This is a genomic window from Kitasatospora sp. NPDC043949 (assembly GCF_056435365.1).
Map to the genome: position 1 here is coordinate 1 of NZ_JBWKEQ010000026.1, position 111,721 is coordinate 111,721.

Consider the following 111,721-nt stretch of genomic DNA (forward strand, 5'->3'; position numbering starts at 1 on the left):
GCAACACAACCCACCCCCCCACCCCGCCCACCCCCCCCCCCCCCCCCCCCCCCCCCCCCCCCCCCCCCCCCCCCCCCCCCCCCCCCCCCCCCCCCCGCTACTGGACGGCCGTGCCGGACTTGGCCCAGTTGTCGTGCAGCCGGTCGAGGTAGGACTGCGCCTGGGAGCCCACCTTGACCCCGCGGGCGAAGGCCAGCATGTTGCCCGCGCCGGCGTTGTAGCCGAGGGCGAGGAGCTCGTCGTGGTTCAGCGGCGCGCTCGGCCGCGCCGGGAGCTGCCCGGCCAGGTCGTGCAGGTGCCAGGCGGCGGCCTGGACGGCCAGGTCGCGGTCGTCCGGCAGCTCCTCCCACTTGCGGTCGGCGAAGGGGCGGCCGGGTTTGGTGTCGTCGAAGGCGGCGCGGTGCATGTTGGCGATGCCGAACGAGGCTTCGGGCTTGCCGCGCTGCCAGGCCCGTTCGAGCTCCGGGTCGTGCGGCTTGTAGGACTCGTTGTAGAGGATCGCCATCAGCAGCTGCGGGTTGACCCCGGCCTCGGCGGCGTACCGGCGCACCGGGGCCGCGTAGTCGGCGGGGTCGTAGCGGCTGGACGGCTTCGACGGTTTCGACGGCGCGGTCGAGGCGGACTCGGACGGGGAGGACGCGGACGCGGAGGGCGCGGCACCGTCCGGGGAGGGGGTCGCGGACGGGGAGGCGTCGGACGACGCCGTGGTGGGGTGGTCGCCGCCGTGGACGATGCCCCACCCGGCCGCGACGAGTACGCCGACGACCAGCCAGCGTCCCCAGCGCAACCCCTGCTGCCCCTCGCTCATCGCTGCCGACCCCTCCCCGTGCGCCCGTGTCCTTGTTCGACCGTCGTACTGCCGATCGCGCCGGCGACCGTGCCCGGTGGCAGGCTACTCGGCCGGCTTCTGCTCGCCGTCGAGGTTGCGCAGGAAGCCCTTGGCCTTCTCGACGCCGGTGTCGATCTGGCCGCTGTACTTGCCGTCCGTGCGGTCGTCGATCACGTCGCCGACCTTGTCCAGGCCCTGCCCGAGCACGTCGCTGTGCTCGCGGGCGAGGTCGGTGGCCTTGTCCGCGAGGTTCTTCAGACTCTCAAACATGGTGACGCTCTGCTCCTCTGACGCGTTCCTGATGGTGTGCCGACGTGGCGGGGGATCATGACCATCCTAACGACGGCCCACCGGGCGCTCGGCCGCTGCCGAAGGACGGCGGATGACTTTGCTGAAATGGGTTTGTATGCTCCAGCCCAACTTCTACAGAACTGTAGAAGTTGGGAACCGCCACCAGGACGGAACGCGTCCCGGCACGCACGGCGGCGCGCACGCGCCGCGGCAGCCGAAACGAGCGAGGGAAGTGCGCATGGCCGGGCAGCGGGCGAGAACGCCGTACCAGGACGCGGGACCGCGCACCGAGGACCCCGCCCTGCCCGCGCAGCGCTCGCGCGCGGCCGACCGGGCGGAGCCTGCCGCGCCACCCGCCGCCCGCCCGCCACGGACCGCGGCCTCCCGCCGCCGGCCGCAGGCCCGCCGGGGAGGCCGGCTGACGGTGCTGCTCACCGCCGTCGGCCTGCCCGTCCTCGGCGGTGTCGCGGACGAACTCGGCGGCCCCGGCGTCGGCGTGCTCTTCGCGGTCGGTGCGGTCGGCGGGACGGGCGCCGCGGCGGCGCTGTGCAGCCGGGCCGGCCGCTGGTGGGTCGTCACCGCGGCCCCGCTCGTGGTGCTGCTCGGCGCCGCCGGCATCGAGTACCTGGCGAACCGGGACGCGTACCAGGGCAAGCAGCTCGGCACCGGCGCGCTGCGGTGGGTGGTGGGGGCGTTCCCGGTGATGGCGGCGGCGGTGGGGGTCGCGCTGCTGGTCGTCGCGGTCCGCGTCGCGCTCGACCGCCGACGGCCCCGCAGTGCGGGCACCCCGACCGGAAGGAGCCGTCGTGGCTGATCGCGCCGCCCGCCTCCGCCCGCGCGGCCGCGCCCCGCGCCGCGGCACCGCCCCGCTGACCGTCGCCGGGCGCACCCTTGCCTGCACCGTCTCCGTCGCCGTCCTCGGTGCCAGCGGCTTCACCTGGTACGAGTACCGCAGCCTCGACGACGGCATGACCAAGTCCACCGCGCTGAGCGAGGCCAAGAAGAACGCCCCGCCCCACCTCGACAAGTCCGTCAACCTGCTGCTGATCGGCCTCGACAGCCGCAAGGACATGGACGGCAACGACCTGCCCAAGCAGTTCGTCGAGGACGAACTGCACGCCGGGTCGAGCGAGATCGGCGGCTACAACACCAACGCCCTGATCGTCCTGCACATCCCGGCCAACGGCGGCAAGGTCACCGCGCTGTCCGTCCCGCGCGACGACTACGTGCAGACCGCCGGCGCCGACGGCAAGATGCACAAGATCAAGGAGGCCTACGGCATCGCCAAGGTGGCCGCCGAGCAGAAACTCGCCGGCAAGGGGCTCTCCAAGGCCGACCTGGAACGGCAGAGCCGCGAAGCCGGGCGCTCCGCCACCATCCAGACCGTGCAGAGCTTCCTCGACGTCCCGATCGACCACTTCGCCGAGGTCAACCTGATCGGCTTCTACGACATCGCCAAGGCCGTCGAGCCGATCCAGGTCTGCCTCAACCACCCCGTCGACGATCCGATCATCGCCCGTACCGCCGCCCACGAGGGCGGCGGAACCGGCCTCAAGCTCCCCGCCGGCATCAGCTCCCTCAACGCCGCCCAGGCCCTCTCCTTCGTCCGCCAGCGCCACCACCTCGCCAACGGCGACCTCGACCGCACCCACCGGCAGCAGGCGTTCATCTCCTCCGTCGAGTACCGGCTCAAGCAGCAGGGCATCCTCAACGACTTCGGGCAGATGCAGAAGCTGTTCGGGGTGGTGAAGAAGGACGTCGTCATCGACAACGAGTGGAACATCCTCGACTTCGCCCAGCAGGCGCCCAACCTCACCGGCGGGAACGTCGAGTTCAACACCCTGCCGATCACCGGGTTCAAGACCGTCGGCGGCCAGGAGGTCAACACCGTCAACCCGGAGCTGATCAAGAAGATCGTCCGGCAGCTGTTCAACCGCGAGCCGGCCCCCGTCCAGGCCGTCCCCGCGCCCACCGAGACGGCCGCCGAGACCGCCACCCCCTCGCCGTCCGCGGCTTCCCCGACCGTGACCAGGGCCGTCGTGGACGTCAACGCCGTCGCGGGCGCCGGCGCGGCCGCCACCGAGTCCAAGGCCCTCACCGAACTCGGCTACCAGCCGGGGAAGATCGGCGACGCCGCCGCCAGGACCAGGGCCACCACCGTCACCTACGGCAGCGGCGCCAAGGCCGACGCCCAGCAGCTCGCCACCCGCTACGGCGTCACCGCCACCGCAGCCGCCGTCGTCGCCCCCGGCCACATCGTCGTCACCCTCGCCGTCACCCGCACCCCCAGCCCCTCCGCCGCCGCCACCGGGCCGGGCGACGCGACCACCGACCCCGCCGCCGGCCTCCCCATGCAGGGCCCCGCCGTCAAGGCCGGCGGCATCCCCTGCGTGGACTGACGGGCGGCGGCGGGCGCCGCGCGGCCGCACCCACGAGGCGGCGGGCGAACCGGCCCGGCGGCCGAACCGGCCGTCACGGGAGGGGAGTCCGGCCCCGGGCGCGCTGGACGAGCAGGCCGACCAGCCACAGCAGGACCGCCGTGGCGCCCACCGCGGCCAGCACGTAGGTCGCGGGCATGTCGTCGTTGGGGTAGTGGTCACCGGCCACGCGGACGGTGGCCGGGTCGTCCGCCGCCGCCTCCAGGGGGACGGTCATCCCGACGTGCGGCTTCTCGACCCGTTTGAGGCCGAGCGCCGACGTGCGGTAGTCGCGATCCCCCACCCGGTAGGTGACGGTGTAGAGCCAGCCGCCCTTGCGCAGGGCCACGGCGCTGACCGTCCCGTCCACCCGCAGCGGCGCGGCGTCTATCCGGCTCGCGGCCCGCCACTGCGCGGACGCGGCGAACAGGCTCCAGCAGAGCACCAGCAGCGAGACCACCGCGCCCGCCAACGGAAGGGACCACACCCGGCGTAACACTGCCTTCATGGCCGGGACGATACCCGCCCCGTGACGCGCCGTCGGATCAGGGGGAGGAGCGGTTCGGGGGTTTCGTCAATTCTGCTTCCTGGCAAGCCAGTAGAGCAGTGCGGCCAGGCTGGTGGCCGCGCCGAGGAGGCAGACGGCCGTCCAGCCCCAGCGCTCGTAGACGACGGTGGAGCCGATCGCGCCCGCCGCGCAGCCGGCGGAGTAGAGGAGCATGTACCCGGCGGTGAGCCGGCTCTGCGCCTCGGGGCGGACCTGGTACAGCAGGTGCTGGTTGACCACGTGCACGGACTGCAGGCCGTAGTCGATCACCACCATGGCGAGCACCAGCCACCACACCGAGTGCGGCAGCAGGGCCGCCGGGATCCAGGCGGCGAGCATGGCCAACAGGCCGATGCCGGCGGTGCGTTCGGCCCGGCCGCGGTCGGCCTGGCGGCCCGCGTGGCCGGCGCCCAGGGCTCCGGCGGCGCCGGCCAGGCCGAACAGCCCGATCTGGGTGTGACTGAGGCTGAACGGCGGGGCGGCGAGCGGGAGCACCATCGGGGTGAGCAGGACGGTGATGGAGGTGAAGGTGAGCAGCGCGAGGACCGCCCGGGCGCGGAGCACGGGCTCCTCGGCGAAGAGTGTGAACACCGAGCCGATCAGCCGGGGGTAGCTGATCCGTGCGGTCTGCGAGGTCTGCTCGGTCTGCTCGGTCTGCGCCGACGGTCGGTGGCGTTCGGCCGGGAGGACGACCGCGACGGCGAGGGCCATCGCGCCGGTGGCGACGGCGGACACCACGTAGACGGCGCGCCAGCCGGCCAGGTCGCCGATGGTGCCGGCGACGGTGCGGGCGAGCAGGATGCCGACCACGATGCCGCTGGTGACGGTGCCGACCACCCGGCCCCGGTCGGCGGGCGCGGCGAGCGAGGCCGCGTACGCGACGACGACCTGGGCGACCACCGCGAGGACGCCGACGGCAGCCATCGCGGCGAGCATCAGCAACGCGGAGGGGGCGAGCGCGACGGCGGCGAGGGCGAGCACGGAGAGCCCGAGCTGGGCGGTCGTGAGGGTGCGGCGGTTGACGCGGTCGCCGAGCGGGACGAGCAGCAGCAGGCCGAGCGCGTAGCCCGTCTGGGTGAGGGTGCCGACGAGGCCGATGGTGGCCGGGTCGATGCCGTAGTCCGCGGCGATGAGGTCGAGCAGGGGCTGTGAGTAGTAGACGTTGGCGACGGCGAGGCCGCAGGCGACGGAGAGGAGCCAGGCGGCGGCGGGTCGCAGGCCACGTGAGGGTGCTTCGGCGGTGGCGGCGGCGGTGGCGGCGGTGGCGGCGGTGGCGCGGGTGGGCGAGGTCATGGGCGGGTCTTCCTGGTGGCGGGCGCGGCCGACTGGTTTCAAAGTGCTACCACGCCACCCTGGCATAATGTGGTTTCAATAAGCAACCGCGCGACTCGCCGATAGGCTGGGCGCCGACCGGTGGAAGGTGGGAGAAGTGCCGAAGCGCACCACGCACGAGGAGTCGACCTGCCCGGTCGCCCGCCCGCTCGACGTCGTCGGCGACGGTTGGACGCTGCTGATCGTCCGCGACGCCTTCGACGGGCTGCGCCGCTTCGGCCAGTTCCAGAAGAACCTGGGCCTCGCCAGGAACATCCTCTCGGCCCGCCTCGCCAACCTGGTCGCCAACGGGGTGTTCGCGCTCGCGCCGGCCGCCGACGGCAGCCCGTACCAGGAGTACGTGCTGACCGAGAAGGGGCGCGCCCTCTTCCCGGTGATCACGGCGCTGCGGCAGTGGGGCGACCAGTGGTTCTTCGCTGAGGGCGAGCCGCGCGCCCGGCTGGTGGAACGCGGGACGGGCGCGCCGATCGAGGCGATGGAGGTCCGTGTGGCCGGCGGCCGGGTGCTGGGGCCCGAGGACGCCGAGGTGCTGCTGCCCTGAGGTGCGCCGCCACCGGCGGCGGATGGGCGGCGGGCGGTGCCGGGGAGTCGGGCGGATCAGCTGGGGGTGGCGCTCCCGGCCGTCGCGGTCTTCGGGGGCTCGGTGGTCGTCGCGGTGGTCGTCGTGGTGGTGCCGTTGGTGGTGTTCGTCGTGGTGGAGCCGGCCGTGGTCGCCGGGGCCTTGGTGCTCGGCGTCTGGGTCGGCGTCTTGGGGGTGGACGACCCCGTGGACGAGCCGGTCGAGGAGCCGGTGGACGCGGACGCGGTGCCGGTCGACCTGGTCGTCCCGGTCGGGGCGCCCGAGGAGGTGGACGACGTTGCCGAGGCGGAGCCCGTCCCGGTCGAGGCGCCCGAGGACGTCGCTCCCGAGGAGGTCGAACCCGAGGTCGTCGCCGAGCCGGACCCGGAGGTCGCCCCGGAGGTCGAGGCGGAGGTCGAGGCGGAGGTCGAGTGCGACGTCGAGGCCGTGCCCGCCGGCGTGGTGGGCGTCATCTTCCCCGGCGGCGGGATGCCGGGCGCCAGCGGCCCCTTGGGCGGTCCGACGTTCCGGTCGACCACGTCGATCCGCCCGGTCAGCCGGGAGAACCAGCCGCCCGTCTCGATGTTCACCAGGATGATCTCGGTCACCGGCTGCGGCGCGGGCACCACGACGACCAGCGTGGTCGGGTGGAAGCCGGCCCATGCCTTCCCGGTGTACTTGGCGTCGCTCACCAGCACCGGCGGCTTCAGCGGGTTGCCGCAGGAGCAGCGCACCCGGGGCACGCCCTGGGCGTCCACCAGGACGGCGGTGCCGGCCTGGAGCGCGGACTGGTACTCGACGACGGCGCCGCTCTTGTAGTTGTGGTTGGTGACCCGGGTGTCCACCCGCAGGTAGGCCGAGGTCAGCGAGCGCAGGTAGGACGGGACGTCGGACTGCTGGATGCCCGCGGCGGAGGCCCAGGCGCGGCCGGCGTCCCCGCTGGAGACCATCCCGATCAGGCGCTCGGTGTCGCAGCTGGGCTTGGTCATCGTCCCGCCGTACAGCCCGGCGGAGCTGCCCTCGACGCTGTGGATCACCGCCGGGGAGGCGGCCGTGGACCGGCCGCCCGGCCCGGACTGCGCTGCCTGGGCGGACTGCGGCGCCTGCCCGGACTGCGGCGCCTGGGCAGGGGCGGGGGCGCTCACCCCCTGGGTTTCCACCGATGGGGTGAACGGGTCCGGCCCCGGGTCGGCCGGGGCCTGGAGGGCCACCTCGTTGGCGGCCGGCAGGGTGTCGTGGTGACCACCACCCTGGCTGTTCACGATCAGCACCGTGGCCACCGCGGCCACCGCCAGCGTGCCGGCGGCCAACGCGAGCCCCCGCCCGGAGCGCCACCACGGCGTGTGCGGCCCCCGACCGTCCCCGGAGGGCGGGCCGGGCGGACCAGGCGGCCCGGACGGGGGGCCGGACGGACCGGACGGACCGGACGGACCGGATGCCCCGGACGGCGGCCCGAACCGGCCGCCGCCCGACGGGGGACCGGCCAGCGGGCCGGACGGGGGGCCGTGGGGCGGTTCGCTCGGCGGGCCGGACGGCGGCGGTTGGGAACTCATCGAGGCTCCGTTTCGCAGGCGGCCGACGGACGCGCCGACCCGGGAAGCTCCTGCCACTGGCCTCCATTCCCCCCCGGCTCCCCACCCGCCGCAACAGCAGGTGCGGGGGCCGTCGCCGAGCGTGCCCGCCCGCTGTCGGCCACCCTGGAACGCGAAGCCCGACGCACCGAGGAGGCGCCATGCAGCAGCCCACCACCCGGGTCGCGGGCCCGCCCGGCGCCCTGCGCGGCTGGCTGGACGCGCTGGCTGTGGTGCTGGCCGGGTTCGCCGCCATGGCGGCGGTGGCCGCGCTCGGTCTCTGGCTGGCCGGCGCCGACGACCTCCCGGGCGGCGGCTTCCCGGCCGTGCTGGCCGGGGCGGTGGCGCTGGCCGTCGGCGGATCCGTCCAACTCGACGGTGGGGCTGGGCAGTTCGCCGCGGTGGATGCCGGGATCAGCGCCATGCCGCTGTCCGTCTCGCTGGCCGGCGCGGTGGTGATGGCCGAGGTATTCCTGCGTCAGCTGCGTTTCCGCGCGGTGGCCGGCGGCGGCGAACTGCTCGGCCGGATCGCCCGCACGGTGGTGATCTGGCTGGTCGCCCTCGCGCTGCTCACCCTCGGCGCCCGGCACACCTTCGACGTCCCGCTCGGCGGCGACCTGGCGCAGACCATCGGCGGCGCGCTCGGGCTCACCCCGGAGGTCGGCTTCCACGCGGATGCCCCGAGCACGGTCGGCATCGGGCTGGCCTGGCTGCTCGTCGTCCTCGCGGGCACCTTCGCGGTGTCCCGGCGGGCGCCGCTGCCGCGCGCTCTGCTGCCCTACCAACTGGCCGTCCGCCCGGCCGCGTTCGCGCTCTGGCTGGTCCTGCTGGCGTACCTGGTGATCGGGCTGGCGGCCGGGGTGCTGACCGCGATCGTGCACGGCAACGCCCGGCAGACCCTGGCCGTGCTGCTGCTCGCCCTGCCCGACCTGGTCTGGCTCGCCTTCGGCGTCGGGCTCGGCGCGCAGTGGCACGGGCGGCTCAGCGGCGCGCTCGGCCTGCCGGTGCCCAGGCCGCTCGCCGAGGTGCTGCGGGCACCGGACGGGCAGCAGGCCACCATCAGCCTGGGCACCCTCGCCGACCAGGACGCGCGCAGCTGGTGGCTGCTGCCGCTGGCCGCCGTGCTGCTGCTCGCGGCCGGCTTCCTCGCCGCGTACCGCTCGCCGCGCACCGTCCGGCTCTGGCAGCACGCCGTCCGGTTCGCCCTGGCCGGCGCGGTGACGGTACTGCTGGTCGGGCTCTGGACCAGGGCGGACGCCGACTACGGGCTGTCGGTGCTCGGCGTCGGCGTCGGCCAGGGCGGCCTCGGCGACCTGATCGGCTCGCTCCTCGGCGGCGCCAACCCGCTGGCCGGCCTCGGTGGCGGCAGCCTCACCCTGCGCCCGGTGCTGTGGACGGCCGTCCCGCTGGCGGCGGGCTGGGGCCTGCTGACCGGTGCGCTGGGCGCCCTGCTGGCCGCCCGCACCGGCCGCCGGGGCGAGGTCTCCAGCGGCGATGTCCCCGGCGGCGAGGTTTCGGGTGGTGAAGTGCCCGGCGGCAAGGAAGTGCCCGGGGCGGGCTGACGGCTGCCGGGCGGCGCGCGCTCAGAACGCCTCGGCGATGAGGATCGCCGCCGCCGGCAGCGCCTGGGCGAGGGCGCCGCGCCAGACCTTCGGCTCCGAGGCGAAGAGGGTGATCCCGCCGGCGACCATGAAAGCGGCGACGTAGCTGATCACGGCGCGGCCGGAGGCGGCGTGCCCGGTGTGCAGCAGGACCAGTCCGGCGACCAGGCCGAGCGCCAGGAACAGGTTGTAGAAGCCGACGTTGAAGCGCCACAGTCGGACCTCCGGCGCGTCCGCCGTGCTGCCGGTGAGCAGGAAGCGCACCCGCGGGTGGCCGTACAGGAAGCTCTCCAGCGGCCACGCGAGGAGGTGGACCGCGGCGGCGATCACGGCGAAGACCTGGCTCACGGCGTTCATGGCGGTCGGCTTCCTGGGGGTCGGCTTCCTGGGGGGCGGACGGCGGTGGACGGTACGGCGCTCACCACGGCGGCGGGTGGACGACCGGGGCGGCCCACGCGGGCGGCTCGGGCACGACGGCCGCCGCGGCGAGGCCGGGGACGACCGCCTGGACGACCCGGGTCGGCGGCCCGTTCCCGCTCCCGCTCCACGCCCTTGGCGCGGCGCCGTGGCCGGGCACGACGGCGGTGGCCGCGCGCAGCTCGGCGACGAACTGCAGGCAGCTGGCGTAGCGGTCCTGGGGGGCCTTGGCGAGCGCCCGGGCGACCACCGCCTCGACGGCGGCGGGCAGGTCGGGGCGGTGGTCGCGCAAGGTGGGCGGCGGGTCGTTGAGGTGCGCCCAGAGCAGCGCCACGTCGCTCTCCCGGCGGAACGGCGGGGAGCCCGCGAGCATCTCGAAGACCACGCAGCCGAGGCCGTACTGGTCGCAGCGCCCGTCCAGCGGCCTGCCGGAGATCTGCTCGGGCGCGGCGTAGTCCAGCGTTCCGACGATCTGGCCGACGCTGGTCAGGCCGCTCAGCGAGAGGGACTTCTTGGTGAGGCCGAAGTCCGCCAGGTACAGGTGCTCGGGGTGCTCGCTGTCCGTCCCGGCGGCGACCAGCACGTTGCCGGGCTTGACGTCCCGGTGGACCAGGTCGTGGTCGTGCGCGGCGTCGAGCGCGGAGGCGATCTGCAGGGCCAGTCGGGCGGTCCGCTCGGCCGAGAACGGGCCTCCCCGGTTCATCAGCCCGCGCAGGTCGCCGCCCTCGACGTGGCGCATCGCGATGAACAGGATGCCGTCGTGCTCGCCGGCCTCGAACACCGGGATGATGTGCGGGTGGTCGATCGCGGCGGCGGCCTCGGACTCGTGCATGAAGCGCTGCCGGAACACCTCGTTGCGGGCCAGTTCGGGGGCGAGCAGTTTGACCGCGACGGTCCGGCCGAGCCGCAGGTCCTTGGCCCGGTACACCACGGCCATGCCGCCGCGGCCGATCTCGCGCTCCAGCCGGTAGCCCGCGATCCGGCGCCCGACCATGCCGGCCGGCAGGCCGGGTGCGGACGGCCGGTCGGGGTGGTCGAGCCGGTCGGGGTGGTCCGGCTGGTCGGCATGGCCGGGGCGGTCGGGGCGGTCTCCGGGCACCCGTTCGGCCGGCTGGGCCGCGGGCCGGGCGGCCGGCCGGTCGCGGGGGCGTTCGGGAGGTCGTTCGGCCGGGGTCACGGCGCGCCCGGCCGGGTGGGGGCGTACGGACCGGGCGCGGGCCCAGGCGGGGCGGCGGGGGCGGGCGACGGGGCGGGGGGCGGTGTGGGCGACGGCCCGGGCACCGGCCGGTCGGTGGCCGCGTACGTCTGGAGCTGGAGCCCGTCGCAGTAGCACCAGCGGTCGCGCACCGCGTCGAACACCCAGAGAGCCTCGGCGTCGACGACCAGGCCGATCCGCAGGCCACGGGTCCGCTCCCGGAAGGCCTCCAGGTCCAGGGCGCCCGCCGCGAGGTCCTCCAGCAGGGCGCGGTAGCGGGCCACCGCGGCCTCGGCCTCCACGAGCGCCGGGCGCGGGTCCGCCGTCCGGGTGGGCGGGCCCCCGGCGGTGGGCGGCGGCTCCGGGAGGGCGACCAGCAGGCGGCCGTCGACCCAGGCCGTCCAGCCGTTGGAGCAGAGGATCTGCGCCCAGTCGCCCTGCCGGGCGACCACCCGCACCGGCAGCAGCGCGTCCAGCCGGGTGGCGGGCCGGGCCGGGTCCGGGGCCGCCCAGGTGGCCATCCCGGCCGGTGGGACGACGTGGGTGGGGCGGAACGCGAACTCGTCCATGGGCGGCTACATTTCCTCCGCCGCGCGAGCCCGCGGCTGCGCGCGGTCATAGCGATGGGACTCGCACCACAGGTCGCTTCCCACTGTACCGGCGCTGGTCGGCCGGGGCCCGGGGCCGCTGTTCGGGACTCAGCGCCGCATGATCGCGGGCTCGTGCCGCCGCAGCAGGGCCAGCACCAGCAGCCCGTACGCGACCGCGAGGCCGGGCAGCACCGCGATGTCGAGCAGCCAGTCGGCGCGCTCGTGGCGGAACATCGGGTCGGCGGTGATCGAGCTCGGGAAGATGCCGTGCAGCTCGACGGTGCGGGCCATCGCGGCCATGCCCCAGCGGGACGGGATCAGCCAGGCGAACTGCTCCAGCCCGGGCACGCCGTGCAGCTTGAGCATCAGGCCGCTGAAGACGATCTGCACCACCGAGAGGAGCACCAGCAGCGGCATGGTGGCCTCCTCCTTGTCCACGATCGCCGAGACCACCAGGCCGAGCATCATCGCCGAGAACGCCAGCAGCGCGACCGCGATGATCAGTTCGGGCAGCTGCGGCATCACCACCCCGGTCGGCACCGCCCAGGAGAGGTCCACCCCGGCCAGGCCGACCACGGTCAGCACGACGGCCTGGCCGGCCGTGACCGTGCCGAGCACCACCACCTTGGAGACCAGGTACGCGGATCTGGACAGTCCGACCACGCGTTCCCGGCGGTAGATCGCCCGCTCCTTGACCACCTCGCGCACCGAGTTGGCGGCGCCGGTCAGCAGGCCGCCGATGCACAGCGTGAGCAGGCAGTTCACGGCGTTGTCCGGGGTGAGCCGGGAGCCGGCCATCACCCGGCACATCAGGCCGATCACGAAGGGCAGCACCACCATGATGGTCAGGAACAGCCGGTCGGCGGCGAGCACCGCGGTGTACCGGCGTACCAGGGTGCCCAGCTGGGAGAACCAGCCCTGCGGCTTCTCCCAGCCGATCGGGTCCCGCCCGGCCACCGGCGCCCGCGCCGGCTCCGCTGCCGGCCCCGCTGCCCCCGGCGCTCCCGGTGCCGCGGCCGGAGTCAGGGACACCGCCTCGGCGGCGACGTACCGCTCGTACTGCGGGGAGGTGCGGAAGCGGCGCTGCCAGGCCTCGTGGTCCTCGTTCTCGAAGGCCTCGAAGGCCTCCGGCCACTCCGCGAAGCCGAAGAACGCCAGTGCCTCGCCCGGCGGGCCGTAGTAGGCCGTCCGGCCGCCGGGGGCGAGCACCAGCAGGCGGTCGCACACGTTCAGGCTCAGCACGCTGTGCGTCACCACGACCACCGTCCGGCCGTCGTCGGCCAGCCCGCGCAGCATGTGCATCACCGAGCGCTCCATGCCCGGATCCAGACCGGAGGTCGGCTCGTCGAGGAACAGCAGCGAGGGCTTGGTGAGCAGCTCCAGCGCGACGCTGACCCGCTTGCGCTGGCCTCCGGAGAGGCTGCCGATCACCTGGTCGGCCCGGCCGGCCAGACCCAGCTCGTGGACCACCTCGACGACCCGGGCCTCCCGCTCGTGCTTCGCGGTGTCGCCGGGGAAGCGCAGCTCGGCGGCGTAGCCGAGCGCGCGGCGGACGGTGAGCTGGGTGTGCAGGATGTCGTCCTGCGGCACCAGGCCGATCCGGCGGCGCAGTTCGGCGTAGTCGCGGTAGAGGTCGCGCCCGTCGTACAGCACGGTGCCCTCGTCGGCGGGGCGCAGCCCGGTGAGTGCGTTGAGCAGGGTGGACTTGCCGGCGCCGCTCGGGCCGGCCACCGCCAGCAGCGCCTTCTCGGCGAGCGGGAAGCTCACGTCGTCCAGCAGCACCCGGTGGTCGGACCCGACCCGGACCACCAGGTGCCGCACGTCCAGGGAGATCTCGCCGGTGTCGGTGTACTCGACCAGGTGGTCGTCGGCGAGGCAGAGCGCGGAGTGGCCGATGCCGACGATGTCGGCCGGGCCGACCGCTGCCCGCTGCACCGGGCGGCCGTTGTGGTAGGTGCCGTTGTGGCTGTCCAGGTCGACGATCTCGTGGCCGCCGCCGGGCAGTTCGCGCAGTTCGGCGTGGTGGCGGGAGACCACGAGGTCGTCCAGGACCAGGTCGTTGTCGTGCGAGCGGCCGATCCGGACCGTGCGGCCGGGCAGTTGGAGCACCGAGCTGGGGCTGCGGAAGGTGCCGGAGGCCTGCGGGGCGAGCAGGGAGGGCCGCTCGCCGGGGTCGGGGCGGGGCAGGCCGGCGAAGGTCGCGGACGGGCCGTCGGCTGGGTCGCCGAAGCGCAGCCGGGTGCCGGGGCCGATGTCCTCGCGCTCGACCCGGCGGCCCTGGTCGTAGGTGCCGTTGGTGCTGCCGGCGTCCTCCAGCAGCCAGTGCCCGTCGGTGGCCCGCAGCACGGCGTGGTGCCAGGAGACCCGGGGGTCGTCCAGGACGACCTCGCTGGTCGGGTCGCGGCCGAGGTGGTAGGCCAGGGCCGGGTCGATCAGCAGCGACCCGGTGTCGGTGACCAGGACGAGGGGCGGCGCGGTGGGTGCGCCCGGGCGCTCTCCCATGCTGGGCATTCTATCGCCGCAGCAGTCCAGCGGCCTTTCCGGATCCCGGGATTGGACTGGACCACTGTGACGGCGCGGCACTATCGTTCGGCGTGCCCGCACGCCACCCGCCGAACAATCGGGGACGGAACGCATGAGTAGTTGGCCGGTGTTGCGAAGATCCCGGACTGTCAGGGCCGGCCGTGCCCCCGGAACGGTGCTGCACTGCGGCCTGATGGACACCATGCTGGCGGACCTCGCCGTCTCGGTCGTGCTCTACTTCGACCAGGCGCTGGACGAGGACCGGCTGGCCGCCGGACTGGCCCGCGCGCTCGACCGGGTGCCGGTGTTCGCCGGGCGGCTGCGCACCGGCGGGGGAGGCGCCCTCGAAGCGGTCTGCGACGACTCCGGCGTCCCGCTGGACGTCTACACCGTGGACGGCACGCTCGCCGAGGCGATGGGCCGGGTGACGGCCGCCGGCTCCGAACTGGTCGATCCGGTGGACGCCCCGGCCGCGCGCGGCGGCGGCGTACCGCTGCTCACCGTCCGGGTCACCCGCACCGGAGACGGCGGGACGGTGCTGGGCTGCTCCTGGCACCACGCGATCGGCGATCTGCACAGCTTCATGCTGCTGCTGCGGATCTGGTCGGCGGCGGTCGAGGACGAGGAGCTGCCGGAGGCCGAACTGGTCGAGGATCAGGACGAGTTGCTGGACCGGGTGCTCCCCGCCGAGGACTGCGGACGGCCCGGCTTCCGGGTGCCCTCGACGGCGCAGGCGCAGCTGCTGGCCCGCGAGGTGGCGGTCGGTCCGCGGGCCAACCGGACCGTCCAGATCTACTTCGGTGACGCCGAAGTCGAGCGGATGCGCGCGGAGTTCAGTGCGACGGTCGGCCGACGGCTCTCCTCCGGTGACGTGCTCTGCGCCCATGTCGTCAGCACCATAAGGGAGTTGGACGGCGACGAGGCGGAGCGCTGGCTGACCGTACCGGTCAACGCCCGGCGCTGGCTCGGACTTTCACCCGCCCTGGTGGGCAACCTGCTGGGCGACGTCCACGTGTCGCACCGGCCCGAGGACGGCCCGGCGGCGCTCGCGGGCGCGCTGCGGGCGGCGGTCGAGGAGTTCCCGGCCGCCCACCTCAACCTGCGTTCCAATCTCGGCTTCCTGGCCTCGCTCGGCCGCTCCCGGTTGCGGGACTGCGTGCCGCTGGGCTTCGACCCGCAGGAGCGCCGGTTCAGCTTCTCGAACTGGAGCCGGTTCGGGGCCTATCGGGTGAGCTTCCAGGGGCACCGGCCGGTGTTCTTCAGTCCGGCCGCCAACTATCCGCTTCCCTGGGTGAGTTGGACGGTCGAGGGGTTCGGCGGCACCGGATGCCTGACCACCGTGGTGCTGCCGGCCCGGCTCGCCGCCCGGGTGCGGGGGGCGGAGGGCCGGGCCGCGCTGCACCGCTTCCGGACGGCGGCGGACGAACTGCCCGCGTCGGCCGCCGCCGTCCCGAAGGTGATCTGAGCCGTACCGCACGTGGCGTGAGTCGTACCGCGACGCGCGGGGTGAGCCGCGGGGTGAGCCGCGCCTGGGCCGCGCTACGCGAAGGCGGCCTCGATCGCCGTCCACAGCTGTACCCGGGCGCGCAGCGCGGTGCGGACGGTCTCGGCGCACTCGTCCCACTTGGCCTGGTCGTCGCCGCACAGGTCGATCAGCATCTGCATCGCCATCGGGGTGTGCTGCTCGCCGTCGACCTCGATGTGCCGGGCCAGGTAGTCCTTGAAGACGGTGAGCACGCCGTCCGGGTCGTCGATGCCGACCACCTGCGCGAACATGTCCGGGATCAGGTCCTCGCGGCCGAAGGCGAAGGCGGCGGCCCGGCAGTGCACCGGCGCGTTCTCGATGATCGACCAGGTGGTGCCGGTGAAGTCGACGGCGGCCTGCGGCACCGCGGCGGCCTTCAGCGCCTGCGGGACGGCGGTGCCGGTGCCCAGCAGCCCCAGGAACTCCTCCACCGGGCCCGGGTCGGCGCCGGCCTGCCGCATGCCCTCGACGTACAGCTCGAAGTGGCTGGTGTAGCCCTCCCCGAGTTCGTCGCTCTCCTCGACCAGCACGATCTCGTTGATCAGCCGGCGGCTGGCGGTCGGCCCGCTCGGGACCCACGGGACCTCGACGCTGGTGAGGTCGCGTTGCAGGCTCTTCAGCAGCGACATGAAGTCCCAGACCGCGAAGACGTGGCTGTCCAGGAAGGTGCGGACGCGCCCGATGCTGGTCAGCCCGCCGTAGACGCTGTGGCCGACCACCTCGCGGCGCAGCGGGTCGATGGCCTGCTGGAGGCTGGTCAGGCCGGGGTGCGAACGGTCCCAGTGGTAGCGGTTGGTGGACAAGGCGGCTCCTTCTGCTCAGGGGTGCTTGAGGACGGCGTGCAGGGCATGGCGCAGTTGCTCGCGGCCGGGCTGGAGGGCGCGGTCGAGGGCGGGGGCGAACGGCAGGACGGCGCCGTCGGGGCGGGTGACCCGGCGGGGCGGGGCGATCAGGCGCATCTCCTCGGAGGCGGTGGCCAGCACCTCCGCGGCGAAGCCGCAGCTGCGGTTGGAGTCGTCGAAGACGACCAGCCGGCCGGTGCGTTCCAGCGAGGCTGCGAGCGCGGCCCAATCTAGGGGGTACAGCGTGCGGGGGTCGAGGACTTCGACCGAGATGTCCTCGGCGACCTCGTCCGCCACGGCGAGCGCGTCGTGCACCAGGTGTCCGACGGCGACCACGGTGACGTCGGTGCCGGGGCGGTGGATCCGGGCCCGGCCGAGCGGGATCGGCGCGAGGTCCCAGGTGACGGTCTCGCGCACCGGGAGGGCGGCGGCGGGCGCGAACACCACGACCGGGTCCGGGTCGCGGATCGCCGAGCGCAGCAGCCCGTAGGCGTCGGTCGGGGTGGCGGGCACCACGGTCTTCACCCCGGCGTGCGCGAACAGGCTGTACGGGTGGTCGGAGTGCTGCCCGGCCCAGCCGTCCCGGGAGCCCGATCCGGGCACCAGGCAGGTCAGCGGGACGCTCGCCTGCCCGCCGGTCATCAGCGAGAACTTGTGTGCCTGGTTGACGAGTTGCTCGAAGACCAGGAACAGCAGCGAGGGGATCTGGAACTCCAGCACCGGGCGCCGCCCGGTGAGCGCCGCGCCGATCGCCATGGCGGTGAAGGCCTGCTCGGACAGCGGGGTGTCGACGATCCGCTCGGGCCCGAAGCGGTCCAGCAGGCCGAGCGTCGGGCCGGCCATCCCGGCGCCGATGTCCTCGCCGAAGACGCAGACCGCCGGGTCGTCGGCGAGTTCGTCGGCGATCGCCCGGTTGAGGGCCTTGGTGTACGAGAGCCTGGTCATGCCACCGCCCCGGCCCGGGGCCGCAGGCCGTCGGCGTACAGGTGGTCCAACGCGCCGGCCGGGTCGGGGTGTTCGGAGGCGAGGGCGAACTCCTCGGCGGCGGCGAGCTGGCGGGCCACCGCGTCGTCGAGTTCGGCGACGGCGGGCTGCTCCAGCTGGGCGGCGGCCCGGGGGAGCGGGTCGCGGGCGCGCCAGGCCTCGACCTCCTCGGGGGTGCGGTAGTGCAGCTTCATCCGGCGTTCCATGGTGTGGTGGCCCTCGTAGCGGTAGGTGCGGCATTCCAGGAAGCCGGGGCCGCCGCCGGACCGGGCCCGCTCCACCGCGCGCAGGGCGGCGGCGCGGACGGCCTCGGTGTCCATGCCGTCCACCTCCTCGGCGGGGATGCCGAAGGCGGCGGCCCGCCCGGTCGCGCTGCCCGCGACCGCGGTGGCGGCGGGCAGGGTGGTGGCGTAGCCGTTGTTCTCGCAGACGAACACCACCGGCAGGCGCCACATCGCGGCGAGGTTGAACGACTCCAGCAGCACGCCCTGGTTGAGCGCGCCGTCGCCGAAGAAGGCCACGGCCACCCGGCCGTCCCCGGCCTGGCGGGCGGTCCAGGCGGCGCCGACCGCGATCGGGGCGCCGGCGCCGACGATGCCGTTGGCGCCGAGGATGCCGAGCGAGAGGTCGGCGGCGTGCATCGAGCCGCCCCGGCCGCCGTTCAACCCGTCGACGCGGCCCGCGAGTTCGGCGAGCAGCCGGTGCGGTGCGGCGCCCCGGGCGAGCACGTGGCCGTGGCCGCGGTGGGTGCTGGTGAGCCGGTCGGCGGGGCCGAGCGCCGAGCAGACGCCGACCGCGACGGCCTCCTGCCCGATGTACGGGTGGATGCCGCCGGGGATCGCGCCGGCCTTCACCAGGCCGAGCGCCAGCTCCTCGAAGCCGCGGATCAGCCGCAGCATCCGGTAGCGCTCGGCCGGCGTGTCCAGCGGCGCGCTGCCGGGGGGCAGGGTCGCCGGGGGAGCCGTCACCGGGCCCCCCGCCAGATGGTCGGGCAGAACTGCGGGTCGGCGTAGTCGGGCCGGCCGTCGGCGGTGCGGCGCACCAGCACGTCGTGGTTGTACACCACCGGGCCGCCGTCCGCCCGGGTGTGGCGGCGGTACTCGTTGGCGCCGTCCTGGAGGTGCAGCGAGACGGCCCGGCGGGGGAAGGAGGCCAGGTTGGGGCCGCTGCCGTGGTAGGTGCGGCAGTGGTGGAAGGACATGTGGCCGCGCGGGATGTGCATCGGGACGGTGCGCACCTGCTGCCCGTTGTGGGCGGCGTTGGCGGCCAGGATGTCGTCGAGTTGGGTGCGGTCGCGGTCGGCGAAGTGGCGGGTGGAGTCCTCGCCGGAGTCCAGCTCCCGCCAGCGGTGGCTGCCGTCCACCATGGTGATGGTGCCGTTCTCCTCGCGGCAGTCGTGGAACGGGATGAACGCGGTGAGCATCTCCTCCGAGGTGGAGGTCTGCCAGTAGTGCTTGTCGAAGTGCCAGGGCACCTGGTTGCTCGGCTCCCCGGGCACCGGCGGCTTGTAGATCAGGGTCGCCTGGAACACCCGGATCTCCTCGGCGCCGGCCAGCAGGGCGGCCACCGCGCCGATCAGCGGCTTGCGCAGGATCGCGCCGATGGCGTCGCTCTCGTAGTGCACGTAGTCGTTGTGCCGCTGGATCGGGCCCTGCGAGGGATCCCAGGCGGCCAGGCGCGGTGGGCGGGCGGGCAGTTCGCGGTCGCGGTGGCCGCCGTAGTAGAGCTCGGTGGCGGCCTGGAGGGTGTCCAGTTCCTCGTCGCTGAACAGCTTCCGGGACAGGTACCAGCCGTGCTCGCGGTAGTGGGCCACCTCCTCGGGCGTGGGCAGCAGGGCGTGTTCGGCCTCGCTGAGGCGGAACTCGACGGCGGTGGTCATGGGGTGTGCCCCTTCTTGAGGTGTGGGCGGCGGTCAGACGGCGGCGTCGGAGCTCTGCCGCTCGACGGCCTCGTACAGGGCCTTGATGTTCGCGGTGCCGAAGGTGCCGGCGCCCTGGCGCTCGATCAGCTCCAGGAAGTACGTCCGCCGGGGGTGGGTGGAGCGGACGAAGATCTGGAACAGCTGGCCGCCGTGGTCCTGGTCGACGAGCACGTGCAGGTCGCGCAGGGTCTCCACCGGGATCGCCGTCTCGCCGAACCGCTCGGCCAGGGCGTCGAAGTAGGTGCCCGGGGTGCTCAGGAACTCCACGCCGTTGGCCCGGGCGGTGCGGACGGCGGTGGCGATGTCGCCGGTGCGGAAGGCCAGGTGCTGCACTCCGGCGCCGTCGTGGGAGGCCAGGAACTCGTCGATCTGGCCGGGCCGTCGGGTGGTGTCCGGCTCGATCAGGGTGAAGGTGACCTCGCCGGAGGCGCTCTGCACCACGCTGGAGTCCATGGCCTGTCGGCCGACTTCGATGTACTCGCCGAAGATCCGGTGGAAGCCGAGCGCGGCCTCGCAGAACCGTACGGCGTCGGCGAGTTCGCCGGCCGGGACGCAGATCGCGACGTGGTCCAGGGCGTCCAGCAGGCCCGGCTCGTCGGCGGGTTCGGCCGGGCGCGGCGGTACGAACCTCAGCGCGGTGTCGCCGAAGCCGGCGATCAGTCGGCCGGCCCGGTCCAGCACGCGGGCGCCGTGCCGCTCGGCGCGCTCCAGCGCGGCCTGCGGGTCGGTGCAGGCGAGGGCGAGGGCGGCGACGCCGTCCCCGTGCCGGGCGACGAAGCCGGCCACCGGGTGGTCGGGGTCGGCGGCGGAGGCCAGGTGCATCCGGATCGAGCCCTGGCGCAGCCGGATGGTGCGGGCGCCGTCCGGTGCGGTCTCCGGGGCGTCGGCGGCGAAGCCGAAGTCGGCGCAGAGCCCGGCCGCGGTCTTGTCGGCGTCCGCGCAGTGGAACTCGACGTGGGTGATGGACTGGATGGACAACGGGATCTCCCCCGGAGGGATGGAAGGGCGTGGATCGGCGCGCTACTTGGCGGCCCGGGTGGACGCCGGGCCGAGGATCAGGCTGAGGTTGTGGCCGCCGAAGGCGAAGGCGTTGCTCAGCGCGGCGCGCACCGGTGCGGACCGGGCCCCGCCCCGGACGTGGTCCAGGTCGCAGGCCGGGTCGGGGTCGGTCAGGTTGAGTGTCGGCGGCAGCGTCCCCCTCGCCACCGCCAGGGCGGTCACCGCCGCCTCCAACGCGCCCGCGGCGCCGAGGAGATGGCCGGTGGCACCCTTGGTGGAGCTGACCGCGGGCGGGTGCGCGCCGAAGACGGCGCGCAGGGCGGCGGTCTCGGCCACGTCACCGAGCTTGGTGCCGGTGCCGTGGGCGTTCACGTAGTCGATGTCGCCCGGTGCCAGGCCGGCGTTGGCGAGCGCGGAGCGCATCGCGTCGGCGGCGCCGGAGCCGTCGGGGCGGGGCATGGTCGGGTGGTGGGCGTCGGTCGAGGCGCCCCAGCCGATGACGTCCGCGTACCCGGCGGCGCCGCGGGCGTCGGCGTGGTCGGCGCGTTCCAGGACGAGGACGGCGCTGCCCTCGCCGAGCACGAAGCCGTTGCGGCGGGTGTCGAAGGGTCGGCTCGCCTGCTCCGGATCCTCCCAACCCTGGGCGAGCGCACGGGCGTTGGTGAAGGCGGCGGCGATGGTCGGGTGCAGCGAGGACTCGGTGCCGCCGCACACCACCACGTCCGCGTCGCCGGAGCGGATCAGCCGCAGCCCCTCGGCGACGGCCTGGGCACCGGCCGCGCAGGCCGTCACCACGGCCGAACTGTAGCCGCGGATGCCGTGTTTGATGGCGATCCGGGCGGTGGCCATGTTGGAGAGCATGCCCGGCAGCAGGTACGGGCTGACGCCGGGGCGGCCGCGTTCCAGCCGGCGGTGCGACTGCTGCTCGAAGGTCTCCAGTCCGCCGCCGCCGGTGGCCAGCACCACGGCGGTGCGGTGCGGGTCGGCGTCCCGGCCGACGACCAGGCCGGCGTCGGCGAGCGCGTCGTCGGCGGCGGCCAGGGCGAGCAGCACGAAGCGGTCCACGCAGCGGGTCTCGGTGGGCGGCAGCACCTCGCGGCCGTCCACGGCGGGGGCGATCCCGGCGGCGGGCAGCCAGCCGTGCGCGGCGTGGCCCTCGGGGACGGCGGTCAGTCCGGAGCGCCCGGCGTTGAGCGCGTCGAACACCTCGGCGGGCTTGCGGCCGAGCGGCGAGACCAGGCCGAGGCCGGTGACGACGGCGCCCTCGCGGCGGGTCATCGGGCACCGGCCGCGGCGTCGAGGTAGCGCTGGCGCAGCAGTACCTTGCGGACCTTGCCGGTGGGGCCGAGCGGGATGTCGTCCCCGGAGACGACCAGCACCTGGCGTACGGTCGCGGCGGCGGCCTCGTCCAGGGCGGCGATGACGTCCTTGGTCCGGTCGGCGGTCGGGTCGGCGTCGGCGGTGAGGATCAGCAGCACGTCGGTGACCACGCGCTCGCCGTCCCGCACGGCGACCACCGTGCAGTCCGCCACGTCCGGGCGGGCGGCCAGCACCCGCTCCTCCGACATGGCGGTGAACAGCCGCTTGCCGTCGCCGAGTTCGACCGAGTCGACGGCCCGGTCGACGTGGTAGTAGTAGCCCTCCCCGTCCCGGTACATCAGGTCGCCGGTGAGGAAGCGGCCGCGGATCCGGGTGCGGAAGGTGGTGGCCGAGTCGTTCCAGTAGCCGAGTGCCAGGGTCGGTGAGGAGGTGGCGAGTTCGCCGACCTCGCCGGGGCCGAGCGGCTCGCCGTCCGGGCCGACCACCTCGCAGTCGACGAAGGCGTGCGGGCGCCCGACGCAGCGCCCGTAGCGCTCGGTGCCGGGGCCGTGGGTGATGAAGAAGTGCGAGTGGCCCATCTCGGTGGAGCCCAGGCCGTCGACGAACAGCGAGCCCGGCGTCCGGGTGCGGCCCGCGCGGGTGACGGACTCCCGGCTGCCGGTGGCGATCAGGCGGCGGATGTGCACCTCGTGCGCGCAGTCGCCGGTGTTCCACCACAGGGCGACGGTGGCGAGATCCCGGGCGGCGAGGTCGTGGTGGGCGAGTTCGGCCCAGGTGGCGGCGAAGCCGATCACCCCGGTGGGCCGCCACTGCTCGATCGCGTCCAGCACCCCGGCGCCGGACTGCCTTGACAGCACGGCGAGTTCGGTGTGCGAGCTGAGCGCCAGGTTGAGCGCGATCAGGGTGGCGGCGTGCGGCGCGGGCAGTGCGCTGAGCATCCGGTCCTGGCCCTGCGGGCGGGGCAGCCGCAGCCGGTGGCGGATCGCCGCGTACAGGCTCGCGTGCGAGTGGACGACGGCCTTGGGCATTCCGGTGGTGCCGGAGGAGTGGGTGATCGCCACCGGGTCGCCGGACCAGTGCCGGTACGGCTCGGGGGCGGCGTCCGGGTCGCCCGCGCCGAGGGTGGAGATCTCGGGCAGCAGCGGCGCGCCGGGGTCGTGGCCGGCCAGCGCGGCCAGGTGGGCCGGGTCGGCGAGGACGCCGACGGCGCCGAGGCGGGCGATGTAGCGGGCGGCCCGCTCGCCGTCCACGTTGGGGTTGAGCAGCGCGGGGATGGCGCCGAGCCGGGTCAGGGCGAGGAAGGCGAGCACGTGGTCGGCGGCGTCGCTCGCGAAGACCACCACCGGGTCGCGCCGGGTGATGCCGAGGGCGTGCAGCGCGGCGGCGCGGGCCCGGACGGCGCGGTCGAGTTCGCGCAGGGTGAGCGGTTGCCAGGCGGGGTGGTCGTCCACCGGGGTGTCGAAGGTCAGCAGCGGTTCGTCGAGGCCGAGGCCGAGTGCGAGCCGGGCGGTCAGGACGTTGCCGGCGCCCACGTCGGGGTCGTCCGCGATCAGGCTGCGGACACTGCGGATGGTCACGGGGTGGATCCCTCCCTCGGGGCCGGAGACGGCCCGGGCGGCTGATCGGTTGGCGTGGGTCGGGCGGCCGCGCGGGCGGCGAAGGGTGTCGGCGGGTGTCGGTGGGCTGTCGGCGGGTGCGACGGGGCCTGGGTGGGTGACGGGGCCTGGGTGCTGGTCTGCCGGGTGCGGCTGCTTCAGTCGTCGGGCCTCGTTCGTGGGTACGGCCGGCGGTGGCCGGACGGTTCAGTCGGTGGTGACTGAGGCGGTGACTCGGTCGGTGACCGGGACGTCAGCCGGTGACCAGGACGGCCACCGCGTGTCCGGCGGCCTCGCCCGGTCCGTCGTCGCCCGGTTCGGCGGCGATGACCAGCACCTGGTCGGCGTCGCCGTCCGCGAGGAGCAGCGCCGCGAGGTCGAGCGCGTCCGAGGGCACCTGCCCGGGGACGGCGCGGGCCGGGCTGATCGCCACGACGGGGCCGGTCAGACCCCAGCGGGCGGCGATGTGCCCGAGGACGGCGTTGGGGTTGGACTGGAAGAACAACAGGGGTGCGGGGCGCCGTCCGGGTTCGGCGCTCCGGTCGATGGCCCGCGCGGTGGCGCGGTCGCCGTCGGCGCTGGCCAGCAGCAGTGCGGTCCGCCCGGGGGCGGGCGGGGCGCCGTGGTGGGCGCGCAGGCAGCGGTCGGCGGTGTCGGCGACCAGCGGGTTGAAGCCGGAGGCGGCGAAGCCGGGCAGCGGTGGCGGCGGGCCGGCCAGGTCGGGGTCGGCCGAGCCGGGGTCGGGTCGGCGGGCCTCGGCGAGGACCCGCAGCCGGGCGGCGGCCGGCGCGGGTGCGGCGCCGAAGCTCGTGGCGTCGGGCGCTGTGGCGTCGGAGTCTGTGGCGTCGGTGGTCATGGTGTGGGTGCCGGGGTACGGGGTCGGCGCCGTCGAACGGCGGGCGGGGGCCGGTGGCCGGTCATGCGGGGGCCACCAGCAGGGCGGTGTTGGCGCCGCCGAAGGCGGAGTTGAGGCTGAGTGCGTAGCGGGGGCGGGCGGCGCGGGGGCCGTCCAGGACGAGGTCCAGGCCGACGTCCGGGTCCGGGCCGAGCCAGCCGGCATTGACCGGGAGCAGGCCGGTGCCCAACGCGCCGATGGTGACGGCGAGTTCGAGCAGGGCGGAGGTTTCCAGGGCGTGCCCGTGGACGGATTTGCTGGAGCTGACCGGGAGTTCGGCGGTGTGCGCGCCGAAGACCCGGCGCAGCGCGCTCGCCTCGGCCTGGTCGGCGAGGGTGGAGCCGGTGCCGTTGGCGTTGACGTAGCCGACCTCGGCCGGGGCGACGCCGGCGCGGGTGAGCGCGGCCTCGACGGCCCGGGCGACTCCGGCGCCGTCCGGTTCGGGGCGGCACACGTGGTGGGCGTCCCCGGCGCGGCCCCAGCCGGCCAGCCGGGCGAGGGCGGTGGCGCCGCGCCGTTCGGCGGCCGGGGCGGCCTCGACCAGCACGGCGGCGGCCGCGTCGCCGAGCAGGGTGCCCGTGCGGCCGGTGCTGAACGGGCGCAGCTCGCCGTCCCGGGCCAGCGCACGGCCAGCGTCGAAGACGGCGAACACGCCCGGCTCGACCAGGTGCCCGGCCGCGACCAGGACCCGTTCGTGCCGCCCGGTGGCGACCAGCGCCGCGGCGTCCGCGACGGCGGTCGCGGCTGCCACGCAGGCACCGGTGTACACCCGGGTGACGCCCGCGGTGCCCCAGGCGGCGCGGACACCGGCGGCCACCGCGTCGGCGGTGCCCCTGGTCCGTTCGTCGCTGTGCAGGGCGAGCAGGACGGGCGTGTCCGCGCCGTCGGCGGCGGTCAGTGCGGCCTGGCGGCAGGCCTGGCCGACGGCGTCGAGCACCGCGCGGGCCAGCGGGAAGGTGTGCGCGAGCGGCACGTCGTCGGGCAGCAGGGCGGCCCGGGTGGTGCGGCGGGCGCTCACGTCGAAGCGGGTGACGGGGCCGAAGGCGGTCTTGCCGTGGGCGGCGGCCTCGGTCAGCGGGCCGAGTCCGCGCCCGGCGGCGCTGAGCACGCCGAGCCCGGTGACCACCGGCCGGCCGCGCGGCCGGTGTGCGGAGGGCGCGCCGGTGGTCATGGCCGGGCGCCCACACGTTCGGCCAGGACGGCCGAACGCAGCAGTTCGGTGGCGTCGTCGACCGTCCGGACGGCGCCGAAGCGGTCGTCGTCGAGGTCCACCTGGATGCCGTAGCGCTGCTCGAACTCGGCTATGAGCCAGGTGAGTTCGAGCGATCCGAGGTCGTCGGGCACGGTGTCGGCGGCGCGCTGCCCGAACGCCGCCAGCATCGCGCGGACCTCGGCCCGGTCGGGGAGGGCGGAGCCGCTCACGCCGGGCTGCCGGCGGTGGCGGTGGCAGTGGCGGCGGTGGTGCTGGCGGCGATCCGCTTGACGACGTCGGCGGTGAACTCGTCGAGCGTCATCAGCGCGGTGGTCTCCATCTCGTCGAGGTCGAACTTGATCCCGAACTCGTCCTCGACCTGCACCGACAGCTCGGCCAGCGCGAGCGATTCGAGGTCCAGCCCGGCCGGGCCGAGGTCGGTGTCCCCGGTGACCTCGGAGACGTCGTACTGCATCTCGGTGAGCGAGGCGAGGACGAACTCGCGGACGCGGTCCTGCATGGTGTGGCTCCTTGTCGGGGTGCGTGCGGTGGATCAGAGCGCGGCGGCCGTGGCGGTGCTGCGCAGGGCGGCCGGGTCGCGCAGGAGTTTTCCGGTGGCGGTACGGGGGAGTCGGGGCAGCAGGGCGAGCCGTCGCGGCCGCTTGTAGGCGGCGAGCCGGCGGGCCAGCCCGTCCTGGACGAGGGCGAGGTCGGCGTCGGGTTCGGTGGCGAGGTAGGCCTCGATCGCGCCGTCCTCGAAGACCACGACGGCCTCGCGGACCTCGGGCAGCGCGGTGAGCGTCTGCTCGACCTCGGTGAGGTCGACCTTGAGGCCGCCGATCGAGACCTGCGAGTCCAGGCGGCCGAGGACGGTGACCAGGCCGGTGGCCGGGTCGAGTTCGGCCGCGTCGCGGGTGTGCAGCCAGCCGTCCGACCAGCGGGTCGGGTCGTCCAGCCCCGGGTAGGGCGAGGATTCCGCGCCGATTCGCAGTTCGCCCGCGACCAGCCGCAGCCGCATCCCGTGGACGGGCTGCTTGGCCGGGTGGAGCGTGCCGGACAGGTCGGTGGCGATGACCCCGGTCTCGGTCATCCCGTACATGGTGCCGAGCGGGACGCCGTAGCGGTCGGCGAACAGCGCGGGCAGGCCCGGGCGGACCAGCTCGCCGGCCACGATCATCCGCCGCATCCCCGGCAGCGCCGGGGGAGTGACGGCGCCGGCCAGCAGTTCGGCGTGGAAGGGCACTCCGATGACGGTGGTCGGCCGGTCGCCGGCGGCGACCGCGGCGAGGATGCCCGCCGCCGTCATCCGCTCGGGCACGGTGAGCGAGGCCCGGGCGTGCAGACTGTTGAGCAGTCCGCCGACCAGGCCGAGCACGTGCACCACGGAGGACAGCAGGACGACCCGCTCGCCCTCGCCGGGGAACTCCACCAGCCTGTGGTAGCAGTCGAGTTCGCGGAGCAGGTCGGAGGCCGTGCGGGCGATGACCTTGGCCGGGCCGGTGGACCCGGAGCTGAGCTGGATCAGCGCGTGCCCGGTGCGGGCCGGGCGCCCTTCCGGCAGCCGGACGGCCACCGGCTCGACCTCGGAGAAGCCGCGCAGGGCCGCCGCGGGTCGGTGGGCGGAGCCTACCAGGACCTGCGGGGCCAGCCGCGCCACCGCCGCGTCGACCTCGTGGTCCGTCAATCGGTGGTCGAGCAGCGCCACTTGGGCGCCGAGCCGCCAGCACGCCAGCAGCACCGTGACGAACGCCACCGAGGGCGGCAGCCGTAGCGCGGCCGTGCCGCCGGGGCCGAGTCCGGCCGCGGCGAGGTGCGCGGCCTGTTCGTCGACCAGGGCGCGCAGGGCGTCCCGGTCGAGTGGTACGCCGAGATGCAGGCACTCCTCGCCTCCAGGACCGGCCAGCAACAGCCGGTCGACCCAGGCGTCCGGGGCGTCGGCGTGCGGCGGTGAGGAAGGCGGAAGTGAAGAGGGGGAAATGCCGGTCAACACCGCTCCACACAAGTGAGGGGATTTGACATGGACGCCGTTCACAACCAAAACGGTCAATTCCGTTGCCAGACGATTGCACAGACGTTTGGTCAAATCAAGGTCTATACCAATGTGGTTGTTGCTCCTACGCTGCGGAACCGGGGCTGGTCCACGCGTGGCCGCCCGGAATCGAGGATGCCCGTGGGAGAACTCACGCTGGCCGGGATGGAGCGCGCCGCGCGCGCGCAACTTTCCCCGGAAATATGGGACTTCATCGAAGGCGGCAGCGGCACAGAACGCACCGTGGCGGCGAACCGGGAAATGTTCGCGCGCTATGCACTGCGCCCGCGCACGATGGTCGACGTCTCCGACTGCTCGCCCGCGAGCACGCTGCTCGGCGCGCCGCTCGGCCTGCCGGTCGGCATCGCCCCGATGGCCTACCACCGGCTGGTCGACCCGGAGGGCGAGACCGCCACCGCGCGCGCCGCCGGCCGCGCCGGGGCCCTGCTGGTCGCCGGCATGTTCGCCAGCCGCACGCTGGAGGAGATCGCGGCCGCCGCCACCGGTCCGCTCTGGCTCCAGCTGTACTGGCTGCGCGAGCGCGCCGCGCTCGCCGCCCTGGTCGAACGCGCCGAGGCGGCCGGCTACCGCGCGCTCGTCCTGACCGTGGACGCCCCCAGGATCGGCCGCCGCCTGCGCGACCTGCGCAACGGCTTCGCGATCCCGCCCGCCGTCCGCGCCGTCAACCTGGACCAGGACCTGATGTCCGCCAGCCACCGCGCGACGGACGGCGGCTCGGGCATCGCCGAGCACGCCCGCGAACAGTTCGACCCCACCCTGACCTGGGCCGACCTCGACTGGCTGCGCGCCCGCACCCGGCTGCCGCTGGTCCTCAAGGGCATCCTGACCGCCGAGGACGCCCGGCTCGCCGCCGAACACGGCGCCGACGCCGTCGTGGTCTCCAACCACGGCGGGCGGCAACTCGACGGCGCTCTGCCCTCCCTGGCCGCACTGCCCGAGGTCGTCGACGCCGTACCCGCCGACCTGCCGGTGCTGCTCGACGGCGGGGTGCGTACCGGCGCCGACATCGCCGTCGCGCTCGCCCTCGGCGCCCGCGCCGTCCTGGTCGGCCGTCCGGTGTTCTGGGGCCTCGCCACCGAGGGGGAGGCCGGCGTGCACCGCGTCCTCGACCTGCTGCGCGACGAACTGGAGCACACCATGGCCCTGTTGGGCCGCCCCCGGCTCGCCGACCTGGACCGCACGGCCCTCGCCCCCTGGCCCTGCCCGGCCGGCTGAACCGCGCACCGCCTGCACCACGTTGTCCGTACTGGATGGAGAACAACAGATGACCGAACCGACCCCCGAGACCGAACGCAACGACCCCTTCCCCGGCTGGGACTGGGACGACCCCGACGGCCTCGCCACCCGCCTGGACGCCTTCAGCGAGCAGGTCGCCACCTGCGACACGCTCGAAGCGCACCCCGGCGGGCTGCCCCGCGACCACGCCGGATTCCGCGAACTCGGCCTCACCGGAATCGAGTTCGCCGCCTTCCGGACCGCCCACCCGGAAGGACTCGGCACCGACCTCACCACCCTGCGCAGCCCCGGCGCCGCCACCGAACCCGGCACCCTCTACCGGGTCGACGGCGACCGCTGGTTCACCCAGCTCGACATCGGTCGGCCGCTGCCCTTCGCCGACGCCAGCGTCGACTGGGTCTACGCCGAGCACCTGATCGAGCACGTCACCATGCCGGTCGCGGTCGGCTGGCTGCGCGAGGTGCGCCGCGTCCTGCGCCCCGGCGGCGTGCTGCGCCTCACCACCCCGGACCTCGCCCGCTACCTGGCCGGCTACGCCAACGGGGACGGCTTCCTCGCCAAGCACCGCCGCCGCCTCACCACCCTCGGCTTCGGCCCGCCGATGCCCGCCCGCCCGGCCTTCCTGGTCAACCAGATCTTCCGCCACTACGGGCACCAGTGGATCTACGACCTGGACGAGCTGCGCCACGTCCTCACCCTCGCCGGCTTCGAACCCGAGCGGATCCGCCACTGCGCCTACCGCCAGGGCGCCCGCCCCGACGTCGCCGACCTCGACACCGCGTTCCGCACCGACGAGACCGTCTACGTCGAAGCCGACCGCTAGGCCCTCGTGTCCTCAGGCCCATGGACCCCTGGATCCTGAAGCCCTCAGGCCCTGAGTCCGCCCGCCGACGCCTCCGCACCGGATCTGTACCGAACGGGACCACCCATGCCCCTGCACCCCCAGGCCGAGGCGCTGCGCGCCCGGCGCGCGAGCGGCGGTGCGCCGCCGCTCTACACCCTCACCCTGGCCGAGGCCCGCGCCGCCGACCTCGCCGACATCCGCGCCGCGGCCGGGAGCCCCGAGCCGGTCGCCGCCGTCGAGGAGCACCGCATCCCCGGCCCGGGCGGCGAACTCGCCCTGCGGCTCTACCGCCCCGAGCCGCCCGGCCGTCAACTACCGGCCCTGCTGTACCTGTTCGGTGGCGGGTGGGCCCTCGGCTCGCCGGACACCAGCGACGCGATCTGCCGCCGGCTGACCAACGCGGCCGGCTGCGTCACCGCCTCCGTCGGCTACCGGCTCGCCCCCGAACACCCCTTCCCCGCGGCCGTCCACGACTGCCGCGCCGCGCTGTACTGGCTCGCCGCACACGCCGGCGAGCTCGGCGTCGACCCGGGTCGGCTCGCCGTCGGCGGCGACAGCGCCGGCGGCAACCTCACCGCCGCCCTCACCCTGATCGCCCGCGACGAGAACGGCCCGGCCCTGCGCCACCAACTGCTCGTCTACCCGAACACCGACCACGCCGCCGACACCCCCTCGCTGCGCGAGCACGACGACCCGATGCTCTTCAACCGCCGCTCGGTGGCCTGGTACTGGGGCCACTACCTGGCCGACCCCGCCGACGGCGCCCACCCGCACGCCTCCCCGTTGCGCGCCCCCGGCCTGGCCGGACTGCCGCCCGCGACCGTCATCACCGCCGAGTACGACCCGCTGCGCGACGAGGGCGAGCAGTACGCCGAGGCGCTGCGCGCGGCCGGCGTCCCGGTGGAGCGCCGCCGCTACGCCGGCATGCCGCACGGCTTCTTCGCCATGACCGGCACCCTGGACGCGGCCGCCGACGCCCAGCGCTACGCCGCCGAGCGGCTGCGCGAGGCCCTGCGGTGAGCGCGCCCGAGCCCCTGCCCCTGGCCGACCTGCACGCCAGCCTGGCCGACCCGCTGCTGGACGCGATGACCTTCCTCAACGAGGTCACCACCCGTTACCCCGACGCCGTCTCCTTCGCCCCCGGCCGCCCCTACGAGGGCTTCTTCGAACCCGAGGACGTCCCCGCCTACCTGGACACCTACCTCGCCCACCTGGCGGCCCGCGGCCTCGACCGGGACGCCGTGCGCACCGCGCTGTTCCAGTACGGCCCCACCAAGGGGATCATCGCCGACCTGGTCGCCCGCACCCTCGCCAACGACGAGGGCCTGGCGGTGGCCCCCGAGGCCCTGGTGCTGACGGTCGGCGCCCAGGAGGGCATGCTGCTCACCCTGCGCGCGCTGTGCGCCGGCCCGGACGACGTCCTGCTGGTCAGCTCGCCCTGCTACGTCGGGGTCACCGGCGCCGCCCGGCTGCTCGACCTGACCACCCTCCCCGTCCCCGAGGGCCCGGCCGGCGGCCCCGACCCGGAGGCCGTGCGCGCCGCCGCCCGGGCGGTGCGGGCCAAGGGCCGCCGCCCGCGCGCCCTCTACGTCGTCCCGGACTTCGCCAACCCCTCGGGCACCAGCATGCCCGTCGCGGCCCGCACCCGGCTGCTGGAGACGGCCGCCGAGGAGGGCCTGCTCGTCATCGAGGACAACCCGTACGGCTTCTTCGCCCGCGACCCGGGGGAGCGGCCGACGCTCAAGGCGCTCGACCGCCGCCGCCAGGTGGTCTACCTGGGCTCCTTCGCCAAGACCTGCTTCCCCGGCGCCCGCCTCGGCTACGTCGTGGCCGACCAGGAGGTGGCCGGCCCCGGCGGGCGGCGCACCCTGCTGGCGGACGAACTGGCCAAGCTGAAGAGCATGACGACGGTCAACACGCCCGCGCTCAGCCAGGCCGTCATCGGCGGCATGCTGCTGCGCCACGACTGCCGGCTGCGCGCCGCCAACGCCGCCGCCACGGCCCACTACGCGGCGGGCATGGACACCCTGCTGCGGGAGCTGGACCGGCACTTCCCGGCCTCCGAGCGGCGCCGTTCGGGCGTGTCCTGGAACCGGCCCGAGGGCGGCTTCTTCGCCGTGCTGACCGTCCCGTTCGCCGCCGACGACGCGGCGATGGAGCGCTGTGCCCGCGGGTACGGGGTGCTGTGGACGCCGATGGCGCCGTTCTACCCGGCGGGCGGCGGGGAGCACCGCCTGAGGCTCTCGATTAGTTCGCTGACACAGACTCAGATTATCGACGGTGTGGCAAAGTTGGCAGCGTTCATCGCCTCCCGGGCGATCGCTTCCTGAACGACGCTCGCAACAGCAGGAGGGGCCCGGCTCGTGAGCCGGGCCCCTCCTCGTGCACGTGTCCCCGTCCTCGTGCGTCGTGTCTCAGCGCACCCGGGTGGAGAACAACCGGGCCGACCAGTACACCGACAGCACGGTCATCACCACGACGACCAGCAGGCCCTGCCACACCGCACTGTCCCCGAGGTGGCCGGAGAACAGCGCGCGCATGCCCTCCACCGCCCAGTAGAAGGGGTTCCACTTGGCGGTCTGCTGCAGCCAGTGCGGCGCCAGGGTGAGCGGCAGCAGCACCCCCGAGAGCAGCGCGATCGGCTGCGCGATGGTGTTCACCACCGGTGCCATCGCCGCGTCCGTCGGTACCATCAGCGCGATGCCGTAGGAGATCGCCGAGGTCATCAGCGCCAGCAGCCCGAGCAGCAGGTAGGCGAGCAGCAGGTTCAGCGGGCTCACCCGCAGCCCGAACGGCAGCGCGATCAGGGTGATCAGGACGGCCTGCACCAGCAGCGCCACCATCTCCCGCAGCGCCCGCCCGAGCAGCAGCGCCAGCCGGCTCACCGGCGTCACCCGGGAGCGCTCGATGATGCCGGCCCTCAGCTCGCCGAGCAGGCTGAAGCCGGTGAACAGCCCGCCGAAGATGCACAGCACCGCCAGCAGGCCCGGCACGTACACCTGGTAGGCGTCGGCGTAGCTGCTGGCACCGTCGGGGGCGAGCACCTTCTTCAACAGCGGGGCGAACAGCAGCAGGTAGAACACGGGCTGGATGATCCCGACGGCGATCCAGATCGGGGTGCGGATCATCAGCAGCACCTGGCGCTGGAAGACCAGCCAGGTGTCGCGGGCGAGCTTCATGGTCTCCCCAGGAATGGGCGGATCAGGACTGCTGGAGCGAACGGCCGGTGCGGGCCAGGAACACGTCGTCCAGGCTGGGGCGTTGGAGCTGGACGGTGCCGGGCGTCACGCCCGCCCCGTCCAGCGCGCGCAGCAGCTGCGGGATGGCCGCCGCGCCGTCCTCCAGGTAGAGCCGCAGTCCGTCCTCCCCGCTGAACTCCAGCCGGTGCAGGTACGGCTGCGGGCGCAGCACCTCGGCGGCCCGCTCGGCGACGCCCTCTCCGGGCTCCAGCCCGAGCAGCACGACGTCGCCGGAGATCTCGCGCTTGAGCACCTCGGGCGTGCCCTCGGCCACCACCTGGCCGTGGTCGACGATCGCGACCCGGTCGCACAGGGCGTCGGCCTCGTCGAGGTAGTGCGTGGTGACGACGACGGTCATGCCCTCGGTGCGCAGTCGGCGGATCTCCTCCCACACGTACGCCCGGCTGGCCGGGTCCAGCCCGACCGTGGGCTCGTCCAGGAACAGCACCCGGGGCTCGTGGATGACGCCGAGCGCGATGTCCACCCGGCGGCGCTGGCCGCCGGAGTAGGTGGCGCACGGGCGGTCGCCGAATTCGGCCAGGTCGAAGGCCTTGAGCGCGCCCTCGGCGGCCTGGACGGCCTGCGCCTTGGCGACGCCGTACATCCGGGCCTGGAGCACCAGCTCCTCGCGGGCGCTGACGGTGTCGGTGGTGCCGCCGCCCTGGGCGACGTAGCCGATCCGGCGGCGTACACCGGCCGGGTCGGTGAAGAGGTCGGCCCCGGCGATGCTGGCCTGACCGCCGTCCGGGCGGATCAGGGTGGCCAGCATGCGCAGGGTGGTGGTCTTCCCGGCGCCGTTGGGCCCGAGGAAACCGTAGATCTCGCCCGCGTCGACGGACAGGTCGATGCCGCGCACAGCGTCGACGGTGGGGTTCTCGCCGCTCTTGCGGGAGGTCTTCTTGCGATAGGACTTGCGCAGTCCCGTGGTCTCGATCAACCGGAACTCCCGTGCGGGGATGGGCTGCCACGGCACCTGGGAAGGCGGTGCTCGGCACCTGCGAAGGCGGTGCTGGGCGCCACCCTAGGCCGAACTCAAGCCCGGAGACAATGGCCTAGACCAATGGACGTTGATCTTCCGGTCTGCTACAGGGTCCCCGGCAGCGGCTGTCGGAAGTCCTGCCCGGCTCGGGCCGCCAGGGCCTCCAGCCGGTCCGCGGCAGTGGCCGCCCCGCCGCCCGCGCGCAGCGCCTCGCCGACCCGAACCGCGTTGCGCCGGTAGTCGGCCGTGTCCAGCACGGCCCGCAGGGCCCGCGCCAGCCGCTCCGGCGTCACCCGGGCGAACGGCACCCGCAGCCCCGCCCCGGCCGCCGCCACCTGCGCCGCGACGAACGGCTGGTCGTGCCGGATCGGTGCGGTGACCAGCGGCAGGCCGTGCGTCAGGGCCTCGCCGACGGTGTTCATCCCGCCGTGGCACAGCACCGCGTCCAGCGCGCCGCGCGTCATCAGCTCCAGCACCGGCGCCCGGTCCACCGCGACGGCCTGCGGCGGCAGTTCGGGCAGCAGCTCGCGCCGGGCGGCGAACACCGGCTGCACGTCGTCGCCGCACAGCTCCAGCGCCCGGGCGGCCCGCGCGTGGAAGTCCGCGCCCAGCTCGCCGGCCAGTGTGCCCATGGTGACCAGCACCCGCCGGCGCCCGGGCAGCAGCCGCTCCCACGGGAAGTCCGGATCGGCCGGCCGAACGGAGTGGACCGGCCCGACCAGCGCGTGGTGCGGGGGCGGCGCGTCGTCACCGGTCAGCGCGGGACCGGTGGTCGCCAGCACCAGGGCGGGGGAGAAACGCGGGTCCACGTACTCCTGCACGGGCAGCCGGGCGCGCTCCCACAACCCGCGCAGCAGGCCGGTCATCCAGGCCTCCACCTGCGGCAGCGCCCGGTACGGGCGGCCCAGTTCCATCGCCCCGGGCGCGAAGCTCGCCCACGGCAGGCCGTGCCGGTGGGCGGCCAGCGCGCCCGCCGGGGTGTGCTGGTCGACGAGCAGGACGTCCGGCCGGAACTCCCGCACGATCGCGTCCAGCGGCTTCGCGGTGAACCGCGCGTACGGGACGATGAAGCCCTCCCAGAGCGAACGCAGCGCGGCGAGCCCGTGCCCGCCCTGCGCCCGGAACGCCCGGGTGCCGGTGCCGAGCACCTGGGCCCCGGGACCGAGCAGCGGGCGCAGCACCGACTCGGTGCCGGTCCAGGCGACGTCGTGTCCGCGCGCGGTCAACTCGGCGGCGATGCCCGCCGCGGGATTGACGTGGCCGGTCAACGGGGGCATCACCAGCAGGAACCGGGTCATCGCGCACCCTCCTCGGGGATCAGTTTCTGCAGGTCGGCGACGGTCAGCGCTTCCAGGGCGGCCAGGTCCAGCCCGGCGCGCAGCCGGGCCAGGTCGGCCGCCGGGCCGAAGCGTTCGCGCAGGCGCCCGGCGAGCGCGGCCAGTTCGCCCTCGTCGAGCAGCAGGTCGCCGTCCAGCCGGGCGTCCGGGGTCAGCCGGTCGGCCCAGCCGGGCGGCGCTCCGGCGGCCTCGACCAGCAGTGCGACCAGCTCCGGGTGCAACGGCGCGGCGGGGCGGTGCGGTTCACGGTCGGACGACGTGTGAGAAATGGCATCGGACATCGAAGGGGGTCTCCCACCTGCTCGACGGCACGGGGGTGAACGCGCCCGCCCAGGAGGCGGATTCGGCGGCCTCGGAGACGAACGCGATGCTGAAGGGGCCCGAGATCACTTGTGCGACCCGGCGGGCGTCGGAATACTAGCCCGCGTGACAGCACTGGAGGCAGTGGCCGTTCACCTCCCCCCGCACGCCGTGCCCATCGAGGCGGTTGGTGAGCGGATCGGCCTGACCCCACGTCAACTTCGACTCTTCCGCCGCTTCCACGGACTGGACCAGCTCCGTCTGGACCCGTCCGGGACGCTGCCCGACCTGCTTGACTCCGCCCTCGACAACCTGCCTGAGCTGCGCGGACGCGAACGGGACGTCCGCTTCGTGATCCACGCGCGCAGCATGCCGGTGGCGGTGCCCTACCCGCTCAACCCACTGCACGACCTGCTCGCCCCGCGCGGCCTCGCGCACGCCAACGCCTTCACGGTGACCCACCACGCGTGCGCGGTGGGCCTGCTGGCCATCGACCTGGCCGGCCGGCTGCTCGCCGCCGAGCCCGACCCGCGGGCACTGGCGCTCATCCTGGCGGGCGAGAAGACCTTCACCAAGGACGCCCAGGTGGTGCCCGAGACCGGTATCTTCGCCGAGGGCGCGGCCGCCTGTCTGGTGAGCGCCGACGGCGAGCGCCACCGGGTGCTCTCCTTCGCGGTGCGCCAGCGCCCGGAGTTCGACGGCCGGCTGGCCGAGGACGCGGACCTCCTGGCCCGCTACCAGCGCGAGTACCCGAACGTGATGGTGGAGGCGATCGAGGCCGCCCTGGACGAGGCCGGTCTGGACCTCTCCGACCTGGCCGCGGTGCTTCCGCACAACGTCAACCAGGCGTCGTGGCGGATGATAGCGCGCCGGATCGGCTATCCGCTCGACAAGGTGGTGCTGGACAACGTGCTGTCGGTGGGGCACAGTTTCGCTGCGGACAGCCTCATCAATCTTCACACCGCCACCACGCGGGGGCTGCTGCGCCGCGGCGACCACTACCTGATCGCCGCCGCCGGTGTCGGAGCCACCTTCTCCGCGATGGCGGTCCGCTGCTGACGAAGCGTCTACTTCGTCCATCTTTCCCACGCCAGACCACTCTCCCACGTACGACGGGACGGGACACCCATGTCAGAACCTGTGGTCCAGACCACTGACCCCGAGCTGCGCGAGCGGATCCGCACCGGCATCGGCGAGCTGCTGCCCCGAGTCCTCAAGCGCGAACTGCCCGAGATCCCCGAGAACGCCTGCCTCTTCGACGACCTCGGCCTCACCTCCGCCGGCACCATCGAGCTCATCCTGGAGCTGGAGGAGTCGCTCGACATCCAGGTGGACGTCGAGCAGATCACCGAGGACGACCTGCGCTCGGTCACCAAGCTGGCCGACTACGTCGCCGGACACGTCATCCCCGAGGACTGACCGGGTGGCCGACCACGGCCTGCGGATCACCCGGGCGCTCGCGCGGCGCTTCGACGGCCGCTCGGAGGCCTCGCTCCACCCGGACCTGCGGGTGTTCGTCTCCGACCTCGTCCGCCCCTACGGCCTGCCGCTGCGCGAGGACCTGCTGAGCGCGGGCGTCGGCCACTCCTACGAGGAGCTGGCCGCCGGCCTGGTGCGCGAGGCGCTCGCCGAGGACGAGCCCGTCGACCTGCTGATCCTGGCCTTCGACACCCCGGACGTCCGACCGGGTGCGCCGTCCTCGCTGGCGCTCAGCCGATCCTGTCCGGGCACGCCGCTCGCCTTCGCGGTCTGCGACCAGGGCGTCGCAGCGGCCTTCACCGCGCTGCGCCTCGCGGTCGACTACCACCGCACCGGATCCTGCCGCCGGGCGGTCGTGGTGCTCGCCGAGCAGACCGCGCTGCACCACGAGCCGGCCGCGCCGGTGGCGCTGCCGGAGCGGCACGGTGTGGTGGTGCTGGTCTGCGAGGAGGCCCCCGGGCCTGACATGACCGTCCACCAGATGCCCGGTGCCGAGCTGTCGGATGCGGCGGTGCGGGCCCGGGCCGCCGAGCTGGGGCCCGACCCGGCGCTCGTGCTCGGCCCCGGGCTGGCCGGTGCCGAGGACTCGGCGGCCCAGCCGTTCACCGGGGCCTGGGCGGAGCTCGCCGAGCAGCTGCCCGCCTGGCGGGCGCAGGGGCGCCCCGTCCTGGTCGCCGACCTGGACCGCAGGCTCGGCGTGCTGAGCGCGTTGACCCTTCCGTAGTCATGGTTCGGTTCATGCCAACTCTCTTGTCTCACACAGGAATTGGCGAATCATCGGTTAGGTGAACGATTGGTCTGGACCAGCGTGCGAGGTCGCTGGTAGCGTCCCGATCGCACCCCGCTGAACCCTTCCCCGGCGAGCCGAAAGGCGCGTACGACGTGACCCCGTACGGCGAGACACAGACCAGTAGACGGATCGAGGTCCGGTACGCGGCCTCGGCCGACGGCTCGGCCGGTGGTGCGGCTGTCGATTCGGGGCCGCTCACGCTCGGCCAGGACAACATGATCCGGTGCATCGGGCGCGATGCCCCCGAGCAGATCAACAAGGATTCGCTCTGGCCCGTCCCGGACGGCACCTCGGTGTCCGCCGGGCTGGCCGCCCTGCGCCGACTCGTCGAACGGCACGAGTCGCTGCGCACCTCCTTCCCCGCCGGCCCCGGCGCGGACGGCTTCCCGGAGCGCCAGGTGGTGCACCCGGAAGGCCGGTTCACCGTCACCGTGATCGAGGCGGGCGACCGCAGCGACCCCCAACTGGACGCGCTCGCAGCTGAGTTGGGTCGGGCCGACGTCGCCGTTCCGTTCGACCTGGCGGCCGCCCCGCGGCTGCGCTTCACCCTCGTCACGGACGGGGAGCGACTGCTGCGGCTGGTCGCGGTGGTCTGCCACGCGGGGGCCGACGGCGCCGCCACCGTGCTGCTGATCCAGGACTGGCTGGACCTCGCCGCCGGCAAGGACCTCCCGCCGGTCACCGCCCCGACCCCGCTGCGGATCGCGGACGCGGAACGGAGCGCGCAGGGCCGCCGCAAGTCGGCCGCCGCCCTGCGGTACTGGGCCCGCAGCCTCGCCGCCGGCCCGCAGGTCGTGTTCGCCGACGCGCGGATCACCGGCCCCCCGCACGACCTCTCCGCCGTCCTGGTCCGCTCCCGCACCGCCGCCGAGGACCTCGCCGCCGTCTGCCGCCGCACCGGCGCGAGCCCGTCCGTCGTCCTGCTCGCCGCCTTCGCCGCGCTCGTCGCGCACCGGTCGGGCCGCACCGGGCTGGCGCTCTCGGCGCTCTCCGCGAACCGTCAGCGCGCCGCCCTGGTCGACCACGTCGGCACCCTGGCGCAGGACGCCCTGATCCTGCTCGACACCGGGACTGCCGACCTCGACCAGCTGATCGGCCGGGCCAAGGCGGCCTCGCTGAGCGCCTACTGGCACAGCACCCTGGACGCCGAACAGGTCTGGCGGCTCATCGAGGACTGCGCCCACCTGCGCGGCAGCCGGTTCCCCCGCCACGTCGTGGTCAACGACCTGAGCCTGACCATCCCCGCCGCCGTCGCCGACGCCCAACCCGCCGCGACCGCCGACCCCGAACTGACCCGGCTGCCCGCCCCACAGCTGCCGGTCCGGCTGATGTTCACCATCCTGCGGATCAGCGGCAGCCTCGACTTCGCCCTGATCAGCTGCCCGCAGGTGCTGGACCCGGACGAGACCGACCGGTTCGCGCGGGCGCTGCTCGCCGTCCTGGCCGCCGCCGCCCGCGGGCCCGTGCCGCTCGACGCCCTGCCCGGCGTCGGCGGCGTGCCGACCCCCGACCGGAGCGGGGAGTGGCACCTGGTCGACGGCTCCTGGATCGACCTGGCCGCCGTTCGCGACCTGCTGGAGGCCGCCCTCGGCGCGCGGGCGGAGATCGAGCTGGCGCTGGACGAGGGAAGGCTGACCGCCGGGCTGACCAGCGCGGACCGCGAACTCACCCCGGCCGTCGCCCACCACGCGGTGGTCGCCGCTCTGCCCGGCCGCGACACGGCGATGGCGCCGCACCACTACGTCGTCCGGCACACCGGCTCCGGGGCGGAGGCCGTCACCTCCGGCGGCGGCCGCGACCCGGACATCGCCGCCCGGCAGGCGGTGCTCACCTGAACGGGGGAGCACGGGCAGGCGCGGGCGGGCTCACTCCAACGGGTCCTCGCCGTCCCACCGGACATCCCACGAACACGCCGAGGTCGCCCCCGAGGTGAGCCCCCACGGGCTCGGCACCTCCTCCTCGTCCTCGTCGCCCTGCAACGGCAGCCGGTCGATCACCGCGACCAGCCGCGGCGGCAGTTGCGGCGCCAGCCCGTGGTGGACCCGGGACAGGATGTCGCGCCGCACGTCGTCCGGCAGCAGCGGCCTGGTCATCCGCAACGGCATCGGCCCGGAGGGGCGTCCGGCCGCAACCAGCTGGTCCGACCAGGCCCGCCAGTAGTCGGCGTCGTCGTTCTCGCCGAGCTTCAGATGGTGCAGGTGCAGGCAGTACGCCGCCGTGCCGCAGCCCGATCCGGCGGCGAAGCGCCACCAGAACTCGGCGCCCTCCTCCCGCCCGGTCGCGTAGAGCAGCGCGGCGAACACCTCCGCGCCCTCGGGCTGGATCCGGCGGGCGTTCACCAGGAGGTCGAGCCCCCGGGAGGCGTCCGGTGCGCCCAGTACCAGGGCCACCACCAGGCCCAGTTCGAAGGCGGCCTGCTCGAACTCCGACGGCAGGTGTGTCGGCGCGGCCGTGAGCCGGGCCTGGCGCAGTGCTGCGATGCGCTCGGCGTGCGCGCGCTCCGGCCGGGGCACGTGGACCACCGCACGCCCCCCGCCGCTCGTACCCGCCTCGCCGCTCGTACCCGTCCTGTCGCTCGTGCCCGCCCCGTCGGGCGGGTCCGCTTCCTGCCCGGGCGTCACAGCTGACCCGCGTGGTCCGGCAGTTCACCCGCTCGGTCGGCCGGTTCACCCGAGCGGTCGGGCAGTTCGCCCACGCCGAGCCGGCGCGCCAGTCGCTCCCGCGCGTGCCGCAGGTTGGAGTGCACCGTCGCCACCGGCCGCCCCAGGTAGGCCGCGATCACCTTGACGTGCAGGCCCAGCAGGTACCGCAGGATGATCACATCCCGTTGTCGGTCCGGGAGTTCGAGGATCGCCGCGTACAGCCGCACCTCGTCCGCCTCGCTGTGCAGCAGCCCGTTCGCGACCTGCTTGAACGCGCCGATCACCGCGGCGAAGGTGACGGCCTCCACCGCCACCGGTTCCTCGGCGGACATCCAGTCCGAGACGTGCCGGTTCGCCAACCGCCAGGCGTACGCGGCCGGCTCCTCGAACCGCAGCACCTGAGGCCAGCAGCGGGCCAGGTCCGCCTTCACGGCCTCGACCACCAGTGCGGCGTCCGCCTGGCCGCCTATCCTGGTCAACGCGAGAGCGCGCCAAGCGGGTTCATGGGTCTCGCAGAACGACGCGTAGGTGAGGTCCAGCCGCAGGCCGAGGTCGCCACCGGCCTCCCGGTCCGACTCCGCGCCGTCGGCGCGCTCCAGCGTCGGCCCTCCCCGGTACCCGCGCACGGGGGCGTCCCTGTCGATCGTCATCGAGCCTGCTTTCCGTGGCCGCCGGCAGCTCGGCGGGCCACTCGAGGTTCGGGCTGTCTGCGCCCATCCTCAGTCCATCCGGCTCGTCACTCCAGGCCGCATCCCGAATACAGATCGTCATCCCATGGGATCGCCCGACTGGTTGGAGCGCGGCGGTCCGCGCTCGACCTCCGGATACGGTGGGCACCAATCGACAGGTGTCCGCGACGCCGAGGGGGAACGCGATGAGCCTCTACGACGGAGTCGACCTGCGGCTCAACATGCCGCACTCGGCCCGGATGTACGACTACTACCTCGGCGGCTTCACCAACTTCGCCGCCGACCGCGAGGCCGCCGGGCACGCCCTCGCGGTCGCACCCTGGCTGCGCGTCGCCGCCCGCGCCAACCGGTCCTTCGTCCACCGTTCCACCCGCGCCCTCGCCCGGGCCGGCATCGACCAGTTCCTCGACATCGGCACCGGCATCCCCACCCCGCCCAACCTCCACGAGGTCGCCCAGAGCGTCGAACCGTGCGCCCGCGTCGTCTACGCCGACAACGACCCGATCGTGCTCTCACACGCCCAGGCGCTGCTCACCGGCACCCCCGAAGGCCGCACCGCCTACGTCGAGGCCGACGTCACCGACCCCGCCCGCCTCCTCGCCTCGCCCGGCCTGCGCGACACCATCGACCTCACCCGGCCCGTCGCGCTCTCCCTCAACGCCCTCCTGCACTTCGTCCCCGACACCCGTGGCGCCCACGAGCTCGTCGAGCACCTCAAAGCGGCCCTCGCCCCCGGCAGCGCCCTGGTGATGACCCATGTCACCCCCGACTTCGCCCCGACCGAGATCGCCGGCCTGGTCCGGATCTACGAATCCGCCGGCACCGCCGCCCAGGCCCGCACGCTCCCCGAGTTCACCCGCTTCTTCGACGGCTGGAGCCTCATCGCCCCCGGTACCGTCCCCACCCCCCACTGGCGGCCCACCCCCACCGACCCGCCGGCCACCGCCCCCGACGCCGCCGCCTACGCGGCCGTGGCGCTCAAGCCCTGACCCCGCCCGCCCGGTCGCCCCCGCCCGGTCGCCACCCAACCCCCTCCACCCGTGCGGCCCCGCCGTCCCGGGGACAGACTGGTGGTGGATCGATGCTGCCCGTGAGGCTGGGAGAGGCATGCTGCTGGGACTCACCACCGCCTTGGTCGCGACCGTCTGCTTCGGGTTCGGGGCGGTGTTCCAGGCGCGCGGGGCGCGGTCGGCGCCGCAGGCGGACCGGGTGCGGGCGGGGCTGCTGGCCGCGCTGGCGCGGTCGTGGGAGTTTCTGCTCGGCACGGTGCTGGACATCGTCGGTTTCGCGCTGAGCATCGTGGCGCTGCGCAGCCTGCCCCTGTTCCTCGTGCAGGCCGTCACCAACGCGAGCCTGGCCGTGACGGCGCTCGCCGCCGTCCGGCTGCTCGGGGCGCGGCTGCGCCGGGGGGACGTGACGGGAATCGTCGCCGTGGTGGTCGGCCTGACGCTGCTGGCGTCGGGGTCGGGCCGGGAGGGCCGGGAGCACGCCCCGCCGCTGTTCCACTGGGCGCTGCTCGCGACGACCGCCGTGATGCTGCTGCTGACCCTCGTCCTGGTGCGCCGGGCCGGTACCGTGGCGGCGGCCGGGCTGGGGCTGCTGGCGGGGGTGGGGTTCGGGGTGACGAGCCTGGCGGTGCGGGTGATGGACGCGTCGAGCCTGGTCACCGTCCTCACCGACCCGGCGGCGTACGCGCTCGCGGTGGGCGGCCTCGGCGGCTACCTGGCGTACGCGCTGGCGCTTCAGCGCGGCACGGTCACGGCCGCGACCGCCGCCGGGACGGTCGCCGAGACCTTCGGCCCGGCGCTGGTGGGCGTGGCGGCGCTGGGCGACGCGGCGCGTCCGGGGTTCGAGTGGTGCGCGCTGGCGGGCTTCGCGGTGGCGGTGGGCGGCACCTTCCTGCTGTCCAGGTTCGGGGAGTTGGAGGGGCAGTCCGCGGAGGTGGCCGCCGCGCGGCCGGGCTCGGCGGACCGGGACCCTGAACCGGGCCCGGGCCCGGAGGCGGACGCGGAGCCGGCCGTCCCGCCCCGGTAGCCCGGGTGGCGCCGCCGTGCGAAGGTGACTTGCCGGACAAATCGGACGGTGACACGCCCACGGAGCGGCAGGTGCGCGATGGCGGACGAAGCCCAGCCGGGCCCCCGACGGCCGGGGCCCGCCGACCCTCCGGTCGTGCTCGTCACCGGCGCGTCCTCCGGCATCGGCCTGGCCACGGCCGTCCGCCTGGCCGACGCCGGCTGGCGGACCCTGCTGTCCGGTACGGACGGCGCCCGCCTGGACGAGGTCGCCGCCCGGACCGGCGGCCGCGTCCTGCCCGAGGACCTGAGCAAGCCGGACGGCCCGAGCCGGCTCGCGGAGGCGGCCCTCGCGGAGGCCGGCCGGGTGGACGCGCTGGTCGCCAGTGCGGGCCTGGGGTGGCGCGGACCGTTCGCGGACACCCCCTCGGACGTCCTGGACCGGATGATCGAGGTCAACTTCGCCGCCCCGCTGCGGCTGGTCCGCCTGCTCCTGCCGGGCATGCTGGAGCGCCGCCGGGGCCGGATCGTGCTGCTCGGCTCGATGGCCGGCCAGGTCGGCGTGCGCGACGAGTCGGGGTACGCGGCGACCAAGGGCGGGCTGGCGATGTTCGCGGAGAGCCTCTGGTACGAGCTGCGCGGCACCGGGGTGGGGGTGCGCCTGGTGCTGCCGGGTCCGGTGGACACCCCGTTCTTCGACCGGCGCGGCACGCCCTACCAGCGGGAGCGGCCACGGCCCGTGCCGGCGGAGCGGGTCGCCGACACCGTGGTCGCGACCATCACCACCGGGCGTGACCGGCTCTTCGTGCCGCACTGGCTCGGCTTCCCGGCCCGGATCCACGGCGTGGCGCCGGGCGTGTTCCGGCGCATGGCCTCCCGCTTCGGGTGAGCCCGGTGAACACCGCCACCCGGGTGCTCGCGACGGCGGCCGCCGCCGCGGCCGCGGCGGAGTTCGCGCACCTGGCCCCGGCGGCGGTGCGCCTCCCGGCACTGCGCCGCACGCTGGCCCGTCGAACCGCCGGCCTCGGCGCCGACCCGCACCACGTCGCCCTGACCTTCGACGACGGCCCCGACCCGCGCAGCACCCCGGAGATCCTGGACGCGCTGGACGCGCTGGGCGGTGTCCGGGCCACCTTCTTCCTGCTGGGCTCGATGCTGGAGCGCGCCCCCGCCCTCGGCCGGGAGCTGGTGCTGCGCGGCCACGAGGTGGCCGTCCACGGCTGGCACCACCGGCCGCAGTGGTACCCGGCCCCGGCCCGTGACCTGCGCGAACTGCGCCACGCGACCGAGGCGGTGACCGCGCTGTGCGGGGTGCGCCCGCACTGGTACCGCCCGCCGTACGGGGTGCTGACGGCGGGCCCGGCCCTGGCCGCCCGGCGGCTGGGCCTGCGCCCGGTGCTGTGGACGGCCTGGGGCCGGGACTGGACGGCGGAGGCGACCGGGGCCTCCGTCTACGCGACCGCCCGCCCCGGCCTCACCGGCGGCGCGACCCTCCTCCTGCACGACTCCGACTGCACCTCCGCCCCCGACTCCTGGCGGGCCACCCTCGCCGCCCTTCCGCTGATCGCCGCCCACTGCCGCGCCCACTCCCTCACCCTCGGCCCGCTCCGCGACCACGCCGTCCCGGGGGCCGCCCGCGGCTGACGGCATCGCGCCCGCCGCCGAGCGCCGGGCGGACGGCGAAGCCCCGCCTCGACCGAGGCGGGGCTTCGCCGTGTGGCGTTGCTCGGCGTCTTCTAGCGTTCGCAGGCGACGCCGTCGTTGTCGCGGTCCAGGCCGGATCGGTACCCGGGGTCGCCCCGGTGCAGGGGGGCCTTGCCGGCGGCCTTCACCGCGTCGCAGTTCTTGTAGTAGGCGCTGCCGCCGGCACCGCCCTGGGAACCGCCACCCGACGCCCCGTCCGAGTTCGCGTCCGAGCCCCCGCCTGACGTTCCGCCCGACGTTCCGCCCGACGACCCGCCAGTGGAACTGCCGCCGGCGTTGCCCTGGTGGTTCGGGCTGGACGGGTCGTTGCGTTCGTCCGCGTAGAGCGCCGCGTACCGGTCCGCCGGGCACGAAGCCCCCGGCTTCACCAGCTGGAGCGCGGGAGAGGCCGCCGGGTACAGCTTGCTCCCGGGCTGGAGCACGTTCGCGCACACCACCCAGGCGTCGTGGTCGGCGGGCAGCGCTAGGTCCAGGTAGCGGCTGTGCTCCTGGATCCGGTCGGCTGCGACACCGGCCGCCACCAGTAGGGCACGCGCCTCCCCGGCGGTGTGCTGGGCGACGTCGGGCATGACACCCGACACGGCGCTCGGAGTCGGAGTGGGAGTGGGAGTCGCGCTCGGAGTCGGAGTCGCGCTCAGGGCCGGCGTCGGGGACCCGGCGTCGGCCGGGGTGGCCGCCGTCGTGGCCGTAGCCGTAGCGGTCGGAGCCGGAGCGGCGGTCGTCGCCGGGGCCGCGACCGGCTGCGCCTTCTCCGGCTTCGGCCCCGTGATGACGCCCAACCAGAAGAGCGAGCCGATCAGGCAGCAGAAGGTCAGCGCCACCTTGGCGGCGACGTGCAGGCGGCGGGAGCGCCACAGCCAGATCGCGGCGAGCGGCGGTACGAACAGCAGGGTGGCGGCTCGGACGAGCCGGTTGGCCGTGGTGCGGGGCGGTACGGCCTGGGGCCCGGGCGGCCGGTGCGGGTCGGGGGTCACGAGGGGGTTCCTTCGAGCAGGAGTGTGTCCCCGGGGAGAGCGGCACCCCGGGGTGGGTGCTCCGGCCTGGGCTGGACGGCCGCCGCTGCCGGCGGGCGAGGCCGCTGTCCGGGGCCGTCCGGAGGCTTCGGAGAGTGTAAAGGACTCGTATGGAACAGGTATGCGCCAGGTAGCGAACTCCGGCCCCGGCCCCCGCCCGGGTGCACGGCTCCACCCCGGCCGGGACTCCCGTATGGCTCGCCCCGGCGCTCGGCTACGCCAGCCCCACCTGCGCCAGGGCCGCGGTGAACCCGGTGCGCCAGCGCTCCGGGGTGGCGCCGGGGGAGGGGGTGGGCGCTGGGCGGGCGAGGGCGGCGAGGGCGTTGCGGACCACCTCGGCGGGGTGCGCGGAGGCGACGTCGGCGTGGCCGAGTTCCAGCTCGTGCTGGAGGTTGTCGCGGCCGTGGCCCTGGACGACGTCGAGCAGCAGCAGCCGCCGCCCGAGGGCGCGGGCCTCGCTGCAGGTGTCGCCGGAGCTGGTGACGACGAGGTCGGCGGCGGCCATCAGGGCGGGGATCCGGTCGGTGTGGCCGAAGGGGTGCAGGCGCGGCTCCCGGCGGGCGGCGGCCCGCAGCCGCCGTTCGAGTTCCCGGTTGCGCCCGGCGACGGCGAGCACGTGCGGACCGGCGGCGGCGAGTGAGGCGGCGGTGCGGGCGAGCGGCCCGAGCCCCCAGGCGCCGGACATCAGCAGCACGCACCGCCCGCCCGCCGGGACGCCCAGTTCGGCGCGCGCCTCGGCCCGGCCGGGCGGCCGGTAGAACGGTTCCCGCAGCGGAGCGGGCAGGACGGTGACGGCGGCGTCCGGCCGGTAGCGGCGCACGGCGCAGGCGGCGACCTCGGAGGTGACCAGGAAGAGGTCGGTGCCCTCCTGTACCCAGAGCCGGTGCGGCGTCACGTCGGTGCAGAACACGAAGTGCCGGAAGTCCCGTCGCGGCAGCCGGTTGACGGCCGAGGTGGCGGTGGCGAACACGGAGACCACCAGCTGCGGCCGCTGCGCCGCGACCAGTTGGCGCAGCGCCGGGACGAGCCGGCTGCGGGCGGCCGCGTCGGCGAGCAGCGCGAGCCGGGCGCCGGGCCGCAACGCCGAGAAGTGGAAGGCGTCGTACACGCCGGGCAGGTCGAGCAGCCGCCGGAACACGGCCTCCCCGGCGGCGCCGGAGCGCTGCCCGAGCAGGGCCATCGCGTCGACCGTGTGGGTGGTCCAGCCGCGGGCCCGCAGGGTGTCGGAGCAGGCCTGGGCCATCACGTCGTGGCCCTGGCCTAGGGAGCCGGAGACGAGCAGGGCGTGCGGCATCGGGCGGCCCGCTCAGGAGGCGGCGGAGGCGGCTGCGGTGGTCCGGTACCAGTCGGCGTAACTCCGCACGCCGTCCGCGAAGTTGGTGTGCGGAGACCAGCCGAGCAGGCGCTTGGCCTGGGCGCAGGAGATCCGCCGCCCGGTGTAGTCGGCCTTGCGGCCGTCGATGTGCTCGATCGAGACCGGCCCCAGCAGGTCGTCGACGGTGTCGGCGATGTCGCGCACCGAGACGGCGGTGGAGCCCTCCAGGGCGAAGGTCCGGTCCTCGGCGGCGGGGGACAGGGCCCGGACGTGGGCGTCGGCGAGGTCCTCGACGTAGACGAAGTTGCGGCTCTGCCGCCCGTCGCCGGCGATGGTGATCGGCCGCCCGGTGAGCGCGGCCTGGACGAACCGGGCGACGACCAGCTCGTCGCGCATCCGGGGCCCGTACGGGATGCCGTAGCGCAGGATGGTGAAGTGCTGCCCGTACAGCTCGCGGTAGCTGTGCACCAGCATCTCGGCGGCGAGCTTGGTGGCCACGTAGAGGTGGCCGCTGTGTTCCAGTTCGATCGGCACGTGCTCGTCCAACTCCTGCTCTCCGCCATCGAGTTGCTCGTCGGTGAGAGCGGCGCCGTAGACCCAGACGGTGCTCGCCAGCACGGTGCGGCTCAGTCCGCTGCGCCGGGCGGCCTCCAGGACGGCCTCGGTGCCGTCGATGTTGGTCCGCACGGCCCGCACCGGGTCGGCGGAGACCTGTTCGACGTCGGCCATCGCCGCGAGGTGGTACACCACTTCACTGCCGGCCAGCGCGGAGGTGAGGGCCGCGAGGTCGAGGATGTCGAGCCGGGCGTGTTCGGCGTCGGGGTTGAGGTACTTGTCGGTCGTGTCCACCGCGAGGACGTCGTGGCCGGCCGCGATCAGGTGGTCCACGACGTGTGACCCGATGAATCCGCATCCCCCGGTGACGGCTATCCGCACGATCTCTCTCCTTGTCGGGCTCCGTGTCGAGCGCCTTCTCGCACTCCGTGTCGAGCGCCTCGGCGCGCCCGCCTGGTCGGGTCGACCCCGCCCCGGCTATCCGGCGAGTCTCCGGTGCACCGCCGAGACGGCCTCGATGACCTGCTCCGTCTCGTCCCCGGTCATGTCGGAGTGCACCGGCAGGCACACCTGCCGCGCGCAGACGTCCTCGGCGACCGGCAGCGGCCCGCGCCGGTAGGGGGCGAGGACGGGTTGCAGGTGCAGCGGCAGGTCGTACACCTCGCCGGAAAGCCGCACGCCGTACTCCTCGGCGACCGCCCGCTTGAACGCGGCGCGCTCCACCCCGGGCGGCAGCAGCGCCACGTACTTGTAGTAGTTGCCGCGGCAGCCGGACGGTTCGAGCACCGGCTCCAGGCCGTCGAGCCCGGCCAGCGCCTCGTCGTAGCGGCGGGCGACGGCCCGGCGGGTCTCGATGAACTCCTTGAGCCGGCGCAGGTGCACGGCGCCGACGGCCGCGCCGAGCTCGCTCATCCGCCAGGCGTGGCCGAGCCGGACGTGGTGGTTGGTGGTGAAGGAGCCCTTGCCCTGGTCGCGGTAGGTGCGGGCCTCGTCGCGCAGCTCGGGCGACTCGGTGAGGATCAGGCCGCCCTCGCCGCTGGTGGTGACCTTGGTCGGGTAGAACGAGAAGGCCCCGGCCAGGCCGAACGTCCCGGCGCAGCGCCCGTCGAGGCTGCTGCCGTGGGCGTGTGCGGCGTCCTCGACCAGCGGGACGCCGTGCCGGTCGCAGAGCGCGCGCAGCTCCTCGACCCGGGGGGTGATCAGTCCGCCGATGTGGACGAGTACGACGGCTGCGGTATCTGGGGTGAGGGCCGCCTCCAGCGTCTCGGGGGAGAGCGCCAGGGTGGCCGGGTCGACGTCGGCGATCACCGGGCGCCCGCCGGCGTGCAGGACGGCGCCGGCGGTCGCGTAGAAGGTGACGGCCGGTACGACGACGTCGCGGCCCCGGACGTCGACCGTGCGCAGGATCACCTCCAGCGCCGCGGTGCCGCTGCTCACCGCGACGGCGTGCGAGGCGCCGTGCTCGGCGGCGAAGGCCTGCTCCAAGCGCTCGGTCCACGGGCCCAGGGTGAGGGCGCCCGTGGTGAGCATCTCCATCACCGCCTCGGCGACGGCCGCGCGGTCGGATTCGTCGAACACGATGCGGGCGGCTGGAACGCCCATGGGCACCTCCGGCGGCGGGCTGGGGTCAGCACCGATCGGGTCAGATGGGTCCGAACCGTACGAAAAGTGTCGGTCCCGGCACATCACGCTACTTCGCCCGCCGGGCCGCGGCCCGTCGTCGCCGCCCGCCCGGGTGACGACGCCCGGCCCCGTCGCCGCCCTGCCGCTGCCCCGCCACCGCCCCGTCGCCACCGCCGGGAGTGCGCCCGACCGCTCCCACCACAGCTGATGCGCTTCCGCCGTCCGGGGAGGGGCCGTACTGCGTCCGCAGTACGCAAACGGCCTGCGCAGGGACGACGACGGAGGAGGGGCCGGCCGTCAAGGATGGGTCATGCTGCGGGCGGTCCGCGCCGAAAGGCGCCGGGGCGGCCGCGGTGCGCACTCTGACCGAGATTCGAAGGAGTCCACTCTTCCGTGGCCACGTTCCTGTACCGCCTGGGCCGCTGGGCCTTCGTCCGACGCCGGCTGGTGACCCTGCTCTGGGTGGCCGTGCTGGCGGTCTGCGGAGTCCTGGCGGCCAAGGCGCCCGCCGCACCCGACGACGGCTTCGCGATGCCCGGTACGGAGGCGCAGAAGGCCTTCGACCTGATGAACGAGCGCTTCCCCGGCGGCCACGCCGACGGCGCCTCGGCCCGCCTGGTGTTCGTCGCCCCGTCCGGGCAGAAGATCACCGCCGAGCCCAACCAGCAGGCGGTGGAGCGGACGGTCGCCGAGCTCGCCCACGCCGACGAGGTCTCCGGCGCGGTCAGCCCGTTCAAGGCCAACACCGTCTCCAAGGACGGCACCACCGCGTACGCGACCGTCAGCTACTCCGTGAAGGCGGGCGAGCTGTCCAAGGGCGCCACCGACGCCCTCGAACAGGCCGCCCAGCACGGGCGGGACGCCGGGCTCAAGGTCGAGGTCGGCGGCAACGCGCTGATGGCCAAGCCCGAGGCCGGCGGCAGCAGCGAGATGATCGGCATGGCGCTGTCCGCGGTCGTCCTGGTGATCACCTTCGGCTCACTCGTGGCCGCGGGCCTGCCGCTGCTCACCGCCGTGATCGGGGTCGGCCTCGGCATGGCCCTGATCACCGGGCTCGGCAGCACGCTCGGCCTGTCCTCCACCACCAGCACGCTGGCGATGATGCTGGGACTCGCGGTCGGCATCGACTACGCGGTGTTCATCGTCTCCCGCTACCGGGCCGAGCTCGCCGAGGGCCGCACCCCGCAGGAGGCGGCCGGCCGGGCCGTCGGCACCGCAGGCTCCGCCGTGGTGTTCGCCGGGCTCACCGTGGTGATCGCCCTGGCCGGGCTCTCGGTGGTCGGCATCCCGATGCTCGCCAAGATGGGCATGGCCGCGGCCGGCACGGTGGTCATCGCCGTCCTGGTCGCGCTCACCCTGGTCCCCGCGCTGCTCGGCTTCATCGGCCGCCGGGTGCTGCCCCGCAAGGCCCGCAAGGGCGCCGTCCAGCCGAAGAAGGAGAACGGCGGCTCCCGCTGGGCCAAGTTCGTGCTGCGCCGCCCGCTCGCGGTGCTGCTCGGCGGCGTGATCGGCCTCGGGGTGCTCGCCGCCCCCGCGCTCGACCTGCGGCTCGGCCTGCCCGGGGACGAGTCGAAGCCGACCTCCACCACCCAGCGCCGCGCCTACGACCTGCTGTCCGAGGGCTTCGGCCCCGGCTTCAACGGGCCGCTGACCGTCATGGTCGACGTCAAGGGCACGCCCGACCCGAAGGCCGCCGCGAGCGAGGTCGCCAAGACGGTCTCCGCGCTGCCCGGCGTGGTCTCCGTCACCCCGCCGATGTTCAACAAGGCGGGGGACACCGCCCTGCTGAACGCCGTCCCGTCCACCGGCCCGAGCGCCGCGGAGACCAAGGACCTGGTCCAGGCCATCCGCGGCCACGCCGCCGGCCTCAAGACGGCCACCGGGGCGACGGTCCTGGTGAGCGGCACGACGGCGATGAACATCGACGTCTCGCAGAAGCTCACCGACGCGCTGGTGCCCTACCTCGCGGTGGTCGTCGGCCTCGCCGTCGTCCTGCTGCTGGTGGTGTTCCGCTCGGTGCTCGTCCCGCTGAAGGCGGCGCTCGGCTTCCTGCTCTCGGTGGCCGCCGCGCTCGGCGCGGTCGTCGCGGTCTTCCAGTGGGGCTGGCTGGCCAACCTGATCGGCGTCGAACAGACCGGCCCGGTGATGAGCATGATGCCGATCTTCATGGTCGGCGTGGTCTTCGGCCTCGCCATGGACTACGAGGTGTTCCTGGTCACCCGGATCCGCGAGGGCTTCGTCCACGGCGAGCAGCCCGACGAGGCCATCGTCACCGGCTTCCGGCACAACGCCCGGGTGGTCACCGCCGCCGCGTTCATCATGATCGCCGTCTTCGCGGGCTTCATCGGCATGGGCGAACCGATGATCAAGATGATGGGTCTGGGCCTCGCCGCGGCCGTCGCCTTCGACGCCTTCGTGGTCCGGATGACCATCGTCCCGGCCGTCCTGGCCCTGCTCGGCCGCCACGCCTGGTGGCTGCCGCGCTGGCTGGACCGGCTCATGCCGGACATCGACGTCGAGGGCAGCAAGCTGCAGACCGCTGCCCCCGAACCGGCCCCGGTCCGGGAGTCCGTCGGCGTCTAGGGCCGACCCCCCGCGGACCAGCCGGGGCCCGTCCCGATCCACGGGGCGGGCCCCGGCCCGGACAATGGTTCGATCCCTACCGTTACCGTTGCTGTCGGGGTCCGCCACGCACACGGCGGCCCCCGACCCGGCCCACCCCGCCCGGCAGGGCGCGGTTCGGCACGAACTGGCAGAACCCGGCGAGGGTGCCGCCAGGGCACCCCCGACCCGGAGAGCACCACGATGAGCGACACCTGGCAGCGGCTGCGCCGCGACCACCCCCGGCTGCTCGACGCCGTCGGCGGCGCCGTGCTGATCGCGATGACCGGCATCGGCGTCACCGTCGACCAGACCGGCCACGTCATCTCCTTCAGGCCGCTCAGCGCCACCATCGCGCTGGTCTCCGCCGTCACCGTGTTCGCCCACCGCCGGCACCCGCGGGCAGTGGTCGTCATCACGCTGATCTGCACGATGGCCCTCATCCTCACCACCCCCCGCCTCACCCCCGGGCTGGCCACCCCGCTGCTGCTCGCCCTCTACTTCCTCGCCGTCCGGACCGACCGCGCCACCGCCCTGCGCGCCTCGATCGCCTCCGCCGTCCTGCTCACCGGCACGTCGCTGATCGGCGACGGCGGCGGCCCGATCGGCCAACGGATCGGTGTCCTCGCCTGGGCCCTGCTGCCCGGCGCCCTCGGCGACTCCATCCGCAACCGCCGCGCCCACCTCGCCGCCATCGAGGAACGCGCCGAACGCGCCGAACGCACCCGCGAGGAGGAGGCCCGCCGCCGGGTCGCGGACGAGCGGATCCGGATCGCCCGCGACCTGCACGACGTCGTCGCCCACCACATCGCCCTCGCCAATGCCCAGGCCGGCATCGCCGTCTACCTCATGGACCGCCACCCCACCCAGGCGCGCGAGGTGCTCAGCCACATCACCGACGCCACCGGCTCCGCGCTCCAGGAGCTGCGCGCCACCGTCGGCCTGCTGCGCCGAGCCGAGGAGCCCGCGCCACTCGAACCGGCCCCCGGCCTCGACCGGCTTCCCGAGCTGATCAACGCCTTCGAACGCACCGGCCTGCCGGTGCGGCTCACCGTCGAGGGCGAGGCTCGCGCGCTCTCGCCCGGCGTGGACCTCACCGCCTACCGGATCGTCCAGGAGTCCCTGACCAACGTCGCCAAGCACGCCCAGGGCGCCGGCGCCGAGATCACCCTCGCCTACAGCGGCAGCCGGGTCGCCGTCAGCGTCGCCAACGGACGCCCGCCGACCAGCGCCCGCCCCCGGCAGGCCCTGCTGCCCCACCCGGCCCCCGGCGAGGGCGGCTTCGGACTGATCGGCATGCGCGAACGGGCCGGCGCGGTCGGCGGCCGCCTCACCGCCGACAGCCGGCCCGACGGCGGCTTCCTGGTCACCGCCGAACTTCCGCTGCGCACCGGCGCCCGGGACGACGGCGCCGGTCGCGGTGGCTGTGCCGTACGGGCGGACCGGGCCGGCCGGGAAGACCGTGCCGTTCGAGTAGACAAGGACCACGCATGACCATCCGGGTACTGCTCGCGGACGACCAGGCGCTGCTGCGCGGTGCGTTCCGGGTGCTGATCGACGCCGAGGACGACATGGAGGTGGTCGGCGAGGCCGCCGACGGCCACCAGGCCGTCGAACTCGCCCGCGCCACCCGCCCCGACATCGTCCTGATGGACATCCGCATGCCCGGCGCCGACGGCCTCGGCGCGACGGCCGCCATCTGCGGCGACGAGGAACTGGCCGGCACCCGGGTCCTGATCCTCACCACCTTCGAGATCGACGAGTACGTGGCCCAGGCGCTGCGGGCCGGCGCCGGCGGCTTCCTCGGCAAGGGCGCGGACCCGGCGGAACTGCTCGCGGCCGTCCGCGCCGTCGCCGCCGGGGACGCCCTGCTCTCGCCCGCCGCCACCCGGGCCGTCATCGACCAACTCCTCGCCCAGCCCGATCCGGCGGCCGGCGGCACCGCCGAGCGGCTGTCCGTGCTCACCGCGCGCGAGCGCGAGGTGATGTCGATGGCCGCCACCGGCCTCACCAACGAGGAGATCGCCGAGCGGATGTTCGTCAGCCCGTTCACCGTCCGCACCCACGTCCACCGCGCGATGGCCAAGCTGGACGCCCGGGACCGGGCCCAACTCGTCGCGATCGCCTACCAGTCCGGCCTGGTCCCGCCGGGCCGTCCGGCCTGACCGGCGAAGGCCCGCCCGCCGACCCGTCCGCCGGCCCGCCTGCCGATCCGTCCGTCCAACTCGCCTGGTTTGCGGCGGTAGCAGGACTGATCGACCGTCAAACTCCGGCCATATGTCGGTGATCTGAATTCCAGCCTGCCCGAAAACGACCTCCGAACTGGTGTATCAGCGAGTAGTCTGCCGATGACTCAGGATGAGGAGGGTGTTCGTGGAAACCAAGGACACGGCAGGCGAGGTGCGGATTCTCCAGCCGTTGCCCGGGCGCACGGCGGACGGATCGCAGGAGTTCGACCTGCGGTTGACGCGTTTGCTCCGCCTGCTCGGGGCTGAGGCCGCGCACGGGGCGGACTTCCCGAGCGCGGCCCGGTGGGAGGTCCACAAGGCGCTTTCCGGGCGTACCGACCTGCCCGAGGAGTACTTCGAGGCACTGCTGGAGGCGGCGGTCTACGACCCCAACCCGAGCTTCAACCGGCGCTTCGTCGAGCCGGCCCTGCTCGCTTTCGGCCAGCGCCGGGTACGGCTGACCCTGCTCGGCTACCTGCACACCGGCACCGACGCCGAGCGCGCCGGCGCCGCCCGGGCCTGGTACTGGACGTCCCTGTCGGTCGGGGACGGCCGCAGCACGGCCGCCGCCGACGAGGGGTCGACCGTGCGGGACGCCTGGTACGAGGCCGCGCTGCGGGAGTTCGTCGCCAACGAGGACCTGGACGTGCGGCGCTGCATCCTCCCCGGGCTGCCCCTGGTGCCGCGTGCCTACCCGTCGCGGCTGCACGCCCTGGTGGAGGCCGCGGTGGCCATCGCGAGGGCGCACCCCGACGAGTACATCCGGCACCGCGCCGAGGTCCAGGTCGGTCTCTGACCACCCCTGCCCCCGGCCCCGCTACGCCCCCCGGCGGGGCCGGGGCGGTCAGCCCGTCTTGACGGTGATCTCGCCGATGTTCGTCCCGAGGTCCAGCTTGTACTGGCCGTTCGGGTCGTTCTGGACGCCGATGTGCTTCTCGCCCAGGTCGGTCGAGGCGGTGACGTGGTAGGAGGCGGTCGGCACGGTCACGTTGATCTCGCCGTTGGAGGTCTTCGCCGTGATGTTCTGGGCCTTGCCGGGGGTGAGCTTGATCCCGCCGTTGTCGGTCTTGGCGCTGACCCGGTCACCCTTGAGTGAGGTGCCCTTGATCTCACCGTTGTCGGTGCGCACGTCGACCGGCCCGGCCACGTCGTCGAGCGTGATGTCGCCGGAGCTGGTGTGCACCGAGACGTCGCCGACCTGGGTGAGCTTGATCCCGCCCGCCGACGTCCCCCCGGTGATCGGCAGCCCCGGCGGCAGCTCGACGGTGTAGTCCACCGAGCAGTTGCGTCCGCAGCCGCCGAGCACCAGTAGGCCGCCGTCCACCCGGGTGCTCGCGCCCGGCTTGCCGCTCCGGTACGTGATGTTGCGGTGGACGGCGGCCTGGGTGGCGCCGGCCTTGCCGCGCACGGTCACCTCCCCGGCGTCGCTGTCCAGGCGGATGCCGGTGATCTTGTCCGTGACGGTGGCGTCGTCGGTGAAGTTGGTCCCGATCGGGTTGCAGGCGCTGAGCACCCCGGCGGAGAGCCCGGCGACCACGAGAGCCCCCGCGAAACGGTGGTACCTGCCCATGTTCGTCCCCCATGTGTCCTGCGCTGCTTGTTGCGCGATAGCCCCTGATGACCGCCCCCGTCCGGAGCCGTCCCGACGACAGTAACCGCACGTGGTGGCCCCGGTCGGTGGTATTAACCCCCCTAAAGCGACTCCAGCCAGCCCCCCGGCGCCGCTCCACCCACCCCCACCTGGGCCTACCCGCGCCCGCCGTCGCCCCCGCCGTCGCCCCGGGATGAATCTGTAGACCGGTCGGTATATTCGTTCCGGGGAGCTGTCAGGGCTTGCGACCCACCGCGCCGTAGATGCTGACGCGGTCGGCGCCGGAGGCGGGGGCGGTGTCGGGGCGCCAGAGGGGGACGGTGGTGATGCCGGGGTCGAGGAGGTCGAGGCCGTCGAAGAAGGCGCGGACCTCGTCCCGGGTGCGGCCGACGAGGGGGGCGGTGGCCTTGTCGTAGATGCCGGTGACGCGGTCGCGGACCTCGGCGGGGATGAAGTCGGCAGTGCCGTGCGAGAGGACGAGGTGGCTGCCGGAGGGGAGCGCGTCCATCAGTGTGTCGACCGCCTGATGGGGCTTGTCCTCGTCGCGCAGGAAGTGCAGGACGGCGGCCAGGACGAGGCCGACCGGTCGGGAGAAGTCGAGGAGCCCCGCGGCCTCGACGACGGCGAGTACGGCGGACGGCTCGCGCAGGTCGGCCTGGAGGACGGCGGTCCGCCCCGGGCCCGTGCCGGACATCAGGGCGCGGGCGTGGCTGAGCACGATCGGGTCGTTGTCGACGTAGACGACCTGCGCCCCGGGATCGGCGGCCTGGGCGATCTCGTGGGTGTTGCCGGCGGTGGGGATGCCGGTGCCGACGTCGAGGAACTGGTCGATGCCGAGGCCGGCGACGCAGCGCACCGCGCGGGTGAGGAAGCCCCGGTTGGCCCGCGCGGTGGAGCGGAACTCCGGATTGGCGGCGAGCGCCTTCTCGGCGGCGGCCCGATCGGCGGGGAAGTTGTCCTTTCCCCCGAGGTAGTAGTCGTACATCCGGGCCGGGTGCGGGATGTCGGGCCGCAGGTCGGCCGGGGTTCCGGCCTCGCCGGACTCCCACAGGTCGTCGTGTCCCACGGCCGCTGCCTCCGTCTGTTGACGATCGGGTGATCTGCTTGCAACTCCCTCGGCGGACAGCCTAAAGCCCAGGTCACGGCCCTGGTGGCGGTTGGTCAGGTCACCCCTGTATGTCCGTTTTCGTCGCCCATCGCGCGCCCCTGGTCGTCCCGGCGGAGGATGGGAGGTCCCGGCGGCGAACCGTTGTCGGGCGACGGAAGCGGAAAGACCGGGGAACAGGAGGTCCGACGCTGTGGTGATCGCTATGGCAGACATCCGCGAATGGCGCGGCCACGCCGTGGTCGACGAGAAGAGCCACCGCATCGGCTCGCTGGAGTCCGTCTACGTGGAGACGGCCACCGACCAGCCGTTCTTCGCCACCGTCGCGGTCGGCCTGGTGACCAGGCGCCGCCTGGTGTTCGTCCCGCTCGACGGGGCGGTCGTCGGGCCGGACTACGTCCAGGTGGCGTTCCCGAAGAACCAGGTCAAGCAGGCGCCGTCGATCGGCACCGACGACGTCCTGCCCGCCGAGGACGAACCGACCGTGTTCGCGCACTACGGGCTCCCGTACGAGACCGGCGCCGGTGGCGAGCGCCGCCTCGCCCGCCGCTGAGCACAGCCGCCGAGCAAAGCGGCTGAACACCGTCGCTGAACCGCCGAACACCCCAGTGCCCCCGCCCGCATCGCCCCGCCCGGGAATGGATACCCCACCGGGTACAGTTGTCAGTCGACAGTCGATGCGAAAGGCGGCCCGGACATGCAGGTGGACGAGGAGTCGGTCGGCGCGGTCCTGAACCGGCTGCGCCGTGCCCAGGGCCAGCTGGCCGGGGTGATCGCGATGATCGAGGCGGGCCGTGACTGCAAGGACGTGGTCACCCAGCTCGCGGCGGTCTCGCGCGCCCTGGACCGGGCCGGGTTCAAGATCGTGGCCAGCGGCATGCGCCAGTGCATGGCCGCCTCCGACGAGGACACCCCGCCGATGAGCGAGGCCGAGCTGGAGAAGCTGTTCCTCGCCCTGGCATAAGCCAAGAAGTCAAGAAGCCGAGAAGCGCAGAAGCCGAGAGGCGCAGCAGCGCCGGAGGGGGGGGGGGGGGGGCGGCGCCCCCCCCCCCCCCCCTCCCGGCTCTTCCGGCCCCCGGCCCCCGGCCCCCCGGCGTCTCCGCCGAGAATTCCCGCCGCCCGCCATGGAGTTCCCGAACCGCCCGATGGGCCGTCACACGCCGTTCACGTCCCGGTCGCTGACTTTCGGATGAATGAGGGCCGCCCACAGTTGTACAGCCAACTGCCGGGCCCTCCCTTCCCCAGCCTCCGTGACCAGCCGCGCGCGGACCCGGCGCCGACCCCCGGCGGACCGGGCCCCGGGCGGCGGACAGGACAACCGTGGCCGCAGGCAGCGCCCTGACCCTCACCTCCTCCGCCAACCCCACCGAAGGCGACCGGCTCACCTTCCACTGGACGACCGACGCCCCCGACGCCAAGAACTGGGTCGGCGTGTACGACGGCGACCGCCAGCCCGGCAACGGCGGCTCCCTCCTCTGGAAGTACGTCCCGGGCACCTCCGGTGACCTCCAGCTCGACACCTCCGCGCTGACCGGCGGCCCCTACACCGCCTACCTGCTCGCCAAGGACGGCTACGGCGTCCTCGCCCGGACGGCCCCGTTCAGCTTCCGCGCCAAGCCGGCCGTCGTCCGCCCGCACAGCGCCGTGGACGCCCTCACCACCGCGCCCGTCGCCCCCGGCGCGGCGGTCTCCGTCAAGCTCGGCGGCCTTTGGTCCCGCCCGGTCGGCAACCCGGCGGGGACCGCCGTCTTCCGCAAGGTCAGCGGGCCGTCCTGGCTGAACGTCACCGCCGACGGCACGCTCACCGGCACCGCGCCCGCGGCGGGCAAGAGCCCCGAGCTGGCCGTCGTCGGCGTCAAGGACAGCGCGGGTGCCGTCGACACCGTCACCGTCCTCATCCCCGTGGTCGACCCCGCCGCGCCGCCGCGCCTCAAGGCCGCCAGCTGGAACCTGCACGACGCCGGCGCCGGGTACACCGACGCCCTGGAGAAGCAGCTGCGGGTCGTCCTCACCCAGGGCCTGGACGTCCTCGCCCTCCAGGAGACCGCCGGTGAGCGGGCGAAGACCCTGGCCGACGCGCTCGGCTGGTACGCCTACCAGAGCCCCGGCAGCGTCGGCATCCTGAGCCGCTACCCGCTCGCCGACGTCACCCCGCCGACCGCCGACCTGCCCGCCGCCGGGGCCACCGTGCAGCTCCCCGGCGGCCGGGCCGTCCGCTTCTGGACCGCGCACCTCGACGAGGCCGGCTACGGCCCGTACGCGCTCCAGGACGGTCGGACGGCCGCCCAGGCGGAGGCCGCCGAGACCGCCTCGCTCCGCCTGAAGCAGGCCAAGGCCCTGGCCGCCGCGGTGCGCGCGGACATCGCCCGGCGCACCCCGGTGGTGCTCGCCGGCGCCCTCTCCTCGCCGTCCCACCTGGACTGGACGGCCGCCACCGCCGCCGCGCACGGCGGCGTCGGGGTGCTCAACTGGCCCGTCAGTGTGGCCCTTCAGGGCGCGGGGCTGACCGACACCTTCCGCGAGGAGCACCGCGACCCGGTCAGGTTCCCGGGCGCGACCTGGTCGCCCACCCGCAAGCAGCGCGGCGCCAAGCCCGAGCCGCAGGACCGCATCGACTACGTCCAGTACGCCGGCTCGCTGAAGCTGGTCGAGGCGCACACCCTGGTCGCCGACTGGCCGCAGCCCGAGCCGAACACCGCCGCCAACGAGTGGCCCTCCGACACCGCCGCCGCCGTCGCCACTTTCCAGCTCTGAGAGGCCAGTTCGTGATGTCCGAGCTCTCCCGCCGCACCTTCGTCGGCGCCACCGCGGCCGTCGGCGCCACCGCCCTGACCGGATTGGGCGCCGCCCCCGCCGAGGCAGCCCCCGCCGCCTCCGGCCGGCTGACGGGCACCATCAAGGACGTCAAGCACGTCGTCGTGCTGATGCAGGAGAACCGCAGCTTCGACCACTACTTCGGCACGCTCAGCGGCGTCCGCGGCTTCGGCGACAAGCAGGCGCTCCAATTCCCGGACGGCGCCGACGTGTTCCGCCAGCCGGACAGCCGTCGCAGCGACGGCGGCGCCATGCTGCCGTACCGGATGGACACCTCGAAGTACAACGCGCAGAACGCCGGCGGCCTGCCCCACGACTGGGCGACCGGCCACCAGGCGATCAACAACGGCGCGATGAACAAGTGGATCGCCGCCAAGGGCGAGCGCACCATGGGCTACTTCACCCGGGACGACATCCCCTACCAGTACGCCCTGGCCGACGCGTTCACCCTCTGCGACGCCTACTTCACCTCCCTCGCCGGCCCGACCGACCCCAACCGGCTCTACCTCTGGACGGGCACCTCCGGTCCCGGCTGCGACGGCACCACCGGGCCCTGGATCGACAACACCCCGGTCACCGACAACCCCGTCGCCGACTGGACCACCTACGCCGAGCGCCTGGAACAGGCCGGCGTCAGCTGGCGGGTCTACCACAACCCCAGCAAGGACGACCGCACCGGCGACTACGACGACAACGCCCTCTCCTACTTCAAGCAGTTCCACAACTTCCCTCCCACCGACCCGCGTTACATCAACGCGATGACCAAGTTCGACCCGGCCGCCTTCGACCGCCACTGCAAGGACGGCACCCTGCCGACCATCTCCTGGCTGGTCGCCCCCTACCTCTTCTCCGAGCACCCGGAGGCCGGCCCGGCGTACGGGGCGCACTGGGTCGACCAGGCCCTCCAGTCGCTGATGTCCAACCCGGCCGTGTGGCAGCACACCGTCTTCCTGGTCATGTACGACGAGAACGACGGCTACTTCGACCACATGGTCCCGCCCACCCCCGAGCCCGGCACCCCCGAGGAGTTCACCCAGGGCCGCGCCATCGGCCTCGGCAACCGCGTCCCGCTGTGGGTCGTCTCGCCCTGGTCGCGCGGCGGTTGGGTCAACTCCCAGGTCTTCGACCACACTTCCGTGCTGCGCTTCATGGAGCTGGTCACGGGCGTCGCCGAGCCGAACATCTCGGCCTGGCGCCGGTCCGTCTGCGGTGACCTCACCAGCTGCTTCGACTTCGCCGCGCCGAACCCGTCCGTCCCGTCGCTGCCCGACACCACGGCCCTGATGGCCAGGGCCGACGCGGGCACCAAGCTGCCCGGCGTCGCCCTCCCGGCGGTCGGAGCCCAGGCGATGCCCGTCCAGGAGCGCGGCGAGCGCCCGCACCGCCCGCTGCCCTACCAGCCGTGGGCCGACGTGGAGGTGGACCGCAAGACCGGCAAGGTCACCTGCACGATGAGCAACGACGGTTCGGTGGCCTTCCCGTACACCGTCTACCCGAACATCGCGCTGCCCTTCGCGGGCACCCCGTACACCGTCGCCCCCGGCGCCACCGCCCGGTACGTCTGGGACGCCGCCGCCACCAACGGCCGCTACGACTTCACCGTCCACGGCCCGGACGGCTTCGTCCGCCGCTTCGCCGGCACCGTGGTCCGGGACGGGCAGGACGGCCAGAACGACATCGGCGTACCGATCGTCACCGCCGACCTGCACGGCAGCGTGCGGCTCACCTTGCAGGTGGCCAACGACGGCATGACCGACGTCTCCTTCACCGCCGCGCCCAACGACTTCGCCGGCACCGCGCAGACCGTCCGGGTCAAGCCCGGGCAGCAGGCGAACCTGTCCTGGCCGCTGGACAAGCAGGGCCGCTACGACGTCGTCGTCACCGCCCACACCGGCCTGCGCTTCGTACAGCGCTACGCGGGCTGGGTGCACTGACCCGGTGGCGGGCGGGCCGCGGGCCGGGGGCGCCGAACCGGTGACCCCCGGCCGTGGCTCGGCCGTCCGGGCGGGGCCCGGGGCTACCGTCGGGCGCATGCAGAAGATCACCACCTTCCTCTGGTTCGACGACCAGGCCGAAGCGGCCGCCACCTTCTACACCTCGCTCTTCCCCAACTCCCGCATCACGCAGGTCACCCGCTACCCCGAGACCGGCCCCGGCGGAGCAGGCTCGGTCATGACCGTCGCCTTCGAACTCGCCGGGCGGGAGTACGCGGCCCTCAACGGCGGCCCCGAGTTCCACTTCACCGAGGCCATGTCGCTGCAGGTGGAGTGCGACGGCCAGCAGGAGGTCGACGAGCTCTGGGCCAAGCTCACCGCCGACGGCGGCCAGGCGGGCCCGTGCGGCTGGCTCAAGGACCGCTTCGGCCTCTCCTGGCAGATCACCCCGCGCGTCCTGCTCGACCTGATCGCCGACGAGGACCGGGCCAAGGCCGGCCGGGTGATGGCGACGATGATGCGGATGCAGAAGATCGAGGTCCAGCCGCTGCTCGACGCGGCCAGGGGCTGACGCGATGGCCGCGCCCGCCCTCCGCAGCACCCTCTACCTGCGCGCCACCCCCGAGCGGGTCTGGCACGCCCTCACCAACGCCGACGAGTCCGGCCTCTACTGGGGCCACCGCAACGTCTCCACCTGGCTGCCCGGCGCGCCCTGGGAGCACCAGCGCGCCGACGGCTCCGGGACGGCCGACGCGATCGGCGTCGTCGAGGCCGCCGACCGCCCGCACCGGCTGGTCACCACCTGGGCGGCGCCCGGGGAGCGGCGCCCGGGCGGTCCCTCCAAGGTCACCTTCGAACTCCGGGGCTGGCACGACCTCACCCGGCTCACCGTCACCCACGACCAGCTGGCCGACGAGGCCGAGCGGGCGGACGTCGAGCGGGGCTGGTCGGCGGTGCTGTCCAACCTGAAGACCTACCTGGAGACCGGCCACCCGCTCCCGCAGGAACCCTGGTCGATGCCCTGAGCCCCCAAGCCCCCCAAGCCCCCGCCCCCCGGAGTCCGACGCGGGCTCAGCGCCCGGCCCGCACCGCCGGGCGCGCCCGCTCGCCCCGGACGAACCGGCGCAGCCCGGCGAACCGCGAGAACCGCTCCCGGCTCGCCACCGAGGCCCGGTCCAGCTCCTCCATCAGCCGCCGGCTGCGGTGCTCCAGGTCCAGTTCGTCCAGGATCCGGTCCACCTCGGCCAGTATCGAACCGTGCAACTGCCACGCCTCGGGGTGCTCCCGCACCTTCTGCAGCAGCACCTGGGCGACGTTCTCCCGGCAGGTCCAGGCCGCGGCCAGCTCGGCGGTCAGCCGCCGCTCCGCCTCCTCGGCGCTGCGGCTCACCTGGGTGGTGACCAGCACCGCGAAGCTGACCATGGCCCCGCCGACGTGCGCCAGCAGTTCCTCCAGGCCCACCGCGACGTCCGGCGGGAACAGCCGCTCGCCGGGCGCGCGCCGCTTGGCCAGGTCGGTCAGCGAGCGCGCCAGCACCCGGATCACCACCACGCAGATCTCCAGGGTGTCCAGCCCGGTGCGCAGCACCAGCCGGGACAGCAGCCCGTCGTTGATCCGCGGATTGAGCCGCAGGCTGTCCTCCGCCTGGCGCAGTGCCACGTCCACGTCGGCGATGGCGTGGTCGAGCCGGCGGGCCTCGTGCAGCTGCTCGGCGGCCCGGGCGACCGGGGTCGGACGGCCCAACTGCTCGGCGATGTCCAGCAGCAGCTGGCGGGCCCGCCGGGCGAGGTCCTCGATCGATTCCCCGGCGGTGTCCACCCAGACCGGCGGGGCGAACAGCAGGTTGAACAGCAGGCCGACGGCGGCGCCGATCAGTGTCTCCAGCACCCGGTCCCAGGCCTGCGAGGCGAGCCCGCTGACGCCGAGGATCAGCATGGCGCTGATCGCGACCTCCTGGACGAACTCCTCGACCCGGACGAACCGGCCGACGACCAGCGAGGCCAGGATGATCAGCCCGAGGCTCCACCAGGAGAGCCCCACCACGGCGCTGAAGCCGGTCGCGATCAGCACGCCGACCACCACCGAGTTGACCCGGCGGATGCTGGTCTTGAGCGTCGAGTAGACGGTGACCTGCACCACCAGCAGCGCGGTCAGCGGGGCCGTCAGCGGGGCCGGCTCGCTGCTGAGCCGGGTGGCCACCGCGAAGGCGAGGGTGGCGGCCACGGTGGCCCGCACGGTCTGGACGACGAAGGGTTCTCGGGCACCGCGGCGGATCAGGGCCGTGAGGGACTCCGGGAGAAGGGCCATGTCGCCCTTCTTTCCCCGTGGTCGCCCTTCACACCGCCGAGCCGTCCGACCGGCACCCGTATGCCCGGGCCCTGGCTCTGACCCGGGTGAGGGTCACGGCCCGGCGGGCTACGGCCTACCGCGGGTCCTGGCGGTTCAGCCGCAGCTTCCAGGGCGCCAGCGCCGACTCGACCTGCACCCCGATGCTCATCTTCGACGCGCCCTCGATCCGCTCCTCGAAGCGGATCGGCACCTCGCGGATCGTCAGGCCGCGCTGGACGACCCGGTAGTTCATCTCGACCTGGAACGAGTACCCGCTGCTCTGCACGGTCGGCAGGTCGATCGCCCGCAGGGTGCTCGCCCGCCAGGCCTTGAAACCGGCGGTGGCGTCCCGGACGCCCAGGCCGAGGATGGTGTTGACGTAGAGGTTGGCCCAGGCGGAGAGGGCCTTGCGGTGCCAGGGCCACTCCGCGGCGGTCGAACCGCCGGGCACGTAGCGGGAGCCGAGCACCACGGCGGTGTCGTCGGCCAGCAGGGCCTGGACCATCGCGGGTATCGCCGAGGCCGGGTGCGAGAGGTCGGCGTCCATCTGGACCACGACGTCGGCGTCCTCGTCCAGGGCCCGGGCCATGCCGGCCAGGTAGGCGCGGCCGAGGCCGTCCTTCTCGGTGCGGTGCAGCACGCCGACGGTGCCGCCGGACTCCGCGGCGAGCTTGTCCGCGATCTCGCCGGTGCCGTCCGGCGAGTTGTCGTCGACCACCAGCAGGTGCAGGCCCGGTACCGGGAGGTCCGCGAGAAGACCCGCGAGGACCGGAAGGTTCTCCCGCTCGTTGTACGTGGGGACGACGACAACGACCTTCGGGGAGGCCTCGACCATGTTCTGTTTCCCTCGTGCCCTTTCCGGCCGGCACCCGTGCCACGCCGGACGGTTGTCCTTGACGACCTGCTGTGGATGAGACCGTGTGAGTGTATCGGTGCGGCGGACGGTTCCTCGCCCCGGGTGACGGGCTGGGCACGGCCGGCCACGGCCCGGAAATCCGTTCGACCGCGATGCGTGCCCGGGGCGCCGCGGCACCGCCCCGATCCGTCGTTCCGGGAAATTTCTGCGACGGCCCCTCGCAGACGGTCCCTCGCAGCCCCCGACGGGCTACGCCCCGTCGTAGACGGTCGCGAGGTTGTCCCGGGCCGGGTGGGTCAGGCCGGCCGGGCCGGCGGCGAAGGTGCGCAGGACGTTCTCGGTGACCCGGCGGACCAGGTCCCCGGTCCGGGCGTCGATCCCGTGGTCGGCGCTGCCGCCCCCGGGCCCGTGCGCGTCCAGGGCCTCCACCCAGCGCATCGTCCCGGAGGCGAACACCCCGGCGCCGCCCGGCACGGTGTAGTACGCGGTGTCGGAATGCGAGCGGCGGCCCTCGCAGACCACGGGGGAGTGCGCGATCACCTCGATCGGACGCGGGGTGGGGAAGGCGGTGTCCACCCGGTCGTACTCGACGCCGACCAGGTGCGGGAACGACGCCCCGGCGGCGACGCCGGTGCCCTCGAACGCCCAGTGCTCCGGCGAGCCGACCACGTACGGGGCGTCCACCGGGTAGCCGTCGTAGATCACGCCGAGCATCGAGCTCTCCGGGTCGGCGCCCGGGCCGGCCCGGAAGTCGGTGGTCGCCGGGGCGCCGGCCTGGTGGCCCGGGTCCTGCGCCCACGCGTCCTTGTAGCAGACCACCGTCCGGTCCGGGCCCAGCTCCGAGGGCTCGAAGCGGACCCGGCGGAAGCAGCAATTGGCCCCCAGGACAGCCAGGTTGGTGCCGGCGTCCCGGGCCGCGACCACCTGGGCGCGCTGCTCGGGGGACCAGTACTCGTCGTGGCCGAGGGAGAGGACGGCACTCGCGCCGTGCAGCAGCCCGGGCTCCCGGGCCACGTCGATCCCGGTGGTGTAGGCGAGCGGCAGCCCGAGCCGCTCGGCGAGCGCGACCAGCGGCGCCTCGTACACCAGGAACAGCCCGGCGCCGTGGTCGTAGTCGTAGGGCCGGTCGAAGACCACCCGCAGCGAGCGGGTGGCCAGACCGCCGGTGGGGCCGTTGTAGAGGCTGTACCCGCCCCACTCGTTGTACGCCTGCCAGGTGGCGGGGGCGCTCATCACGACCGTCCGCCCGGCGGTGGCGGCGGAGCGGACGGTGAGCGGGACGTAGCGCTGGCCGGAGCCGTCCTCGGCGTCCAGGCGCAGCAGGTAGGCGCCCTCGGGCCAGCCGGTGGTGTCCACGGCGAGGGTGCGCTGCCAGCCGGTCAGCACAGTCCTGGTCGCGGGGTCCACGCGCGGGGCGGGCTGCCGGCCGCCCGGGACGTGCTCGCGGCGCCAGACCAGGCGGGCGCGGGCGCCGTCGTACCAGCCGGTGCGGTAGGCGGAGACGGTGAAGGCGGCGGCCGGGGTGGAGACGTGCAGGCCGAACTGCTCACCGGGCAGCACGCTGACCCGGTCGGCGAAGCCCTCGATGGCGTCGGCGGGGCCGGGGTCGGTGATCTCCCAGTCGGGCGCGCCGGGTAGGGACTGCTCCGGCGGGACGCCCACGTGCTGGGCGGCGGCGGTCGGGGCGGCGTCGTCGGGGGAGGGGCGCGGGGCGGGACCGTCGGACGAGGAGTGCGGGGCGGGGTCCGGGCGGTGGGTGCCGCAGGAGGCGGTGGCCGCCGCCAGCAGGCCCAGGCCCAGAATGCCCCGCCGACTCGGTTCCGCCACCGCTGCCTCCCTGGTGTCCGTTCTCGGCAAACCTGCACGCATCCGTCGATCGCGCGGATATCCTCGCCCGTTCCGGGCAGTGCGTGCGGCCCGCCGCGCCGGGACGGCCGGCACGACGGGGCGCCGTCCGCCACCGCTGAGGGCCGTCCGGGGCACCCCTGGCGTGTCCGGACGCGCTGCTCCCCGGCGGCACCGGTCCGGTCCCCTAGCCTGACCAGGCCCGCCGTCCGGCGGCCTTTGGGGGGCCGGAGCCGAGCGCGGCCGGCCGACTGGTGGACAGGGGTGCACGTGGTGTCGTCGGGTTCGGCCGATCCGGGGGTGGCACCCGCGACCCGCGGCGCGAGGTTCCGGGCGTGGATGCTGGAAGGCCTGTCGGACATGGCCAAGCAGCACCCCGGCCCGCACGCCGAGGCGCCGCACGTCAAGGGCCAGCGCTGGTGGCGGGTGATGTGTCTGACCGGCCTGGACTACTTCTCCACGCTCGGCTACCAGCCCGGCATCGCCGCCCTCGCCGCCGGCCTGCTCTCGCCGCTGGCGACCATCGTGCTGGTGATCGTCACGCTGCTCGGCGCCCTGCCCGTCTACCGGCGGGTCGCCCAGGAGAGCCCGCACGGCCAGGGCTCGATCGCCATGCTGGAGCGGCTGCTGTCGTTCTGGCAGGGCAAGCTCTTCGTGCTCACGCTGCTCGGCTTCGCGGCCACCGACTTCATGATCACCATCACCCTGTCGGCCGCCGACGCGACCGCGCACCTGGTGGAGAACCCGCATCTGCACAGCCTGCTGACCGGCAAGCAGGTGACGATCACCCTCATCATGGTGGCCCTGCTCGGCGGGGTCTTCCTCAAGGGCTTCAGCGAGGCGATCGGCATCGCCGTCGTCCTGGTCGCGGTCTACCTCGCGCTGAACGTCGTGGTGGTGACCAACGGACTCTGGCACGTGCTGAAGGCCCCGCACGTCGTCGGCGACTGGACCGACGCGCTCACCGCGGAGCACGGCAACGTGATCGCGATGATCGGCGTCGCGCTGATCGTCTTCCCGAAGCTGGCGCTCGGCCTGTCCGGCTTCGAGACCGGCGTCGCCGTGATGCCGCACATCGAGGGCGACCCGGACGACACCGAGGAGAAGCCCACCGGCAGGATCCGCGGCGCCCGCAAGCTGCTCACCACCGCGGCCGCGATCATGAGCTGCTTCCTGATCACCACCAGCCTCATCACCACCCTGCTGATCCCCGCGGACGCCTTCAAGGCCGGCGGGCAGGCCAACGGGCGGGCGCTCGCCTACCTCGCCCACCAGAACCTCGGCAACACCTTCGGCAGCGTCTACGACCTGTCCACGATCGCCATCCTCTGGTTCGCCGGCGCCTCCGCGATGGCCGGACTGCTCAACCTGATGCCGCGCTACCTGCCCCGCTACGGCATGGCCCCGCACTGGGCCCGCGCGGTGCGGCCCACCGTGATCGTCCTCACCCTGATCGCCTTCCTGGTCACCTGGCTGTTCGACGCCAACGTGGACGCCCAGGGCGGCGCGTACGCGACCGGCGTGCTGGTGCTGATCAGCTCGGCCGCCATCGCCGTCACCATCGCCGCCCACAAGTCGGGGCAGCGCCGCAGGACGGTCGGCTTCGCCGCGATCGCCGGGGTCTTCCTCTACACCACGGCCGTGAACATCGCCGAGCGGCCGGACGGCGTCAAGATCGGCGGCTGCTTCATCGCCGGCATCATGCTGGTCTCCTTCCTCTCCCGGCTCAAGCGGGCCTTCGAACTGCGCGTCACCGACGTGGTGCTCGATGTCGTCGCCGAACGCTTCGTCCGGGACTACACGTACCGCCCGCTGCGGCTGATCGCCAACGAGCCGAACAGCCGGGACCTCGCCGAGTACCGCGACAAGATCCGCCAGATCCGCGCCGACAACGACATCCCGACCGAGGACGACCTGGTCTTCGTCGAGGTCACCGTGCTCGACCCGTCCGACTTCGAGGCCGAACTGACCGTGCGCGGCGAGGTGCTGCACGACCGCTACCGGGTGCTGACGCTGCAGAGCTCCAGCGTGCCGAACGCGCTGGCCGCCCTGCTGCTGCGGGTGCGGGACCTCACCGGGCAGCAGCCGCACATCTACTTCGAGTGGACCGAGGGCAACCCCTTCGCCCAGTTCCTCAGGTTCTTCCTCTTCGGCCAGGGCGAGATCGCCCCCGTCACCCGCGAAGTCCTGCGCGAGGCCGAACCGGACCGCAGCCGCCGCCCGGCCGTCCACGTCGGCTGACGGCGCCTCCCCGCCGAACGGGTCGGCCGCCTCCGCCTCCTGCCACCGGCGGTCCGGGGCGGCGGCAGCCTGGGCCGTCCGGGTCAGCGGCTCGGGTGGGACTTGCTCCAGGCCGGGGCGACGAAGGCCACCAGGGCGACGGCGAAGCCGAGTTGGAGTAGGTGCCGGATCCAGTCGATGCCCGAGGTGTGGCGGACGCCGATCCATCCGGAGACGGCGTTGCCGAGCCAGGCACCGGCGGCGCCGAGCAGCATCGTCAGCCACCAGGGGATCGACTGCGGCCCGCGCAGGATCAGCTTGGCCAGTACGCCCAGCACGAAGCCGATGAGCAGAATCCACAGGAGCTGGAACATCGCAGTCCACCTTCCGGGCGCGGCCGGACTGACACCGGTGCGCCGAATCGCCGAGACGCGGTTCGTCCCATGATCGCCCGGATCGGCCGAACGGGCACGTCGGGAGCTTCTACGGCTCCGGCCGCGCCTGCTCGGTCCCGAGCTTCACCGACGACTCCTGGCAGCGAAGCGCGTCTCCTGACGGCCGGCCCTCAGCGCTCCAGCGCCGCCTCGACGGCCTCGCGGACGTCCGGGTGCGGGTCGTTCGCGAGGCCGTCGAGCAGGGCGGCGACGCCCGGGGTGGACCAGCCGGCGACGGCCCACACCAGTTCCTCGCGCACGGCCGGGTCCGGGTGGGCGGCCAACCGGGCGAGGCGGTCCAGTGGGCCGCGGCGGCGGCGCCCGAAGCTCTGCAGGGCGGCGAGCAGTTCGGCGGGGTCGCCCGGCTCGCCGGCGGCCTCGATCCGGGCGAGCAGGACGGGCACGGGCGGCGGCGGGGCGTCCAGCGGGTGCTGGTGGCGCTCGCGCAGCCGACGGCTGCCGTACCCGCCGACGGGCTGGCAGCCCATGCAGGGGCACGGCCGGGTGCCGTGGGCGTTCGGCTGGTAGCGCCAGCCGGCGACCTGCGGCACGCCGCGGATCCGGTGGACCTCGCGGGCGCCCACCGCGCGCGGCACGAACACCTCCCAGCCGCGCGGGTCCGCCAGTTCGGCGACCCGCCGCACCGCCTCGGCGGCGGGCACCCACTGCTGGGCGCCCCTCGCGCGGTCCCGGTAGTGCCCGGTCAGCACCTGCTGTGCGTCGTCCAGCCGGAGGTGCACCGCGACCAGCGAGCCCCCGGTGCCGAACCGGGCCAGTTCGCGCAGCCACTGGTGGGTCAGCGGGTACGAGGGCAGTACCGGGAAGCAGTACAGCCCGCGCACCCCGCCCTGCCCCCGGCTGTCGGCCCGGATCCCGGCACGGCGGATCCGCGGCGCGTTCGCCGCGGTGGTCAGGTGCACGAACATCGCCATGGTCCGGGATGCTAGCGGCTGACCGAACGCAGGCCCATCGGATTTCCTCGCGAGGCGCGGCGGGGCAGGTGGCGTCAGGCGGTGCCCGTTCGGCGGGTGATCAGGGCGGCGAGGCCGTCCAGGATGCGGTCCAGGCCGAAGTCCAGGGCCTGGTCGCGCCCGTCCTCCCCGGTCATGGCGGCGGCCAGGGCGGGGTAGCGGTCGGCGTGCTGGTGCACCAGTGTGCCGAGGGCGGTGAGGAGTTCGGCTTCGGGGGAGCCGTCGGGCCCGGCGGCGCGGGACTGCTGGGCGATGCTGCGGACGTGTCCGGCGAGCAGGACGGCGGCGTCCATCCGCTCGGGGCCGGTCAGTCCGTGGCCGTCGAGGGCGGTCACCACCCGTTCCAGCCAGGTGAGTTCCTTCGGGCCCATCACCCGGGGGCCGACGGTGGCATCGAGCAGCCACGGGTGGCGGCCGAACGACTCGGTCAAGTGGTGTGCCCAGGCGGCGAGTTGGGCCCGCCAGTCGTGGGCGTGCCGGCCCTGCGGGGGCTCGCCGACGGCGGCCTCGACCATCAGGGCGACGAGTTCGGCCTTGCCGGGCACGTAGCGGTAGAGCGACATCTTGGTGAAGTCGAGCAGCCCGGCGACCTTCTGCATCGAGACCGCGCCCAGGCCTTCGGCGTCCGCGATCTCGACGCCCGCCGCCGCGATCCGCTCCAGGCTGAGGGCCGGTTTCGGCCCGCGGGTGGGCTTGGCCGGGGGGCCCCAGAGCAGCCGCACCATGTCGTTCGCCGCCTCGCTCACAGTCCGCTCCCGTTCTGGGGGTTGCTCGTCCGACCTAACTGCGTCTACCGTACACAGCAGAAAACGGTATCCACCGGACACAGTTTCTCGACCCTCTCGGACGGAGTGGTTCCCATGAGCACCAAGGTCCTGATCTCGGGCGCGAGCATCGCCGGCCCCGCCCTGGCCCACTGGCTCGGCCGGTACGGCTTCGAGGTCACCGTCGTCGAACTCGCCCCGGCGCTGCGCGGCGGCGGCCAGAACGTCGACTTCCGCGGCCGCACCCACCTGACGGTGCTGGAGCGGATGGGCGTCCTCGACGAACTGCGCGCGCTCGACACCGGCGGCAGCCCGATGACCTTCCTCGGCGCAGACGGCCGTCGACTCCTGCACCTGCCCGCCGAGTTCGCGGGCGGCGAGCTGGAGATCCCGCGCGGCGAACTCGCCCAGCTGCTGTACCGGCACAGCCGCGCCCGCGCCGAGTACGTCTTCGGCGACTCCATCACCGCCCTGGAGGAGACCCCGAGCGGTGTGCGGGCCGCCTTCCGGCACGGCGCGCCGCGCGAGTTCGACCTGGTGATCGGCGCCGACGGGCTGCACTCCAACGTCCGCCGGCTCGCCTTCGGCCCCGAGCAGCGCTACGTCCGACACCTCGGCTACTACGCGGCCACCTGGCAGTTCCCCAACGACCTCGGCCTGGCGCCCGGTTCGGTCGGCCTCAACGTCCCCGGCCGGCTCGCCTCGATCGGCGCCGACCACCGCGACCCGGCCCGCGCGGGCGCCTTCTGCCTCTTCGCCTCGCCCGAACTGCGCTACGACCGCCATGGCCCGGAGCAGCAGAAGGCCCTGGTGCGGGACGCCTTCGCGGGCCTCGGCTGGGAGGTGCCGCGCCTGCTGGAGAGCCTGCGGCACGCCCCCGAGCTCTACTTCGACTCGATCAGCCGCACCGACGTCCCCACCTGGTCCAGCGGCCGGATCGCCCTGCTCGGCGACGCGGCCTGCGGCGCCACCATCGGCGGCATGGGCACCGGCACCGCCGTGGTGGCCGCGTACGTCCTGGCCGGCGAACTGGCCCGGGCCCGCGGCGACCACCGCACCGCCTTCGCCCGGTACGAGCGGCTGCTGCGCGGCTACGCCGAGGGCTGCCAGAAGGGCGGGGACCGCACCGGACCGTTCCTGGCGCCGCGCACCGCCACCGGCCTGCGCGTGCGCAACGGGCTGCTGAACCGGCGCTGGGTGCTGAACCGGATGCTGGAGCTCGGCAAGCAGGTCTCCAGCGTCGAGCTGCCGGACTACGAGCTGCCGAAGAGCGAGCTGCCGTGCGACGAGCTGCCGAAGAGCGAGCTGCCGGGCGACGAGCTGCCGGAGTACGCGCGCGAGTCGGCCGGCCGGTTCAGCGCGGCGGGCTGATCCGGGTGCCGCCGTCCAGGGCCGCCTCCACCTGGACGGTCGCCCGGGCCGGGCGCTCGACGGCCAGCGTGTGGTCCGGGACGGGCCGGTCGGCGGACCAGTCCGGGCCCTTGACGGCGAGCCGGGTGACCCGCCGGCTGCCCGCCGCGAGCAGGAACTCCGCTCCCTGCGGGGAGCGCCACCAGGCCCAGCCGACGACGTCCTGCTCGAACCGGCTGCACGCCCGCCCCGGGCCGCCGCCGGTGCGCTGCGGGCCGCGGGCGGTCGGCAGCAGGACGGCGGTGGCGGCGCTGCCCTCACCGGTCCAGCGGTCGGCGCGCAGGCAGACCCAGGACGCCGAGCCCGCGTTCTGCGGCAGCGGCTGCACCGCGAAGGCCCACAGGTTGAGCTGCTTGACGCCCGGCGTGCCGTCCGGGACGGCGCAGCCCGCGCGGGCCCAGGCCAGCAGCGCGTCCTGGCCGGTGGCCTCGCGCGGCTCGCGGGCCGGCTGGGCGCGGTCCGGCGGCGGGGAGTAGGTGAGGTGCGCGGGGACGAGCCCGCCGAGGTCGGTCAGCAGGAAGGCGTGCTTCTCGGCGATGGCGGGGGAGGAGTGCAGCTGGAGAACCGTGGCGCCGTGGCAGTCCGCGAGCCCGCCGCCCGGGACCGCCGCCGTGACCCCGTCAGGGTGGTCCAACGGCCGCGCGGGGGAGTCGGGTTGGTCGATCCGGCGGGTCTCGGCGGCGTCCACCCAGGGGGCCAGCAGATAGCGCACGGCGGTGCCCTGGCGACGCAGCACCACCGCGCCCGCCGTGGTCACGTCCGAGTCGTCGGCCCGGGCGAGGTCCAGGCCGCCGTCGCGCCCGTCGGCGTAGCGGGCGAGCCGCCGGCCGTCGAACAGCACCACCAGGGCGGTGCCGTCGACCGTCCCGGCGAACAGCAGGGCCGGCGGGGCGACGGGCGGCGTGGCGTCCACGCCCGGCTCGCCGCGGGTCTGCGGGCCGGGCCGCTCCCAGGCGGCCAGGGCGCGGCCGAGCAGCGCGCCGTCGTCGCGGCGGTCGCCGCGGGCGGGCCAGGCGGTGAAGTCGACCCGCGCGGTGTGCTGCCACCGGTCCGGCTCGACCCGGGTCAGGCGGGCCGGGTCGGCCGCGGTGCCGGACGGGGCGGGCGCGGGGCGGGCCACGGGCGCGGCCGGCCCGGAGTCGGCCACCACGGCCGCCGTCGTGCTGAGTCCGAGCAGGCCGACCAGCAGCGCGGCGCTCCACGTCCGGCGGCGGCGCAGCAGGTCGGTGGGCTGGACCCGCACCGCGCACGGGTCGAAGGCGGGGGGCTCCGGGTCCGCCCCGGCGGTCACGCCGGCCGCCGCCGCGACGGCCTCCTCGGGGTGCTCGACCCCGGCCCGTCGCAGCGCCCCGGCCGTCTGCTCCGGCGTCAGCCCCTCCACCGCGCGTAGGGCGAAGGCCGCCCGGGCGGGGGCGTCGAGGGCCGCGAGTGCGCGGTCCAGCGCCGCGTCCTCCTCGCCGCCGTGCGGGGTGAACAGCCGCAGTCCCCAGATCCGGGGAGCGGGCAGCCGCCGCGCGGGGTGCGGCCGCAGCGCGGCGCGCAGCACCCGCAGGCGCAGTGCGGCGTACACCGGGTCCTCGTCCGCCGCCGGCGGACCGGCCGGGCGGGTCCAGCGGGAGGGCAGGGCGCGCTGGACGGTCGCGTGCGCGGCCAGCACCCGGCTGTGCCGGTCCCGGTCGGCGGGCAGCGCGAGGTACGCCAGCCGGGCCAGCCGGCGGTAGTGGCGCACCAGCGCGGCTTCGGCCTGGGCCACCGGGCGCGCCGCGGCGCCCTGCGCCGACGATGCCGCGCCCATCGTCCGTCCTGCCAACGTGCCCTCCCCGGATGCCGTTCGTGCTGTCGTGGTGGACGGTCCAACGAGTCGATCATGTGATGGTTGCGCCGTCCGGGTCACCGGGTCGCCGGATCGCAGGGTCGGTGGTTTCGGCGAGGCGCCGGGCAGGCGGTGGTTCGGCACGGTGTCGGATCCGCGTTCGGCGGGCGGGCCCAAGGTCCCACCCGTTCAGCCCCTTGGCCCCTGGCGGCCCGTGCCACCGGGCGCGATGCTGCCGGTACCGGTCGGGACGATCCGCGCCCGGCCGCAAGAGTGTCGTGGACGAGGTGAACCGGCGTGCGGCATGCCACCGTCGAATCTGTGATGACCAGCCCCGTGGTCCGGGTTGCGCCCGAGACCGGCTTCCGGGAGATCGTCGCGCTGCTGACCGAGTACGACATCACCGGGGTGCCGGTGGTGGACGCGGAGGGGCGGCCGCTCGGGATCGTCTCCGAGGCCGACCTGCTGCGCACGCTGGCCGCGCAGGAGGATCCGGGCGCTCTGTTGCCAGCCCCCGAGGCGGCGCAGGCCGGCCCGGGCGGTGCCGTGACCGCGGCCGACCTGATGACCGGGCAGCCGGTCTGCACGACCCCCGGGACCAGCGTGGTCGCGGCGGCCCGGTTGATGAGCCGGCACGGGCTGAAGCGGCTGCCGGTGCTGGACGAGGACGGGCGGGTGACCGGCATGGTCAGCCGCGGGGACCTGCTGCGGGTCTTCCTACGCGAGGACGTGGTGATCCGGCGGGAGATCGTCGAGGAGGTGCTCGGCCGGATCGACGGGGTGAGCCCGGCGGAGATCGGCGTCGAGGTCGATCAGGGCCGGGTGGTGCTCAGCGGTACGGTGCCCGAGCCGTACCTGGTCCCGATCGTGCTCAACCTGTGCCGCTCGGTCGACGGCGTGGTCTCGGTCACCGACCGGCTCGGTGCGGGCGGGACGGCCGCTCCGGTGGGCTGATCCGTCGATCCGTCGATCCGTCGATCCCGAGATCCTGCGATCCGACCGCTGCGCGCTGCTCCGGCCCAGGCTTTCCGCTCCGCATACTGCGGAGCGTATCGGGTAACTCACCCTGTGTGCCTGGCGGGTCGAACTGCCGGGGCGCCGGAGCACAGGGGAGGCGGCCGTGGCGGTCGTGTTCGACGCGGACTTCACTTCGGCCAGACAGTGGACCGCCGGGCGCAGCAGTGCCTACCCCCGGATGGGGCCGACCAACCGGAGCGACCACAAGCTCGACTATCTCGGCCGCGGCTACTGCCCGGGCGGCGTGTTCAGCGCCACCCGGCGGCTCGTCGGCGGGCTCTGGACGTGCAACCTGCTCACCACCGAGGGCAGTCCGGACGGCTTCCAGGCCCGCACCGGCGACCAACTGTCGGCACGCATCACGCTGCCCGTCGGGCTGGGTGCCTGGCCGGCCGTCTGGACCTGGCGGGGCGGCGGCAACGAGGTCGACCTCTTCGAGTACCACCCCGACCATCCGGACCTGTTGGAGTTCTCCAACCACGTCCGGGGCGGGTACCGGTACTGGCACGGCGCCGGCTCGGGGATCGCACCCGGGGCGACCTTCGACCTGCGGGTCGTGCTCGGCGCGAACTCGGTGGACTGGTACGTCGGGGACGAGCTGGTCTACGCGGACCTGCACGGGGTCGGTCCCGCCTGGCAGGCGTACCTGATCGTCAACCTGTCGGTCGCGGACGGCACGTACCACGACCGGCCGCCGCTGCAGGGGCCGGACCGGCTCAGCTGGGTCTGCCACAGCCTTCAGGTCGAGCGCTGAGCGTCCCGTCTCACGGGGCGAAGGTGGCGGTGACCGGGCCGCGCGGGCCGGAGCGCTGGAACCAGACCGTCCGGCGGTGCGCACCGATGTGCGCGGGGTGGGCCACGTACAGGTCGTCGCGCGGGGCGCGTTCGTTGCCGGGGGCCAGGGCCGCGTCCACGGCGCGTGCGGCGATGGCGCGCAACAGGGCGGTGGCGGTCGCTTCGGCCGCGGGCGGTGCGATGGCGAGCACGGTGAGTTCGGCCCAGAGCGCGGTGGAGACGTAGCTGATCGGGGAGTGGCCGAGCGCGGGGTGGGGGCGGTGGTCCCCGTGGCGCCGCAGCACCCCGGCCGCGACGAGCTGCTCGGGCGAGCGGTCGTCGGCCGGCGGGTGGTGGTTCATGGGCGGCAACGCTACCCCGGTGGGCCGGGCGCTGAGCGCCGGAACGTTTTCTCAGGCTTTCTTCAGGGCGCTTCGGTCCGGTGCGGGCGCACGATGGTGGTGAGGCGCTGGTCACCTCGGCGGGCCCCGGCTACGGGGCCGGAGGAGGAGGTCCCGATGAGGTACTGGCACGGACACGGCCACGTTCTGGGTGGCTGGGGCATCGGCGTGATGGCGATCTTGACTCTGCTGGTCCTGCTGGTCCTGGTGCTCGCCGCCATCGCCCTGTTCCGGTACGTGTCGCGGTCGCGCCGGCCGCTGCCGCACGGCCCGGCGGGTCCGGGTGCGGCGGCTTCGGGTGCGGCGGGGCCGGGGTGGGGCGCGCCGCACGGCGCGGTGGCCGGGCCGACGCCCGAGCAACTGCTCGCGGAGCGGTTCGCGCGTGGCGAGATCGACACCGAGGAGTACCGGCACAGGCTCGACACGCTGCGCTCGGTGAACGGGCCGGGTGACGGCTGAGCCGGGGCGCGGGCGGGCCCGCCACACGGTGGTACGTGTGGCGGGCCCGTCTGTGGTGGCGGCCTGGCCGGCGTTTGCGTAGCCCGTTCGGCCTACTCGGCGTGCGTGGCCTGCTGGGCCTATTCGACGACCAGCTCGACCGGGATGTTGCCGCGGGTGGCGCGCGAGTACGGGCAGACGTCGTGCGCCTGCTTGACCAGCTGCTCGCCGGTCCCGTCCGCGAGCGCCTCGGGCAGTTCGACGCGCAGCACGACGGCCAGGCCGAAACCGGCGCCGTCCTTGCCGATGGACACCTCGGCGGTGACCGAGACCTCGCTGGTGTCGACCCGGGCCTGGCGGCCGACCAGGCCGAGGGCGCTGGCGAAGCAGGCCGCGTAGCCGGCCGCGAACAGCTGCTCCGGGTTGGTGCCCTGGCCGCTGCCGCCGAGAGCGGGCGGCATCGCCAGCGCGAGGTCCAGCTGCCCGTCGGAGCTGACGGCGCGGCCCTCCCGGCCGTTGGCGGTGGCGGCTGCGGTGTAGAGCGCGTCCATGGTCGGTTCCCTTCGTGTGTTCCGGCGGCCGCCCGGGCCGCCCTCTGGAGATAAGTAGAGCACGCAATTCAATTGCGCACAACTAAATGGCGTGAGGGTGATCGGTACCATGGAGCCATGACCACGCTCCCCGGCATGGCGGACGAGGAACTGCTCCGCCTCGACCAGCAGATCTGCTTCTCGCTGAACGCGGCCTCCCGGGCCTTCGGTGGCGTCTACCGGGTGCTGCTGCGTGACCTCGGGCTCACCTACCCCCAGTACCTCGTCCTGCTCGTGCTCTGGGAGGACGGCGACCTGCCCGTCAAGCGGATCGGCGAGCGCCTGCGGCTCGACTCCGGCACGCTCTCCCCGCTGCTCAAGCGGCTGGAGGCGGCCGGACTGGTGCGGCGCGAGCGCAGCCCGGAGGACGAGCGGTCGGTCACCGTCAGCCTCACCGCCGAGGGCTCCGCCCTGCGCGAGCGGGCCGGACAGGTGCCGCGCCGGCTGTTCGACGCGACCGGGCTGCCGGTCGAGGACCTGGCCGCGCTGCGCGTACTGCTGGAGCGGGTGACCGCCGCGCTCGACTCGGCGGTGGTGGAGCCGGCGCCGTAGTCGCGGCATTCGCCCTGTCAAGTCGGACGGCCCGCAGCCTGTGACGTGGGTCACGTGCGCCTGGGTCCCGGGCTCCTGTCGGGGCCGAACCGGCAGGTCAGCGCCGGTGTTCGAAAGTGAACGGAAACGGTCGCCAATTGTCCGCCCGATCCGGTCAACAACCCGGGCCGCCCGGACGGTTACACCACGAGCCCCCAGGGGCCGTCGGCGTGCCACCCGGTGGGCCGGCCAGCTGACCCACGAAAGGGGGGCGCGTGTGCTGAACACCCCCGGGCCGGGCGAGAAGCGGGACCTGCGGGCGGACCCGCTCGGCGCGCTGCCGGCCGACTTCGAGGCCTTCTTCACCCGCGAGCACCCGGGCTACCTCCGGTACGCCCAGCAGCGCCTGCGACATCGCGAGGACGCGCAGGACGCCGTCCAGAACGCGGGCGCCACGCTCTACAAGAACTGGCGCCGCGCCCTGGCCAGCGCCGACCCGCAGGCCTTCGCCTTCAAGGTCGTCAAGGACGCGGTGGTGGACCTCCTGCGCGAGCGCCGCCGCGCCGAACGCAAACGGCTGCGCGTCATCGCGCAGCGCCGGCCCGACACCAGCCAGGACGAACTGGACCAGCTCGCCGAACTCGATGCGCTGGACTGGGCGATGGAGGAACTCGCGCGCGCCGCCCCGGTCCAGGCCGACGTCGTCCGGCTGCGCCAGGCGGGCCTGTCCTACCCGGACATCGGCCGCAGCCTCGGCATCGCGCACACCACCGCCCGCACCTACTACAGCCTCGGGCGACGCCACCTGGAGTACCTGCTGGAGCAGCCGGACGACGGGCAGGCGCCGTGAAGGTCACCGAACTGCTGCGGGCGGACGCCGCCCTGCTGGAACGCGAGTTCCGCGACCACGACCCGGCCGCCTTCACCCGTCGGCTGGCCGAGCGGCTCGCCGCCGCCCGCCGGCCCGCGCCGCCTGCCCGCGAACGCCCGGCCCGCCCGCCCGCGAACGCCCGGCCGCCGCACGCCTTCGGCGAGCCCCCGTGGGCCGGCGGCCGGACGGAGCTCCGACGCGACCTGCGGCACCTGTGCGCCACCGTGGCGGGCGCGGTGGAACCGGGCGAACTGGCGCTGGACCTCGAACTCGCCGAGAAGACGGCCTTCCGCACCCTCGGCTGCCTGCTCTACGGGATGGGCCGCACCGCGGACGGCGTCTTCTGGTGGCGGATCGCGACGCAGTACGGCGACCGGCTGGCCGTGCACTGCCTGGCCGTCCACTATGCGGCCGAGGGCGAGACCCGGGACGCGGCCCGCTGGGCCGCCCAGGCCGAGGACCTCAGCGCCCCCGGCCACCTGCCCGCCCTGGCCCCGGACGCCGGGCCGGGCGGTGCCGCGCAGCTGGCGCGGGAGCTGGCCGAGCGCTACGACGGCGAGATCCTGCTGACGCTCAGGGACGTGTTGGCGGTGCGCCCGGGGGCGGACGGCGGACGGCTGGGCCTGCGGTCGGTGCGGGGGAGAGGGGTGGTGCGCATCCGGTGAGCCGGGCGCTGGTGGGTGGAGGGCTGTGGTGGTGTGGGGCCCGGCGGCTCTGACAGCGGGCCGGCCGCCGAGGGGCGGCTCACGCGAGCCCGGTGATGAGGGCGGGCTCACGCGAGCCCGGTGATGGCGTCGCCGACGTACTCGGCCCCGATCACGGCCAGCACGGTGGTCGTGATCGCCGTGCTGTGGGTGGCCAGCCAGGCCTTCCACTCCCCGAGGGTCCGCGCCGAGCGGTCCCCGCGGAGCAGGTGGACCCCGAGCGGAAGCAGCGTGCACAGCGAGCCGATCAGCACCATCAGCGCGGCGGCCACCACCGTGCCGCCGATCCCGGCCGTACTGGCGGCGATCGAGGCCGCGCCGCCGACGGCCAGTGCCAGGTTCTTCGGGCCGGTCGTGACCAGGGCCACCGCGAGACCGGCCGACCGGCCCGCGCTGAAGCGGCCCACCTCCCGCATCCACCTCGGCGGCGCGGTGACGTGCCCCGCGCGGGGCCGGTCGCGCCACCGCTTCCAGGTCATCAGGACGAACAGGACGCCCAGCGCGAGCTCCAGCCAGTACGGCCAGTCCGGCCGGCCGCCACCCGAACCCAGTGCTCTGCCCGCCGCCACCACGACCGCCACCACCGCCGCCAGGCCGGCCGCCCAGCCGGCCGCGAAGGCGAGCCCGATGGTCCGCCCGCGCGGTGCGGCCAGCATCAGGACCACCGCGACCAGCGCCGGCGGGCTGATCGCGATGCCCACCGCCGACGCCAGCATCGAACCGACCGCCTCGCCCATCCCGCTCCCGCCTCCTCGCCGTCGCCCGGGCTCGCCCGGCGGGGCCGCCGTCCGGGCCCGCCTCCGGTGGAGCCGCTGCCCGGGGCGTCCGGTGAAGCCGTCGCCCGGGCCCTGCTCCCGCCGGGCACACGTCTGCCCCATTCAGCTACGCCCGGGGCCGCCGTGCACGGCCGGGGCCGCTGTGCGGGTGAGGCCCGGAGGGCTCAGGCCCGGAACGGCCGCAGCTCGCCCGGAACCGCCGAGGGCCGCCGCACCGGTGTGGTGCGGCGGCCCTCGGACGTGGTCACGGCAGCGGATCAGTCGTTGCCCGACTCGATCGCAGCGCTGTCGAGCGCGGTGGACTTGGCCGCCAGCGCCTCGGCGTCGGGGCCGGCGGCGGCGATCGGTGCCGCCCCGCCGGGCGCCAGCTCGCCGATCAGGCCGCTCCACGGCGCCAGCTGGCCGTGCACCGCGTACTGCTCCAGCTTGCTGCGCGAGTCGGCGATGTCGAGGTTGCGCATGGTCAGCTGGCCGATGCGGTCGTCCGGGACGAACGCGGCGTCGACGCTGCGCTCCATGGACAGCTTCTCGGGGTGGTAGCTGAGGTTCGGGCCCTGGGTGTCGAGCACCGAGTAGTCCTGGCCGCGGCGCAGTCGCAGCGTGACGCTGCCGGTGACCGGCTGGCCGACCCAGCGCTGGAGGCTGTCGCGGAGCATCAGCGACTGCGGGTCGAACCAGCGGCCCTCGTACAGCAGCCGCCCGAGCCGACGGCCCTGGGTGTGGTAGGTGGCGACGGTGTCCTCGTTGTGGATCGCGTTGAGCAGCCGCTCGTAGGCGGTGTGCAGCAGCGCCATGCCGGGGGCCTCGTAGATGCCGCGACTCTTGGCCTCGATGATGCGGTTCTCGATCTGGTCCGACATGCCCAGGCCGTGGCGCCCGCCGATCCGGTTGGCCTCGTGCACCAGCTCGACGGCGTCGGCGAACGCCCGGCCGTTGATGCGGACCGGACGGCCGAACTCGAACTCGATCGTCACGTCCTCGGTCTGGATCTCGACCGCCGGGTCCCAGAAGGCCACGCCCATGATCGGGCTGACGATCTCCATCGAGGTGTCCAGGTACTCCAGCCGCTTGGCCTCGTGGGTGGCGCCCCAGATGTTGGCGTCGGTGGAGTAGGCCTTCTCGGCGGAGTCGCGGTACGGCAGGTCGCGCTCGGAGAGCCAGGCGGACATCTCCTTGCGGCCGCCGAGTTCGGTGACGAACCGCTGGTCCAGCCACGGCTTGTAGATCCGCAGGCTGGGGTTGGCGAGCAGGCCGTAGCGGTAGAACCGCTCGATGTCGTTGCCCTTGTAGGTGGAGCCGTCGCCCCAGATGGAGACCTCGTCCTCGCGCATCGCGCGGACCAGCAGGGTGCCGGTCACGGCGCGGCCGAGCGGGGTGGTGTTGAAGTACGTCTGCCCGGCGGAGCGGATGTGGAAGGCACCGCAGGCGAGGGCGGCCAGGCCCTCCTCGACCAGCGCCGCCCGGCAGTCGACCAGCCGGGCCTGCTCGGCGCCGTAGGCGCGACCGCGGGCCGGGACGTCGGCGAGGTTCGGCTCGTCGTACTGGCCGATGTCGGCCGTGTAGGCGTAGGGGACGGCGCCGTGCTCGCGCATCCACGCGACGGCGACGGAGGTGTCCAATCCACCGGAGAATGCGATGCCGATCCGTTCACCGACCGGCAGCTTGCTCAAGACCTTCGACATGCATGCACCCTTGACCCGCGAGGCGCGGGCTCCTGACTTAGCGACGTGTGAGGGGATTCGGCGTATCCGATGCCCGCACTCTGGCATAGGTTTGCAGAGTATCGCAAGAGCATACGATCGGCTCGGCGAGGGGTGGCCGCTCCTGTTGCCGCCCCTCGCCGTGGCCGATCGGTGGTCGCCTGGCCTCAACCCGGCTTTCTCCCAGGCGCGTTGGGTGGCCGGACGCCGGGGAGAGGAGTCAGGAGGCGCTGTCGGCGTCCGGCCCCTGGGCGCGCAGGCGGCGGACGTTCTCCAGCGACTCGCGCAGTTCGGTGAGCCAGGTGTCGGAGTGGCGCTGCACCAGGCGGACGCACCAGGCGAGCGCCTCGCTGCGGCTGCGGGCGACGCCCGCCTCCACCAGGGTGTCGAGCACCTGCCGTTCGGGCTGGCGCAGCCGGGTCATGACGGGGGCGGAGACGGTGGTGAACATGCCCCTCAGGTCGCCGCACTCGGCGCCCCAGGAGACCTTGCGGCCGTAGCGGCGCTCGGCCTCCCGGGCGACGGCGATCCGGGCGTCCCTGGTCCGGTCGCGGAACTCGGCGATCCGGCCCTCGGACGCCGCTTCGCGCTCGGCGTCCGAGGCCGTCCGGTCGAGGGTGGGCTCGGTGATGCGGCCGACGACGGTGATCTCCTCGCGGTCCGCGGTGATCTCGACGAGATCGGTGAACAGGTCGGCGGGGAGGCGGCCGGTGAACCACCCCCGGAGCTCTTCGGGTGAGGTTGTAATCATGTAATCAGCATTACTCGGGGTGGGGGTGATCGCAAGACCCCGGGGAGGAGCGCCGGGGGGAGTGTCGGAGGGCCGTCAGCGTGCGGCGGAGACCGGCATCCGGGCCCGGGCCCGGATGCGCAGCCAGGGCGTCCGGGCGGCCAGTGCGCCGAGGCCTAGCGCCACCAGGTGCCCGGCGTCGGCCAGTTGCTGGTCCAGCGCCCAGGTCACGGCCAGCCCCAGCCCGAGCGCGGGCAGCCCGAACCGGCGCAGCGGGGCCGGGCCCAGGGCCAGCAGGCAGCCGGCGGTGCCGACCAGCCCGTAGCTGATCCCGACGTCACGCGCCCGGGACAGCGCCCCCGGGATCCGGGCGGTGAGCATCACCCACATGGCGCCCTCGGTGAGCAGGGTGGCGCCCAGGTGGCCGAAGACGAAGACCGCGCCGGCCCGGGCCGGGCCCCAGCGCCACTCGGCCAGGCCCAGCACCACGGCCACCGCCGCGATGCCCGCCCAGGCGGGCACCCCGTCGACCACCAGCCCGCTGGTGAACATCGTCCACCACTTGCCGACCTCCATGTGGTGGACGTTGCTGCTGTTGTGCCGGACGAACCGGGCCCGGGCGCCGTGGCTCTGGCCGGCCAGCCAGCAGGCCGTCGCGGTCAGCAGCAGCACGTACACCGTGGTCAGCCGCAGTCGGTCCGCCACGCGCAGCGCCGGGTGCCGAGCTCCGGGACCGGCGTCGATACCCGCAGGTGCGGTCGTCGTGCCGCGCTCGCTCATCGTGCCCGTCGCCCTCGCTGTGCGGTCCCGGTGGTGCCGCCCGGCAGCCCCCGGCGGCCCGTTCCGGGCGGTCAGAGCGCCAGCGTACGCCAGCCCCGGGTGATCTCCTCGCGGACCGAACTCGCGTTCGGTGCCGGGACGCCCGGGGCCGGAGCGGCCGTCAGCAGCTCCAGCAGCGCCGCGCCGTCCGCCGGGCGCCCGGCCGGGTCGGCGTTCAGCGCGCGGACCACCACGGCGGCCGGCGCCGGGTCCAGGGCGTGGACGGCGGCCGGCGCGGCGGGCTCGGGCCCGGTGTCCACGATCCGCCGGATCACCGCGCCCGTGCTGGTCGCCGCGAATGGGCTGGCGCCGTGCGCCGGGTCGGCCTGGGTCGGGACGTGCGCCGGGGGTTGCTGGGCCCCGGCGGCCGGTGCGTAGACCGTCCGCGAGACCCGGTCACTCGAAGGGCGCACCGCGTAGACGCGCCGGGGGCCGCCCCGGGTGAGGGTGAAGGGAACCGTCGAGGAGGCGCCGATGACCGGTGGCACCACCAACGCGCCCGGACACCGGCGCCCCTGGTGGGCACGCCTCGCGCACGCGGTCCGGACCTACGTCCGCCGGGCCCCGGGCACCTACGTCTGGCTGGCGATCCTGCTCGCCACCACACAGGTGATCCGCCACGTCGACAGCGCGACCGCCGACCGGATCCTGGAACGGCGCTCGACCAACCTGCACCACCTCCAGGTCTCACCGGTGCGCGTGCTGATCACCAGTGCGCTGTGGATCGCGGGCGGCGGCTGGCTGAGCTACTTCCTGCTCTACAACCTCTTCCACGTACCCGCCGAACGCTGGCTCGGCACCCTGCGCTGGATCTCGGTGGCGATGATCGCGCACGTCGGCGCGACCTACCTCAGCGAGGGCCTGCTCGGGTGGGCGATCCACCGCGGCATCGCCCCGCCGAGGGCCGTCTACACCCTCGACTACGGCGTCAGCTACGCGCTCGCCGGGGTGGTCGCGGTGCTCACCTATCTGATCGTGCGGCCCTGGCGGTACCTGTACGTGGCCGGCGTGCTGGTCTTCTACGGCCTGGGCGTCGCGCAGAGCCGGGACTACACCAGCATCGGCCACTTCAGCGCCGTGCTGATCGGCCTGGCCTGCTACCCGCTGACCCGGGACCGCCCGGGCTCCTGGGACCCGGTTGCCACGGGCCGGCTCGTCCGACGGCGGCTGCGCCGGCGTTGACGGTGGTGGTGGTGGCGGCGGTGGTGCTTGGTGGCTGCTCCGTGGTGGTGGCGGCGTCGACGGATCAGCCGGTGCGCGGGGGGTCCGGGGCGGGCGTGCCCAGGTAGACGTTCAGCGGGGGCCCCTGGGCCAGCACCGCCCCCGCCGTGACGGAGAAGGTGACGGCGGCGCAGAGCGCGATCAGCCAGGACAGCAGTATCAGCACCAGCCCCAGCGAACCGTACTGGGCCAGACTGCGGTTCAGCGCGCCCGGCATGTAGACCCGGGCGGTCAGTGACATCGCGGTGGCCGCGGCGGCCGTCAGCAGCGCGCCGGGCAGCAGCGGCAGCCAGCCGACCCGGGCGCTCAACAGCAGGTGGGTGGTCCACCACCAGACCACCAAGGACGCCGCGAAGGTGAGCGGCAGGCCCAGCCAGAAGCCGACACCGAAACCGTCCCGCAACGAGCCCTGGAAGAGCAGCACCGTCAGCCAGGCCACGATCCACAGCAGCCACCGCCAGGCCGCCGCCCGGGTACCGGCCTTCGGCAGCCGCCAGGCGTGCTCGCAGACCCGGGCCACCGCGCGGCTGCAACTGGTCGCCGACAGCAGTGCCATCAGCACGCCGATGATTCCGGTGGTGCCTCGCAGGTCCCCGGTGCCGTACAGCGCCTGGCGCAGCTCCTGATCCGAGGCGCCGGAGACGCCGAACAGCGCGCGGAGCGAGGCCACCAGCTGGTCCCGCACATCGGGCGGGGCGAACGCGGCCACCGCGAACAGCAGTGGTACGGAGGTCAGGAAGATCTGGGAGGCCATCCGGGTGGCGGCGTCCAGCAGTCCGGGGGAGAGCAGCCGGGCCGTCAGCTCGGTGATCACCGGGAAGCGCCGCTCGGCCTCGACCCGTGCCCGCTCCCACTGCCCGCGGCCCCGGGCCAGCCGCTCCCCCCAACGGCCGGCGGCCTCCCTCACCGACCTCATCCCTCGGTCCTCCCGCAGCGGGGCAACGATCCGCCCCAGTCAAGGCCAGCCCGGCCCGTCCCGCCACCGGAGGTGTCCGTCCGCAGGCGGGTGGGCGGCGTCGGGCGGCGGCATCGGGTGTGGGGATCGGGGACGGGGAACGGGGACGGGGAACGGGTGTGGTGTGGTGTGGTCGTGGGTCTACCGTCGGGGCGGCGGGCTCATGGGGCTCGTGGGACTCCGCCCGATGAGCGTGTTGAGCACGTTGAGGGCCGCCTTCTTGCGCTGGGCCTTGCGCGACCGGACCGCCGGGCAGACGACCCCGAAGAAGAACAGCAGCACCACGACGAGGCTCGGGGTCGCCGAGATGATCGCGATGGTGTTGTTGCTCTGGAATCCGGCCGCGACCGGGCCTGCGCCGGTCGCGGCGACTCCGGCCGGAGCGAGCCAGCGGGGGCCCGGTGCGGGCGGTGCGGTGCCCGTGGCCTGGACGCTTCCGCCCGACGCGGGAATCCCCGTACCCTCGTGCATGTAGTTCTCCGGGTGTTGATGGGGCTACGAGTGATGACGGCTTCCTGTTGACGCAGGGAGCCGTCGCTCCGTTGTGGGGCGTACGGCTCGTACCGACAGTGGCTACGATGACAGAGCCGTGGAAGGCCAAAAAACCGCAGAAAACATCGCGGGACTTGAGAAAGTTGATGTTGGTCCAGGTCAGAGGCGCACTGGCGTCATCGATGTGACTCACATCACAGGAAATGGGAGAGGAACTGTGAGGAATCTCACGGTGGGGATATGGCGCGCAGGCTCCCGCTGAGTGGAACGGGCCCGCTGGTCTCCTTCGCCCGCGAGCTCCGCGAACTCAAGGAACGCTCCCGGGGCACGGTCGAGACGGTCGTCGCGCGAGGCGCCTCGCGGACGGCGGTCTACGCCGCCCTGAACGGATCCCGCCTGCCGAGCGCCAAGAACCTGGACGCCATGGTCGAGGCGTGGGGCAGCGGCAGCGAGCTCGAACGGCGGCAGTGGCGCGACCGGCGACGTTCCGCCGAGGAAGGCCTCGCGGAGGCGGCCCGGCGGCAGGGCGCGGCGACGGCCGGCCGCACACCCGAGGAGGAGGACTTCACTCGCGCGCTGCGCGGACTGTGGAGCAAGGTCGGCGACCCGTCGACCGAACGGGTGGCGCGCCACTGCGACCTGAGCGCGCGAACCCTCGACTCCTACCTGGACGGACGGACCATTCCGACGGAGTCGCGGCTTCGCGAACTCTTCGACGGGCTGTCCGCGCTGCGCGCCGATGACAGCGCCTGGCTGGCGGCCACCCGGGACACCTTCATCGGGGAGGTGCTCTTCCGCGCCCAGACGGCGCGGCAGGAGGAGCGGGCGAGGGTCAGGGAACTGGCCACGGCCCTCCCGGAAGGGCAGGCTCCCGTCGAGTTCGGCCCGTTCCCCGACGGCATCGGGCCGGTGCCGGGCGTACGACTGGGCCAGGAGTTCGACAACCGGCGGACGCTCTCGCTGGCCGGTGTGCACCGGCCGCTCCAGGCCGGTATCTGCGGTCTGCGAGAGCTCGGCGCGGAATCGATCGTGGTCTCCGGTGGGTACGAGGAGGGCGAGGACCTCGGTGATGTGATCCTCTACACCGGGGAGGGCGGGCGAAGCCCGCAGACGGGGCAGCCGGCCCGGAACCAGCAGCTGACGCGCGGCAACGCGGCCCTGGCGACGAGCGCGGCGACCGGGGCCCCGGTTCGCGTGGTCCGGGGAGTCACCACCGCGACCCGCTCCTTCTACCGCTACGACGGGCTCTTCCGGGTCGAGGACCTCTGGTCCGAGACCTCCTCCGACGGTTTCCTCGTGTGGCGGTTCCGCCTGGTCGCCCTTCCCCCGGCCGAACAGGCTGCGGCAGTCGCCCGGGTATCGGATCGGGTGACGGCTCAGGTAGCGGCTCCGGTGACGGATCGGGTATCGGATCGGGTGACGGCTCCGACGGATGAGGACGGCCGGGAGGCGGGGCCGGTCCGATCCGCGACATCGATCGAGCGCGTCGTCCGGAACACCGCGATCGCCACCCACGTGAAACGTGCGCACGACTACACCTGCCAGGTGTGCGGTGTCCGCATGGTGGTCCCGGGCGGCGCCTACGCCGAGGCCGCACACATCACGCCCCTGGGGAGACCGCACCACGGGTCGGACACCGTCGACAACGTTCTCTGCCTGTGTGCCAACCACCACGTGCTGTTCGACTTCGGCATGCTGATCGTCAACGACGACCTCACGGTGGTGAGCCGCGACGACAGCTCCGTGCTGGGCCGGCTGCGAGAGGCGGCGGATCACGTCGTCGACCGGAAGCGCCTCGCGGAGCACCGGCTGCGGCACGGGGTTCCCCGGCACGAGGGCATGCGCTGACCCCTGTCCGGGCCGGGCAGGAGCAGAACCGGTTGTGCTGGCCCAGCCGTTGCGGTGAGGGCCGGTCGTCCGGCGGTCGCGAGGCTGCTGCCCCGCCCGCTCGTGGTGAGCGGGCGGGGCAGCGGATTCGGCCCGGGGGGTGGGGATTGGGGGGTTGCGCTACCGGCTGACGGACTGGGCCAGGCAGAGGATGTTGCCCTCGCTGTCCTTGAACCAGGCGGCGCGGAGGTTGTCGCGTTCGGCGATGCCGTTGACGGTCTTCAGCCCGGGGAAGTCGTACTCCTCGAACGTGATGCCGCGCTCACGCAGGGCCGACATCGCGCCGTCGAGGTCGGCGACCTTGAAGCTGGCGAGGGTGTGGGCGGCCTGTCCGCCGCTGGGGGTGTGGTAGATCGTGAACTGGGTGCCGCCGCAGTCGCAGACCAGTTCCTCGTCGGTCTCCTCGGCGAGCTTGAGGCCGAGGGTGTCGGTGTAGAAACTCCTCGCGCGGGCGAGGTCGGCGGCGGGGATGACGGCCTGCAGTGGTGCGTCTCCAAGCATGGTGCTTCGCCTCCTCCTGCTTCCAGGCTAGGGACGTTGGCGGGCGGGCGCCCACGGGGGCGGGGGCGGCGATGGGAAGTGGTGGGCGGCGGCGGGGCGGGCTGGAGTCGGCGGAGCCGGGGCGTGTGCGGGCGGTCGCCGGGTGTCGCCGCGCTCGGAGAGGTGCGGTCGAGCGGGACGAGCGGGGCGCGGAGGGTCCTGCACGGTCGTTCGTGTGCTTTCGCGGGTGGCGGCCCCGTCCGGCAATCGGGTTGTCGCGTCCCGCCGCCCGGTCTCAGCCGCGCTGTGGCCAGTCGTGTGGCACCCGCTCCAGCACGCCGGCGCCGAACAGCTCGTACAGCGGCAGGGTCTCCAGGTGGACGTAGCCGATGTGGCAGTCGCAGACCGGCAACGGGCAGCCGCGCGCCCGCAGCTGGGTGCGGTAGGAGCCGTCGTACAGGTTGCCGAGGACGTCCCGGACGAAGTGGCAGCGGCGGACGGTGCCGTCGCCGTCCACGGAGAGCACGGACTCACCGGTTCGGCAGGGGCGGTCGGCGCTGGGGTGGGCGTGCCGGCTGTAGGCGAAGTGCGGGTCGACGGCCGCCCAGTCTGCGGCCTCGGCGTCGGTGTAGGTGCGGCCCTCGGCGGCGTTGACCCAGAGGTAGACGCCTGCGGCGAGCTCGGCGCGCAGCCGGCGGGCCTCGGCCAGGTGCTCGGGCTGGCCGACCACGCCGACGCTGTAGCACACGCCCATGGCGTCCAGCTCCCGGCACTTGGCGAGGAAACGCTCCCGGGTGACCTGGCCGGGGTGGTACGTCACCCAGAGCGCGAGGGTGTCGGGATCGGCGTCGGCGAGCCAGTCGGTCCGGCAGCTGAGGTTGGTCTGGATCGCCACCCGGCGTACGTGCGGGAGCCGACTCAGCTCGACCAGCGCCCGTCGGTACCAGGACCGCACCAGGCCCTCGCCCCAGGGCGTGAACAGCAGGGCGAGGGTGTCACCGCTGCCCGCCCGGCCGGCCGCCCAGCCGGTGAACCGCTCCAAGGCCGCGCGGTCGGCGCGCAGTTGATCGGGTGTGTCGCGGCGCTTGGCGAACGGGCAGTAGGGGCAGTCGTAGTCGCAGGAGGCGAGCGGGCCACGGTAGAGCAGGGTGAGGTCGCGCCCGCGGTCGGCCGCGTCGGTCGGTGCGCTCTCGGCGCTCGGTGTGCGCGGTGCGGGCGGGGTGGTGGACGGCAGGCCGAGGAAGGTCATTTCGCCTCGTAGGCCGTCATCAGGGCCCGGACCTCGGGCGAGAACAGCATCGGCCCGGCCGCGTCCGAGTGCGCCAGGCCCTCCGGGCTGAGCACCAGGCGGTCCCGGTCATCGGCGAGCCAGCCGCGCGCGGTGAACTCGGCCAGTTCCGCCGGGAAGTCGGCGGCCGGTGTGCTGCCGAACCGGGCCCGGTAGTCGGCCAACGGCATGCCCTCGGCCTGGAGCAGCGACTGCACCAGGTGCCGCCGGCGTGGTTCCCCGCCGCTCATCCGGTGCCCCACCTCGGCGTGGTGGAAGTCCTCGGTGGCGACGAAGTCGTCGATGATTCCGCGCACCTCGGTGGCGTTCACCGCGTAGTCGAAGGAGTAGTGCAGCCGCGAGGTGTAGGAGCGGGCGCCGCAGCCCAGGCCGACCATGCCGTCCGTCTGGCAGGCGTACTCGCTCGCCCCGGCCTGCGGGGAAGCGGCGCGGCGGAACATCCGCATCGACACCTGCTGATAGCCCTGGGCCAGCAGGTGGTCGCGGCCGGTGCGGTAGAGCGCGAGCCGGCGGGTGTCCCAGGCGGAGTGGCTCTCCTGCTCGCCGCGCCGGGCCAGGCCGGTGAGCGGGCGCACGTAGAGCGGGTAGAGGTACAGCTCCTCGGGCTGCCAGGCGAGCGCGGCGTCCAGCGAGTGCAGCCAGCTGGCCTCGGACTGGCCGTCGATGCCGTAGATGAGGTCGATGTTGAGCACCGGGAACCCGGCGGCACGGATCCGGTCGAGGGCGGCCTCCACCTCGGCCCGCTTCTGCGGGCGCACGGCGGAGCGGGCCTCGGCGTCGACGAAGGACTGTACGCCCAGGCTCAGCCGGGTGGTGCCCCGGGCGGCCAGGACCTCCAGCCGGTCGGCGGTCGAGGTGGCGGGGGAGGCCTCCACCGAGAGCGGTATCGCCCGCAGGTCGGCGCCCATCCGCCGCTCGGCGATGTCGCACAGCCGCTCCAGCTCGCGGGCCGTCAGGTAGGTGGGTGTGCCGCCGCCGAAGGCGGCCAGCGCGAAGCGCGCGCCTTCGTCCAGCGCGGTGCGGACGGCCACCGCCTGGCGCTCCAGGGCGTCCAGGTACGCGGTGGTCAGGCCCTCGGGGCTGCCGATCCTGGTGAACAGGTTGCAGAAGCCGCAGCGGACCTCGCAGAACGGGATGTGCAGGTAGAGCGAGAGCGCGTCCTGCGCCTCGCCGGCCCACAGCTCGCGCAGCCCCGGGCGCTCGGGCAGCGGGCGGTAGGCGGTCTTGTGCGGGTAGGCGTAGACGTAGGACTGGTAGGGCGAGTCGGGGCGCGGGGGTGCGGTGGTCATGCGCGCTCCTCGGTGGTGGTGGTGGCGGTGGTGGCGGTGGCAGGGACGGCAGCGGCGGCTGGGCTGGCCGCAGGAGCTGCAGGAGCTGCGGGAGCTGCGGGAGCTGCGGGGGCGGCGGGGTCGGCGGGGTCGGCGGGGTCGGCATCGGGGACGGCCGCGGGGATGGTGAAGTGGGCGTACGGGACGGTCCAGACCACCTCGTGGCCGATCCGGTGCCCGGTGTAGCCGTCCTCGCCGTACGCCGTGCCGTGGTCGGAGCAGACGATCGCGAAGCAGGGGCGGCGGGAGCTCATCGCCGCGAAGAGCCGGCCGATGTGGGCGTCCACGTACTCCAGGGCGGCGGCGTGGCTGGCCCGGGAGTCGCCGTGCTCACGGGTGGCGCCGGGCAGGTGGAACCAGTTGGGCTGGTGCAGCGCCGAGACGTTCAGGAACAGGAACAGCGGTTGCCCGACGGGCTGTTCGGCGGCGACCCGCTCCGCCCGGGCGACCTGCTCCTCGAAGGACGTCGGGGACGGCACGCCCATCCCGGGATCCCAGTGGCTCTCCTGGAACAGGCCGGGCAGTACCGAGCCGAGCGGGCCCTGCTTGTTGAAGAAGCCCACGCCGCCGATGCAGACCGTCCGGTACCCGGCGGCGGCGAGGGCGGTCGGCAGATCCGGTGCGTCGAACACCCAGGTGCGCGGGGCGGTGCTCTCGGAGCCGGCGAAGCGGGCCGCGAACAGGCGCGGGTGGGGGCCGTCGGGGGAGGCCGGGGTGGGCAGGAAACCGGCCAGGATCGCCTGGTGGGAGGCGTAGGTGAAGCTGCCGGGCGCGTGCCGGCGCTCCCAGCGGCCGCCGGGGAGGAAGGCGGCGAGGTGCGGGATCCGGCCTGCGGCGGCCAGCTCCTCGGCGACGTCGAAGCGGAGCGTGTCGAGCGTGACGAGCAGCAGGTCGTGCGTGCCGACGACCGCGTTCATGTCGGGGGTCGGAGCGGGAGCCTGGGTGTGGGGGGAGGTCTGGTGGTTCATCGGGAGGGTTCCGTGATCTGGTGGTCCGTCGGGGTGGGGAGGGGCGTTCCGGTGGTGCGGCCGGTGGCCCCGGTGAGGGCGGCGAGCTGGGCGCCGTAGGTGTCGAGGCCCTCGGCGGGGCCGCCGGGCAGGCCGGTGAGGTTGGGGAGCAGGTCGCCGAAGGCGTTGACCTCGCCGACCAGGGCGCGCCGCCAGCCGGCCGTGGGCAGGACGTCGACCCCGACCATCAACGAGCCGGGGAAGCAGGCCGCCGCGCGCTCGGCTGTCTCCAGCAGGGCAGGCCATGCGGGCCCGGCGGCCTCCCGGGCCAGGTCGAGGCTGCCCCGGGCGCCGCCGAGGTGCAGGTTGGTCATCGGTTGCGCGCTCGTGCGCACCACCGCGTGGGTGGCCCGGCCGGCGACCACCACCACGCGCAGGTCGGCCGAGCGGCCGGACTGCGCGGCCTTCGGGATCCACTGCTCGACGTGCAGCCCGTCCGGTGCCAGCCGGTCGATGATCTCGGCCACCTCCCGCTCGCCGCGGTACTGGCGGACCCGCAGCGAGTTGTGCAGCAGCCCGTCGGCCAGCTCGACCGAAGTGGTGGCCAGGACCTGCCCGCGCGGCCCGAACTGCAGGGCCGTCACCCCGGAGGCGGAGGAGCCGTGTGCGGGCTTGACGAAGACCCGTCGCAGGCCGGCCGTGGCCAGCCGCCCGCGCAACTGCTCCCAGCCGGTGACCTCGCCGCCCAGCGCCCGGGGTACCGGCACCCCGGCGGCGGCGAGGAGCGCGTGTGCCCGCCGTTTGTCGAACATCACGGCGATCTCCTCCGGATCGCCCAGCAGCCGTACGCCGGGGCGCCCGGCCAGCTCGCGCAGCGCGGCCGTCACCCCTGCGTACCAGGCGGCCGTGCCCTCGACCCGGGTCGGTGCGTAGGACGGGCCGAGCGCCGGGCCGCGCAGCAGTTCGTCGACCAGGGCCTCCTCGCCGGGCGACTCGATCCGCAGCAGGCCGTCCTCGGGCAGCCGGTAGTCGCCGCGCAGCACGTCCAGCCAGGGCAGGACGGCGGGCTCGGGCAGCCCGGCGGCCCGGGCGGCGGCGGCGAACAGCGTCACCCGCCGGTGCCCGGGATTGCCGAGGACGGTCAGCCGCGGTGTCATCGTGCCGTCACCCGCCTACTCGGCGACCGCGACGTAGCGGTCCCCGTCGTCCTCGTCCTCGTCGGGGTCCTCGGCCTCGGAGAGGTCGAGCGCGACCCCGGGCAGGGCCTCGGTGAGGCGCTGCTGCATCTCCTCGCCGACGTAGTGGTGGTGCAGGTCGAGGGCGCGCAGGTGGGTGAGCGGCTGGCCCTCCAGCAGGGCGGCGGCGCCGTCGTCGGAGAGCACGCCCATGGACAGGTCGAGCGACTCCAGCCGGGCCACCACGGGCGCGTGCGCGACGGCCGAGGCGATCTCGTCCTGGAACTCGCTGTTGGCCAGCCCGAGGTGGCGCAAGCTCGGGAGGCGGGCGCCGTCCAGGAAGGGGGCGAGGTCGTCGATCGTGGCGTCACCGCCGTACTCGTCCACGCCGAGCCAGAGCGTCAGGCGCTCCAGTGCCGGCAGCTCGGAACCCGCCACCGCCCGCACCACCCGGGCCGGCAGGCCGCCGGCCTCGAAGCGCAGCGCGGCCAGCCGGTCGTGCCGCACGGGCTGGAGGCTCAGGTCCGTGCCGCCGCGGACGGTCAGCTCGGTCAGCCCGGGGAAGGCCGTCAGCAGGGGGGTGACGTCGCCCATCTCCATCCAGGAGATCTCGCACTCGTCGTAGGTCACGTCCCCGAGGAAGAGCGCTTCCAGGGCGGGCAGGCGCTCCGCTTCCGCGGTGATGGCGGCGACGGTGGCGGCCACGGAGACGTAGTCGCCGCGCCACCAGGGGCCGATCACCAGGGCGCGGACTCCGGCAGGGTCGACGGTGTCGAGGAAGGTCTGCCAGAGCTGCGCGAAGTCGTGCTTCGCGTCGTAGTCCAGGGCGAGCCGCCAGGCGACCGAGCCGGCGGCGGGCGGCGTGCGGGTGCCGTCGTCGGGGGTGAAGTCGTGGATCGGCAGGTCGTGGAAGCGGTCGGGGTGGAGGGAGACGGTCATGTCGGTTCCAGACGGATGGGCGTGGTGGGCTGGTCGGTGCGGCGGTGCGGCGGCGTCGGGCGCGCGCGGTCGGTGACGGCTACTCGGCCACGGCGACGTAGCGCCACCGGTCGTCGGGCTTTCCGGCCTCGGAGAGGTCGATCTCGACGCCCGGCAGGGCCTCGGTGAGGCGCTGCTGCACCTCCCCGGTGAGGAAGTGGTGGTGCAGGTCGAGGGCGCGCAGGTGGGTGAGGGGCTGGCCCTCCAGCAGGGCGGTGGCGCCCTGGTCGGTCAGCACGCCCATGGCGAGGCTGAGCGACTCCAGCCGGGCCACCACCGGCGCGTGCGCCACGGCGGCCGCGATGTCGTCCTCGAACTCGCTGTTCTGCAGGCCCAGATGGCGCACCGCGGGGAAGCGTGTGCCGTCCAGGAAGGGGGCGAGGTCGTCCAGCGTGGCGTCGCCGCCGTAGTTGTCGACGCCGAGCCAGAGTTCGAGCCGCTCCAGGGCGGGGAAGTCGCAGCCGGCCACCGCCCGCACCACCCGGGCCGGCAGGCCGCCGGCCTCGAAGCGCAGGGCTCGCAGCGCCTCGTGGCGCACGGGTGTCAGCTCCAGGTTGTTGCCGCCGCGCACCACCAGCTCGGCCAGCTCGGGGTAGGCCGTCAGCAGCGGGGTGACGTTGCACATCTCCAACCAGGAGATCTCGCTCTCCTCGTACGTGACGTCGCCGACGAAGAGCCCTCGCAGCGCGGGCAGCCGGCCCGCCGCCTCGACGATCGCGGCCAGGGCGGCGTCGAGTTGCTCCGGCTCGTCGGAGAACCACGGGCCGATCACCACGGCCGTCACGCGCTCGGTGTCGACCGTGTCGAGGAACTGCCGCCAGCGCTCGGTGAAGGCCTCCTCGGAGTCGTAGTGCAGGCCGATCCGCCAGGCGGCCGACGCCGGCTCCGGCAGGGTCACGGCTGCCGCGTCGCCGCCGTCGGCGGCCTCGTCCAGGGCCTGGACGAAGTCGAAGACCGGGAGACCGTGGAACTGCTCGATGTGGTGGTTGACGGTCATGCGCTGCTCCTCAGGGGTCGGGGCCGAACACGTGTCTACCAGTCGGGTCCGACAATCCGGTGGCCGGGTGGCGGGCCGGGCGCGTTGTCAGACCCATGCCCTACGTTCTGGTCGTGGCTCCGGAACGTGACCGCGAACAGCGCGGCGGAGCCCGGGATTCCGGCAGCCGCCGGGGTCCGGCCGTACGGCGAGGGAGGACTGATGTACCGCCAGGGCGATGTGCTGATCGTGCCGGTCGAGGAGGGCGCCGTGCCGCCCCGGGTGGCCGCGCTGGCCGTCCAGCCCCGGGACGGCCGGGGCCGGATGGTGCTGGCCCTCGGGGAGGTCACCGGCCACGCGCACGCCGTGGTCGGTCCCGGGGAACTGCGCCGGGAGGCCGGCCCGTTCGGCGCGGGCTGGCTGCACCTGCCCGAGGGCGGCCGGGTGGTGCACGAGGAGCATGCGGCGATACCGCTGCCGAAGAGCTGGTACCGGGTGGTGCGCCAGCGCGAGTACACCCCGGGCGCAGTGCGGGTGGTCGCGGACTGACGCGGGGCCCGACGAGCGGACCGGTGGCTGATGGGCGGGTGACCGGGCGTCGGGCGACGGCAGGCGGCGCGCAGACGGGTGGGCGGGCGCGGCGTGCAACGCGGAACGTGCAGCGTGGAACGCGCAGTGCCGAACGGAACGGAAGCAGGCGGCCGGGCGGGGAGCCCGGCCGGGAACGGAGCAGACGATGGAGACGACGATTCCCGACCGCCCGGCGGGCGCGGTGACGGCCGGGCCCGCCGAGGTGACGGCCCGCTGGCGGGCCGCTGCGGCGGCCACCGGTCCGGCCGACCGGTCGGCGGCCGAGCACGCGGTCCGGGCCGCCTACCGGGCGGCCGGGCTGCCCGAGCCCACGGCCGTCCGCTGGTTCGGCTCGCCGTTCGCCGCCGCCGAGGCGGCGTTGCAACTGCGGGCCGCCGGCGCGGTGAGCGTGCGCGAGGCCGTGCGCACCGGGCCCTGGGAACAGGCCCGGCGGCGGGCCGTCGAGGAGGTCGGCGCGGCCGGGTGGGCGGCGCACTGGGCACTCACCGGTGGCGAGCTCGGCCCGGTCACCACCCCGTTCGCCGACCGCATCCGCACGGCGGTCCTCGACCGGCTCGCCCCCGAGGTCGACCGTGAGGAGGCCTCGGACGACGTGGCCGCCGCCGCCCGCGCCCGGCGCACCACCGTACGGCTCGCCCTGCTCGACGCCGTGCGCGGCCAGCACGACGCTCCCTGGTTCGCCGCCTTCGAGGCCGCCTCCGACGCGGCCGGGGGCAGCGCCGAGGCCGTCGCGCCGCTCGCCGGGGTGGCCCGCGAGGCCGGCTGGTGGTGGCCGTACCAGGACGTCGCGCTGGTCAGCGAGCGCCCCGTCGCGCTGCACCGCGACGAGGCCGGGCGGCTCGACCGGGCGGACGGCCCCGCCCTGGAGTACGCCGACGGCTTCGCCCTGCACGCCTGGCGCGGCATGCCCGTGCCCGCCGAGTTCCTGGCCGGGCTGGCCGACGTCACCGTCGAGCGGATCCGCACCGAGGCGAACGCCGAACTGCGCCGCGTCCTGCTGGAGCACTACGGCTACGAGCGCTACCTGGCCGACTCCGGGGCCGAGCCCATCCACCGCGACGAGACCGGCGTGCTCTGGCGGATCACCCTGCCCGACGACGAACCGGTGGTCATGGTCGAGGTCGTCAACTCGACCGCCGAGCCCGACGGCACCTTCCGCACCTACTGGCTGCGCGTCCCGCCGAGCACCCGCACCGCCCGCGCCGGGGTCGCCTGGACCTTCGGCATACCCGAGTCCGAGTACCACCCGCAGCGCGAGACCTGACCGGCCCGGCCCCCGGCGCAGGCCGCTGAGCTGCGAATCTCGGCCGGCCGCTCCCGCCGCCGCCCTCGGCGGGCTGCGGGACAGGTCAGGGTGGGGTCGGTCCGACGTTGCGGACCCAGACGGGGAAGGGCGTCATGGCGTTGGGCGCGGTCTGGTCCGACGGGTTGGTCCCGGCTGGCCGTCGGTCGTTCAGGAAGCTCTCGACGACCGGAGCGAGGTCGTCGGAGGTCAGGTAGGTGCCGCCGAACGGCAGTTCATCGACGGCCACCGATCCGGTGGAGCAGCGGAGTTGATCGACCTGTTCGTCGTGCCACACGTAGAAGGTCGCCACCCCGGCGAAGCCCAGCGCATGGATACGGAGCCGGATGGCCTGAGCGGTCCGTTCGAAGGCGGCGACGACCTCGGTCACGGACAAGGATCGCTTGTCCTCGTCCTCCGCGCTCAGGTACCAGGTGTTGGTCCGCCACTCGACCCGCCGGTCGCTCGGCTCCAGTACCAGCGGTTCGTCCGCTATTTCGGCGATCCATGTCAACAGCACCCCGGAATTGTCCCGGCCGGTGCGGATCGCGCAGTCGTCGGGGTCGGCCGGGATCAGGGGGCGCGGGCGATGAGCACGGGTTGGAAGAAGCCCGTTCGGGCGGGTGGTTGCCAGCGGGAGGCGGTGAAGCCGGCCTCGGAGGCGAGGGTGGTGAGCTGGGACTGGGTGAGCGCCCAGTAGGTGGAGCGACGGATGTCGGTCTGCCAGTGGCCGGTGGCATCCGGGGTGAGGCGGAAGAGCTCCAGGTCGTAGCGCTCGCCGTCCTCGTGCCAGTGCCAGAGCTGGAAGATGACGGACCGCAGGCCGTCGCGTTCGCTGGTCTGGGGCGGGGTGGAGGCCGGGCGGGAGCGGCGCAGGTCGTCGTAGGGGCGGGTGGTGAGCAGGAGCAGACCGCAGGGGCGCAGCACGCGGCGCATCTCGGTGAGGGCGGTGCGGACGTCCTCGGGGGTGAGCAGGTGGGGGAGCGCGTTGTCGGCGCAGACGACGACGTCGAACCGGGCGTCGGCGAAGGGGAGCCGGCGCATGTCGGCGGCCGCGGTGGGGAGACGGAGGCCCCGTCGGGCGGCTTCGGCGGCGGCCCGGGCGGCGGACGCCGGGCTGAGGTCGGTGCCGGTGACGCGGTGGCCGAGGGCGGCGAGGCCGAGGGACTGGGTGCCGATGCCGCACGCGCAGTCCAGGACGTCGACCGGGCGATCGCCGAGGCCGGCGCGGATCAGGGCGTCGAGGCTGGCGCCCTGGCGGGCGACGGAGGCGTCCCAGTCGGGGTAGAGGAGGTGGTACCCGGCCGCGAACTCGTCGTAGAAGCGGCCGACGGGGGACTGTGGGGAGGGGGTCATGGCGTCGGAGGCTCCACGGTGGAGAGAGGGGTGAAGAGCGGGCACGACGGGCGTTGACGTGGGCGAGGTGGTAGGCGGGGCCCTCGCCTGCCCGTTCGTCACGCCGTCATCCTCGCCCAGTCGTACCGGGGGCGGACACCGGTTTTCCGAGGGCGGGGAACGATGGGGCGGCACGGTGGAACGAGTGCCGAACGAGTATCCGTCGGGCGGGACGGGATGCGTCGAGCGGCAGTGCGGGGAGGTGCCGGCTGTGCTGGCCGCCTTCGAGGCGGACGGCGGAGGTTCGGAGCCGGTGACCGGGCTGATCGCGGCAGGCGGTCTGCGAGTGGTCCGGGGAACCGCCCTGCGGTACGAGGGGATGACCCGGAGGGTGAAACGGTTCGCCGGGCGGGCGGGCCACGGGGATGATGCCGGTATGCGCACCTTCGAAGAGCTGATCGCCGAGGCCGAGGCGGTGTCCGTGGACGGCTGGGACTTCTCCTGGCTTTCCGGCCGCGCCACCGAGGAACGGCCGTCCTGGGGCTACCAGCGGCTGCTGGCCGAGCAGCTGGGCCGGGCCTCGGCGGCCTTGGACATCCAGACGGGCGGCGGCGAGGTGCTGGCCGGCGCGGCCCGGCTCGCCGCCGCGAAGCCCGTCGCAGGACAGCCCGTCGCAGGAAAGTCCGCCCCCGGCGCGCCCGCCCCCGCGCAGCGCGGAGCGCTTCCGGCCACCATGGCGGCCACCGAGTCCTGGCCGCCGAACGTCGCGCGCGCCACCGGCCTGCTGCACCCGCTGGGCGTGGTGGTAGTCGCGGACCCGGACGAGCCGCCGCTGCCGTTCGGCGACGGGGCCTTCGACCTGGTCACCAGCCGTCATCCGGTGAAGGCCTGGTGGTCGGAGATCGCCCGGGTGCTGCGGCCCGGCGGTACCTACTGCGCCCAGCACGTGGGGCCGGCGTCCGGCTTCGAACTGGTTGAGTACTTCCTCGGCCCGCAGCCCGAGGCACGCCGGGCCCGCCGCCCGGAGGACGAGAGCGCCGCCGCGCGCGACGCCGGGCTGGAGGTGGTGGACCTGCGCTCCGAGCGGCTCCGGATGGAGTTCCTCGACATCGGCGCGGTGGTGTACTTCCTGCGCAAGGTGATCTGGATGGTCCCGGGCTTCACCGTCGACGCCTACCGGGACCGGCTGCGCGAGCTGGACGCCCGGATCCGAGCCGAGGGCCCGTTCGTGGCCCACTCGGCGCGTTTCCTGATGGAGGCGCGCAGGTAGATCGACTGATCCGGTGTCCGCATCGTACAGATATGGAAGAGTCGAGGGAAGTCTGGAAGGTCCGGCTGGCCGCCCCTGCCAGTGTGAGCACCGTTTGTCCGGGAGACAGCTCGAAAAGTGCTCTGAACTGGAGAGATGTCCCGTGCAGTCCCGCGTCGAGAGCGATTCGATAGGTGTTGGGCGGCCTGCTCAGCCAGTGCGATGGGACCCATGGGCCTCCAGCTGGGGGCCTCCGCGGGTAAGGGTGCTGACAGTGGCCGAGTCTCGCGTCCGGGCTTGTTGGGCAGGGTCTGCTCGTACCTATGCTGACCTCTTGCTGACCATATCTGATGAACCATCAGATATGCGCTGTGGCTCACAACAGGCCGGGCAGGCCGGCGGTGGTGGCGCGGCGAGGATGGCGACCTGGCGGCCGTCGAAGATGCGTTGGCCGATGCCGGGGTGTTCCTCGATGTGGTGCAAGGCGTCCGTCCAGCGGCCGGTGGAGGTGAGGGCGCGGGTTCCGTCGGCGATGATGACCCGCCACAGCCACTGGCGGACTTCACTGCGCTGCTCTCCGGTCTCGGTGAGGTGGGCGGGGACGGTGATGCCGTCAAGGGAGGACTTGGTGGCGGTGGTGACGGCGCGGTAGAGGCCGAGGAGGAGTTGGCGGCCGCGGCGGTGGTGGCCGGCGCGGATGTGGAGGCGGGCGAGGTTGACGATCGGCTCCAGGCCGCGGATGGCGCTCGTCGAGGGGAGCGGGCCGCGGGTGAGGTAGAGGGCGGCGTGGCGGTGGCACAGGTCGCGGGCGTAGTCGGGCAGGGCGAGGTCGGAGGCGAGGAGCGCGGCCTGGTTGAAGACGGTGGAGGCGAGGCCCGGATCGTTCTGCCGGGGGCCGTGTCGGCCAGCCCGGTGAGTCGGCCGACACGGGCGTCGAGGGGTTCGAGAGGACACCGCATCGCGCCCGTACCCGAGGCCTGGCGGTGCACGGCTCCGTCACCGAAGTCGAGTGACGCTTCCACAAGCACCACTCACGGATCCTCGCGATGAGCTCTTCATCGGGCCACGCCGCGGATTCGGGTCACAACCGGCACGGTGGAAGCAGCCGGTGACATCGATCCGAGAACGTGGACCCGTCGAGTGCGGGACCGGCGGAAGTCCCGGCGCCGATGGTCTTGGTTGGGCTGCAGGCTGCGCTGGTCACCTGCGTGAGCGCTCCCGGTGGCGGTCCCGGCACGTCGGGCATTTCCTGGAGGGGGCGAGCCGATCGTCAACCATCTCGTCCAGGACAGTTGACCCAGGGAGTATGTGATGCCCGCCGATGCGTCAGGGCCGGATCCGGGGGGGATCGGGGGACGCGCGGCCGCCGGACGGCAAGGGCGAGCGGTCGGCTCACGGCGGGCGGCCCGAGCCGGCCGAGCTCTCGACGGGCGAACGCAGTGAGCTGGACCAGCTGCGGCACCGTCTCAGCGCCCTGGAGGCGTCCGCACAGCCGTCAGGGGACCGGCACCACCGGCTTCGTACGTCGGGCGCGGTCGTCCTGATCGTCATCTCCTCTCTACTGGCGCTGCTCTCGGTCATCGCGGTCTGGACGAACTCGATCGTCGGCGACACCGACCGGTACGTCGCCACGGTCGCGCCGCTGGCCGGCAATCCGGATGTCCAGGCCGCGCTCACCGATCGGGTCACGTCGGAGGTCCTGGCCCAGATCGACGTGAAGGCCGTGGTGAACGAGCTGTCCCAGGCAGCCGTCCAGCAGGGTGCGCCACCCGAGCTCGGCAAGCTGATCGGCGGCCTGAGCGGGCCGATCACCAGCGGCCTCACGCAGTTGGTCAGCACCACCGTGAACAAGGTGGTGACCAGCGATCAGTTCGCGACCCTGTGGGTCGACGCGAACCGGGTGGTGCACTCCTCGCTGGACAAGGCGCTGACGGGCAAGGGCGGGGGAGCGGTCTCGCTGGAGAACAACCAGGTCGCCATCGATATCGGGCCGATCGTCGCCAAGGTCAAGGACCAGTTGGTGAGCTCCGGCTTCGGACCCGCCGCGAAGATTCCGGAGGTGCACACCAGCTTCGTGGTGTTCGCCTCGAAGGACATCGGCAAGGTCAAGAGCTACTTCCGGCTTCTGGAGATCATGGGGTCCTGGCTCCCGGTCATCGCGGTGCTGATCGCCGCGGCCGGCGTGTTCACCGCCGTGAACCGGCGTCGCGGCCTGATCGGTGCCGCCCTCGGGGTGGCCGTCGCCATGCTCCTGCTGGGAGCCGTGCTGACGGTCTTCCGGTCGTTCTACCTCGATCACCTGCCGCCGGGGGCATCCCAGGCCGCCGCCGGCGCGATCTACGACGCACTGATCCGCTTCCTGCGCGCAGGCATCCGGGTCGTCGGCGTGACGGCGCTGGTGGCGGCTGCCGGCGCGTTCCTGAAGCCGCGTCGGTGGGCGCCAGCGCCGAGCCGACGAGCAGGGCGAGCCAGACGGTCCCCACCCCGGGGCAGGGCGAAGGCGGCAAGTGTGCCCAGTCCGATGGACAGCGGCAGCCCGAGGAGCAGCAAACGCAGGCACAGCCCCAGATCCGGGCGTAGCTGGCGCAGCCCGACCCGGGAGGCGTCGGAGAACAGCACCAGCGCCAGAGTCGCCTCGGCCAGGACCTTCACTATTTCCGGGCTGGGGGTGATCCCGAGCGGCGTCAGCGGGCCGTGGGTCAGCAGGACGCCGGCTGAGGTGAACACGATGGGCGCGGTCATGTCCAAGCGTTCCAGTCGTGCCGAGAGCATCCCCCAGACGAAGACCAGCCCGGTGATGATCGCCAGATCCGCGGAGGTCATCGCGTCACCTCGGATCTGCTGCCGCGATGGCCGACCGGACTGGACGCGCGACCGGTGCGGGCCGGTGGGCGGGCGGTGGGCGAACGGCGGCGGGGCCGATCCTGCTCCGTCCCTTCCTCTGTCATGGCTGCAGTGTGGCAGCCGCGCCGCAGGGCAGGTCGCAGGCGTACACCCACCGTGGCGGACGTGTCGGGCCCTCTCGGCGGCTGACCGTTCGGACGTCCGACCCGGGCCTTCCCGATCAGGGCCCGACGTGAGAAGGCGCCGCCCGTGCGCGGACGGACGGTGCTTCGCGGCCGAGCCGGTCCAGCGCCGAGGGCGGTCCGCCTCCGGGCCGCCGCCGAGGCACGGGGTGCGGGCTACCTCGTGGCCGGTGCCTTCGGGGCGGCGTTGTACGGGGTGTGGTGGTCGCCGATGTGCAGCTGCTCCCGGAAGCGGTTCTCGTTTCGGAAGCCTCTCCGTGACCGGCCTCCGCGCCTTCGGCCCGGTCAGAGCCAGCCGCGCCGGGCGGACTTCAGCCCGGCCTCGAAGCGGCTGGCGGCTTCGAGGCGTTCCATCAGGGCCGCCATCTGGCGCCGGACGGTGCGGACCGAGACGCCGAGCCGCTTGGCCACCGCTTCGTCGGTGAGTCCGGTGGAGAGGAGGCGCAGGACCTCGCGCTCGCCGGGGCTGAGGCCCACCGGCTCCCCACCGGCGCGGTCGTCGGCGATCGGGACGGCGGCCTCCCAGGTCCGTTCGAACAGGGCGACCAGTGGGGCGACGATCCCCGGCTCCCTGGTGCACAGGGCGCCGGCCCGGGTGTTCTGCGGGTCGATCGGTACCACCGCGGTGCTCCGGTCGAAGACCAGCATCCGCGGCGGCAGGACGGGAGCGGTCCGCACCTCGCCGCCGAGGCCGACCAGCCAGCGGGCGTAGCCGAGGGTCGCCGGATCGTCGTGGACGCTGTCCTGGTAGATGGTGCGCAGGCCGACCCCGCGCAGCAGGGCCTCCTCGTCCAGGGGGCGGGAGGCGGCCAGGCTGGCCGCGGACTGGGCGCCGCCGGGCATCACCGCCAGGGCCTCGGTGGTCAGCCGGGCGCTCAGCATCTCCAGCTTCTCCTGGATGGCGTCCAGCCCGACGAGCCGTTCGCGGACGCCGACCGGGGTGTCGGTGCGCAGCGTCGCGTACGCCGCCAGGGCGCGTGCGACGGCCGCCTTGGAGGCGGCAAACTCCTGCTGACGGCAGGCGAGTTCCTCTTCCTGTCGGCGCAGCAGGAGGTCGAGCCCGCGTTCCGGGCTGACCGGTCGCAGCGCGCCGGGCCGATCGCGGGAGGCCCGGAGCAGGGTGAGGTCCGCGAGCCGGTCGAGGGCGGTGTGCACGGCGGCCTCGGGAAGCGCGAGCCGGTCGCAGATTTCGGCGATCCCTCCGTCGGGGTCGGTGAGCATTTCCCGGTAGACCGCTTCCGCGGTGGTGTCCAACCCCAGCAGTTCCAGCATTCCGCGCCCCCGATCCCCGTGGTCGATTCGGTATTCCCGATCGGCCCGTTGTCGATCTTTCCGCCGGGTGGACACCCTTGCAAGGCATGATCCGGTCAACGCCCCCGCCCAGGTCGTCCGGGCCTCTTTGCAGCAAGCTGCCTGGCCTGATCCTGCCTGCCGGATCCGCTTCCCGTGACGGTTCGTGGAGGGGAGGATTCGCCGTGCGCGCTCTCTCGCCAAAGCCCGGACACCCAGAATTCCGGCGCCCTCGCCCTGGTTCCCGCACAGAACAGGACTCCGTCGTGTCCGTCCGCCCGCTCGCCACCGTCCTCGTGTCCCTCGCCCTCGCCGCCCCGGTCGTCCCCGCTCTCGCCACCCTCGCCGCCTCCGCCGCCTTGGCCCTCGCCGCCGGGGGTGCGGGCGGCGGGATCGGCTGGGACGGCCCCTCCGCCAGGTCGATCGGTTGGGACGCCCCGCCTGCCGCCGAGGCCTCCGGGCGGTCCTGACCTCGGTGTTACCGGTCCACCTGGCCCTGTCGGCCGGTTCCGCCTGGCCGTCGGGCGATGCGGTCGCCGCGAAGGTCCAGGCCGCCCTGTGGTCGTGTGCCGGTCCCGGCGGCGGCCTGGAGCACGCGCGCCTGCGCCGTCGTCGTCGGCGCAGGCCTGGTGCTCCACGTCCGCGCTCTTGACGGGACGGCGGCCCGTTCGAGGGCGTGGGCGCTGGTGGCCCGGGCACGGGCCGCCAGGGGTCGGCATCCGTTCGATCCGCGGTAGCCGGGCTCGAATGGTTTCCAATCTTCCGGACGGTTTTCGATCGATTTCGACCGCCTGGCAATTTGGCTGATTCATTGCGATTGCTTTGCTTCGCCATGACTCTCATGGGCTCGTCATGTCGATCCTTCCTCTCTCCTCCAACGACCGGCCCTCCCGAACCGCCGGCCCTCACCCGACGAACCGTCGACACCACAAAGAACCGTCACCCACACAGACCATCGAGGAGTTCCATGCCACGCCCCACGGGCGAACCGCCACGGCACCGGGCCGCAACCGGCGCGCCGTCCCCCTTGCCGACCCGCCGCCGTACCGCGCTGCGCAACACCGCCGTCGCCCTGGCCGTGGTGCTCGCCGCCGAGTCGGCCGTCGTCATCATGACGACCGGTCAGGCCGTCGCCGTCACCACGGAGCAGGCCCCGCGGCCCACCCGGTCCCTGGGCCCGGCCGAGGCCAAGGACCTCGCCACCGCCCACCTCAAGGCCCGGCTGGAGGACCGTCGGATCGAGGTGGTCGACGAGCGTACCGAGTCCACCACCACCTGGATCAACCCGGACGGCACCACCACCCTGGACGTCGCCTCCGGGCCGGTCCGCTACCAGGACGCGGCCGGTCGCCTGCAGCCGATCGACGTCGACCTCGCCCGCCAGCCTGACGGCAGCGTCAAGGCCAAGGGCCACCCGCTCAACCTCGCCCTGGCCGGCGCCACCCCGCCCGCCGCCGTGTCGGCGTTCAAGGCCGCCGGTGCCCAGGCCGGGGACCAGAAGGCCCCGAGCACCCCGCTGGTGTCGCTGGACAACGGCAACGGCACCGCCATGTCGCTGTCCTGGCGCGGCGCCCTGCCCGCCCCCACGCTGGACGGCGCCCGCGCCCGGTACGCGGACGCGCTCACCGCCACCGACCTCGTCATCGAGTCCACCCGCACCGGCTTCGAGCAGTTCCTGGAGCTCAAGGACCGCTCGGCGGTGGCCGCCAACGGCAGCGTCACGCTCACCCTCGACGCGGACGGCCTCCGGGCCCGGCAGAACCCGGACGGCTCGGTGTCGTTCCTCGACCCGAAGACCGGCCAGGAGGCCGGCCAGCTCCCGGCGCCGGTGATGTGGGACGCGCAGGTCGACGAGCGCAGCGGCGAGCACACCCGCACCGCGCCGGTCGGGCTGAAGGTCACCCAGGACGGCGACGCGATCGATCTGACGCTCACCCCGGACGCCGCCTTCCTGACCGACCCGAGGACCGTCTACCCGGTGACCGTCGACCCCGCGGTCAACATCGGCGTCGGCTTCGACACCTTCGTGCAGCAGGGTTACGGCACCGACGTCTCCGCGCAGACCGAGCTGAAGCTGGGCAACAACGGCTCCGGCCAGGTGGCCCGCTCCTTCCTGCAGTTCCCGATGGCGAAGATCAGCGGGAAGCAGATCACCGGCGGCAAGCTCAACCTGTGGAACTTCCACAGCTGGTCCTGCACGGCGAAGAGCTGGGAGGTCTGGGACACCGGCAGCGCCACCACCGCCACCCGCTGGACGGCGCAGCCCAACTGGAACCGCAAGTGGGCCACCTCCACCGCGACCAAGGGCTACTCAAGCTCCTGCAACGACGGCTGGGTGAACCAGGACATCACCGCCCTGGTCAAGGCCTGGGCCGGGAACGGCAACGCCAACAACACCCTGGGCATCCGGGCCACCGACGAGGCCGACCCGTACGGCTGGAAGAAGTTCAACTCCGGCAACGCGTCGTCCAACACCCCGTACCTGTCGGTGACGTACAACACCCCGCCGGCGGTCTCCACCCTGGTCTCCCCGGCGAACGCCGCGCTGACCAACGAGGCCAGGCCGACGCTGTCCGCCAAGGCGACCGACCCGGACGGCGGGAACATCGCCCTGGACTTCGAGGTCTGGACGTCCACCGGCACCGCGGCGCTCCAGTCCGGCCGGACCGGCCTCGCCGCCTCCGGCTCGACCTTCACCTGGACGCCGGGCACCGCGCTGGTGCCGGGCGCCTACAAGTGGCGCTCGCGGTCCTGGGACGGCACCGCCAACAGCGCGTGGTCGGGCTTCCGCACCTTCACCGTGGACACCACGGCGCCGGGCGCCACCACCGTCTCCTCCACGGACTTCCCGGCCGGCCAGTGGGCGGGCTCCCCGGACGCGAACGGCGACTACAGCGGCACCTTCACCTTCACCCCGCCGACCAGCGACGTGAAGGACGTCCAGTACCGGCTGGACGGCGGCGCCTGGGCGACGGTGGCGACCACCGGCGCGCCGGTCTCGGCCAAGCTCACCTTCAAGGCCGGGGCGCACAAGGTCACCGCGCACACCCGCGACGCGGCGGGCAACGTCTCCGCCGACAAGACCCACGCCTTCTACGCGGGCAAGGGCTCCGCCCTGGTGGCCCCGGGCCCCGGCGAGCGCCCGGCCCGCCGCACCTCGCTCCAGGCGGAGGGCAACAGCACCTACACCGGCGTGCGCTACCAGTACCGCCGCGGTGAGACCGACGCCTGGAAGGACGTGCCGGTCGCCAACGTAGCCACCACCGACGGCAAGCCGGTGGCCGCCTGGCCGTTCGCCGCCTCCGCCGGCAAGCCGGCCGCGCTGACCTGGAACATCACCGACACCCTGGCCGAGAACGGCCCGGTGGACGTGCGCGCAGTGTTCACCGACGGCACCGCCACCGACGCCACCGAGCCGACCACCGTCACGGTCGACCGGCACGCCGGCGACGCCCCCGAGACCCCGGTCGGCCCCGGCCAGGTCAACACCCTCACCGGTGACCTCACGCTCTCGGCCACCGACGCCCAGGGCTTCGGCCTGAGCGCCGAGCGCTCGTTCTCCTCCCGCCGGCCGCTCAACGGCTCGGCCCAGGAGGGCCAGGCGGCGATCTTCGGCCCGCAGTGGAGCTCCGGCACCACCGCCGAACTCACCGAGACCGCCTACTCCTACGTCCGCCAGACCTCTCCGACCTCGGTGTCGGTGGTCTCCTCGGCCGGCGGTGAGATCGGCTTCACCGCGACCGGCGCGGGCGGCTGGAAGCCGGAGCCGGGCGCGGCGGACCTCACCCTGAGCGGTGCGTTCACCGGCGCCTTCACGCTGAAGGACACCGCCGGTACCACCGTCACCTTCGGCAAGGTCGACCCGGCGGCCACCACCTGGCAGGCCACCGGCTCCTCGCTGCCCAGCGCCGACTCCACCACCTCCGTGGTCTCGGAGAAGGTCGTGGCCGGCGGCCGGACGCTGGCCCGCCCCAAGTACGTCATCGCGCCGACCGCCGGGACCGCCTCCGCCGACTGCGCCGCCGCGCCCGCCACCGCTGGCTGCCGCGTCCTGGAGTACGTCTACGCCACCGCCACCACCGCCACCCCGGCCGCCCTGGGCGACGTGGCCGGCCAAGTGAAGCAGATCCGGCTGTGGTCCACCGAGCCCGCCGCGAGCAGCGCCACCCCCGTGGCCGTCTCCCAGTACGCCTACGACGAGCAGGGCCTCCTGCGCGAGGTCTGGGACCCGCTGATCAGTCCCGCGCTGAAGACCGTCTACACCTACGACGCCGCCGGCCGGGTCGCCACCGAGGCCCAGCCCGGAGAGTTGCCCTGGACGCTGGAGTACGGCAAGGCCGGCAACGCCGCCACCGCAGGCGAGGGCATGCTGCTGGCCGCCTCCCGGGCGACCCTCAAGCAGGGCAGCAAGGACGTCACCGACGGCACCGCGACCACCTCGATGGTGTACGACGTGCCGCTGTCGGGCGCCAACGCCCCGTACCCGCTGGGCCCCTCCGACGTCGCCGCCTGGGGCCAGAGCGACGCCCCGACCGACGCCACCGCCGTACTGCCGCCCGACGCCGTACCGGCGGGCCACGACGGCAAGGCCCTCGGCACCGCCGCCTACGCCCGCGCCTCGGTGACCTACACCAACGCCTCCGGGCGCGAGGTCAACATCGCTACCCCCGGCGGCGGAATCGTCACCACCGAGTACAACGCCCACGGCAGCCCGGTGCGAACCCTCTCGGCCGAGAACCGCATCCTGGCCCTGGCCGCCACCGGTGAGGGCCTGGGCAAACTGCGCGCCCTCGGCATCGCCGGCCGCTCCACCGCCGACCGCGCCCAGATGCTGTCCGCCCTGTCGGTGTACTCGGCGGACGGCAAGCGACTGGTCGAGCAGTACGACCCGCTGCAGCTCGTCACCCTGGAGCACGACCTGGCGGCCTCCGGCACCAGCCCCGCCCTGGTTGCGGGCGACGAGGTCCCGGCCCGCGCCCACACCGTCACCACCCACGACGAGAACCGCCCGGCGAACGCCGCGGTCAGTGACCGGGAGACCTCGGTCGCGGTCGGCGCCAGGATCGAGGGCTACGCCGCCGACGCGGACGTGCGCACCACCGCCACCGGCTACGACTGGGCCCAGGGCCTGCCCACCCGGTCCGTCCAGGACCCGATGGGTCTGAAGATCACCACCGCCACCGGCTACGACGCGAGCGGCCGCGTGGTCTCGCAGTCCCGCCCGAACTCCGACGGCTCGGACGCGGGCACCACCGTCACCACCTACTACGGCACCGGCGCCACCGGCTCGTGCGCGGGTCGCCCGGAATGGGCCGGGCTGGTCTGCTCCACCGCCCCGGCCGCGGCGGTCACCGGAGGCAGCGCCCCCGCGCAGCTGCCGACCAAGACGTACCAGTACGACCGCTGGGGCAACGTCACCGTCCTCACCGAGTCCGCCAACGGCGTCACCCGCACCACCACCCGGACCTACGACGGCGCCGGTCGCCCGACCAAGGTCTCCGTGACGGGCGGCACCGGCACCGCCGTGCCCGACACCGTGTACGGCTACGACCAGGCCACCGGCCAGCCGTCGACCACCGGCAACGGGACGGCGACCGTCACCCAGGGCTACGACCGGCTCGGCCGCCCCGTCTCCTACGACGACGGCGCCGGGAGCGTCACCACCACCGAGTACGACCGGCTCGACCGGGTGGTGAAGAAGTCCGACTCGGTGCCCTCCACCGTCACCTACGGCTACGACACCGCCAAGGACCCGCGCGGCCTGCCCACCAGCATGACCGATTCGGTCGCGGGCACCTTCACCGCCGGCTACGACGTCGAGGGCCGCCTGGTCTCCCAGACGCTGCCCGGCGGCAACACCCTCACCAGCTCCTACGACAGCCGGGGCATCCAGACCGGCAAGACCTACGCCACCCAGGCCGGGACCGTCCTGCTCGCCGACACCGCCGGCTTCACCGTCCACGGGCAGCAGGCCGGACGCACCCAGACCGACGGCAACAGCACCAGCGAGGACTACACCTACGACGCCGCCGGCCGCCTGTTGAAGGCCGTCTCCGGCAACGGCCTGGACTGCGCCACCCGCAGCTACGCATTCGACCGGAGCAGCAACCGCACCAAGCGCACCACGGTCGGCGACGACTGCGACCCGGCCACCGCCGACGCCGTCACCACCGCCGAGAACCACGGCTACGACGCCGCGGACCGGATCACCGACCCCGGTTACGCGTACGACGCCTTCGGCCGCACCACCACGCTGCCCCGGGGCACCCAGCTGAGCTACCACGCCACCGACCTGATCCGCAGCGAGACGCTCGGCGGAACCCGCAAGACCTGGGACCTGGACGCCGCGGGCCGCCTCGCGACGGCCACCACGGAGACCAGGGGCGAGGACGGCACCTGGACCGTCACGGCCCGGGCCACCCACCACTACGACGGCACCGACGACAAGCCGACCTGGACCAGCGAGGTCAACGGCAAGCTCACCCGCAACGTCACGGACCTCGGCGGTCAGCTCGTGGCCGCCACAGGTACCGACGGCGGCGCGGTCCTGGTCCTCACCAACCTGCACGGCGACGCCTCGGTCCAGATGTCGCCCGACGGCACCCAGGACCTCGCCGTCTACCACTACGACGAGTACGGCAACGTCGCCGACGCCACCGGCACCACCGAGTACGGCTGGCACGGCGGGGAACTGCGGGCCAGCGACTCGCTCAGCGGCCTGATCCTCATGGGGGTCCGGGTCTACGACCCGGCCACCGGCCGCTTCCTCCAGACCGACCCGGTCCTGGAGGGCTCGCCGAACGCCTACGGCTACCCGGTCGACCCGATCACCATGGCCGACCTCGACGGTCTGCGCTGGCTGAAGAGTTGGAGCGCCACCATGAGCAAGGCGGGCGCCGCCCGCGTCGCCAAGCTGCTGAAGAACACCGGCTCGATCAGCAGCATCATCGGCCTGATCGTCGGACTCTTCCCGCACTTCGTGGCGAAGATCATCGGCGGCATCCTCAAGGCACTCGGCTTCCTGGTCAAGAGCATGGGCAAGGGGATCGCGGAGGCCAACAACCGCCGGGGCAGCAAGGGGGTGATCCTCACCCTCGGCATCTGGCAGAAGCACTACTGGACGCTGCCGTACCCTCGGAGCGAGATCAAGACCAGGTACTGAGCCCGCGTCCGGACCCGACCCGACCCGACCCGACCGGGCCGGGTCCGGACGCACCGCACCACGACGCTCCGCACCAGCAGGCCGGCCGGCCCGGGGATGCCCCCGGGCCGGCCGCCTCGACGTACTCGGCGGACGGCAGTGCCCGGCGGAAGGGCCGTCCGGTGTTGTCGACGGGCAGGATGCGGTCGCCGGTGCCGTGCAGGATCGGGACCGGTACGTCGATGCGTGCGATGTCGGCGCGGAAGTCTGTGTACCAGGTGGAAGGTGCGGCGGAGACGACGTAGGAGCCCCCGGCGGCCGCGGTGTTCCAGCTGTTGCGGACGGCCTCCTCGCTTGGCCTTGTCCTGAGTGGCGAAGCCGGATTCCTCCGTCTGGCGTCCTGCCGCGTTGCGGTACCTGATCTTGTACTCGTGCGGGTACTTGCTCCAGCGGGACTCGGGGTGCTCGCACTCCTTGCAGAAGCTGCCCATGCCGCGGGTGAGGCCTGTGGTCGCGATGGTGGTTGGAACCTCCGGGAGTCTTGCTGACCTTTTGCTGACTCCGGATGGTCGATCATGCCCCTGAGCTGGGCGGAAACGTCAGTCCCGCCATATCCTGCGGAAGGTGATCTGGATGGTTCCGGGCTTCACCGTGGCGGCCTACCGGGACCGGCTGCGCGAACTGGACGCCCTGATCCGGGCGGAGGGGCCGTTCGTCGCCCACTCCGCGCGCTTCCTGATCGAGGCGCGCAGGCCGTAGGGCGGTTCAGGCCCGGGGGGGGGGGGGGGGGGGGGGGGGGGGGGGGGGGGGGGGGGGGGGGGGGGGGGGGGGGGGGGGGGGGGGGGGGGGGGGGGGGGGGGGGG

The 111,721-nt window shown here is 74.0% G+C and carries 102 protein-coding genes and 4 pseudogenes; 43 read left to right on the plus strand and 63 right to left on the minus strand.

Annotated elements, in window-relative coordinates; genetic code table 11:
* Positions 1 to 97: 97 nt before the first annotated feature.
* Together AC07AL_RS21670 and AC07AL_RS21675 are read right to left on the minus strand one after the other, a co-directional pair.
* Positions 98 to 808, minus strand: a complete 711-nt coding sequence (locus AC07AL_RS21670) for a lytic transglycosylase domain-containing protein (protein ID WP_363582496.1) — start codon at positions 806 to 808, stop codon at positions 98 to 100.
* 84 nt (positions 809 to 892) lie between these two features.
* Complete coding sequence (locus AC07AL_RS21675; RefSeq protein ID WP_280680643.1) at positions 893 to 1,099, minus strand: antitoxin; 207 nt, start codon at positions 1,097 to 1,099, stop codon at positions 893 to 895.
* 259 nt (positions 1,100 to 1,358) lie between these two features.
* On the opposite strand from AC07AL_RS21675, the gene AC07AL_RS21680 reads away from it, so the two are divergent.
* Positions 1,359 to 1,934, plus strand: coding sequence for a DUF6542 domain-containing protein (locus AC07AL_RS21680; protein ID WP_363582498.1), 576 nt, complete (start codon positions 1,359 to 1,361; stop codon positions 1,932 to 1,934).
* Positions 1,927 to 3,519 (plus strand): LCP family protein, encoded by a 1,593-nt coding sequence (locus AC07AL_RS21685; protein WP_363582500.1) that lies wholly within the window; start codon positions 1,927 to 1,929, stop codon positions 3,517 to 3,519. Before AC07AL_RS21680 ends, AC07AL_RS21685 begins: the two co-directional genes overlap by 8 nt.
* A 73-nt stretch (positions 3,520 to 3,592) precedes the next feature.
* Here AC07AL_RS21685 and AC07AL_RS21690 read toward each other — a convergent pair whose 3' ends face one another.
* Together AC07AL_RS21690 and AC07AL_RS21695 are read right to left on the minus strand one after the other, a co-directional pair.
* Positions 3,593 to 4,045, minus strand: coding sequence for a hypothetical protein (locus AC07AL_RS21690; protein ID WP_363582502.1), 453 nt, complete (start codon positions 4,043 to 4,045; stop codon positions 3,593 to 3,595).
* 66 nt (positions 4,046 to 4,111) lie between these two features.
* Positions 4,112 to 5,377 carry an MFS transporter gene (locus AC07AL_RS21695; RefSeq protein ID WP_478317956.1) on the minus strand — a complete coding sequence of 422 codons (1,266 nt, stop codon included), beginning with the start codon at positions 5,375 to 5,377 and terminating at the stop codon, positions 4,112 to 4,114.
* A gap of 136 nt (positions 5,378 to 5,513) precedes the next feature.
* On the opposite strand from AC07AL_RS21695, the gene AC07AL_RS21700 reads away from it, so the two are divergent.
* Positions 5,514 to 5,957, plus strand: a complete 444-nt coding sequence (locus tag AC07AL_RS21700) for a winged helix-turn-helix transcriptional regulator (RefSeq protein WP_363582506.1) — start codon at positions 5,514 to 5,516, stop codon at positions 5,955 to 5,957.
* Positions 5,958 to 6,013: 56 nt separating this feature from the next.
* Here the strand turns inward: AC07AL_RS21700 and AC07AL_RS21705 are convergent, their stop codons facing one another.
* Positions 6,014 to 7,285, minus strand: a complete 1,272-nt coding sequence (locus AC07AL_RS21705; protein WP_400805827.1) for a DUF6777 domain-containing protein — start codon at positions 7,283 to 7,285, stop codon at positions 6,014 to 6,016.
* 422 nt (positions 7,286 to 7,707) lie between these two features.
* On the opposite strand from AC07AL_RS21705, the gene AC07AL_RS21710 reads away from it, so the two are divergent.
* Complete coding sequence (locus AC07AL_RS21710) at positions 7,708 to 9,108, plus strand: streptophobe family protein (RefSeq protein WP_363617231.1); 1,401 nt, start codon at positions 7,708 to 7,710, stop codon at positions 9,106 to 9,108.
* Positions 9,109 to 9,129: 21 nt separating this feature from the next.
* Here AC07AL_RS21710 and AC07AL_RS21715 read toward each other — a convergent pair whose 3' ends face one another.
* The 4 genes from AC07AL_RS21715 to AC07AL_RS21730 form a co-directional block, all read right to left on the minus strand.
* Positions 9,130 to 9,504, minus strand: a complete 375-nt coding sequence (locus AC07AL_RS21715) for a DUF1304 family protein (protein WP_350885526.1) — start codon at positions 9,502 to 9,504, stop codon at positions 9,130 to 9,132.
* A 61-nt stretch (positions 9,505 to 9,565) separates the two neighbouring features.
* Positions 9,566 to 10,558: a serine/threonine-protein kinase gene (locus tag AC07AL_RS21720; protein WP_478317981.1), complete on the minus strand. Its 993-nt coding sequence runs from the start codon at positions 10,556 to 10,558 to the stop codon at positions 9,566 to 9,568.
* Positions 10,559 to 10,737: 179 nt separating this feature from the next.
* Entirely contained in the window at positions 10,738 to 11,328 is a 591-nt protein-coding gene (locus AC07AL_RS21725) for a hypothetical protein (RefSeq protein ID WP_478317957.1), read from the minus strand.
* Positions 11,329 to 11,457: 129 nt separating this feature from the next.
* Complete coding sequence (locus AC07AL_RS21730; protein ID WP_478317958.1) at positions 11,458 to 13,851, minus strand: ABC transporter ATP-binding protein/permease; 2,394 nt, start codon at positions 13,849 to 13,851, stop codon at positions 11,458 to 11,460.
* A gap of 214 nt (positions 13,852 to 14,065) precedes the next feature.
* Between AC07AL_RS21730 and AC07AL_RS21735 the strand changes: the two genes are divergently transcribed.
* Entirely contained in the window at positions 14,066 to 15,337 is a 1,272-nt protein-coding gene (locus tag AC07AL_RS21735; RefSeq protein WP_478317959.1) for an acyltransferase, read from the plus strand.
* A gap of 74 nt (positions 15,338 to 15,411) precedes the next feature.
* Here AC07AL_RS21735 and AC07AL_RS21740 read toward each other — a convergent pair whose 3' ends face one another.
* The 12 genes from AC07AL_RS21740 to AC07AL_RS21795 form a co-directional block, all read right to left on the minus strand.
* Entirely contained in the window at positions 15,412 to 16,200 is a 789-nt protein-coding gene (locus AC07AL_RS21740) for a DUF3050 domain-containing protein (RefSeq protein WP_363632634.1), read from the minus strand.
* A 15-nt stretch (positions 16,201 to 16,215) separates the two neighbouring features.
* On the minus strand, positions 16,216 to 17,184 hold the full coding sequence (locus AC07AL_RS21745) for an alpha-ketoacid dehydrogenase subunit beta (RefSeq protein ID WP_363582520.1): 969 nt from the start codon (positions 17,182 to 17,184) through the stop codon (positions 16,216 to 16,218).
* The gene (locus AC07AL_RS21750) at positions 17,181 to 18,122 is read right to left on the minus strand and encodes a thiamine pyrophosphate-dependent dehydrogenase E1 component subunit alpha (RefSeq protein ID WP_400806150.1); all 942 of its coding nucleotides are present in this window, start codon (positions 18,120 to 18,122) and stop codon (positions 17,181 to 17,183) included. Before AC07AL_RS21750 ends, AC07AL_RS21745 begins: the two co-directional genes overlap by 4 nt.
* A gap of 65 nt (positions 18,123 to 18,187) precedes the next feature.
* Positions 18,188 to 19,102: a phytanoyl-CoA dioxygenase family protein gene (locus tag AC07AL_RS21755; protein WP_363582524.1), complete on the minus strand. Its 915-nt coding sequence runs from the start codon at positions 19,100 to 19,102 to the stop codon at positions 18,188 to 18,190.
* A 33-nt stretch (positions 19,103 to 19,135) separates the two neighbouring features.
* Positions 19,136 to 20,122, minus strand: a complete 987-nt coding sequence (hppD, locus tag AC07AL_RS21760; protein WP_363582526.1) for a 4-hydroxyphenylpyruvate dioxygenase — start codon at positions 20,120 to 20,122, stop codon at positions 19,136 to 19,138.
* A gap of 42 nt (positions 20,123 to 20,164) precedes the next feature.
* Entirely contained in the window at positions 20,165 to 21,421 is a 1,257-nt protein-coding gene (locus AC07AL_RS21765; protein ID WP_363617211.1) for a beta-ketoacyl-[acyl-carrier-protein] synthase family protein, read from the minus strand.
* Positions 21,418 to 23,040: a class I adenylate-forming enzyme family protein gene (locus AC07AL_RS21770; protein ID WP_363582530.1), complete on the minus strand. Its 1,623-nt coding sequence runs from the start codon at positions 23,038 to 23,040 to the stop codon at positions 21,418 to 21,420. The genes AC07AL_RS21765 and AC07AL_RS21770 overlap by 4 nt, the downstream gene beginning before the upstream one ends.
* A gap of 271 nt (positions 23,041 to 23,311) precedes the next feature.
* Positions 23,312 to 23,914: a beta-ketoacyl synthase chain length factor gene (locus AC07AL_RS21775; RefSeq protein WP_478317960.1), complete on the minus strand. Its 603-nt coding sequence runs from the start codon at positions 23,912 to 23,914 to the stop codon at positions 23,312 to 23,314.
* 61 nt (positions 23,915 to 23,975) lie between these two features.
* A complete protein-coding gene (locus AC07AL_RS21780; protein ID WP_478317961.1) occupies positions 23,976 to 25,124 on the minus strand; it encodes a beta-ketoacyl synthase N-terminal-like domain-containing protein in 1,149 nt (382 codons plus the stop codon).
* Positions 25,121 to 25,375, minus strand: coding sequence for an acyl carrier protein (locus AC07AL_RS21785; RefSeq protein WP_350885552.1), 255 nt, complete (start codon positions 25,373 to 25,375; stop codon positions 25,121 to 25,123). Before AC07AL_RS21785 ends, AC07AL_RS21780 begins: the two co-directional genes overlap by 4 nt.
* Positions 25,372 to 25,665, minus strand: a complete 294-nt coding sequence (locus AC07AL_RS21790) for an acyl carrier protein (RefSeq protein WP_363582536.1) — start codon at positions 25,663 to 25,665, stop codon at positions 25,372 to 25,374. Before AC07AL_RS21790 ends, AC07AL_RS21785 begins: the two co-directional genes overlap by 4 nt.
* A gap of 33 nt (positions 25,666 to 25,698) precedes the next feature.
* Entirely contained in the window at positions 25,699 to 27,135 is a 1,437-nt protein-coding gene (locus AC07AL_RS21795; protein WP_478317962.1) for a class I adenylate-forming enzyme family protein, read from the minus strand.
* A 174-nt stretch (positions 27,136 to 27,309) separates the two neighbouring features.
* Here AC07AL_RS21795 and AC07AL_RS21800 point away from each other — a divergent pair, with 174 nt between their 5' ends.
* From AC07AL_RS21800 to AC07AL_RS21815, 4 genes are all read left to right on the plus strand, one after another.
* Positions 27,310 to 28,410, plus strand: coding sequence for an alpha-hydroxy acid oxidase (locus AC07AL_RS21800; protein ID WP_400805801.1), 1,101 nt, complete (start codon positions 27,310 to 27,312; stop codon positions 28,408 to 28,410).
* Between the two features lie 49 nt (positions 28,411 to 28,459).
* The gene (locus tag AC07AL_RS21805) at positions 28,460 to 29,254 is read left to right on the plus strand and encodes a class I SAM-dependent methyltransferase (RefSeq protein ID WP_363617197.1); all 795 of its coding nucleotides are present in this window, start codon (positions 28,460 to 28,462) and stop codon (positions 29,252 to 29,254) included.
* Between the two features lie 105 nt (positions 29,255 to 29,359).
* Positions 29,360 to 30,295, plus strand: a complete 936-nt coding sequence (locus AC07AL_RS21810) for an alpha/beta hydrolase (protein ID WP_400984978.1) — start codon at positions 29,360 to 29,362, stop codon at positions 30,293 to 30,295.
* Positions 30,292 to 31,605: an aminotransferase-like domain-containing protein gene (locus tag AC07AL_RS21815; protein WP_478317963.1), complete on the plus strand. Its 1,314-nt coding sequence runs from the start codon at positions 30,292 to 30,294 to the stop codon at positions 31,603 to 31,605. Before AC07AL_RS21810 ends, AC07AL_RS21815 begins: the two co-directional genes overlap by 4 nt.
* Before the next feature lie 84 nt (positions 31,606 to 31,689).
* Here AC07AL_RS21815 and AC07AL_RS21820 read toward each other — a convergent pair whose 3' ends face one another.
* The 4 genes from AC07AL_RS21820 to AC07AL_RS21835 all read right to left on the minus strand — a co-directional run bounded on the left by AC07AL_RS21820 (position 31,690) and on the right by AC07AL_RS21835 (position 35,111).
* Positions 31,690 to 32,454 carry an ABC transporter permease gene (locus AC07AL_RS21820; protein ID WP_363582548.1) on the minus strand — a complete coding sequence of 255 codons (765 nt, stop codon included), beginning with the start codon at positions 32,452 to 32,454 and terminating at the stop codon, positions 31,690 to 31,692.
* Positions 32,455 to 32,476: 22 nt separating this feature from the next.
* The gene (locus AC07AL_RS21825; protein ID WP_363582550.1) at positions 32,477 to 33,451 is read right to left on the minus strand and encodes an ATP-binding cassette domain-containing protein; all 975 of its coding nucleotides are present in this window, start codon (positions 33,449 to 33,451) and stop codon (positions 32,477 to 32,479) included.
* Positions 33,452 to 33,597: 146 nt separating this feature from the next.
* The gene (locus tag AC07AL_RS21830) at positions 33,598 to 34,791 is read right to left on the minus strand and encodes a glycosyltransferase (RefSeq protein ID WP_478317964.1); all 1,194 of its coding nucleotides are present in this window, start codon (positions 34,789 to 34,791) and stop codon (positions 33,598 to 33,600) included.
* Positions 34,788 to 35,111 (minus strand): hypothetical protein, encoded by a 324-nt coding sequence (locus AC07AL_RS21835; RefSeq protein WP_363582553.1) that lies wholly within the window; start codon positions 35,109 to 35,111, stop codon positions 34,788 to 34,790. Before AC07AL_RS21835 ends, AC07AL_RS21830 begins: the two co-directional genes overlap by 4 nt.
* A 145-nt stretch (positions 35,112 to 35,256) precedes the next feature.
* On the opposite strand from AC07AL_RS21835, the gene AC07AL_RS21840 reads away from it, so the two are divergent.
* From AC07AL_RS21840 to AC07AL_RS21855, 4 genes are all read left to right on the plus strand, one after another.
* Positions 35,257 to 36,189 carry a 3-oxoacyl-[acyl-carrier-protein] synthase III C-terminal domain-containing protein gene (locus AC07AL_RS21840; RefSeq protein ID WP_363582555.1) on the plus strand — a complete coding sequence of 311 codons (933 nt, stop codon included), beginning with the start codon at positions 35,257 to 35,259 and terminating at the stop codon, positions 36,187 to 36,189.
* Positions 36,190 to 36,258: 69 nt separating this feature from the next.
* Positions 36,259 to 36,549 carry a phosphopantetheine-binding protein gene (locus AC07AL_RS21845; protein WP_079136143.1) on the plus strand — a complete coding sequence of 97 codons (291 nt, stop codon included), beginning with the start codon at positions 36,259 to 36,261 and terminating at the stop codon, positions 36,547 to 36,549.
* 4 nt (positions 36,550 to 36,553) lie between these two features.
* Positions 36,554 to 37,333: a hypothetical protein gene (locus AC07AL_RS21850; RefSeq protein ID WP_478317965.1), complete on the plus strand. Its 780-nt coding sequence runs from the start codon at positions 36,554 to 36,556 to the stop codon at positions 37,331 to 37,333.
* Positions 37,334 to 37,491: 158 nt separating this feature from the next.
* Positions 37,492 to 39,234, plus strand: a complete 1,743-nt coding sequence (locus AC07AL_RS21855; protein WP_478317966.1) for a condensation domain-containing protein — start codon at positions 37,492 to 37,494, stop codon at positions 39,232 to 39,234.
* 30 nt (positions 39,235 to 39,264) lie between these two features.
* Here the strand turns inward: AC07AL_RS21855 and AC07AL_RS21860 are convergent, their stop codons facing one another.
* Complete coding sequence (locus AC07AL_RS21860; RefSeq protein WP_400984972.1) at positions 39,265 to 39,921, minus strand: hypothetical protein; 657 nt, start codon at positions 39,919 to 39,921, stop codon at positions 39,265 to 39,267.
* A gap of 95 nt (positions 39,922 to 40,016) precedes the next feature.
* Entirely contained in the window at positions 40,017 to 40,691 is a 675-nt protein-coding gene (locus AC07AL_RS21865; RefSeq protein WP_400984970.1) for an RNA polymerase sigma factor, read from the minus strand.
* A gap of 224 nt (positions 40,692 to 40,915) precedes the next feature.
* Between AC07AL_RS21865 and AC07AL_RS21870 the strand changes: the two genes are divergently transcribed.
* The 4 genes from AC07AL_RS21870 to AC07AL_RS21885 all read left to right on the plus strand — a co-directional run bounded on the left by AC07AL_RS21870 (position 40,916) and on the right by AC07AL_RS21885 (position 44,386).
* On the plus strand, positions 40,916 to 41,719 hold the full coding sequence (locus AC07AL_RS21870) for an SAM-dependent methyltransferase (protein WP_400805788.1): 804 nt from the start codon (positions 40,916 to 40,918) through the stop codon (positions 41,717 to 41,719).
* 118 nt (positions 41,720 to 41,837) lie between these two features.
* Positions 41,838 to 42,764, plus strand: coding sequence for a DMT family transporter (locus AC07AL_RS21875; RefSeq protein WP_400984968.1), 927 nt, complete (start codon positions 41,838 to 41,840; stop codon positions 42,762 to 42,764).
* Between the two features lie 135 nt (positions 42,765 to 42,899).
* Entirely contained in the window at positions 42,900 to 43,631 is a 732-nt protein-coding gene (locus tag AC07AL_RS21880) for an SDR family NAD(P)-dependent oxidoreductase (protein ID WP_244293554.1), read from the plus strand.
* 5 nt (positions 43,632 to 43,636) lie between these two features.
* Positions 43,637 to 44,386 (plus strand): polysaccharide deacetylase family protein, encoded by a 750-nt coding sequence (locus AC07AL_RS21885; RefSeq protein ID WP_400984967.1) that lies wholly within the window; start codon positions 43,637 to 43,639, stop codon positions 44,384 to 44,386.
* A 92-nt stretch (positions 44,387 to 44,478) separates the two neighbouring features.
* Here the strand turns inward: AC07AL_RS21885 and AC07AL_RS21890 are convergent, their stop codons facing one another.
* The 4 genes from AC07AL_RS21890 to AC07AL_RS21905 form a co-directional block, all read right to left on the minus strand.
* Positions 44,479 to 45,420: an excalibur calcium-binding domain-containing protein gene (locus AC07AL_RS21890; protein ID WP_478317967.1), complete on the minus strand. Its 942-nt coding sequence runs from the start codon at positions 45,418 to 45,420 to the stop codon at positions 44,479 to 44,481.
* A 253-nt stretch (positions 45,421 to 45,673) separates the two neighbouring features.
* On the minus strand, positions 45,674 to 46,753 hold the full coding sequence (locus AC07AL_RS21895; RefSeq protein WP_478317968.1) for a glycosyltransferase family protein: 1,080 nt from the start codon (positions 46,751 to 46,753) through the stop codon (positions 45,674 to 45,676).
* Positions 46,754 to 46,765: 12 nt separating this feature from the next.
* Positions 46,766 to 47,710, minus strand: coding sequence for an NAD-dependent epimerase/dehydratase family protein (locus AC07AL_RS21900; RefSeq protein ID WP_478317969.1), 945 nt, complete (start codon positions 47,708 to 47,710; stop codon positions 46,766 to 46,768).
* Between the two features lie 96 nt (positions 47,711 to 47,806).
* On the minus strand, positions 47,807 to 48,931 hold the full coding sequence (locus tag AC07AL_RS21905; protein ID WP_363582575.1) for a DegT/DnrJ/EryC1/StrS family aminotransferase: 1,125 nt from the start codon (positions 48,929 to 48,931) through the stop codon (positions 47,807 to 47,809).
* Positions 48,932 to 49,345: 414 nt separating this feature from the next.
* Between AC07AL_RS21905 and AC07AL_RS21910 the strand changes: the two genes are divergently transcribed.
* From AC07AL_RS21910 to AC07AL_RS21925, 4 genes are all read left to right on the plus strand, one after another.
* A complete protein-coding gene (locus AC07AL_RS21910; RefSeq protein WP_363582577.1) occupies positions 49,346 to 51,535 on the plus strand; it encodes an MMPL family transporter in 2,190 nt (729 codons plus the stop codon).
* Positions 51,536 to 51,757: 222 nt separating this feature from the next.
* Positions 51,758 to 53,047, plus strand: a complete 1,290-nt coding sequence (locus tag AC07AL_RS21915; protein ID WP_363582579.1) for a sensor histidine kinase — start codon at positions 51,758 to 51,760, stop codon at positions 53,045 to 53,047.
* The gene (locus AC07AL_RS21920; protein WP_363582581.1) at positions 53,044 to 53,718 is read left to right on the plus strand and encodes a response regulator transcription factor; all 675 of its coding nucleotides are present in this window, start codon (positions 53,044 to 53,046) and stop codon (positions 53,716 to 53,718) included. The genes AC07AL_RS21915 and AC07AL_RS21920 overlap by 4 nt, the downstream gene beginning before the upstream one ends.
* Before the next feature lie 208 nt (positions 53,719 to 53,926).
* Positions 53,927 to 54,577 (plus strand): hypothetical protein, encoded by a 651-nt coding sequence (locus AC07AL_RS21925; RefSeq protein ID WP_363582583.1) that lies wholly within the window; start codon positions 53,927 to 53,929, stop codon positions 54,575 to 54,577.
* A gap of 48 nt (positions 54,578 to 54,625) precedes the next feature.
* On the opposite strand, the gene AC07AL_RS21930 is transcribed toward AC07AL_RS21925, so the two are convergent.
* Together AC07AL_RS21930 and AC07AL_RS21935 are read right to left on the minus strand one after the other, a co-directional pair.
* Positions 54,626 to 55,351, minus strand: coding sequence for a DUF4097 family beta strand repeat-containing protein (locus AC07AL_RS21930; protein ID WP_363582585.1), 726 nt, complete (start codon positions 55,349 to 55,351; stop codon positions 54,626 to 54,628).
* 256 nt (positions 55,352 to 55,607) lie between these two features.
* On the minus strand, positions 55,608 to 56,438 hold the full coding sequence (locus tag AC07AL_RS21935; RefSeq protein WP_478317970.1) for an SAM-dependent methyltransferase: 831 nt from the start codon (positions 56,436 to 56,438) through the stop codon (positions 55,608 to 55,610).
* Positions 56,439 to 56,682: 244 nt separating this feature from the next.
* Between AC07AL_RS21935 and AC07AL_RS21940 the strand changes: the two genes are divergently transcribed.
* From AC07AL_RS21940 to AC07AL_RS21965, 6 genes are all read left to right on the plus strand, one after another.
* Positions 56,683 to 57,030, plus strand: coding sequence for a PRC-barrel domain-containing protein (locus tag AC07AL_RS21940; protein WP_400805768.1), 348 nt, complete (start codon positions 56,683 to 56,685; stop codon positions 57,028 to 57,030).
* 144 nt (positions 57,031 to 57,174) lie between these two features.
* Complete coding sequence (locus AC07AL_RS21945; RefSeq protein ID WP_363582589.1) at positions 57,175 to 57,441, plus strand: metal-sensitive transcriptional regulator; 267 nt, start codon at positions 57,175 to 57,177, stop codon at positions 57,439 to 57,441.
* A gap of 356 nt (positions 57,442 to 57,797) precedes the next feature.
* Positions 57,798 to 59,231: an endonuclease/exonuclease/phosphatase family protein gene (locus AC07AL_RS21950; protein WP_363631370.1), complete on the plus strand. Its 1,434-nt coding sequence runs from the start codon at positions 57,798 to 57,800 to the stop codon at positions 59,229 to 59,231.
* Positions 59,232 to 59,245: 14 nt separating this feature from the next.
* The gene (locus tag AC07AL_RS21955) at positions 59,246 to 61,225 is read left to right on the plus strand and encodes a phosphocholine-specific phospholipase C (protein ID WP_363631368.1); all 1,980 of its coding nucleotides are present in this window, start codon (positions 59,246 to 59,248) and stop codon (positions 61,223 to 61,225) included.
* Positions 61,226 to 61,322: 97 nt separating this feature from the next.
* Positions 61,323 to 61,796, plus strand: a complete 474-nt coding sequence (locus tag AC07AL_RS21960) for a VOC family protein (protein WP_363582595.1) — start codon at positions 61,323 to 61,325, stop codon at positions 61,794 to 61,796.
* Positions 61,797 to 61,800: 4 nt separating this feature from the next.
* Positions 61,801 to 62,250, plus strand: a complete 450-nt coding sequence (locus AC07AL_RS21965) for an SRPBCC domain-containing protein (protein ID WP_363582597.1) — start codon at positions 61,801 to 61,803, stop codon at positions 62,248 to 62,250.
* A 46-nt stretch (positions 62,251 to 62,296) separates the two neighbouring features.
* Here the strand turns inward: AC07AL_RS21965 and AC07AL_RS21970 are convergent, their stop codons facing one another.
* From AC07AL_RS21970 to AC07AL_RS21980, 3 genes are all read right to left on the minus strand, one after another.
* The gene (locus AC07AL_RS21970; RefSeq protein WP_363374742.1) at positions 62,297 to 63,532 is read right to left on the minus strand and encodes an FUSC family protein; all 1,236 of its coding nucleotides are present in this window, start codon (positions 63,530 to 63,532) and stop codon (positions 62,297 to 62,299) included.
* Positions 63,533 to 63,647: 115 nt separating this feature from the next.
* A complete protein-coding gene (locus AC07AL_RS21975; RefSeq protein WP_063350695.1) occupies positions 63,648 to 64,388 on the minus strand; it encodes a polyprenol monophosphomannose synthase in 741 nt (246 codons plus the stop codon).
* A 270-nt stretch (positions 64,389 to 64,658) separates the two neighbouring features.
* A complete protein-coding gene (locus AC07AL_RS21980) occupies positions 64,659 to 66,278 on the minus strand; it encodes a N,N-dimethylformamidase beta subunit family domain-containing protein (RefSeq protein WP_478317971.1) in 1,620 nt (539 codons plus the stop codon).
* A 315-nt stretch (positions 66,279 to 66,593) separates the two neighbouring features.
* Here AC07AL_RS21980 and AC07AL_RS21985 point away from each other — a divergent pair, with 315 nt between their 5' ends.
* Positions 66,594 to 68,495, plus strand: coding sequence for an APC family permease (locus tag AC07AL_RS21985; protein WP_363582601.1), 1,902 nt, complete (start codon positions 66,594 to 66,596; stop codon positions 68,493 to 68,495).
* An 83-nt stretch (positions 68,496 to 68,578) separates the two neighbouring features.
* Here AC07AL_RS21985 and AC07AL_RS21990 read toward each other — a convergent pair whose 3' ends face one another.
* The 3 genes from AC07AL_RS21990 to AC07AL_RS22000 form a co-directional block, all read right to left on the minus strand.
* Entirely contained in the window at positions 68,579 to 68,848 is a 270-nt protein-coding gene (locus tag AC07AL_RS21990) for a GlsB/YeaQ/YmgE family stress response membrane protein (protein ID WP_363582603.1), read from the minus strand.
* A 191-nt stretch (positions 68,849 to 69,039) separates the two neighbouring features.
* Positions 69,040 to 69,840: a HEAT repeat domain-containing protein gene (locus AC07AL_RS21995; RefSeq protein WP_363582605.1), complete on the minus strand. Its 801-nt coding sequence runs from the start codon at positions 69,838 to 69,840 to the stop codon at positions 69,040 to 69,042.
* Between the two features lie 74 nt (positions 69,841 to 69,914).
* Entirely contained in the window at positions 69,915 to 70,604 is a 690-nt protein-coding gene (locus AC07AL_RS22000; RefSeq protein WP_478317982.1) for a TetR/AcrR family transcriptional regulator, read from the minus strand.
* A 135-nt stretch (positions 70,605 to 70,739) separates the two neighbouring features.
* On the opposite strand from AC07AL_RS22000, the gene AC07AL_RS22005 reads away from it, so the two are divergent.
* The gene (locus tag AC07AL_RS22005; protein WP_478317972.1) at positions 70,740 to 72,014 is read left to right on the plus strand and encodes an FAD-dependent monooxygenase; all 1,275 of its coding nucleotides are present in this window, start codon (positions 70,740 to 70,742) and stop codon (positions 72,012 to 72,014) included.
* Here the strand turns inward: AC07AL_RS22005 and AC07AL_RS22010 are convergent.
* The gene (locus AC07AL_RS22010) at positions 71,998 to 73,863 is read right to left on the minus strand and encodes a hypothetical protein (protein ID WP_478317973.1); all 1,866 of its coding nucleotides are present in this window, start codon (positions 73,861 to 73,863) and stop codon (positions 71,998 to 72,000) included. The two genes, AC07AL_RS22005 and AC07AL_RS22010, sit on opposite strands and share 17 nt — an antisense overlap.
* Positions 73,864 to 74,190: 327 nt before the next feature.
* Here AC07AL_RS22010 and AC07AL_RS22015 point away from each other — a divergent pair, with 327 nt between their 5' ends.
* Together AC07AL_RS22015 and AC07AL_RS22020 are read left to right on the plus strand one after the other, a co-directional pair.
* Positions 74,191 to 74,820, plus strand: a complete 630-nt coding sequence (locus AC07AL_RS22015) for a CBS domain-containing protein (protein ID WP_363582613.1) — start codon at positions 74,191 to 74,193, stop codon at positions 74,818 to 74,820.
* Positions 74,821 to 74,986: 166 nt separating this feature from the next.
* Positions 74,987 to 75,637, plus strand: a complete 651-nt coding sequence (locus AC07AL_RS22020; protein WP_363582615.1) for a LamG domain-containing protein — start codon at positions 74,987 to 74,989, stop codon at positions 75,635 to 75,637.
* A 10-nt stretch (positions 75,638 to 75,647) separates the two neighbouring features.
* Here the strand turns inward: AC07AL_RS22020 and AC07AL_RS22025 are convergent, their stop codons facing one another.
* Positions 75,648 to 76,019, minus strand: a complete 372-nt coding sequence (locus AC07AL_RS22025; protein WP_363582617.1) for a hypothetical protein — start codon at positions 76,017 to 76,019, stop codon at positions 75,648 to 75,650.
* 156 nt (positions 76,020 to 76,175) lie between these two features.
* On the opposite strand from AC07AL_RS22025, the gene AC07AL_RS22030 reads away from it, so the two are divergent.
* Positions 76,176 to 76,517: an SHOCT domain-containing protein gene (locus tag AC07AL_RS22030; RefSeq protein ID WP_363582619.1), complete on the plus strand. Its 342-nt coding sequence runs from the start codon at positions 76,176 to 76,178 to the stop codon at positions 76,515 to 76,517.
* 119 nt (positions 76,518 to 76,636) lie between these two features.
* Here the strand turns inward: AC07AL_RS22030 and AC07AL_RS22035 are convergent, their stop codons facing one another.
* A complete protein-coding gene (locus AC07AL_RS22035) occupies positions 76,637 to 77,047 on the minus strand; it encodes an organic hydroperoxide resistance protein (RefSeq protein WP_363582621.1) in 411 nt (136 codons plus the stop codon).
* A 117-nt stretch (positions 77,048 to 77,164) separates the two neighbouring features.
* On the opposite strand from AC07AL_RS22035, the gene AC07AL_RS22040 reads away from it, so the two are divergent.
* From AC07AL_RS22040 to AC07AL_RS22050, 3 genes are all read left to right on the plus strand, one after another.
* Positions 77,165 to 77,638: a MarR family winged helix-turn-helix transcriptional regulator gene (locus tag AC07AL_RS22040; protein ID WP_363582623.1), complete on the plus strand. Its 474-nt coding sequence runs from the start codon at positions 77,165 to 77,167 to the stop codon at positions 77,636 to 77,638.
* A gap of 256 nt (positions 77,639 to 77,894) precedes the next feature.
* Positions 77,895 to 78,467: an RNA polymerase sigma factor gene (locus AC07AL_RS22045; protein WP_350882705.1), complete on the plus strand. Its 573-nt coding sequence runs from the start codon at positions 77,895 to 77,897 to the stop codon at positions 78,465 to 78,467.
* A complete protein-coding gene (locus tag AC07AL_RS22050) occupies positions 78,464 to 79,153 on the plus strand; it encodes a hypothetical protein (RefSeq protein WP_363582625.1) in 690 nt (229 codons plus the stop codon). Before AC07AL_RS22045 ends, AC07AL_RS22050 begins: the two co-directional genes overlap by 4 nt.
* Before the next feature lie 107 nt (positions 79,154 to 79,260).
* On the opposite strand, the gene AC07AL_RS22055 is transcribed toward AC07AL_RS22050, so the two are convergent.
* The 5 genes from AC07AL_RS22055 to AC07AL_RS22075 form a co-directional block, all read right to left on the minus strand.
* Positions 79,261 to 79,929, minus strand: a complete 669-nt coding sequence (locus AC07AL_RS22055; RefSeq protein WP_363582627.1) for a GAP family protein — start codon at positions 79,927 to 79,929, stop codon at positions 79,261 to 79,263.
* Between the two features lie 296 nt (positions 79,930 to 80,225).
* Complete coding sequence (argG, locus tag AC07AL_RS22060) at positions 80,226 to 81,650, minus strand: argininosuccinate synthase (protein ID WP_063350707.1); 1,425 nt, start codon at positions 81,648 to 81,650, stop codon at positions 80,226 to 80,228.
* 238 nt (positions 81,651 to 81,888) lie between these two features.
* Positions 81,889 to 82,419: a hypothetical protein gene (locus AC07AL_RS22065; protein WP_363582629.1), complete on the minus strand. Its 531-nt coding sequence runs from the start codon at positions 82,417 to 82,419 to the stop codon at positions 81,889 to 81,891.
* A gap of 75 nt (positions 82,420 to 82,494) precedes the next feature.
* Positions 82,495 to 83,103, minus strand: a complete 609-nt coding sequence (locus AC07AL_RS22070; protein ID WP_363582631.1) for a rhomboid-like protein — start codon at positions 83,101 to 83,103, stop codon at positions 82,495 to 82,497.
* Positions 83,104 to 83,249: 146 nt separating this feature from the next.
* A complete protein-coding gene (locus AC07AL_RS22075; RefSeq protein WP_400805756.1) occupies positions 83,250 to 83,705 on the minus strand; it encodes a protein kinase family protein in 456 nt (151 codons plus the stop codon).
* On the opposite strand from AC07AL_RS22075, the gene AC07AL_RS22080 reads away from it, so the two are divergent.
* Entirely contained in the window at positions 83,692 to 84,399 is a 708-nt protein-coding gene (locus AC07AL_RS22080; RefSeq protein WP_363582635.1) for a rhomboid-like protein, read from the plus strand. The genes AC07AL_RS22075 and AC07AL_RS22080 overlap by 14 nt on opposite strands.
* Positions 84,400 to 84,463: 64 nt before the next feature.
* On the opposite strand, the gene AC07AL_RS22085 is transcribed toward AC07AL_RS22080, so the two are convergent.
* On the minus strand, positions 84,464 to 85,354 hold the full coding sequence (locus tag AC07AL_RS22085; RefSeq protein ID WP_363582637.1) for a YhjD/YihY/BrkB family envelope integrity protein: 891 nt from the start codon (positions 85,352 to 85,354) through the stop codon (positions 84,464 to 84,466).
* 180 nt (positions 85,355 to 85,534) lie between these two features.
* On the minus strand, positions 85,535 to 85,864 hold the full coding sequence (locus AC07AL_RS22090) for a hypothetical protein (RefSeq protein WP_478317974.1): 330 nt from the start codon (positions 85,862 to 85,864) through the stop codon (positions 85,535 to 85,537).
* Between the two features lie 261 nt (positions 85,865 to 86,125).
* On the opposite strand from AC07AL_RS22090, the gene AC07AL_RS22095 reads away from it, so the two are divergent.
* Positions 86,126 to 87,733: a YDG/SRA domain-containing protein gene (locus AC07AL_RS22095; RefSeq protein ID WP_478317975.1), complete on the plus strand. Its 1,608-nt coding sequence runs from the start codon at positions 86,126 to 86,128 to the stop codon at positions 87,731 to 87,733.
* A gap of 159 nt (positions 87,734 to 87,892) precedes the next feature.
* Here the strand turns inward: AC07AL_RS22095 and AC07AL_RS22100 are convergent, their stop codons facing one another.
* The 7 genes and pseudogenes from AC07AL_RS22100 to AC07AL_RS22130 form a co-directional block, all read right to left on the minus strand.
* The gene (locus AC07AL_RS22100) at positions 87,893 to 88,273 is read right to left on the minus strand and encodes a VOC family protein (RefSeq protein WP_363582641.1); all 381 of its coding nucleotides are present in this window, start codon (positions 88,271 to 88,273) and stop codon (positions 87,893 to 87,895) included.
* Between the two features lie 274 nt (positions 88,274 to 88,547).
* On the minus strand, positions 88,548 to 89,501 hold the full coding sequence (locus AC07AL_RS22105; protein ID WP_478317976.1) for an STM4011 family radical SAM protein: 954 nt from the start codon (positions 89,499 to 89,501) through the stop codon (positions 88,548 to 88,550).
* Positions 89,498 to 90,829: an STM4012 family radical SAM protein gene (locus AC07AL_RS22110; RefSeq protein ID WP_400984943.1), complete on the minus strand. Its 1,332-nt coding sequence runs from the start codon at positions 90,827 to 90,829 to the stop codon at positions 89,498 to 89,500. Before AC07AL_RS22110 ends, AC07AL_RS22105 begins: the two co-directional genes overlap by 4 nt.
* Positions 90,830 to 90,960: 131 nt before the next feature.
* A pseudogene (locus AC07AL_RS22115) lies at positions 90,961 to 91,785 on the minus strand (STM4013/SEN3800 family hydrolase); the annotation flags it as partial.
* Positions 91,786 to 91,832: 47 nt separating this feature from the next.
* The gene (locus AC07AL_RS22120) at positions 91,833 to 92,972 is read right to left on the minus strand and encodes an STM4014 family protein (RefSeq protein ID WP_478317977.1); all 1,140 of its coding nucleotides are present in this window, start codon (positions 92,970 to 92,972) and stop codon (positions 91,833 to 91,835) included.
* Between the two features lie 15 nt (positions 92,973 to 92,987).
* On the minus strand, positions 92,988 to 93,929 hold the full coding sequence (locus tag AC07AL_RS22125; RefSeq protein ID WP_363631346.1) for an STM4015 family protein: 942 nt from the start codon (positions 93,927 to 93,929) through the stop codon (positions 92,988 to 92,990).
* A gap of 79 nt (positions 93,930 to 94,008) precedes the next feature.
* Positions 94,009 to 94,965 (minus strand): STM4015 family protein, encoded by a 957-nt coding sequence (locus AC07AL_RS22130; protein WP_363631344.1) that lies wholly within the window; start codon positions 94,963 to 94,965, stop codon positions 94,009 to 94,011.
* Between the two features lie 201 nt (positions 94,966 to 95,166).
* On the opposite strand from AC07AL_RS22130, the gene AC07AL_RS22135 reads away from it, so the two are divergent.
* Positions 95,167 to 95,493 (plus strand): hypothetical protein, encoded by a 327-nt coding sequence (locus tag AC07AL_RS22135; protein WP_063350717.1) that lies wholly within the window; start codon positions 95,167 to 95,169, stop codon positions 95,491 to 95,493.
* Between the two features lie 187 nt (positions 95,494 to 95,680).
* Positions 95,681 to 96,799 (plus strand): DUF6745 domain-containing protein, encoded by a 1,119-nt coding sequence (locus tag AC07AL_RS22140; protein ID WP_363631342.1) that lies wholly within the window; start codon positions 95,681 to 95,683, stop codon positions 96,797 to 96,799.
* Between the two features lie 85 nt (positions 96,800 to 96,884).
* Here AC07AL_RS22140 and AC07AL_RS22145 read toward each other — a convergent pair whose 3' ends face one another.
* Together AC07AL_RS22145 and AC07AL_RS22150 are read right to left on the minus strand one after the other, a co-directional pair.
* A complete protein-coding gene (locus AC07AL_RS22145) occupies positions 96,885 to 97,337 on the minus strand; it encodes a hypothetical protein (protein ID WP_363631341.1) in 453 nt (150 codons plus the stop codon).
* 53 nt (positions 97,338 to 97,390) lie between these two features.
* Entirely contained in the window at positions 97,391 to 98,173 is a 783-nt protein-coding gene (locus tag AC07AL_RS22150) for a class I SAM-dependent methyltransferase (protein WP_363631339.1), read from the minus strand.
* A 415-nt stretch (positions 98,174 to 98,588) separates the two neighbouring features.
* On the opposite strand from AC07AL_RS22150, the gene AC07AL_RS22155 reads away from it, so the two are divergent.
* Entirely contained in the window at positions 98,589 to 99,422 is an 834-nt protein-coding gene (locus tag AC07AL_RS22155) for a methyltransferase domain-containing protein (RefSeq protein WP_363631338.1), read from the plus strand.
* A gap of 387 nt (positions 99,423 to 99,809) precedes the next feature.
* Here the strand turns inward: AC07AL_RS22155 and AC07AL_RS22160 are convergent.
* The 4 genes and pseudogenes from AC07AL_RS22160 to AC07AL_RS22175 all read right to left on the minus strand — a co-directional run.
* Positions 99,810 to 100,360: pseudogene (locus AC07AL_RS22160) on the minus strand (hypothetical protein); the annotation flags it as partial.
* Positions 100,361 to 100,959: 599 nt separating this feature from the next.
* Positions 100,960 to 101,700, minus strand: coding sequence for a hypothetical protein (locus tag AC07AL_RS22165; protein ID WP_478317978.1), 741 nt, complete (start codon positions 101,698 to 101,700; stop codon positions 100,960 to 100,962).
* Positions 101,701 to 101,738: 38 nt separating this feature from the next.
* Entirely contained in the window at positions 101,739 to 102,224 is a 486-nt protein-coding gene (locus AC07AL_RS22170) for a hypothetical protein (RefSeq protein ID WP_478317979.1), read from the minus strand.
* A gap of 488 nt (positions 102,225 to 102,712) precedes the next feature.
* Positions 102,713 to 103,699, minus strand: a complete 987-nt coding sequence (locus AC07AL_RS22175; protein WP_363631331.1) for a helix-turn-helix transcriptional regulator — start codon at positions 103,697 to 103,699, stop codon at positions 102,713 to 102,715.
* Positions 103,700 to 103,983: 284 nt separating this feature from the next.
* On the opposite strand from AC07AL_RS22175, the gene AC07AL_RS22180 reads away from it, so the two are divergent.
* Together AC07AL_RS22180 and AC07AL_RS22185 are read left to right on the plus strand one after the other, a co-directional pair.
* Positions 103,984 to 104,187: a hypothetical protein gene (locus AC07AL_RS22180; protein WP_363631329.1), complete on the plus strand. Its 204-nt coding sequence runs from the start codon at positions 103,984 to 103,986 to the stop codon at positions 104,185 to 104,187.
* A 497-nt stretch (positions 104,188 to 104,684) separates the two neighbouring features.
* On the plus strand, positions 104,685 to 110,879 hold the full coding sequence (locus tag AC07AL_RS22185; RefSeq protein WP_478317980.1) for a DNRLRE domain-containing protein: 6,195 nt from the start codon (positions 104,685 to 104,687) through the stop codon (positions 110,877 to 110,879).
* A 106-nt stretch (positions 110,880 to 110,985) separates the two neighbouring features.
* Here the strand turns inward: AC07AL_RS22185 and AC07AL_RS22190 are convergent.
* A pseudogene (locus AC07AL_RS22190) lies at positions 110,986 to 111,228 on the minus strand (alpha/beta fold hydrolase); the annotation flags it as partial.
* 239 nt (positions 111,229 to 111,467) lie between these two features.
* Between AC07AL_RS22190 and AC07AL_RS22195 the strand changes: the two are divergent.
* Positions 111,468 to 111,617: pseudogene (locus tag AC07AL_RS22195) on the plus strand (SAM-dependent methyltransferase); the annotation flags it as partial.
* Positions 111,618 to 111,721: the final 104 nt, after the last annotated feature.

What these genes read in the sequence shown, in the direction of transcription:
- AC07AL_RS21670 (WP_363582496.1), bottom strand. Translation starts at nt 808, where the DNA reads ATGAGCGAGGGGCAGCAGGGGTTGCGCTGGGGACGCTGGCTGGTCGTC.
- AC07AL_RS21675 (WP_280680643.1), bottom strand. Translation starts at nt 1,099, where the DNA reads ATGTTTGAGAGTCTGAAGAACCTCGCGGACAAGGCCACCGACCTCGCC.
- AC07AL_RS21680 (WP_363582498.1), top strand. Translation starts at nt 1,359, where the DNA reads ATGGCCGGGCAGCGGGCGAGAACGCCGTACCAGGACGCGGGACCGCGC.
- AC07AL_RS21690 (WP_363582502.1), bottom strand. Translation starts at nt 4,045, where the DNA reads ATGAAGGCAGTGTTACGCCGGGTGTGGTCCCTTCCGTTGGCGGGCGCG.
- AC07AL_RS21695 (WP_478317956.1), bottom strand. Translation starts at nt 5,377, where the DNA reads ATGACCTCGCCCACCCGCGCCACCGCCGCCACCGCCGCCACCGCCGCC.
- AC07AL_RS21710 (WP_363617231.1), top strand. Translation starts at nt 7,708, where the DNA reads ATGCAGCAGCCCACCACCCGGGTCGCGGGCCCGCCCGGCGCCCTGCGC.
- AC07AL_RS21715 (WP_350885526.1), bottom strand. Translation starts at nt 9,504, where the DNA reads ATGAACGCCGTGAGCCAGGTCTTCGCCGTGATCGCCGCCGCGGTCCAC.
- AC07AL_RS21720 (WP_478317981.1), bottom strand. Translation starts at nt 10,558, where the DNA reads ATGGTCGGGCGCCGGATCGCGGGCTACCGGCTGGAGCGCGAGATCGGC.
- AC07AL_RS21725 (WP_478317957.1), bottom strand. Translation starts at nt 11,328, where the DNA reads ATGGACGAGTTCGCGTTCCGCCCCACCCACGTCGTCCCACCGGCCGGG.
- AC07AL_RS21730 (WP_478317958.1), bottom strand. Translation starts at nt 13,851, where the DNA reads ATGGGAGAGCGCCCGGGCGCACCCACCGCGCCGCCCCTCGTCCTGGTC.
- AC07AL_RS21735 (WP_478317959.1), top strand. Translation starts at nt 14,066, where the DNA reads ATGGACACCATGCTGGCGGACCTCGCCGTCTCGGTCGTGCTCTACTTC.
- AC07AL_RS21745 (WP_363582520.1), bottom strand. Translation starts at nt 17,184, where the DNA reads ATGACCAGGCTCTCGTACACCAAGGCCCTCAACCGGGCGATCGCCGAC.
- AC07AL_RS21750 (WP_400806150.1), bottom strand. Translation starts at nt 18,122, where the DNA reads ATGCTGCGGCTGATCCGCGGCTTCGAGGAGCTGGCGCTCGGCCTGGTG.
- AC07AL_RS21755 (WP_363582524.1), bottom strand. Translation starts at nt 19,102, where the DNA reads ATGACCACCGCCGTCGAGTTCCGCCTCAGCGAGGCCGAACACGCCCTG.
- AC07AL_RS21765 (WP_363617211.1), bottom strand. Translation starts at nt 21,421, where the DNA reads ATGACCCGCCGCGAGGGCGCCGTCGTCACCGGCCTCGGCCTGGTCTCG.
- AC07AL_RS21775 (WP_478317960.1), bottom strand. Translation starts at nt 23,914, where the DNA reads ATGACCACCGACGCCACAGACTCCGACGCCACAGCGCCCGACGCCACG.
- AC07AL_RS21780 (WP_478317961.1), bottom strand. Translation starts at nt 25,124, where the DNA reads ATGACCACCGGCGCGCCCTCCGCACACCGGCCGCGCGGCCGGCCGGTG.
- AC07AL_RS21790 (WP_363582536.1), bottom strand. Translation starts at nt 25,665, where the DNA reads ATGCAGGACCGCGTCCGCGAGTTCGTCCTCGCCTCGCTCACCGAGATG.
- AC07AL_RS21800 (WP_400805801.1), top strand. Translation starts at nt 27,310, where the DNA reads ATGCCCGTGGGAGAACTCACGCTGGCCGGGATGGAGCGCGCCGCGCGC.
- AC07AL_RS21805 (WP_363617197.1), top strand. Translation starts at nt 28,460, where the DNA reads ATGACCGAACCGACCCCCGAGACCGAACGCAACGACCCCTTCCCCGGC.
- AC07AL_RS21810 (WP_400984978.1), top strand. Translation starts at nt 29,360, where the DNA reads ATGCCCCTGCACCCCCAGGCCGAGGCGCTGCGCGCCCGGCGCGCGAGC.
- AC07AL_RS21820 (WP_363582548.1), bottom strand. Translation starts at nt 32,454, where the DNA reads ATGAAGCTCGCCCGCGACACCTGGCTGGTCTTCCAGCGCCAGGTGCTG.
- AC07AL_RS21830 (WP_478317964.1), bottom strand. Translation starts at nt 34,791, where the DNA reads ATGACCCGGTTCCTGCTGGTGATGCCCCCGTTGACCGGCCACGTCAAT.
- AC07AL_RS21835 (WP_363582553.1), bottom strand. Translation starts at nt 35,111, where the DNA reads ATGTCCGATGCCATTTCTCACACGTCGTCCGACCGTGAACCGCACCGC.
- AC07AL_RS21845 (WP_079136143.1), top strand. Translation starts at nt 36,259, where the DNA reads ATGTCAGAACCTGTGGTCCAGACCACTGACCCCGAGCTGCGCGAGCGG.
- AC07AL_RS21865 (WP_400984970.1), bottom strand. Translation starts at nt 40,691, where the DNA reads ATGACGATCGACAGGGACGCCCCCGTGCGCGGGTACCGGGGAGGGCCG.
- AC07AL_RS21870 (WP_400805788.1), top strand. Translation starts at nt 40,916, where the DNA reads ATGAGCCTCTACGACGGAGTCGACCTGCGGCTCAACATGCCGCACTCG.
- AC07AL_RS21875 (WP_400984968.1), top strand. Translation starts at nt 41,838, where the DNA reads ATGCTGCTGGGACTCACCACCGCCTTGGTCGCGACCGTCTGCTTCGGG.
- AC07AL_RS21895 (WP_478317968.1), bottom strand. Translation starts at nt 46,753, where the DNA reads ATGCCGCACGCCCTGCTCGTCTCCGGCTCCCTAGGCCAGGGCCACGAC.
- AC07AL_RS21905 (WP_363582575.1), bottom strand. Translation starts at nt 48,931, where the DNA reads ATGGGCGTTCCAGCCGCCCGCATCGTGTTCGACGAATCCGACCGCGCG.
- AC07AL_RS21915 (WP_363582579.1), top strand. Translation starts at nt 51,758, where the DNA reads ATGAGCGACACCTGGCAGCGGCTGCGCCGCGACCACCCCCGGCTGCTC.
- AC07AL_RS21920 (WP_363582581.1), top strand. Translation starts at nt 53,044, where the DNA reads ATGACCATCCGGGTACTGCTCGCGGACGACCAGGCGCTGCTGCGCGGT.
- AC07AL_RS21930 (WP_363582585.1), bottom strand. Translation starts at nt 55,351, where the DNA reads ATGGGCAGGTACCACCGTTTCGCGGGGGCTCTCGTGGTCGCCGGGCTC.
- AC07AL_RS21940 (WP_400805768.1), top strand. Translation starts at nt 56,683, where the DNA reads ATGGCAGACATCCGCGAATGGCGCGGCCACGCCGTGGTCGACGAGAAG.
- AC07AL_RS21945 (WP_363582589.1), top strand. Translation starts at nt 57,175, where the DNA reads ATGCAGGTGGACGAGGAGTCGGTCGGCGCGGTCCTGAACCGGCTGCGC.
- AC07AL_RS21955 (WP_363631368.1), top strand. Translation starts at nt 59,246, where the DNA reads ATGTCCGAGCTCTCCCGCCGCACCTTCGTCGGCGCCACCGCGGCCGTC.
- AC07AL_RS21960 (WP_363582595.1), top strand. Translation starts at nt 61,323, where the DNA reads ATGCAGAAGATCACCACCTTCCTCTGGTTCGACGACCAGGCCGAAGCG.
- AC07AL_RS21965 (WP_363582597.1), top strand. Translation starts at nt 61,801, where the DNA reads ATGGCCGCGCCCGCCCTCCGCAGCACCCTCTACCTGCGCGCCACCCCC.
- AC07AL_RS21970 (WP_363374742.1), bottom strand. Translation starts at nt 63,532, where the DNA reads ATGGCCCTTCTCCCGGAGTCCCTCACGGCCCTGATCCGCCGCGGTGCC.
- AC07AL_RS21975 (WP_063350695.1), bottom strand. Translation starts at nt 64,388, where the DNA reads ATGGTCGAGGCCTCCCCGAAGGTCGTTGTCGTCGTCCCCACGTACAAC.
- AC07AL_RS21980 (WP_478317971.1), bottom strand. Translation starts at nt 66,278, where the DNA reads ATGCGTGCAGGTTTGCCGAGAACGGACACCAGGGAGGCAGCGGTGGCG.
- AC07AL_RS21985 (WP_363582601.1), top strand. Translation starts at nt 66,594, where the DNA reads ATGCTGGAAGGCCTGTCGGACATGGCCAAGCAGCACCCCGGCCCGCAC.
- AC07AL_RS21990 (WP_363582603.1), bottom strand. Translation starts at nt 68,848, where the DNA reads ATGTTCCAGCTCCTGTGGATTCTGCTCATCGGCTTCGTGCTGGGCGTA.
- AC07AL_RS21995 (WP_363582605.1), bottom strand. Translation starts at nt 69,840, where the DNA reads ATGGCGATGTTCGTGCACCTGACCACCGCGGCGAACGCGCCGCGGATC.
- AC07AL_RS22000 (WP_478317982.1), bottom strand. Translation starts at nt 70,604, where the DNA reads ATGGTGCGGCTGCTCTGGGGCCCCCCGGCCAAGCCCACCCGCGGGCCG.
- AC07AL_RS22005 (WP_478317972.1), top strand. Translation starts at nt 70,740, where the DNA reads ATGAGCACCAAGGTCCTGATCTCGGGCGCGAGCATCGCCGGCCCCGCC.
- AC07AL_RS22015 (WP_363582613.1), top strand. Translation starts at nt 74,191, where the DNA reads ATGACCAGCCCCGTGGTCCGGGTTGCGCCCGAGACCGGCTTCCGGGAG.
- AC07AL_RS22025 (WP_363582617.1), bottom strand. Translation starts at nt 76,019, where the DNA reads ATGAACCACCACCCGCCGGCCGACGACCGCTCGCCCGAGCAGCTCGTC.
- AC07AL_RS22030 (WP_363582619.1), top strand. Translation starts at nt 76,176, where the DNA reads ATGAGGTACTGGCACGGACACGGCCACGTTCTGGGTGGCTGGGGCATC.
- AC07AL_RS22035 (WP_363582621.1), bottom strand. Translation starts at nt 77,047, where the DNA reads ATGGACGCGCTCTACACCGCAGCCGCCACCGCCAACGGCCGGGAGGGC.
- AC07AL_RS22040 (WP_363582623.1), top strand. Translation starts at nt 77,165, where the DNA reads ATGACCACGCTCCCCGGCATGGCGGACGAGGAACTGCTCCGCCTCGAC.
- AC07AL_RS22055 (WP_363582627.1), bottom strand. Translation starts at nt 79,929, where the DNA reads ATGGGCGAGGCGGTCGGTTCGATGCTGGCGTCGGCGGTGGGCATCGCG.
- argG (WP_063350707.1), bottom strand. Translation starts at nt 81,650, where the DNA reads ATGTCGAAGGTCTTGAGCAAGCTGCCGGTCGGTGAACGGATCGGCATC.
- AC07AL_RS22065 (WP_363582629.1), bottom strand. Translation starts at nt 82,419, where the DNA reads ATGATTACAACCTCACCCGAAGAGCTCCGGGGGTGGTTCACCGGCCGC.
- AC07AL_RS22080 (WP_363582635.1), top strand. Translation starts at nt 83,692, where the DNA reads ATGACCGGTGGCACCACCAACGCGCCCGGACACCGGCGCCCCTGGTGG.
- AC07AL_RS22085 (WP_363582637.1), bottom strand. Translation starts at nt 85,354, where the DNA reads ATGAGGTCGGTGAGGGAGGCCGCCGGCCGTTGGGGGGAGCGGCTGGCC.
- AC07AL_RS22090 (WP_478317974.1), bottom strand. Translation starts at nt 85,864, where the DNA reads ATGCACGAGGGTACGGGGATTCCCGCGTCGGGCGGAAGCGTCCAGGCC.
- AC07AL_RS22095 (WP_478317975.1), top strand. Translation starts at nt 86,126, where the DNA reads ATGGCGCGCAGGCTCCCGCTGAGTGGAACGGGCCCGCTGGTCTCCTTC.
- AC07AL_RS22100 (WP_363582641.1), bottom strand. Translation starts at nt 88,273, where the DNA reads ATGCTTGGAGACGCACCACTGCAGGCCGTCATCCCCGCCGCCGACCTC.
- AC07AL_RS22105 (WP_478317976.1), bottom strand. Translation starts at nt 89,501, where the DNA reads ATGACCTTCCTCGGCCTGCCGTCCACCACCCCGCCCGCACCGCGCACA.
- AC07AL_RS22110 (WP_400984943.1), bottom strand. Translation starts at nt 90,829, where the DNA reads ATGACCACCGCACCCCCGCGCCCCGACTCGCCCTACCAGTCCTACGTC.
- AC07AL_RS22120 (WP_478317977.1), bottom strand. Translation starts at nt 92,972, where the DNA reads ATGACACCGCGGCTGACCGTCCTCGGCAATCCCGGGCACCGGCGGGTG.
- AC07AL_RS22125 (WP_363631346.1), bottom strand. Translation starts at nt 93,929, where the DNA reads ATGACCGTCTCCCTCCACCCCGACCGCTTCCACGACCTGCCGATCCAC.
- AC07AL_RS22130 (WP_363631344.1), bottom strand. Translation starts at nt 94,965, where the DNA reads ATGACCGTCAACCACCACATCGAGCAGTTCCACGGTCTCCCGGTCTTC.
- AC07AL_RS22135 (WP_063350717.1), top strand. Translation starts at nt 95,167, where the DNA reads ATGTACCGCCAGGGCGATGTGCTGATCGTGCCGGTCGAGGAGGGCGCC.
- AC07AL_RS22140 (WP_363631342.1), top strand. Translation starts at nt 95,681, where the DNA reads ATGGAGACGACGATTCCCGACCGCCCGGCGGGCGCGGTGACGGCCGGG.
- AC07AL_RS22150 (WP_363631339.1), bottom strand. Translation starts at nt 98,173, where the DNA reads ATGACCCCCTCCCCACAGTCCCCCGTCGGCCGCTTCTACGACGAGTTC.
- AC07AL_RS22155 (WP_363631338.1), top strand. Translation starts at nt 98,589, where the DNA reads ATGCGCACCTTCGAAGAGCTGATCGCCGAGGCCGAGGCGGTGTCCGTG.
- AC07AL_RS22170 (WP_478317979.1), bottom strand. Translation starts at nt 102,224, where the DNA reads ATGACCTCCGCGGATCTGGCGATCATCACCGGGCTGGTCTTCGTCTGG.
- AC07AL_RS22175 (WP_363631331.1), bottom strand. Translation starts at nt 103,699, where the DNA reads ATGCTGGAACTGCTGGGGTTGGACACCACCGCGGAAGCGGTCTACCGG.
- AC07AL_RS22185 (WP_478317980.1), top strand. Translation starts at nt 104,685, where the DNA reads ATGCCACGCCCCACGGGCGAACCGCCACGGCACCGGGCCGCAACCGGC.